This window comes from Amantichitinum ursilacus (genome assembly GCF_001294205.1).
GTDB lineage: Bacteria > Pseudomonadota > Gammaproteobacteria > Burkholderiales > Chitinibacteraceae > Amantichitinum > Amantichitinum ursilacus.
This window is the reverse complement of record NZ_LAQT01000026.1, coordinates 1-111,891: the sequence shown is the minus strand read 5'-3', so window position 1 is coordinate 111,891 and position 111,891 is coordinate 1. Positions and strand designations below refer to the sequence as shown.

The following is a 111,891-nucleotide window of genomic DNA, read 5'->3' as shown; positions in this document are numbered from 1 at the left end:
GGGCCCTGCGGTGATCAGTGGTGCAGGATCTTGCTCAGGAAGACCTGAGCGCGTTCGCTGCGCGGGCTGCCGAAGAAGTCTTCTTTGGTGGCGTCTTCCACGATCGCGCCCTTGTCCATAAAGATGACGCGGTTGGCTACTTTGCGCGCGAAGCCCATTTCGTGCGTGACGCACATCATGGTCATGCCTTCCTGCGCCAGTTCGACCATCACGTCGAGCACTTCGTTAACCATTTCCGGATCAAGCGCCGAGGTCGGTTCGTCAAACAGCATGGCAATCGGGTCCATCGCCAACGCGCGCGCAATGGCCACGCGTTGCTGCTGGCCGCCCGACAGCTGGCCGGGATGCTTGTCGGCATGCGCTTTGAGGCCCACGCGATCCAGCAGACGCAGACCATTGACAGTGGCTTCGTCGCGATTGCGGCCCAGCACCTGCATTTGTGCCAGCGTCAGGTTTTGCGTAATCGACAGATGCGGAAACAGCTCAAAGTTCTGGAACACCATGCCCACGCGGCTACGCAGCTTGGGCAGATTGGTCTTGGGGTCGCCCACCGAGGTGCCGTCGACGATGATGTCGCCCTTCTGGAACGCCTCAAGGCCGTTAACGCATTTGATCAGCGTGGATTTGCCCGAGCCCGACGGGCCGCACACCACCACCACTTCGCCTTTTTTGACTTCAGTGCTGCAGTCGGTCAGCACCTGGAAATCGCCATACCACTTGCTGATGTTTTTGATGGAAATCATACGGTGAACCTCTTCTGCAGGCGCTTGACCATGCGGCTGGCGCCAAAACTGATCACAAAATAAACGGCACCCGCCAGCATGATGTACTGGCCGATTTCGCCAGTGATATTGCCTTTGGAGTACGACGTATTGAAGAAGTCGAGCAGGCCGACTGCATACACCAGCGACGTATCCTGAAACAGGATGATCGACTGCTGCAGCAGCAGCGGCGTCATTTTACGAAACGCCTGCGGCAAGATCACCAGCCGCATCGCTTGCGGATAGGTCATGCCGAGTGCGTAAGCGGCATTGACCTGGCCGCGCGAAATCGACTGGATGCCGGCGCGGATAATCTCGGCGTAATAGGCGGCTTCAAACGCGGTAAACGCCACCAGGCACGACACAAACGCGCCGATGGGGCGATTGGTGCCGGTGACCATGCCAATCACCAGCGGCACGGCAAAGTAGAACCACGAGATCACCATCAGCAACGGAATCGAGCGGAAATACGTGACGTAAAAACCCGCCACCGCCGACATGAACTTGTTGCCGGACAAACGCATCAGCGCCAGCAAGGTGCCGACCACGATGCCGCCGACCACCGCCATCACCAGCAGCTCCAGCGTAACCTTCATGCCTTCCCACAAACCGGGCAGGGCTTGCGACAAATCGGTAAGCGTCATGTTATTTGCCTCCCAGCGCGATCAGGCCAGGTACGCGCAGGCGTTTTTCCACCCAGCGCATAAAGAACATCAGGGCGATGTTGACCACAAAGTAAATCAGCGTGCCCACGGTGTAGGCCTCGAACTGCGCGGCGCTGAAGTCGACCAGTTGTTTGGTCTGGCCCAGCAGTTCGGGCAGGGCCACCAGCGAAGCCACGGACGAGTTCTTGATGATGTTCAAAAATTCGGAGGTGAGCGGCGGAATGATGATCCGGAACGCTTGCGGCACCACGATATGGCGATAAACCTGCACGATATTCAGGCCCAGCGCGTAGCCGGCATTGGCCTGGCCGCGCGGCAGCGCCTGGATACCGGTGCGAACCTGTTCACAGACGCGCGCGGCGGTAAACAGGCCCAGACAGACCATCACAGTAATAAACGCATTGGTGGTCGGCGAGATATCCTGCTTGAGCCAGTTGCCGATGGCATCGGGCAACCAGTCGGGAATGACGTAATACCAGATGAACAACTGCACCAGCAGCGGCACATTACGGAACAGGTCGACATACGCGCCCGCAATGCGCGGCAGCACTTTGCCTGGCAGCGTGCGCATTACGCCCAGCACCGTGCCCAGCACCAGCGCGATGATCCAGCCAGCCAGCGCCAGACCCAGTGTCATGGCCAGCCCGCTGAAAAACCAGTCCAGGTAGATTTCATGACCCACGCCGGTGGATCGGAAAAATACGCCCCAGTCCCAGTGGTAATTCATGGTTGTTTTTCCTCATGCAAAGGGGCCTGCACTGCTGCTCGCGGCAAGGCCGGAACAGAGGGTGCAGGCCCCCGGGACAACCTGAAACCGCAGCTGCCAGGCCAACGCCGGCAGCCGCGGTCAGGGCTATTACATTTGCTCAGCCGACTTGTCGGTCGGGTTGGCAATCAGTTGCTTCAACTCGTCGCTCATCTGGAAGTTCAGGTTCAGATTCTTCGGCGGAATCGGTTGCTGGAACCACTTGGTGAACATCTTGTTGACGTCGCCCGACTTGAAGGTGGCCTTCAGCGCATCGTCGACCACTTTCTTGAAGGCCGGGTCATCCTTGCGCATCGAGCAGCCGTAGATTTCGTACGATTGCGATTTGCCGGTGATGGTCCAGTCGGCCGGGTTCTTGGCCTTGGCCATTTCGCCTGCCAGCAGCGCGTCATCCATCATGAAGGCGACGGCGCGGCCCGATTCCAGCATCAGGAAAGACTCGCCATGGTCTTTGGCGCTGATGATGTTCATGTTCATTTTCTTGTCGGCGTTCATGGCCTTGATCAGGCGCTCGGACGTGGTGCCGGCGGTGGTCACCACGTTTTTACCGGCCAGATCGGAGAAATCCTTGATGCCCGACTTTTTGCTGGTCAGCAGACGCGTACCGATTTCGAAGATACCCACCGAGAAGGCCACTTGCTTCTGGCGCTCCAGGTTGTTGGTGGTGGAACCACATTCGAAGTCGACGGTGCCGTTTTGCACCAGCGGAATACGGGTTTGCGAGGTGACCAGGTTATAGCGCACGTTCAGATTGGGCATGTTCAGCGTCTTTTTGACGTTGTCCACAATCTTGTTGGCCAGATCCATGGAGTAACCGATGGGCTTCTGGGCGTTATCGTAATAGGCGAAAGGAATCGAGGAATCGCGCACGCCGAGGACGATTTCACCACTGTCCTTGACCTTCTTGAGTGTGCCGGTCAGTTCTTCTGCATGGGCAACACCGCAAAACAATGTGGCGATTGCGAGTGCGGCGGGAAGAAGCTTGGTCATCTTGTTCTCCATTATTGCTGTAAGCGAGTTTTAGCGTCAGGACCAGTATAAGCAGGTTTGTGTTTCAAACGCGCTCGGTGAAATCCCTAAAGCCCTGAGTTGTGCGATTGAGCGTCGCAAGTTTCATGCCTTGCCCGGGAGCGCGTAAGTTGCGGATTTCCCTGACAAAATCGGGGCCGGACAGCAATGCCGCCGGCCCTGTGCTGGTGCGCTGCCGCCCCTTATCCGTGCATGGGGGCCAGCACCTGACGCAAGAACTGCTGCGCCCGGTCGCACTGCGGGTTATTAAAGAACTGGGCCGGTGCGGCCTGTTCCAGAATTTCGCCATGATCCAGAAAAACCACGCGGTCTGCTACCTCGCGCGCAAAACCCATTTCGTGCGTCACCACCATCATGGTCATGCCCGATTCGGCCAGGTTCTGCATCACCTTGAGTACTTCGCCGATCATCTCGGGATCAAGCGCGGACGTGGGCTCATCAAACAGCATGACTTTGGGTTGCATGGCCAAGCCGCGGGCGATGGCTACGCGTTGTTGCTGCCCGCCCGAGAGTTGGCTGGGATAGGCATCGCGTTTGTTGGACAGTCCGACACGCTCGAGCAATTCCATGCCGCGCTGGTCGGCATCGGCCTGGCTCATCTTGCGCACCTTGACCGGCGCCAGCGTAATGTTCTGCAGCACCGACAGATGCGGGTACAGATTAAAGTGCTGGAACACAAAGCCGACTTCTTCGCGCAAGCGATTGATATTGGTGCGCGGATGATTGACCTGCACGCCATCTACCCAGATTTCGCCGTCATTAACGGGCTCAAGCTGGTTGATGGTGCGGATCAACGTGGATTTGCCGGAGCCAGACGGCCCGCACACCACCACCACTTCGCCTTGCTTGACCTCAAGGCTGATGTTTTTAAGTACGTGGTGATCGCGGCCATACCACTTGTTGACCTGATTAAAACGGATCATTGCGGAGTTATCTGAGTTCATTGAGCGCCCGATTCTGTGTAGATCGCCACTTGTATGCAAGCCGGGATAACCCGTAAGCAAGTGCCTGATTGCGTTGATTCGGTTACGGTTTTACCACATGCGCTGACTACAGCGGGCGGCGCGTTTCGGCCGCCAGCGCATTGGCCAGTCGCACATATTGCTCAACGGTAATCTGCTCGGGCCGCAAGGTGGGATCCAGCCCCAGCGCGCTGAGCGTTTCATCGGTGACCGTACCTTTGAGGTTATTGCGCAACGTTTTGCGGCGCTGGCCAAACGACTGCTGCACGATCTGTTCCAGCACCGTTATGTCGGTAACCGGATACGGCGGCGTGGGCCACGGCATCATGCGCACCACCGCGCTATCCACCTTGGGCGGCGGGTAGAACGCGCCGGGGGGCACGTTCAGAATGTGTTCGGGCGCAAAACGGACCTGCAGCATGATGCTGAGACGGCCGTAATCGGTGGTGCCGGGCTCGGCCACGATGCGATCAACCACTTCTTTTTGCAGCATGAAGTGCATATCGGAAATGGCATCGCCAAACGAGGCCAGATGAAACAACAGCGGCGTGCTGATGTTGTAAGGCAGATTGCCCGCTAGCCGGATTTTGCTGCCCGGCGCAATTTCGGCCGCCAGCGCGCCGAAGTCAAAACTCAGCGCATCGGCGTTGTGGATCGTGAGCTGCTCGGGCGTAAAGCGCTGTTGCAAATGGGTGACGATATCGCGATCAATCTCGACCACGTGCAAGTGGCCAGCGCGTTGCAGCAGTGGCTCCGTCAGCGCAGCCAGGCCGGGGCCGATTTCGACCACGGGCTCGCCCGGCTTGGGATTGATTGCCGAAACGATGTCGTAAATGACGCTTTGGTCTTGCAGAAAATTCTGCCCGAAGCGCTTGCGGGGAATGTGTCCCATAGTCCTGCCAAAAAAAAGAATGTGTGCATCGGGTGGGACGCGGCGTCCCCGTCTAGACCCACCCATCAAAGCCATTGAGAAGTACGCAGGTACAGGCGATGCTTAGGGCTTTAGCGGCCCTGGTCGCCCTTTGCAGCCGTTATATGTGGTCGAGCACTGACCCGCTACTCGGCGTTGAGAGGTCGGGGACTGCGTCACGCGCACGTTCGCGACCTGCTCTTTGCCTCTGAATGGTGGGTCGAGACCCACCCTATGTGCGGTGGTTTACCGCGCGTTTTTTATGGGCCAGTTCGATCGCCAATTCGGTGGCGGCGATCAGGCTGCCAGCATCGGCTTTGCCCGTGCCAGCTAGATCCAGCGCCGTGCCGTGGTCCACCGAGGTGCGGATAATCGGCAAGCCCAGCGTGACATTGATGCCCTCGCCAAAACTGGCGAACTTGAGCACCGGCAAACCCTGGTCATGGTACATCGCCAGCACCGCATCACCGCGCGCCAGCTGGCGGGGCGTAAACAGCGTATCGGCGGGCAGAGGCCCGATCAGATCCATGCCTTGCGCGCGCAACTTGTCCAGCGTCGGCTCGATGACCTCGATTTCTTCACGGCCCAGATGGCCTGATTCACCCGCATGCGGGTTCAGCCCGGCCACCAGAATGCGCGGTTGGGCAATGCCAAAATGATGTTTGAGATCGTGCTGCAAAATGGTCAGTGTTTCGGTCAGGCTTTCAGCGGTGATGGCGGCCGGAATTTCGCGCAATGGCAAATGCGTGGTAGCCAGCGCCACGCGCAAGCTGGCGCCGGTGAGCATCATGACCACGCGCGAGGTGTTCGTGTGCTCGGCCAGGTATTCGGTGTGGCCGTAAAAGAACTTGCCACCCACGCCTTCGTTAATCACGCTTTTTTGCAGCGGCGCGGTCACCATCGCTTCAAACTCGCCGCGCATGCAGCCCGCAATCGCGGCATCCAGCACATCCAGCACAAACTGCGCATTGGCCGGGTCCAGCTGGCCGGGTACGCTGGGCGCACCCAACGGCACATGCCAGATCGATACCGGCGCGGCGGTTTCAGCCGAATAAGCGGGCCAGTGCGCCTGATTGCGCTGACACAACAAATCCCGATCACCGATCAGGACCAGTTGTGCCGACAAGTTTGCTGCCGCCAGCGCCCCCAACAGTTCCGGGCCGATGCCAGCGGGTTCTCCGCAGGTAATGGCAATGCGCGGCAGCACGATACGACGTCCTTGTGGTTTGATGCTTATTCGTCTTTCAGGCGGATATCAACGTAGGCCTGGTCACGCAACTGACGCGCCCAGCTTTCGAATTGTTCGTCCGATTTGCGTTGCTTGAGTTCGTTGCGCACGGTCACGCGCTGACGATCTTCGGTCACGTCTTGCTGGCGGCGTTCCAGCACTTCCAGCAAATGGAAACCAAACTGCGTTTGCACTACTTCGCTCAGCTGGCCCGGTTGCAGCGCGTTCATCGCTTGTTCGAATTCCGGCACGGTATCGCCCGGGTTCATCCAGCCCAGATCGCCGCCCTTGCTGGCGCTGCCGTCTTCGGAGAACGCGCGCGCCATGTCTTCAAATTTGGCGCCGCGGGTAATGCGATCACGAATCTGTTGCAGCTTGGCCTTGGCTTCGCCCTCGGATACCAGTTCGGTCGGGCGGATCAGGATGTGGCGCACGTGCGTCTGGTCGACCACTTGATGCTGGTCGGCGGCGCGCACTTCCAGCAGCTTGACCAGCTCAAAGCCCGCCGGGCTGCGGATGATATCGGTCAGTTGGCCCGGCTGCAGTTTTTGCAGCAGCGCCACCAGTTGAGGGGGCAAGCTGCCCGCAGCGTACCAACCCAGCGTGCCGCCATCGGTGGCGTCTTTGGCGGTGGAATATTGCGCGGCGGCGGTGCCAAACTCTTTACCGGCGTTGATTTCCTGGCGTGCGGTGACCACCTTGGCGCGGCGCGCGGCCACTTCGTCCGGCGAGGCGTTTTCCGGCACCGACACCTGGATGTGCGCCAGGTGATATTCCACTGACGGCTTGTCGGCGTTGAGCTTCAGGTAATCGGTGACTTCGGCGTCCGTCACATAGGTGCGGTTGTCGATTTCACGCGTGCGGACGCGTTGCAAGGTGATTTCGTTGCGGATTTCGCTGCGAAACTGGCTGTAGGTAATGCCTTGCTTGCCCAGCGCATCGCGGAACTCCGGCACCGACATCTTGTTTTGCTTGGCCAGCGAATTAACCGCTTGCTCCAGCTGCGCGTCGTCCACCTTGATACCGCTATTGGCGGCGTATTGCAGCTGCACGCGTTCATTGATCATGCGCTCCAGCACCTGACGGTTAAGCACTTCGAGCGGCGGTTCGGCAATCTTCTGTTGCTTGAGGTTGCTGCGGGCGGCATTGACGCGCGCAGCCAGTTCGTTAGCGGTGATCACCTCGCGGTTGACCACGGCCACGATACGGTCGACGGTTTCGACCTCGGCGGCATGCAGGGACGGCGCAATCAGGCCAACAGCCAGCGCGGCGATTGCGGCGAAAGAACGAAGCTTCATGACTGTTTCACTTAGTAGGGAAGATGTCGGTATAACCGGGGATTGCCTGGCGCAGTGTACTCACCGGGTTTGTACCCAGTCCACCCAGCGCGCCCAACTGGAGCAGGAAATAATACGTGTTGCTGTTGCCGCCATCGCTGGTGACATAGCGTTGCGCCGCCAGGCGCAAGCCCCAGCAGCCGCCGTTATATTCAAGACCCAGCAGTGTATCGAGTGGTTTCTTGTCTGCGGTCAGCAAAGAGTAATTGACGTGTCCCAGCGCGTACCAGTTCTGGCTGACCGGCCACTGGCCTGATACATCCAGCTGTTCGATCGCCACTGTGCGGTTAAGCACATAACGCACGTTCAGCACTTTTTGCTCGCCCGGCGCCCAGTTCAGGCCCACCGACTGATAACCCGTCGATTTTTGCTGCAGATCGTATTGCAGATCGTAGCTGGCGTTGAGGTTGCGCCACACCTGGCCACCCAGCGATACCAGCAAGTCAGACTTGTTGGTTTCCGGCAGGCTGGTGCTGTCCAGCGAGACTTGCGGGCTGGAAAAATAAAAACGCTGACCCACGGTGGCGCGCAAGCGCTCGATGCCGGTGTCGGTTTCAAACAGGCGCGACGTTAACGCCAGCGTGATTTCGTTGGCATCGTTGATGCGGTCATTACCGGTGTAGCGGTTTTCCGAGAACAACTGCGAGTACGAGAAGTCCGTCTGCGCCGAATCAAAATTGGGCAGGTTGGACTGGTTCTTGTACGGAATATAGAGATAGTAAACGCGCGGTTCGAGCGTCTGGACAAAGCCTTCGTCCTTGATGTTGAGATCGCGCTCAAACACCAGGCCCGAATCCACGCTCATGATCGGCAACACGCGGTTCTGGCTACCCATATCGTCGCCATTGGGCGAGCTTAACTGGTAGTTGGTGGCGTGCACGCCGATCTTGGGCGTGACAAAACCATAAGACGCAATAAATGGCATCGATACGCTGGGATACACCCAGGTGCGGTAGCCATTGGTCTTGGTCTCACTGGTGAAATTGGTAAATTCAGCCGAAAAGTTGGTTTGCACCCCATCAATCAGCTTGGGCGCAGTGCTGAATGTCAGTTGCGGCGACAGCGCATACGGAATGTCGTTGGTATGCGTGGCGTTTTGCAGCGTCTGGTAATGCAACCAGTTGAGCGAACTGCTCCAGCCATCGCCGGCATAAGTCAGGATGCCCTGGCGCGGCAGGTTGGTTTGCGACGCCACGGCGGCGCGGTCACCGAAATCGTTAAAGTAATTGTCGTCCGACACCTTTTCGATATCGAGCGACAGGCTTAGCCGGTCGGCCAGCTTTTGCGCATGCTTGAAATACAAGTCATAGCGCCCTGCATCGGCTTCTTTATCGTCAAGGTAATCGGCGCGGATGGTGCCCGCGTAATTGGGCTGCAGATAACGGAACTCCGCGCCCACCATCAAGCCACGTTTGCCAAAATAGCGCGGGTAAATGGTCGCGTCGTAATTGGGCGCGATATTCCAGTAGAACGGCAGCGTGACATCAATACCGTTACGGTTGTTGATGGCCAGCGCAGGCGACAGGAAACCGGTCTGACGCCCGTCATCCAGCGGAAAATTCATCCACGGCATGTACAGGATCGGCGTGCCTTTAAACTCCAGCCACGCGTTGGTCGCCTCACCTTTATTGATGTTGTAATCAATGTCCAGATGCTGGGCATGGATATACCAGTCGTCCGTCTGCACCGGGCACGTGGTAAAGCGGCCCGAATTGAAGCGGTACTTGTTCTGGCCGTTAAACAACATATCGACGGCGTCACCGCGACCCACGCCACCCGCAAATTGGTATTCCGGGTCTTGCATGGTGCCTTCGGCGCGATCGATAAAATAATCAAGATCGCGACCGGTCATCACCGCGCCGTTCTTTTCCATGCGCACCTTGTCGCCAGCCTTGATGTGCTGGGAAGGGTCGTCATAGTCGGCCCAGTCGGCGTAATACTCTTCATCGCCTTTGACGATGTGTACATCGCCAGTCGCCTTCAGCGTATTGGGCTGGGTGCCCTCCACGTGGTCGGCCGAGAGGTTGACGGGAACGTCCGTAGCCGCCGGCGGCGCCGCATGGGCAAACGCAGACAACAGGGCGAGCGTAAAGACAGAGCAGCGGTAGGGTGGTTTTGCGAACATGCGGCCGGGCGGGGCGTGCTGATAGAATTGGCGGATTCTACCCCAATGCAACGGCAATCATGCAGCAAACCACACACAGCTTCGTATCAGACAGGCCAGACCGTTCCGCCCGCCAGGCGCAAATCATGCAATGGCTGGCCACGGTAACGCCCGCCGCGCCGCAAACGCTGACCGCGGGCGGTTCTGACGCCAGCGTGCGCGTGTACTGGCGCGCGCATTTTGCCAACCACAGCCTGATCGTGATGGACGCCGATCCGCAGCTGTTTGATAGCGCGCCGTTTCTGGATATCCAGCAACGGCTGGCCCAGGCAGGCATCCGCGTGCCGCAGGTATTGGCGCACGACGCCGCGCTGGGACTGACCTTGCTGGAAGACCTGGGCGATGTGTTGCTGGCCAGCGTGCTGACCGATAAAGCCAGTGCGCGCGCCTGGTACAACCGCGCCATCGATTTACTGGTGAAAATCCAGAGCAAGTTGCAGCCCGCCGGCCTGCCCGACTTTGACGCGCATTTTTTGCGACGCGAACTGGAAATCGGCCGCGAGTGGTATCTGGGCAAGCATCTGGGCGTGGAGCTGCAAGGCGCGGCATTGGCCACGTGGGAACGCAGTTGCGCGCTGATCATTGCGCACAGCGTGTCGCAACCGCGCGTGTTTATGCTGCGCGATTACCACTCGCGCAATCTGATGCTCAAAGACGATGAGCTGGCGGTGATTGATTTCCAGGATGCCGTCAACGGCCCGGTCAGCTATGACATCGTCAGCCTGCTGCGCGATGCCTACCTGGCATGGGACGAAACCTTTGTGCTGGATCTGGCCATCCGGTATTGGGAAAAAGCGCGCAAAGCGGGCATTCCGGTGGATGAGGATTTTGGCGAGTTCTACCGCGCGTTTGAATGGCAAGGGCTGCAGCGGCATCTAAAAGTGCTGGGGCTGTTTGCCCGCTTGCATCATCGCGATGGCAAAGACCGCTATCTGGCGGATATTCCTCGGGTGCTGGAATACATTCGCAAGGTGTGCGTGCGTTATGCCGAGCTGACGCCGCTATACCGTGTGTTTATGGATGCGGCGGGCGAGAAGATCGAAACCGGCTACACCTTCTGATCTCCGGCGCAGCAATAAAAAACGCCCCACATGGCTTGAGTAACATGTGGGGCGAAACCGGCTGGACAGCGCGGCGACCTAATACCCGGTGACCGTGGCAGCGCCTGGCGCGGCCAACAGATTGGCCAGCAGGCTGGAGGTGCCAAAGCGGAAGTGGGCGGGCGTGAGCCACGCGCTACCCAAGGCTTCAGTGGCCAGTTGTAAATAGACCTCGGCTTCGGCCTGATTGCGCACGCCGCCTGCGGCTTTAAAGCCGCAATCGCGATTACGTTCAGCAATCACCTGCAACATGATGGCAGCGGCTTCGGGCGTGGCGTTGACCGGCACCTTGCCGGTGGAGGTCTTGATAAAGTTGGCGCCCGCATCGATAGCGATGCAGCTGGCCAGGCGGATCAGATCGGGCGTTTTCAGCTCGCCGCTTTCGATGATCACCTTGAGCGGCTTGTCGCCACAGGCGCGTTTGCAGGCGCTGACCAGATGCGCGCCGACGGCGGTATCGCCCAGTTGCAACGCACGCCACGGAAACACCACATCCACTTCATCCGCGCCCAGCGCGATCGCCGTGGCGGTTTCACGCTCGGCCAGCGCGACATCCGCGCCGCCATAAGGAAAGTTGGTGACGGTGGCAATCTTGACCTGCGCCAGGCCCAGCGCTTCAAGCTGGCGGCGTGCGCCTTGAATAAATTGCGGATAAATACACAGTGCGGCGGGCGCGCCCAGCGGCGTTTGCGCCTGCGCGCACAGGTTGGCGATGCTGGCGGCGGTATCTTCGTCGCGCAGCGAAGTCAGGTCCATCAGCGCAATGATGCGGGCGATGGCCAGAGAGTCGGGGTTGTACATGGTGATGTGATCCGTCATGTTGCAAGAAGAGGGCGGTGTGGCGCGCTTACAGCGGCGCAGTCCAGTTGCAGGCGCCATGCGCAAAAAAGCCGCGAATCAGCCGCATGAAGTCTTCCGCGGCCAGTGCGGCACAACGCAGCGTTTGTTCGTGCGACAACGGCGTATCGGACAGGCCTTCGGCGTAGTTGGTCATGGCGGATACGGCCAGCACTTTCAGCCCGCAATGCCGCGCGGCCAGTACTTCCGGCACGATCGACATGCCCACCACGTCGCAGCCCAGCGTTTGCATCATGCGGATTTCGGCCGGTGTTTCGAAATTGGGGCCGGTATAAGCCGCGAATACGCCTTTGGCCAGTTTGATGCCCAGTTGGTCCGCCACGGTATTCAGTTGCTGGCGCAGATCGGCGTCATAGGCATTGGCCAGGCTGAAAAAGCGTGGGCCGAAGCGATCGTCATTCGGGCCCACCAAGGGCGATTCGGGCATGAAGTTGATGTGGTCGGTTAGCGCCACCAGCCGGCCCGGCGCCACCTCTTTGCGCAGCGAACCCGCGGCGTTGGTGGCCACCAGCAATTCGCAGCCCAGCAATTTGAAGGTACGTACAGCCGACGCCATGACCTGCATGCCGCGGCCTTCGTAAAAATGGCCACGGCCTTTCATACACAACACCGGCACGCCTTCCAGATAGCCCGCCACCAGTTGCCCGGCATGGCCGACCACACCGCTGACCGGAAAGCCCGGCAGATCGGAATAATCAATGGCGATGGCGTCAGTCATGCTGTCAGCCAACGCGCCCAGGCCCGAGCCCAGGATCAGCGCGGCGCGCGGCACAAAGCCAGGCACGCGCTGGCGGATGATATCGGCGGCGGTAAAGGCGGTGTATTCAGCAACGGCGGGGTTTTTCGACATGATGTGCATCCTGCAAAACATAAAAAGATGGCCGCCATCGTGGGCCGGATAAATAGTCAGGTCCAATACAATTACCAGCCTGATTGATAACGATCGGCGTATAAATGAGGGCTGCTTTTTATTGGACATGGCCATGAAAACCAGTCGCAGCCACAGCCTTAGCCTTGATCGCATCAATTTCCGGCTATTGCATTATTTTCGTGTGGTGGCCGAAGAACTCAGCTTTAGCCGTGCCGCCTTACGTCTGAACATGTCGCAGCCGCCGCTCAGCCTGCATGTCAAAGAGCTGGAGGGCGTGCTGGATACCCAGTTGTTTGTGCGCACCACGCGCTCGGTGGAACTCACGCCCGCCGGGCGCGCCTTGCTGCGCGAAGTCAACAAACTGATGGAGATGACCAGCCATTCCTTGCAACAGGTGCGCCAGTTGGGGCGCGGCAAGGCCGGGCATATGGTGATCGGTGCGGTGGGCACGGCGATGTGGGGCGCATTGCTACCCGCCTTGCAGCAGTTTGGGGAGCAGGTGCCCGACGCCACGTGGTCGCTGAGCGAGCTGTCGCCCTCGCAGCAGATCGACGCCCTGCAACATCACCGTATTGATCTGGGCGTATGGCGCGAAGCGCATGGCAATCTGCCGCCAGGTATGGCCAGCCAGTTGCTGGGCCGCGAACGCATCGTGCTGGCTGTGTCCGCCACGCATCGGTTGGCGGGCGGCGAAGCGGTCGCGCTCGAAACGCTGTTGACCGAAGGCTTTGTATTGCTGCCACCGCAAGCGGGTAATCTGGGCGCTTATCTGGACTACGCCTGTCGCCAGGCCGGCTTTACACCGCAAATCACCCACCAGGTGAGCGAACCACAAACCGCGCTGGCGTTGGTGGCGGGCGGCTTTGGCATTACCCTGCTGCCCGAATGCTGTGCGCGCATTACCTGGCCGGGCGTCAGTTTTGTGGAGCTGCAAACCCCGTTGTCGGCCGATTTGTACGCGGTGTACCAACCGCATGTGGCCACGCCGGTGGTCGAGGCATTTCTGGCCAGCCTGACACCCTGACGCCCGCCGGCGCGCCGCTCACACCGCCATTTTGCCCGCCGCCCGCCGGGCGCAATCGGTTCCGCTCAGCGCCGCGCGCCCACATCACTTAGAATTGCGGCCTGCCCCCAAGAACAGCACCCAGATACCCACGCCATGAAAGCCATGATTCTGGCGGCGGGACGCGGCGAGCGTCTTCGCCCCTACACCGATACCTGTCCCAAACCGTTGCTGGATGTCGGCGGCAAGCCGTTGATTGTCTGGCATATCGAACGCCTGGCTGCCGCGGGCGTGCGCGATATCGTCATCAACCACGCCTGGCTGGGCGAGCAATATGCCGTGCGGCTGGGCAATGGCGCGGAGTGGGGCGTGCGTTTGCAATATTCGGCCGAGCCGCGCGCGCTGGAAACTGCGGGCGGCATCGCCCAAGCCTTGCCCTTGCTGGGCAGTAGCCCGTTTCTGCTGTTGTCGGGCGATGTGTATACCCAGTTTGATTACGCGCATCTGGTGCGCGAAGCGGTGCAATTTGTGACCACGCCGCAGCGGCTGGCGCATCTGGTGATGGTGCCCAATCCGCCGTATCACCCCAACGGCGACTTTGCGCTGGATGCAACCACCGGCTTGATTGCGCCTGATTCCGCTGCACCCAGACTCTGCTATGGCAGCATCGGCATTTGCCACCCGCGCATCGTGGCGGGCATTGCACCCGGCACCGAAGCCAGACTGGGCCCCTTATTAATAGAGGCGGCGCGCGCCGGTCGCGTCAGTGGCGAACGCTTTGACGGGCCTTGGGTCAACGTCGGTACCCCCGATGATCTGGCCCAGGCCGATGCGCTGGCGCGTGCCCCACGGCAATAACGCGCCGCGGCACCCAACCTTTGCGACAGGCAACAAAACCGGGCGTTTGAAGGCCTGGCCCGCAGTGCTAAAGCGATTCAGCGCGTGCCATCCCACGTAAAACGCACCAAAACGCGGCAAATGACGCCCCTCACGCCCGTTTATTTGAAATTAGTTAGGCAACCTGTCCCGTACGGGTTGTCCGCAAGGGGCTGACTCGGGGATAATGCCCGTCGACTGTCTGGATGCGGCAACGCCGCATCGTCTCCTTTTCCCCCTGATTCGAGAGGATTATTTATGGCAACGCGTGCCGATCTCGCCAATGCTATCCGCGCCCTGGCGATGGATTCTGTTCAGAAAGCCAACTCCGGCCACCCCGGCATGCCGATGGGTATGGCCGAAATTGCGGTGGCATTGTGGGGCGAAGGCAACCACCGCCACAATCCGCTGAACCCGAACTGGGTTAACCGCGACCGTTTCATTCTGTCGAACGGTCACGGCTCAATGCTGCAATACGCTCTGCTGCATCTCACCGGCTACAACCTGCCGATCGATCAGCTCAAGCAATTCCGCCAACTGCACAGCCAGACTCCGGGCCACCCGGAATACGGTTACACCGAAGGCATCGAAACCACCACCGGCCCGCTGGGTCAGGGTATCGCCAACGGCGTGGGTTTCGCGCTGGCTGAAAAACTGATGGCGCGTGAATTCAACCGCCCTGATTTCTCCATCGTTGACCATCACACCTACGTGTTCATGGGCGACGGTTGCATGATGGAAGGCGTCAGCCACGAAGCGTGTGCGCTGGCCGCCACCTGGGGCCTGAACAAACTGATCGCGTTCTGGGATGACAACAACATCTCCATCGACGGTCACACCGACAAGTGGTTCTCCGAAGACATCCCGGGCCGCTTTGAAGCCTACGGCTGGAAGGTCATTCGCCCGATTGATGGCCACAATGTCGACGCCGTACTGGCCGCCATTGCTGAAGCCAAGGCTGAAACCCAACGCCCGACGCTGATCTGCTGCAAGACCATCATCGGCAAGGGTTCGCCCAACAAAGCCAACAGCCACGACAGCCACGGCTCCGCACTGGGCGACGCTGAAATCGCCGCTACCCGCGCTGCCATCGGCTGGAACCACCCGCCGTTCGAAATCCCGGCCGATGTGTACGCCGGTTGGGACAAGAAAGAAGCGGGCGCCAAGTGGGAAGCCGACTGGAACAAGCTGTACGAAGGCTACGCCGCCAAGTTCCCGGAACTGGCTGCAGAATTCGAACGCCGCAACAGCCGCACCCTGCCGAGCAACTGGGAACACGTGGTGAAGGCTGCGATTGCCGAAGCCAACGAAAAAGCGGAAACCATCGCCACCCGTAAAGCTTCGCAGAATGCGCTGAACGCCTATGCGCCGGCCCTGCCGGAATTCCTGGGCGGCTCCGCCGACTTGACCAGCTCCAACCTGACCAACGTCAAGACCAGCGTTACGCTGACCCGCGAAGAAGACAACAGCCTGTCGGGCAACTACATCAGCTACGGCGTGCGCGAGTTCGGCATGGCCGCCATCATGAACGGTATTCTGCTGCACGGCGGTCTGCGTCCGTACGGCGCTACCTTCCTGATGTTCAGCGAATACGCACGCAATGCGCTGCGTATGGCTGCGCTGATGAAGATTCCGCAACTGTTCGTGTTTACGCATGATTCGATCGGCGTAGGCGAAGACGGCCCGACCCACCAACCGGTGGAACAGACCGCAACGCTGCGCTACATCCCCAACATGAACGTATGGCGTCCGGCCGACACCGTCGAAAGCATGGTGGCCTGGGCTCACGCAATCGAACAGAAAGAAACCCCGTCGACCCTGATCTTCACGCGTCAGAACCTGCAGTTCCAGTCGCGCAGCGAAGCCCAGATCGCCAACATCTACCGCGGCGGCTACATCCTGCGTGATGCCAACGATCCGAAGGTGGTGATTATCGCCACCGGTTCCGAGCTGGATCTGGCGGTTAAAGCCTACGACACGCTGACCAGCGAAGGCATTGCTGCTCGCGTGGTGTCGATGCCGTCGACCAACGTGTTCGACAAGCAAACCGACGCGTACAAGCTCAGCGTGCTGCCGGCGGGTGTGCCGCGTCTGGCCATCGAAGTGGGCATCACCGACTTCTGGCGCAAGTACGTGGGCCTGGAAGGCGACGTGCTGGGTCTGGACCGCTTCGGCGAATCCGCTCCGGCACCGCAACTGTTCAAGCTGTTTGGCTTTACCCCGGAAAACGTGGTGGCCAAGGCCAAGGCGCTGATCAAGTAATTGTTGATTGTGCGGTTGTGAAAAAGGCGCCTGCGGGCGCCTTTTTTATTGAGCGCCCCGGCGCGCGGGTCGGGACGGGTTTGAGTTAGAACAAGCGCAAGCCTGCCCGATCAAGACGCGTGCCATCGCCACCTGCTAAAATCCGCGTCTCTTGTATCAGAATATTCGTAGGCCGCTTATTCATGCTCACGCTTTCCATTAATGGCCAACCGCGCCAGTTTGTCGCGCCACTGACGGTGGCCGACCTGGTGCAACAGCTTGATTTACTGGGCAAACGCGTCGCCATCGAACGCAACGGCGATATCGTGCCGCGCAGCACCTTTGCCGCCACCGCGCTGGCCGAGGGCGACCAGCTCGAAATCGTGGTGGCCGTCGGCGGCGGTTAAACCCGCGCGCAGGCCACAGCGCACCATCCTTCTTTTTTCAGCTTCATTGGGGTTGCATCATGTCCGATGTGTTTACGATTGCCGGTCAGTCCTTTTCGTCGCGTTTGCTGGTGGGTACCGGCAAATACAAAGACTTTGCCCAAACGCGCGAGGCCATCGAGGCCAGCGGCGCGGACATCGTTACGGTGGCCATCCGCCGCGTCAACATCGGCCAGAACCCCAACGAGCCGTCCTTGCTGGATGCCGTGCCGCCGTCACGCTTTACCTATCTGCCCAACACCGCGGGCTGCTACAGCGCCGATGACGCGGTGCGCACCTTGCGCCTGGCGCGTGAGCTGCTGGATGGCCACAAGCTGGTCAAGCTTGAAGTGCTGGGCGATTCCACCACGCTATACCCCAATGTGCGCGAAACGTTGAAAGCGGCCGAAACGCTGGTCAAGGATGGCTTTGACGTGATGGTGTATACCTCGGATGACCCGATCATCGCCAAAGAACTGGAACAGATTGGTTGCGTGGCGGTGATGCCGCTGGCGTCGCTGATCGGCTCGGGCATGGGCATTCTCAATCCGTGGAATCTGCGCCTGATTATTGAAAACGCCAAAGTGCCGGTACTGGTGGATGCGGGCGTCGGCACCGCCAGCGATGCGGCCATCGCCATGGAACTGGGCTGCGACGGCATTCTGATGAATACCGCCATCGCTGCCGCTAAAGACCCGGTACGCATGGCGCGTGCCATGAAACTGGCAGTGGAAGCGGGCCGTGAATCGTTCCTGGCCGGCCGTATGCCGCGCAAGTTGTATAGTGCGGATCCGTCCAGTCCGGTCAGTGGTCTGATCGGCGCAAAATAAAAACCGCCGTTGTGCTTTGTAAACCGGCCACCGTTCGCGGTGGCTTTTGAGATTTGGCTTTCGAGATCTTTATGGATAATCCGCATTACATGCGCCGCATCCGCAGCTTTGTGCTGCGCCAGGGCCATCTTTCCACCGGCCAGGAACGCGCGCTGACTGAATTCGGCCCGCAGTTTGTGATTCCGTACGCGCCACAAACGCTGGACCTGGACGCCGCCTTTGGCCGCGCCGCCCCGCGTATTCTGGAAATCGGCTTTGGCATGGGCCAGGCCACCGCCGAAATCGCCGCCGGTGCGCCCGACACTGACTTTATCGGCTGCGAAGTGCATACGCCGGGCGTGGGCAGCTTGCTCAAGCTGGTGGGCGAGATGAATCTCGACAACATCCGCATCGTGCAGCACGACGTGGTGGACGTGCTCGAACACATGATCCAGCCCGGCGCGCTGGATGGCGCGCATGTGTTTTTCCCGGATCCGTGGCATAAAAAGCGTCATAACAAACGCCGTCTGATCCAGCCCGCGTTTGTTAAATTGCTGGTCAGTCGCATCAAGCAGGGCGGTTATCTGCATCTGGCCACCGACTGGGAGGACTATGCCATCCAGATGCTGGAAGTCCTCAGCGCCGAACCCGCACTGCAAAACACCGCCACCGACTATGCCGAGCGCCCCGACTACCGTCCGCTGACCAAATTCGAGCAGCGCGGCATACGCCTGGGCCATGGCGTTTGGGATCTGGTATTCAAGGTTCGCTGATTGCGGCCGATAAGTTGCGCAGGGGCGGCTTGTTTGTATCCTTGTTGTATCCGGTACCAACCGCCGCCCACCCCTTACTGTGCGGAGTCGCCCGATGAACCATCCCAGCATCCCCAGCCGTAGTTTGTTGCTTGCCGCGTCGCTGTTTGGCGTGCTGAGCTTGTCCGCGTGTTCGCATTTGCGCGGCAACGCCAGCAGCCCGGCGCCTTCTGCCACGGCCGCCGCCGACGAACATCCCGCCCCGCTTAATGTGGACAGCAGCAATATGCAGCCGCCCGCCGTGGTGCTGCCGTCGCGTGTCAGCGCGGTGGGTTATGGCGCGCTGCCGATGATCGACGGGCTGACCAATACGCAACGCCGTTTGCTGGCGATGCGCGCCTCCAAGCTGGATGCCTATCGCTCGCTGGCGGAGACCGTGCAGGGCATCAAGCTGACCGGTCAGAGTTCGGTGTCGGCGCTGGCGCTGACCAATGACAGCTTCCGCGCCTATGTCGAAGCCTGGCTGCGCGGCGCACGCGTGGTGTCGGTAACGCCATTGCCCGAGGGCGGCTACGAAACCGTGCTGGAGTTGCAACTGGGCAGTGATTTCTATAAAGATGCTGCACAGGCGGAGCAAGGCCAGGCATTGGCCGCGCCCGCATTGCATGTGCAGCCGGCGATGCCCGAATCCGTGCCGGCCCCGACTAATGCTTCCGCAGTGTCCAGCGTGACCGGGGATACCCGTTTTGCCGCGAACAATTTCTATCTATCGCAATAAGCCTTTAGGTCTGATCGCCGCCGCCATGGGCTTGTGCCTGCTGGTTGGGGCGCAGGCCGCCACCCCCACGCCGCGACCCAGCGCCGCCGCCGTGGCGCTGCCGCGCGTAACCGGCGTGGCCCCGATCGGCAGTGAAGGCGAGGCCGCCGCCCGGGCCGCCGCCTTGCGGGATGCCGAAGAAAATATCGCCCTGATGCGCGGCGCACGCATTACGGGCAACAGCCAAAGCAACAAGAAGGGCTGGTTTAGCGATAACCAACGCGTGCGCGCGGACAGCAATGCACCGGTGCAATACACGGTATTACGCGAGTGGAAATCCAACGGCCTGTACCACGTTGACGTACAACCGCTTGCGCCCGCAGCAGCCAGTAACGACCCCGGCGGCGCGCCAGCCGATGATGAGCGCGACGTCAATGCCAATGGCCTGCCGCTGCCGCGCGGCAATCCCGTTAAAACCGATTCCAGCTTGCCACCCGGCGCCGCGTCGGCCGTCGCCAGCAGCCTGGCCAGTCCGCAAGGCGCACCGCGCTGCCCGGCTAATCCGTATCGCCGCAAGATGCTGGTAACGCCGTTCTGGTTGCGCCAACCGGCGCAGGCTGTCGATATGAAGCAACTGAGCGGGGGCATCCAGCAGTTGTTCATGCAAAAGCTGGCTGCCGCCAACTGGCTACCCAGCGCATCGCAAGTTGACGTCCCTTTTGATCTGGACCCGCGCTACGCCACCCCGATCCAGCTGCCCGATCAGGTGCGCTTGCTGGGCCGCCGCTTTGGTACCCAGTTTGTGCTGGGTGGCATCGTGCAAGACGTGTCGACCGAGGGCGAGGTGTATCGCTTTACCTGGGGGCAGGACACGCGGCCGGGCGAGCGTAAATTGTCGGCGGAATTTCCGTTGGCGGAATTTGCCGCCGCGGGCGTCAAAGCCACGCCCAAATCGCGCCATGCCGATCTGGAAATGTATTTGTTTGATGCGGTGTCCGGCGTTTTGATTGCGCAACATCGCGCCAGCGTGGTGGTCACCGGCGATATTCTGGGCCGCAATAACAATACCGCAGTGGCCACCGCCTCGATGGGTACCGACTTTGGCAAAGCGCTGGATACGCTCACTGGTCAGCTGGTAGCGGCCGCGAATGAGGACGCGGCTTGCGTGCCGTTCTCGGCTCGGGTTACCAATGTCGAAAATGGTGTGGCCTATATCGACGCGGGTGCGATTTCGGGGCTGGAGCCAGGCGACAAGCTGCAATTGTTCAAGCTGAAGCCGGGCTCCCGCGTGATCAGCACGCCGGGTGGCAATCCGGGCATGGGCTTGGGTTTGCCTGAAGATGCCAGTGGCACCGTCACCATTACCCAGGTGCAGCCGCAATTTGCGGCGGCCGTGGTGGAAGGTGGCAAGGTTGAGGCCGGGGATTTTGTCCGCTATGCCAGCGGCAGCAGCGGGCAAGGGCGCAAACGCGGGGGGCAATAATGCGTAAACGGATCAGCAGGATGGTGGTGGCCAGCGGCATGGCCGCGGTGTGCGCCAGCGCGTTCGCAGCGCAAAAGGCGTATGTGTGGCCCGATTATTCCGTGCATCGCACCGCCTATCCCGGCGATCTGGACCGGCGCGCGATTGGCAGCAGCCGTATGCATAGCGATTCGCCGAACCGGCGCTTTGTGACCGCGAAGGCGGGTACGAAAGCGGGCAAGAAAGTGGCAGCGAGCGCGCCCGCGCTGGCCATAGCTTCGGCGCCCGCCGCAGCAGAGTCAGCCAGACCGGCAGTGGTGGCGCAAGCCGCACCGCGCTCCGCCTTGCCTGAGCTACCGCCGCCACAAGTATTGACCGCCGAGCAACGCTGGCAGTTGTACACCTACCCGTAACGCCCCCGCCTAGAGTGGAACTCGGTGCCCCCGTTTGGAGCACACCCATCAAAACGTCGATTCGGGCCGCGTGTTTCAAGATGTCATTCTGATGGCGGAAACACGTCACCAATAAAGGCGAAGATGCGGCGGCATCGAATCAAGAGGCCACATTAGAAGGGTGGGTCCAGACAGGGACGCTGAGTCCCACCCTATGCCTTCCCGATTTTCTACGGGCAGGCCATCTTTTCCAGCACCGAGCCTTTAAGCTGTCCGGCCGTCTTTTCCACGCCGCTGCGTTGGGCATCATTCATGCCGGTCAGCACAAAGCTGCTGTGGCGCAGCGTGTCATCCTTGTCGCGCAGCACCATCGAATGCACGCCCTTGGTCCGCAGTTCTTCCATGCGGCGCTCGCCGGCTTCACGCGTGGAGTAGATGCCCAGCGAAATGGCGTTCTGCCATTTGCCGCCGTTGTTAACCACAAAGTAATCATCCACATTCAGCGCCGCCAACTGGTCCGCGCGTTGTTTGGCCGTGGCCAGATCGGGCAGCGGCGGGATATACACCCACACCTTGCTGTTGGGGCCGCTGTTCTGTTCGGTATTGGTCACCTTCAGGATCAGCAAACGCGCGCGCGCGATGCCGGCCTGATCACCGGTCAGCCCCGTCCAGCGCGAACAACTGCGCGCGACTGTCACCGGGGTCGGTGCCGGGGTCGGCGTGGGCTTGGGCGCGGCGGTGGGGGCGGGCGTCGGCGCGGCGGTCGGCGTGGGGGCCGCTGTAGCGGCGGACTCAGCGGCTGCGGCGCTGGCGCTTACGCTGGCCACTGCAGCGGGTTTGGGCCGGTTGGCGAGTTCGCCCGTTACCACCTTCACCTGGCTGGCATTGACTTCGTGTACCGGCGTGCTGGCCGGGGCCGACGGCGGTTGCAGCAGATTGAAGCCAAACAAGGCCACATTGGCGACGATCAGTACGGCGATCAACCATTTCATCAAGCGTTATCCGGAACAGAGGGAGAGGGCGCAAAGGCCAGCGCGGCCAGACCGTGCAGCACCAGATTATCTACAAGCTGGTGCGGCGTGTTAAGCAATGTGGCCACGCGCGCGGCATCGCCACCACTGACCAGCACCACCGGCTCGTCGCCGCGTAACGCCAGGCGCTGGCGCATGGCGATAATCGCTCCCGCCAGCGCCGTCAGGCAGCCGGTTTCGATGGCGTCTTCGGTGCTGGTGGGAAAGTCATGCACGTGGCCATCGGCAAACGGCAAACGCGCGGTGCCCGCATGCAGCGACTGTTTCATCATGCGATAGCCGGGCAGGATCATGCCGCCCAGGTAGTCGCCTTCTTGCGTCACCGCTTCGACGGTTAACGCAGTGCCCGCGCTGGCGATGACGATGGCGCGTTCGGGCGCCAGTTTGCGCGCGCCCAACACGGCGGCCCAACGGTCGGGCCCTTGTTGTTCAAGCTTGCGATAACGATTGTTAACGCCCAGCGCTTCGCGGCTGACTTGCAGCCATTCAATCTGGATTTGCCATAAATCGGCAGCGGTGCGGCTGAGAAAATCACGAATATGCGGTTGGCCCACGCTACAAGCCACGATGCGCTCGGGCCGGGGCAGCGCAAAAAACGCCAGATGCCATTGTTGGGTGGCGGCGACCTCCACTTCGACCACGCCATCCCATTGGTCCGCCGCGTGCGCCTGTGTCCACTTGATACGCGTATTGCCCAGATCAATCAGCAGATGCATATCAGACGGCCTGCGTGGGTTGCGCGGGTGTTTGCAGCCGCAGGCTGACGTCGCCCGCGTGGATGATACGCTCGCCATCGACCGTCTCCAGCCGCAACGCGCCGCTTGGCGTTACGCCGCGCGCTACGCCAGCCAGCACGCTGCCATCCGGGCTCAGCAGATTAACCGGCAGGCCTTGCCAGACATGGCGCGCTTCCCACCGCGTTCTGAAACTATCAAAGCCGTTGCGCGAGAATTCTTCGAGGCCTTGTTCCAGCCGTTCCAGCAAGCGCGCCAGCACATCGTTGCGCGTCAGGCTAAGGCCATGGTCGCGCAGGCCTGCGGCCACCTGGGCCACATCGACGGCGGGGGCCAGGATATTGAGCCCGATGCCGATCACCGCATACGCGGGGCCGAGCGCATCGCCGGTCAGTTCGATCAGGATGCCGCCCGCTTTGGCATTACCCAGCAGCAAATCGTTGGGCCATTTCAACGCCATCTGGCTTACGCCGCATTCGGCCAGCGTTTCGGTGACGATACAGCCGACGGCCAAGGGCAATCCGGCCAGCGTGGGCGCGCCGCCCGCAAAGGCCCAGCCCAGCGAGAACATCAGGCTGCCACCCAGACGCCCCTGCCAGCGTCGCCCCATACGGCCACGGCCGCCTTCTTGCCATTCCGCCGCCAGCACACGGCCATGGCGCGGCTGGGCCAGCAATTGTTTATTGGTGGAATCGGTGCGTTCCAGTACTTCGGTATCCAGCACGCTATGGCGCGGTAGATGTTGGCGGATGGTCTGGTTATCGAGCCAGTCGATCGGCGTAATCAGGCGGTAGCCGACGCCATGTTTGCGTTCCAGCGTTACGCCAAATTCTTCGGCGGCGGCCAGCGCCGTGGAGACGCTGGCGCGCGACAGATCCAGCGCGTCGGCAATGACCGCGCCAGAGACAAACTGGTCTGCGCTCAGGTGGCGCAGACAGGCAAGGGTATGATTCATGCGCCGGATTCTAGCGCGAGTGCCGCCTTACTGCGATGACTGCGAGCTGTCCGATAGCGCGGGCGTGGCGGTAAAGGTTTCGATCACGTGATTCTGGTTGGTGTAGATACAGATATCACCGGCGATTTCGAGCGCCTTTTTAACCACCGCAGCGGGCGGCAGATCGGTGTTTTCCAGCAAGGCGCGCGCGGCGGCCTGGGCAAATGCGCCGCCCGAACCAATGGCGGCAATGCCCTGTTCGGGCTCCAGCACATCGCCATTGCCGGTGATGACCAGCGTGGCGGTGGGGTCGGCCACAATCAACATGGCTTCCAGCCGACGCAACATGCGGTCGGTGCGCCAGTCTTTGGCCAGTTCGACCGCGGCGCGGGTCAGATGGCCCTGGTGTTTTTCGAGTTTGGCTTCAAAGCGCTCAAACAAAGTAAACGCATCGGCCGTGCCGCCGGCGAAGCCGACGATGACGCGGTCGTGATACAGCTTGCGTACCTTGCGCGCGGTGCCTTTGATGACGACATTGCCGAGAGTGACTTGACCATCGCCGCCCACCGCGACGTCTGAACCGCGGCGGACCGAGACGATGGTTGTTCCGTCAAATTGCTGCATTGCTGATGTCCTGTGTGCGTTGCGTGATGCGATAGACCATCACTTGGGGGCGTGGCCCGACGCTTCAAGGCGGCAACGCATACTCAGCACATCGGGTCAGATATGGCCGATCTCGACCAGCTCGCCCACGCCCAGCATTTGCAACAGCGCCGCCACCAGTTCGTTGGCACAGGCAATGCGGACAGTTTTGCCGGTCTGCACCATTTCCATAAACAGGTTCAGGAACTGGCCTGCCGTCTCGAAATCGATGCGGCTGACGTGGCGCAAATCCAGCGCCATGCGGCTGTGTTGCTGGGCGAAGTCGCGGATCAGCGCCAACTGGCCCGCCGCACCGTGCAGCAACTCACCCGACAATTGCAGGTGTTCCGCCGGCACATTGGACTGCGCGGCTGGCGATGCGGCTTTGGCGGCCAGCGCGGGCGCGTGGCGCGGGTCCCACGATGGCGGCGACACTTCGTACGTGACCGCGTAATCAATGGCCAGGTTTTCAAAGGCTTCCTGGTCGCCACTGGCTTGCATGGTTTCGATCAGCAACAGCCAGAACGGCGCTTCAGCGGGCACATTGCGGCCGGTCTGGATTTTGCCGCGCAACAGATTGACCAGGCTATCCACACCCAGTGTCTGCACCGCGACATTGAATTTACGCACACGCAACCAGCCCCCGAGCAATTCGGCGGCGGCCAGCATGTCGATCTCGGCCACTTTGGCAAAATCCAGCCGCAACGCCTGGCCTGCTTGCGCGGCCTGAATCATGCGATCGGCTTCTTTGGCGGTGGCGTCGCCATTAAGACGCGCGGGGAAAGCAATATAAGTGCCGCTGGCCGCGGCGGTCGGGGCCGGGCGGGTAGAGACTACATCGCGCCATAACGGCGGCGAGGCTTCAAATTCCACCACGTATTGCAGCGCCAGTTCGTCAAAGGCGGTGCGATCGTTCAGTTGCTGGTACAGCTCGAACAACAAACCCCAGGTTTCGGCGCGGCGGGTGCCCATGCGTGCGGGCAAAGCGCCGCGCAACGTGGCGGCCGCCATCGCGGTCTGGCCATTGGCGTGCAGCACCACGGCCTCTTCTTCTTCGGCATCCAGATGCGCGGAGACGTCTTCGACTTCGATGGACAGTTCGTGCAGGTTATAGGCGGCTTCAACCGGCGCGGGGGCTGCAACCGGCGTCGGCGCGGCAGCAGCCGGACGTGCGCCGTGGGTAGCGGCGGGCGTGGTTGTGGCGATACCTTGCGCCTTGGCGGGAGCGGCAGGCGCGGGCGCACGCGGCTGGGTAACCGGTGCGTTATCGAGCGTATCGGGTTTACCGTCGCCCTCTTTTTTGCGGAAAAACGAAAAAACCACGTTGGGTATCCGAAGTAACGATCACCTCGTCGCGACGGTGCGTACGAGCAGGAATCTTGCTGTCCGGTCTGCATGAGCCGGGGCGGGCAAACTGGACAGTCGTTTGAATTTCAATCAGTCGCAATTGTAAGCTTGAAGCGTTCTACGCGGTAGCAAAAGCGTGTACCAGCGGTAGGCTTGCAGGGCGTCAACGGCAACCCCGCGCTTCACTGCAACACTCCTATTATTGTGTGACGATTCCTCCTATATACAAGTGACCTCGCAAAGGCATGTGACGCAATCGCGCTGATGTGCCTTTTTATCGATGGCCGGATCCGTTTTTAAATGGCGCTGACTTTGCGTAAACCATTTTCTGCTTTGGCCGCCACACGTTGGCGGCGGCTGCTCGTAATCGCCGCCAGCGTGCTGGTTTTGCTGCTGCTGTTGGGCGGCTTGGCCCTGCCGTGGCTGGCGCGACCCCGGCTGGAAGCCGCATTGACACAGGCTTTGCATCGCCCCTCCACCATCGCCGATCTGTCGTTTAATCCGTTCTTGCTGCGCGCCACGGTTACAGGTTTGGCGGTACAGCAACAGGGCCAGCCCGCATTCAGCGTCGCCCGTCTGACGGCCAATCTGCAATTGAGTTCGATCTGGCAACGCGGCCCGGTGCTGAGCGAGCTGACCATCGAGCAACCGCGTTTGCGCCTGGTGCGCACTGGGCCGCAGCAATACAACTGGTCTGACCTGTTGCAGCCTTCGCCCGAACATAAACAGACCGATGGTGGTCTGCCACGGTTTGCGGTTTACAACATTCGTATCAAAAGTGGCCAGATTGATTTCGAGGATACGGTTACGCAGCGGCGTAACAAGATCGACCAGATCGAAATTGGCGTGCCGTTTATCTCCAGCCTGCCCGTGTTTGTGCAAGCCCAGGTGGAACCGCATCTGGCGTTTGCGCTGGATGGGGCAAAGTTTGATATCAGCGGCAAAACCACGCCGTTTCAGGCCACGCGGCAAAGTACGCTGGACTTGCGCGCCAACGATATCGATATCCCGCGTTATCTGGCTTATCTGCCCGCGCAAGCAGGCTGGCGGCTGCCTGCGGCCAGGCTGGACAGCAATCTGCAACTGGTGTTTCGCGAAGAAAACCACGCGCCGCAATTGCGCCTGAGCGGCAACCTGGTATTACGCGACGCGCAATTGCAGCAAGGTAGTGGCGCGCCGCTGGCCAGTGTTAAACGCCTGCAGGTGGATCTGGCCGATGTGCGCCCGCTGGACGCGGTGTATCAGCTGGCGCGCGTGCAAAGCGAAGGCTTGCATGTGGCGGTAACGCGACCGGGGCAGGGCGGCTTGAACTGGCAGCAGGCCTTTGCCGCCCCCACCCGGCCATCGACGCAGCCGGTGGCGCAGGCTGCCTCGGATACGGCTTCGGCCGCCGCCGCCCATGCGGGTACGGCGGGCAAACCCACGCTGTTTAATATCGCGCAGCTGCAACTCAATCATTCCACGCTGGATTGGCGCGACGACAGCGTCAGCCCGGCCGTGCAGGCGCGTTTTGATCCACTGTCGCTAACGGCGCAGCAAGTTGGCAATCTGCCCGGCAAACCCGCCCAGCTGGAACTACAAACCACCGATGATCGCGGCATGACGCTGAAGCAGAGCGCCACGCTGCTGTTGCAGCCGCTGCATATTACAGGCCACACCCAGTTGAGTGGCATGGTGCTGCCCGCCATCCAGCCCTACCTGGCGCCATGGCTCAACCTCACGGTGCAGCAAGGCACGCTGGGCGTGCAGGGCGATCTGGACTATCAGGCCGGTAAGCTGCCCAGGCTATCTCATGTGCAGCTCGATATCGCGCGGCTCAAGGCGCAACTGGATGAGCACAAAACCGGCACGCTGCAGTTTGAGGCGCTGCAGATTGCCGCACCGGAGCTTGATCTGGCCGCCGCGCGTTATCAGATTGAGCACGTGCAATGGCGCAACGGCAGCCTGACCGCAGCGCGGCTGAAAGACGGCAACATTGACTGGGGCAGCCTGCTGCGCAAACCCGCGGCGGTGGATAGCGCGCGGCCCGTGGCGGAAGGCGTGCGCCAGGTGCAACAGGCGCCGCAACCGGCCGCGCAAGTCAGCGTGGGCAAGGTGGCGGTCGAGGGTATGGCGCTGCGGTACGCCGATGAATCGCTGCGGCGCTTAAAACCGCTGGAAATCAGCCAGATCAAACTGGATGCCGGACCGTTGCAATGGCCGTCAGCCACACCGATGCCGCTGCATTTATCGGCGCAAGGCAGTCGCAATGGCGCGTATGACGTCGCCGGCACGCTGAGCAATGCGCCATGGGCGGGTAAATTAAAACTGGATGTACGCAATGCCGATATTGGTTACGGCCAGGCGTATTTTACCCGCTGGCTGAATATCACGCTGGCCACTGCGCGCTTATCCGCCAAAGGCGATCTGGCTTTTAATGCGGGCAATAAACCGAGCGGCAGTTATCGCGGCAATCTCAGCGTCAATGATCTGTATGCGCTGGATAAAGTCACCGGGGATGATTTTCTCAAGTTTAAACGGCTGCAAATCAATGGCATTGCGGCGCAATCGCAGCCGCTTAAAGTTGACGTGAACGACATCCTGTTGCAGAACTTTTATTCGCGCCTGGTGTTGTATGCGGATGGCACCTTGAATCTGGCCAATGTGGTGGTGAAAGAAGGCAATGTGCCGCATGCGGGCCAGCTATCGTTAACCGCTTCCGCGCCTGCCGCTGTACCGACGCCAACCCCCGCCGTCGCACCGAAGGCACAGGCGGCCTCGGCCCCGGTCAATACCCGGCCGCGTGCGCCATTGCCGCCAGTGCGCATTAAACGCATTACGCTGGCGGGCGGCAATATCAATTACACCGACAACTTTATTCAGCCTAATTACACGGTCAATCTGACTGATATGGCCGGCACGGTAACCGGATTGTCTTCCGCGCCCGGCACGCGCGCCGCACTGGATTTGCATGGCAGCGCGGATCGCATGGCGCCGGTGGCGGTGAGTGGGCAACTCAATCCGCTGGCTGATCCGCTGTTCCTCGATATCAATGCTTCTATCAAAGGCTATAACCTGGCGGCGGCCTCCACCTATTCGGCCAAATACGCGGGCTATGGCATTACCAAAGGCAAATTGTCGATGCAGCTGCATTACCTGGTGGATCAACGCAAATTGCAGGCGCAAAACAAACTAACGCTGGACCAATTAACTTTGGGTGATCAGGTGGATAGTCCAAGCGCGACCAAATTGCCGGTTAAATTGGCGCTGTCTTTGTTAACAGACCGGCACGGCCAGATCAATCTGGATTTGCCGGTGACGGGTTCGCTGGACGATCCTCAATTCAGCGTGGGCGGTTTGATTTTTAAAGTGATCGTTAATCTGTTGGAAAAAGCGATTACCGCGCCGTTTGATTTGCTGACATCCGCTTTTGGCGGAGGCTCGCATGCATCGTTTACGACATTTGCGGCTGGCTCGGCGCATCTGGATGCGGCGGCGCTGGATGATCTGCACAAGCTGACGCAAGCGCTGAACGACCGGCCCGCCATCAAACTGGAAATCAGCGGCTGGGCCGATCCGTCGCTGGATGCGGCCGGGATCAAGCAAGCGGCGCTGGAATCGCGGTTGCGGGCGGCCAAGGCGGCGGCGATGACGGCACAGGGCGATCTGGCGGCAGACCAGGATAGCCTGGAAATTACGCCCGCAGAACGGCCCGCGTTGCTGACGCGTGTGTACAAGCAGGCAAAGTTTGCGAAGCCGACCAATCTGATCGGACTGAATAAATCGTTGCCACCCGAAGAAATGGAAAAGCTACTGTTGGCCAATCTGCCGGCGGGGGCGGATGAGATGCGTGGCCTGGCCAACGCCCGCGCCCAGGCGGTGAAAGCGGAACTGGAAAAAGAAGGCGTGGCGGCCGAGCGCATTTATCTGACGCAACCGCGCATTGACGGCGGCGGTGATGTCGCGGCCAAGGACAAGGGCCCGGCAACGCGGGCGATGTTCAAACTGGGGTAAATGCATGGGCGACGGCCGAACCGATCGGTCTGGCGCCCGCGCAGGGCTAGTGTCCGCCCGCCGATGGTGTCCATGGCACGGCCACGGGCTGGCCTTGCGCATCCAGCAACGGTTCGTCCGCGAGCGTGGCCATGCTCCATTGGCCACGATGCCACACCAGATAGCCGCCCATACCGCGACGCCAGTCCGGCAATACCCAGCGTGTCCCCGCCGCTTCGACGTGGCGCGCTGGCCGATGGGTGTGGCCGTGGATCAGGGTTTGCACGCCAGCCGCGCGCATGGCGGCGGCGACGGTATCCCGATTCACATCCATGATCGTGCGATCTTTTTGCATGTTCATGGCGCTGGAACGCTGGCGCAGCGCTACGGCCTTGCCGTAACGATAGCTATACGGTAGCGCCAGCCAGATCCATTGCGGCAGCGGGTTGCGTACGATTCTGCGAAAACGCAGATACGCGGCGTCGTCGCTGCAATAGGCATCGCCATGCGCCAGCAATACGGGCGTGCCATCGGGCAGCGTAACCGGATGGGGGTCGGGGATCAGCGTGAGGGCGGCGCTGCGGGCAAAGCGGCGGCCACACAGAAAATCACGGTTGCCCGGCATAAAGAACACCTGCACGCCACGGTGGCTCAGGTCGGCCAGCAACGAGGCAATGCGGTGGTAATACGGTTCGGTCAGTTGATCATCGCCGATCCATGCTTCAAACAAGTCGCCCAGGATATACAACTGACTGGCATGCGTGGCGCTGTGGCGCACGAAATGCTCGAACGCCTCGGTGCCCGCGATGTCATCGGGGCTGAGATGCAGATCGGAGATAAAAAACAGTTGGGGCTCGCTCATGGGCGCTTTGGATTCGGGTGCGGGCAGCCATAAAAAAGCGCGGCCGCCGGGGCCGCGCTGATCGGTTTAATGCGCTCAGGCCAGGACTTCGGCCTTGATGATGCTGACGTCATCCTTCGGCACATCCTGGTGGAAGCCCTTGTTGCCGGTCTTCACGCCCTTGATCTGGTCAACCACTTCTTTGCCTTCCACTACCTTGCCGAACACGGCATAGCCCCAGCCTTGCGGGGTGGGCGATTTGTAGTTGAGGAAGTCGTTGTTGCTGACGTTGATAAAGAACTGCGCCGAAGCGGAATGCGGTTCCGGCGTGCGGGCCATGGCGACGGTGTAGGCGTCGTTGGTCAGGCCGTTGTCGGCTTCGTTCTGAATGGTGTCGCGGGTGGGCTTTTGCTTGAGGCCGGCTTCAAAACCGCCGCCTTGCACCATAAAGCCGTCGATTACGCGGTGGAATACGGTGCCATCGTAGTGGCCGTCGTTGACGTATTGCACAAAGTTAGCGACGGTTTTCGGGGCTTTTTCGTCGTTCAGTTCCAGAACGATATCGCCCATGCTGGTTTCGAGTTTTACTTTGGTCGTCATATCCAGGGTTCCTTATATAGGGTTACTTGCCGGCTTTGCCTGCCAGCACATGTGCGTCTTTGATCACGATCGGATCAACCGGGGCATCGCCCGAATCGGTGGGCGCAGCGGCGATCTTGTCCACCACGTCCATGCCTTTCACAACCTTGCCGAAGACGGCGTAGCCATAACCATCACGGCTGGGGTAATTGAGCGCGTCGTTGTTCTTGAGATTGATATAGAACTGCGACGTGGCCGAATCGGGAACCCCGGTGCGGGCCATCGCCAGCGAGCCACGATCATTCTTCAGGCCGGCCTTGAAGGCTTTTTCAGCTTCGTTTTTGATTGGCGCTTTGGTCGGGAGTTCGGTCTTGTTGGTATCAAGCCCGCCGCCCTGAATCACAAAGCCCTGAATCACGCGGTGAAAGATGGTGCCGTTGTAGTGCTTGTCCTTGACGTAATCAAGGAAGTTGGCCACCGAGATGGGGGCGGCGTCGGGATATAACTCAACCACGATCGCGCCTTTGCTGGTGTTGATTTCGACTTGCGGATTGGCCGCAAGCGCCACACCGGCGGCCAGCAGCAAACTCAGCGACATCAGGAATTTTTTCATGCGGTTAGATCCGGGGTTTGAAAACAGCGGCCATGATAACACGGGCCAATGGCGCGCCTGGCGCGTTAGAATGGCGCTCATTGTGCCTTTGCGGAGCGATCCCTCACCATGCTGCCTACTCTCAAACTGCCGTCGCTAGACCGTGTTGTGGCTGAATTCGATACCGTGTTGCGCACGCTGGCCGCCCCGGCCATCAGCGAACGTCCGCACCCGGACGCGCATATCGATGAAGCCGAAATGACGGCCGAAGAAAAACGCCACGCGGCCGGTTTGATGCGGGTAAATCACAGCGGTGAAGTGTGTGCGCAAGCGTTGTATCAGGGGCAGGCCCTGACGGCGCGGGACCCGGCCGCACGCCAGGCGCTAAAACATGCGGCGCACGAAGAAGTCGAGCATCTGGCCTGGACCGCGCAACGCATCACCGAACTGGGCAGCCGTCCCAGCCTGCTTAATCCGCTGTGGTACGCAGGCAGCCTGGCGATGGGCGTGACGGCCGGTTTGATCGGCGACCGCTGGAATCTGGGCTTTCTGGCCGAAACCGAACGCCAGGTGGGCGCACATCTGCAATCGCACCTGACCACCCTGCCGCCGCAAGACAGCAAGAGCCGTGCGGTAGTGGCGCAGATGCATACCGATGAAATGACCCACGCCGTCCTGGCCGAAGACCTGGGTGGCGCACCGTTGCCAGCGCCGGTACGCACGTTGATGACCACTACATCGAAATTGATGACCTCGTTGTCTTATCGGCTGTAAACACGCGGGTTTGCGGCCGGATGCCTGTCAGAAATTGATCTGGATCAATCGCGGATTTATGTAGTTGTCATAACGGCACTTCTTCACACTTTTGCCACATTGCTTGCGCGTATAACTGCACGTCATTCTGATCTGACTTGCAGGTGTAATCATGTCGCAACTACGTAGTCCGGCTGAAATTGTTGAAGCGATGGCGCATACGGGCACCGAGAAAGCCACGATGCCGATCTGGAAACTGGGGCTGATGGCAGTGCTGGGAGGCATGTTCATCGGCTTGGGCACGCTGCTGGCGCTGGAGTGCGCGGCAGGCTCGCCGGGCCTGGCCGCCAGCGATCCGGGTCTGGTTAAATTACTGTTTGGCGCGGTGTTTCCGCTGGGCTTTATTGCGGTGACGCTGACGGGTGCCGATTTGTTTACGTCCAATTGCGCGGCAGGCATGGTCAGCGCTTGGCAACGCCATATCAATACCGCCGCGCTGGGCCGCTTCTGGCTGGTGTCTTATGTGGGCAATATGGTGGGCGCGATCATCACGGCGTGGCTGTTCGGCCTGCAAACGCATCTGATTACCTCGGACACTTCTTCGGCTTATCTGATCCATCTGGCGATGGGCAAAGTATCACATCCCTTCTGGATGACCTTTGTGAAGGCCATGCTGGCCAATCTGTTGGTGTGCGTGGCCGCGATGCAGGGTTATTCGGCGAAAGACACGCTTGGACGCATGCTTGGTATCTGGTTTCCGGTGATGGCGTTTGTGGCGCTGGGCATGGAGCACAGTATTGCCAATCTGTTTATCCTGCCGGCGGCCGTGATGGCGGGCGCGGACATCAGCCTGACGCAAATGGTGTGGAATAACCTGATTCCCGCCACGTTAGGCAATATTGTGGGCGGCGCGTTGCTGATCGGGTTGCCGTATGCGCTTATCTATACCAAAGCGCGCGTGCGCCCGGCTGAAGAGGTCGACGCAGTGGTCAATGGCGCGGCGTCGAGCGCCCTGCCCGATATGGCGCACTAAACTGATGCTGCAAAAAGGCCCGCGCGTGATCTCGCTGCGGGCCTTTTGTATTAGTGGGCTTCGATGACTTCAAAGTCATGCGTGATCTCGGCGGTCTTGCCCAGCATGATCGAAGCCGAACAATATTTTTCCGCAGATAACTTGATCGCGCGTTCCACCACTTCAGGCTTGAGCGCTTTGCCCGTCACCACAAAGTGAAAATGAATCCGGGTAAACACTTTAGGGTCTTCATCAGCGCGGTCGGCGTCCACGTCCACGGTGCAATCGCGTACGTCCGCGCGGCTCTTTTTAAGGATATGGATCACGTCGTAAGCGGTGCAGCCCGCTGTGCCCATCAAAACCAGTTCCATCGGGCGCGGGCCCATATTGTTGCCGCCGCCTTCCGGCGCACCGTCCATCAGAACCGAATGGCCGGAGCCCGATTGCGCCAGGAAGCTGACATTCTCGACCCATTTCAAGCGCGTTTTCATTGTGGTTATCTCCTGTAAGTGGCGCGATTCTACCGCTTGCGCTGCCGCTTTCCCAAGCGCTGCGCCGGGCTGCAGGGCACGCCAGCGCTCAAACGCGCGTTTGGTGCGGCGCACAAAAAGAACTTGCTTATGGCATGACGCTGGCTTAGGCTGAGGTTACGACGCTGAAGCTGGCTTCGGCGTTGTCTCCTCCATCCTCCTTCTTTGGTGGAATTCAGCGCAATCTTTCGACAGGTTGCGTTTTTTTTGCCGAATCCGCATCAATCCCGCTTTTATCCTGGTTTGTGTTTGACACTTCGTTGAAATACCAGATAAAATCCGCGACTTTCTCCAAATCAAAAATGTGGAACGTGCAGTTATGAAAACCTTTTCTGCCAAGCCGCACGAGGTTAAGCGCGAGTGGTTAGTCGTTGACGCCACTGACAAAGTGCTGGGTCGTCTCGCGGCTGAAATCGCCAAGCGTCTGCGTGGCAAGCACAAAGCCGAATACACCCCGCACGTCGATACGGGCGACTACATCGTAGTGGTAAACGCAGACAAACTGCGCGTGACCGGTGACAAGGCAACCAGCAAGATTTACTACCGTCACACCGGCCATCCGGGTGGTATCTACGAACGCACCTTCACTGAGATGCAGACCAAATTCCCGGGCCGCGCGCTCGAGATGGCTGTGAAGGGTATGCTGCCGAAAGGTCCGCTGGGCTACGCCATGCTGAAAAAGCTGAAGGTGTACGCCGGTAATGAGCATCCGCACTCCGCTCAACAGCCCCAAGTTCTGGATATCTAAGGATCGACCAATGGTAGGTAAATACTATTACGGTACCGGCCGTCGCAAGAGCGCAGTTGCTCGTGTGTTCCTGGCTAAGGGTACCGGTCAAATCGTGGTCAACGGCAAGCCGCTCGACCAATACTTCGCTCGCGAAACCGGCCGCATGGTTGTTCGTCAACCGCTGCAAGTGACCGAAAGCCTCGAATCGTTCGACATTCTCGTGAACGTGGTTGGCGGCGGTGAAACCGGTCAAGCCGGTGCAGTGCGCCACGGTATCACCCGTGCCCTGATCGACTTCAACGCTGACTTCAAGCCGGCACTGAAGGCACAAGGCTTCGTGACCCGTGATGCACGTGAAGTTGAACGTAAGAAGGTCGGCTTCCACAAAGCCCGCCGTCGCAAGCAATTCTCCAAGCGTTAATCGCTGGGGCTTTGCCAAAAAAACCGCCACTTGTGGCGGTTTTTTGTTTTTCGGTGCCGCTTATGCTTCAGGCGGTCATCCGGGTGGATGTTTGCATGGGACAAGCGTGTAAGACGGCCTCACGTTGTCTGCTAGAATTGCGCTCTGTCTTACGGTCCCTGGTGGAGAATTACGCATGATCAAAGTTGGCATTGTTGGCGGTACGGGTTACACCGGCGTTGAACTGCTGCGTTTGTTATCGCGCCACGAGGGCGCCAAAGTCACCGCCGTGACGTCGCGCAAAGAAGCCGGTATGCCGGTAGCGGACATGTACCCCAGCCTGCGCGGCTGGATCGACATCTCGTTCTCTACTCCGGAAGACGCCAATCTTAAAGAATGCGATGTGGTGTTCTTTGCCACGCCGCATGGTGTCGCGATGGCGCAAGCGCGCGAGCTGCTGGACGCGGGCGTCAAAGTGATCGATCTGGCGGCGGATTTCCGCCTGAAAGATCCGGTTGAGTTCCAGAAGTGGTACGCCATGGAACACAGCTGTACCGATCTGCTGACTGAAGCCGTCTACGGTTTTCCTGAAGTCAATCGCGAGGCCATCAAACAAGCGCGCCTGGTCGGCATGGCTGGCTGCTATCCGACTTCCGTGCAACTGGGCTTTTTGCCGTTGCTGGAAGGCGGTAAGCAATGGATTGATGCCAGCACGCTGATCGCCGATTGCAAATCCGGCGTATCCGGCGCGGGCCGCAAAGCCGAAGTACATACGCTGCTGGCCGAAGCGGGCGACAACTTCAAGGCGTATGGCGTTAAAGGCCATCGCCATCTGCCCGAAATTACCCAAGGCCTGGTGGCAGTGCATGGCAAGCCAGTGGGCCTGACCTTTGTGCCGCATCTGGTGCCGATGATTCGCGGTATCCATTCCACGCTGTACGCGCGCATTCTGCCGGAAGGCCGTGATGTGGATTATCAGAAAGTGTTCGAAGAACGCTTTGCCCACGAACCGTTTGTGGATGTGATGCCTGCAGGTAGCACGCCGGAAACGCGTTCGGTGCGCGGCTCCAACATCGCGCGCATTGCGGTGCATCGCCCCGGTAACGGCGATCTGCTGGTGATCCTGGTGGTTGAGGACAACCTGGTCAAAGGCGCTTCGGGACAGGCCGTGCAGGTGATGAACCTGATGTTCGGCCTGCCCGAACGCCAGGGCCTGGATATCGTGCCGTTGCTGCCGTAACCGATGCCGTTGCGACGTTTTTATCGCGCCCGCCGTGCCCGCATCACGGCGGTGCCGATGGCGCTGCGCCCGAATCCAACCTGGATGAGCCAACTCGGCCGCTATGGCGTGGTGGTGCTGCTGATGGGCGGCGCGCTGCTCGCGGGCATCGCCTATGGTTTGCGCAGTGGCCAGGCGCAGGCGCGCGCCAGTGTCAGCAGTGAAGCCGCCGCGCTGATGCGCAATGCCAGCGCCTTGGCCGAAGCCAATAACAAGCTGGCCGCGCAGGCGCAGCAATTGCAGATTACCGAATCCGCCCGCGCCGCCCTGGCCTCCGATCTGGCCGACGCCCAGCAAGATCTGGCGCGCAGCCGCGAAAGCCTGGCCTTCTTTGAGACTTTACTGACGACCAATGACCGCGCGCATCAGGTAAGTTTCGCGCTGTGCGAATTCGATGCGGCGGGCAAAGGCCTGTGGCACTACCGTTTGCTGGTGGTGCAGGGCGTTAATCAAGCCCCCGAATTTGATGGCCAACTTACGCTGACCGCACTCACCAAAAACAATGGCAAGACGGCGCGCACTGAAATGCCGTCGCAGCCTGTTCGTGTCAAACATTACCAGCGTTTTGAAGGCGATCTGACCTTGCCTGCCGGCGTGGAGCCGGATGCTTTCGAGGCCACGCTGGGAATCAAAGACACGCGCGCCAGCCTGGCGCAATGCCAGAAAAAACCGGGAGGGGTTTAAACGTGTTCAAGAATAAAAAAGGGAGTCAGCGCATTGATAGCCTGATCGGGGCAGGTTCGGTTGTGACCGGTGATCTGGCCTTTGCAGGCGGTTTGCGCGTAGACGGCACGGTGCGCGGCAATCTGAGCGCCGTGGACGAGAAGAATGCCACGCTGGTGGTGTCCGAAAAGGCCCGCATCGAAGGCGGCGTGCGCACCAGCCATCTGATCCTGAACGGCGAAGTGGTGGGCCCGATTGAGGTGACCCAGTATGTGGAGCTGCAAGCCAAAGCGCGCATCACCGGCGATCTGACCTACAAGACGCTGGAAATGCATCCGGGCGCTGTGGTGCAAGGCCGGTTGATTCCGCTGGCAGGCGCCCAGATATTGGAAACTGCGGAGCCGAAGGCCGAGGCCTGACCAGCGGTAGCCGCCTGGGGAATTGACCGCACAGACCAGCGCGCGGATAATCCCACTAGTTTAGTCAACTATTTTCAGGAGCTAGCCATGAATGCGGTAGCCGAAATGCCGAGCCCGTTTGTGTTTACTGATTCTGCCGCCGGCAAGGTGCGCGAGCTGATCGAGGAAGAGGGCAATCCGGACCTGAAGCTGCGTGTGTTCGTGACGGGCGGTGGTTGTTCCGGTTTTCAGTACGGTTTTACCTTTGACGAAATCACCAACGAAGACGACACCGCGGTACTGAAAAGCGGCGTGACGTTGCTGGTTGATCCGATGAGCTACCAGTATCTGGTCGGCGCTGAGATCGATTACGTTGAAAGCCTGGAAGGTTCGCAGTTCACCATCAAGAACCCGAACGCCACGTCTACCTGCGGTTGCGGTTCTTCGTTCTCGGTGTAATACCGATGGCCACAGCGTTGGCCCCCTGTCTGCAGCATCAAAAGGAAGCCATGTGCTTCCTTTTTTGTTGCCCGTAGCGCGGCCTGGCCCGGCTGCGCAATCGCCTTTATCATGCCAGGCAAGCCGCCGTGCTGGCGTGGCTTTCCTTTGAATAACCACCAGGAAAACAGATCGTGACTCAAGCCGTTTCGCAAGATGTTCTGGACCAATTGTTCAATCACGCCCGGACGCACAGCGCGTGGCAGCCGCGCGAGGTTAGCGACGAATTGCTGCATCAGCTGTACGACTTGCTGAAACTGGCGCCGACCTCGGCCAACGGTAGCCACGGTCGTTTTGTGTTTGTGAAATCGGCGGCCGCCAAAGAGAAACTGAAGCCCGCGTTATCGGCAGGCAATCTCGACAAAACCCTGCAAGCGCCGGTCACCGTCATCGTGGCGCATGACATGGCGTTTTATGACCAGTTGCCCAAGCTGTTTCCGCAGGCCGATGCGCGCAGCTGGTTTGCCGGCAATCAGCCGCTGATTGATGCGACGGCGTTTCGCAACGGCTCGTTGCAAGGCGCGTATCTGATTCTGGCGGCGCGGGCGCTGGGCCTGGATTGCGGTCCGATGTCGGGTTTTAACAATGCCGTGGTGGATGAGGCGTTTTTTGCCGGCACCAGCTGGAAATCCAATTTTCTGATCAACCTGGGTTATGGCGAAAACAGCAAACTGCATCCACGTAATCCGCGGCTGGACTTCGCAGAAGCGTGCCGTATCGAGTAGCATGCAGCAGCGCCCGTCTATAAGCGGGCGATGATGCCCTGGAGAACAAAAGCAAGATGGCGGATTGGAGTGTATGGAAGGCGCTGGAAGACTGGCGTGGACGCAAGCACGAGCTAGACCCGTTGTTTGCCGCGGCCGGTATTGCGCCTGAACTCGATTCCATGGTGACGCGGGTGCTGGTCGACCTGCGTCGCGCACCGCCGACCGCGCCGCTGGTGACGGGCGACAAAACACGCGACGAACAAGAGTTCGGGCGTTTTCATGAAGCCTATTTCCGCTATTACGATGACAGCCTGCAAAAGGTGGAATCGTTATTGCAGCACGCCTGGGTGCCCGAGGCCGAGCCGATTGCCAAAGAAATCCGCGCCGAGCTCGGCCGCATGCGCCAGGCCATGCAGGAAACTCCGGGCAAGGTGCCCAACTTTGAGCGACTGGAAGTGTTGTTGCGCCACTATGTGCGGCTGGATCATCCGCAGCACCCGGTGCCGGAAGGCGTACTGGCTGAACGCCGCCGCGCGTTGGTCGATGTGGCTGGTTACCCGTTGCTGGTGCAGCATGCCGCCGCGCAGACGTTTTCCGAAATGGTGCCGCCGCTGGTGACGCCGGAATTCCGCCAGCAATTACAGGAACGCATTCAAGCCTATCTGCAAACGCCCTGGTTGCAGACACGTTTGGTCTCGCAGTGGTTTGTTACAACCGTGCTGGATGCCGCGCTGGCACGTAAAAAGCGCGATGCGACGGAAGATGCGCGCATCCTGGCCAGCATGTCACGCCGCTGGCCGACCTTGTCGGTGTGGATTCCGGAATTCGAACAAGCCGATCAGGTCTGGTATCTGATCCTGGTGCTGATTACCGTCAGCGCGCTGTTTATGGAGTGGTGGTGGGTGGCGGTGCCAATGATGATCTGGCTGCACCTGTCGCTGGCCGCCTTCCGGCGCGAACGCAAAGAAGTGGAAGCGCGGCGGGCGCAGATTGTGGCGCGCGCGGTGACGATGAAAAAAGTGCGCGACCGCTTTGCCACCAATCAAACTACGCCCGAGAAGCTGGCCTTCCAGTTGCGCCAGCTCGATGAACGCGGCGAGTATTTTGACGACAATGTCTATGCGCTGCTGAGACTGCATCAGCACGAAGCCTGATCCACGCGCCGCTTGCAATGCGTCGACGCGATCAGGCGGCGTGTATGCGCACCGGTTCTGCAGGCGCAACATTGGTCAGCCGATGCACCACACCATCTTCAAAGCGCAGTAATTCACCCTGCGCAATGCGAATCCAGTTTTCGTTATCCGTCAGCGGCTGCGTGGCGATCACGGCGACGTGATCACTCGGTTGCGTGTAGCGCGCAAAGTCGACGCTGACATCCGCATCGGATAGATGCGCCATCGCAAACGGCGCCTGGCGGATGATGTAATGCAGATCGGTAGCGCAGCGTGCAAACAACGCCGTGCCATCCGACAGCAAAAAGTTGAACGTGCCATGTTTGGCCAATTCTGCCGCCAAGGCCGCCATGGTGGCGTGCAATTCGTCCAGCGGCGGCTTGCTGGGGTAGCGCAATCCCAGCTGATCCATCAACCAGCAAAACGCATATTCGCTATCGGTGGTGCCCACCGGCTGAAAGCGGCTGCTGGCCATCGGCGGCAGGTCGGTCAGATTGCCGTTATGCGCAAATAGCCAGTAACGCCCCCACAGCTCGCGTTTAAACGGGTGCGTGTTGGCCAAAGACACTTCGCCCTGAGTGGCCTTGCGGATATGCGCCACCACATTGCGGCTTTTGATCGGATATTTGTGCACCAGATCAGCCAGCGGCGACAGCGCCGACGGCTGATGATCGAGAAACATGCGGCAGCCATCGCCTTCAAAGAACGCGATGCCCCAGCCATCGGAATGATGGTCAGTCAGGCCCCCGCGCTGGCGGAAGCCTTCAAATGAAAACACGATATCGGTAGGCACATTGCAATTCATGCCCAGTAACTGGCACATAACGACGGTTCCGCAATTTTCTCGGGCGATAGTTCCATTATGGGACTGATATGGGCATCGGCAAACCCCGGGGAATTCCCTGGTCTGTATCGATATGTGCACGGTCAGGAATATAAAAAAACCCGGCATGGCGCCGGGTTGTTTTATGCAAATGAGCGTTGTTATTCGCCCAGTGCGCCTGCGCCGATGCTGAAGCCGGCATCTACATACAGGATTTCGCCGGTCATCCCCGACGACAGATCAGACATCAGGAAAGCCGCCACATTGCCGACTTCGAGTTGCGACACATTGCGCTTGAGCGGCGTGGCATCGGCCGCGCGCTTGAGCAGCGTGCCGAAATCCTTGATGCCCGAAGCGGCCAGCGTCTTGATCGGGCCCGCAGAAATACCGTTAACACGGATGCCGCGTTCGCCCAGCGCGCCAGCCATATAACGCACGTTGGCTTCCAACGAAGCCTTGGCCAGACCCATCACGTTGTAGTTGGGGATGGCGCGTTCGGCGCCGAGGTAGGACAGCGTCACCAGCGAAGCGTTATCGGCCAGCAGACCACGCGCGGCCTTGGCCATGGCGGCAAAGCTGTACGAGCTGATGTCGTGGGCGATATGGAAATTTTCGCGGGTAACGGCTTCCAGGTAGTTGCCTTTCAGCGCATCGCGCGGCGCAAAGCCGATAGCGTGCACCAGACCATCCAGTTGATCCCAGTGTTTGGCCAGCTCGACGAACAGTGCGTCGATTTGTTCGTCGCTTGCGACGTCACAGGGCAGTACCAGCGTCGAACCAAAATCAGCAGCCAGATCGACCACGCGTTGTTTCAGATCTTCCGACACATAGGTAAATGCCAGCTCAGCGCCTTCGCGCTTGGCCGCTTCGGCGATGCCGTATGCGATAGAGCGATTGGACAAAACACCGCTAATCAAAATCTTTTTGCCGGCCAGAAAGCCCATGCTGTTTCCTTGTTAATCCGTTCAGTCGCGCGATTATAGACGAAACTATAAGCACCGGGCGCGTCTGCGCCCGGTGGCGACTAACAAGGACTCGACCCGGTCGAAAGAATCAGCCGATGGCGTAAGGCAGATCAAGCACTTGCAGCGCAGGGCCATCGGGCGCGCCCAGATGCAGACCGTGCTCCAGCGAGCTCATCTGCACCACCACCAGCGCCTCGCTCTGGCCTGCGGCAGCAGGCGCGGCCAGCATGATGCGGCCGGACGGCTGGCCATTCATTTCCGGACTGAATACTTCTTGCCCGGCAACCGCAGTGGCGGGGACTTGCACGCGGTACATGCGGCGTTTGAGCTTGCCCAGATATTGCGTGCGCGCCACGATTTCCTGGCCCGGATAGCAGCCCTTGCTGAAACTGACCGCACCGATCAGTTCCATATTGGCCATCTGCGGCACAAATTCTTCCTGCGTCGCGGCGGTAATCCACGGCGTACCCGCGCGCACTTCGGTCAGGCGCCAGACATCGGCATTCACGCTCACCGCGCCGGCGCTAGCCAGCGCTTGCCACACGCCCGCGGCTTGCTCGGCGCTAACCACCAGTTGGTAACGTTCGCCCGGCAAGCCGACGATCGCGCCCATATCCCAGTCCGCTACCTTCAGCGCTTCCGGCAACGCTGCGCCTGTTACTTGCGCCACCAACGCGCCCGCGTGCGGGCCTGCCACGCCGATGAGAGCGAGTTCGGCCGTGGCGTCGGATGCTTTGGTTTTGCTGCGCAGAATAAACATGCTCAGCCGTTTCTGGATGGCAGGCTGCAAGTCGCTGGAAATCTGCACCAGAAAATCACCCTGCGCCCGGTAGATCAGAAAGCTGGCCAGCATGCGGCCCTTGGGCGTGGAATAGCTTGAGTACTGCGCGCTGGCGTCGTCCACCTTGCTCAGGTCGCTGGAAAGCTGGCCTTGCAGAAAGGTCATGGTTTCTTCGCCACTAAAGCGCATCACGCCGAATTGCGTTAACGGGCTGATGACGCAGCCGGTGTCGAGTGCGGCAAGCGCGGTGTCTGCAGGGGAGGGCGCTACGGTAACGGTATCGGTCCAGCTCATGGGGGTCGCTCGCGAGATGTATATATAGTCAGACTGCCCCATCAGATGGGGCTGACAGGGCGCAAAAACAATGTGTCCACGCGCCAGCGTATGCCGGGCCGCGTAACAATAAAAAATGCGCCGACGGTGCGGCGCATTTTGTGTCCCTGTTGATGCTCGCTGCCGAACGATAGATGGGCAGCCGCAGGTGTCAGTCGTCGGCGGGCGGAGGCGGTTCTTTGGTCTGCACCTTGTCGGCCTGCTCCAGCGCATCGTCGTGGCCCTGACGCCAGGCGCCCCCGGTTTGGAACACGGGTGCTTCGAGCTTGCCGCCGATGCGTATCTGCGAAGACGCCGCAATCACACCTGCTTGCAGCCTGGCCTGCGCCCCGCCGCTGAGCTTGTTGCCCGGCTCGACTTTCATCGCACCCGTCGCCACAAATTTGCCCGCATCCACTTTCACATTGGAAAACAGCACCACGTGATTGGCGATATTCATGCCACCGGTCAACGTATCAAAGCGGGTGATGCCGCCGCGCGCGTAGGTCACCGGTACAGTCGATTTAAGCGGTGCAATCAGATCAAAGTTATGAATGGCGCCTTGTTTGATCGTCATGGTCGATTCAATTTGCGGCGTGGCTAGCAGCGTTTGATAGCTGTCGCCGGCATAGCTGAAGTTGGCGTCGCCTTCGATGCGGCCTGAAACAAACGTGGTGGGGTTAAACAGTTTGCTTAGCGGCTCGGCCTGCACGCTGCTGCCGTGCACGGTGCCGGTCAGCTTCCAGCCATCGGTCCAATCCACGCGAGCGGTGCCCGACAACACGCCGCTATACAGCTCGCCATGGATTTCGGTGATCTGCAGGCCATTCTGATTGGCAATACCTTTCAGTTGCAGGCTATCAAAATGCACCGGGTAGCCTAGCGGGACATCCCAGCCGCTGGCGTTGAGCGTGGTGGCGAAGTCACTGCCTTGAGGCAGGATTTCCAACGTCATGCGGCCCGTGCTGTCGCTGACGGTCAAACCGGCCAGGTTGCTGCCGCTATCAAACTTGAGCACGCCATCCACCGGCCCCACTTCGCCGTTATTGCGCACGATACTGGTCCGCACGAGGTGCAGATCAGCAAAGTGGATTGTGGCCTCGCCGCTTTGCGGCCGCAGTTTTTGCGGCAATTGCAGCGCCCACTGCGGGCTGAAGTGGCCACCCTCAACCGTCACTTCACGCAGATCACGACCCCAGTGCAGCACGTTATACATGGTCAGCGGTACGCGGATATATTCGATATGGCCAATCGCCGGATCACCATCAATGGTGATGTCCTGTAATACCAATGCAGGGCGTGGCGAATATTCAAAACCCAGTTGTTGCAGCTGGATATTGCTATGGGTAATACGCTGCAGCAGGCGTGTGGCATCGCCCGAAAACAATTGCAGCGGCACGATGATCGGCAATGCGGCAATAAATGCTAAAAAAATGATCAATATAATCAAAGGTTTTTTTATTTTTTCCATACTTTACTCACGTTTCTCTTTGCATGTTGCTTGACAGAGCCTAAGTGGCCTACTAATATACGCACCTCATCGACGCAGCAGCAAGTCGATTCCCTGATAGCTCAGTCGGTAGAGCGACGGACTGTTAATCCGCAGGTCCCTGGTTCGAGTCCAGGTCGGGGAGCCAGATTCTGAAAGGCCACGCAATCGCGTGGCCTTTTTCATTTGCGCTTCAGATTGCAAAGCACAAAGCAGATGAGCAAGTACTGCCATGGTGATCCCCTTGTCTGGTGGGCCGAAACGGGCATGCGTTACGGCATTGCGTGCAGCGGACAATATCAAGCGGCCCCCGCATCACCAAGCTGTTAAAGCCTCAACGGCCGAAAGCGCGCGGTATACGGGAGACGCCGCCGCATTGCACGTTGCAGCCGCGCCATCATACGCAATTCCGTTCAGCGCTATTACCAGAATTGCAGCGGGTGCCAATCAATTCGCAGAACGAATTACGACCAAAGCCACAGTGTTCGCATATAGGCATAATTTATATAAAAAAATAGGCAATAAATTCAATGATTTGACCCCTGCGATAGGGTGAACATTCTCAGTACTCAATCTGACTTTCAGATTCGTCTCATGGTTGCACCCAGTCCCCCTGGATAACTTGCTTGCACCCGGCCCACACGATGCAATTCGTGTCTGGCAATGCCGGCAGACAGCGTTCTAAAGGGGGAATCACCACATGCGTATCGGATATCTGCTGGATGAATCAGACCACGGCCACGAGCACACGCGTCTCGAGCTGATGCGGTCCTGGTCCTGCCAGGCTGTGTTCATGGACCTTAACTCGCACTCACGCCGGCAATTGTCCATGGCGTTGGCCAGCCTGATCAGTAACGACACCCTGGTTATCCACAATCTCGATACGGCCGGCCTCGGCGCCTATCAATTATTGTGTTTGCTTGAACAGCTCGACCGTCGCGGCGCGAGCCTTGAAGTCGTGGCATTGGGTTTGTCGTCCGCCACCGCCGAAGGCCAGCGCACGTTGATGAATATCCTGATCCAGCAATTGCGCTCGGAACGCCCGGCGCGGGCCAAGCCGCTGGGCAAGCAACGCGGCCGCCGTCCCAAGCTCAACGCCAGCGCTGTGCGGTTGCTGGCCGAAAGCCTGCGTCGCGGTATGCATAGCCGCGATGTCGCCAAAGATATGGGCGTTTCGATTGCCACCTTGTACCGCTACAAACGCCTGATTGAAGATGGCGGGATTGCGTCCTGATCATGCCTGGTCCGCTCAGTCGGGCGCACCCTGTGGCTTGATCGGTAGATAGGCATCAAACCGGGTACTTTCGCCGTCATAGCCAAAATCGGGTTTGGACCCCGCCAGCCAGGGCGCTGCGCGGGGTCTTTTTACGACCACGCGTTGCCGCGCCACGGCGCGCGCTGGCGCTAACAGCGCATCAGAATCGAAATCGCCACCAATCAGGGACTGAAACGCCGCCATTTCCTTCTTGGCGCGCGCGCGTTTTTCCGGCTCGGGGAACATCGGGTCCAGAAACACCACATCAAAGGATTGCGGCGCGGCGGCTTCCAGCCAGGATTGCGCTGCGGCCTGGTGCAGGCTCATCCGCGCCACAATCGGTGCGGTTTCGGCGTCAAGTGCGGCACGGCGCAGGCCATCACGTAGTAATGCACACACCACCGGATTGCGCTCCAGTAGCGTCACCGCGCAGCCCAGGCTGGCCAACACAAAAGCGTCGCGACCCAAGCCCGCGGTGGCGTCCAGCACGCTGGGCGTATTGCCGCCTTTAAGCCCGACCGCCTTGGCCACCGGCTGGCCACGGCCGCCGCCAAATTTGCGTCGATGCGCTTGTGCGCCGGCCACCAGATCCACGCAAACGCGACCTTTTTCGCCTACTTCGGCCAGTTGCAGCTGGCCATCGAGCCACAGCAGATATTGCCCCTCGCTCGGCGGCGCAGTCAGTGGGTTCAAGCCATACGCCATCGAGAGCGCTTCAAGTTCCGGATCTGCTGTCGCCAGCACGCCGATCGTCACGCTCATGCCCAACCGCCCGGCGCGGGCGTCGGCAGGATACCGGGGTTCATCAGCGGATCAAACGCCACCGGGCCCAGGTCCAGCGGTTCAAAAGCGGGGCGATAGCGTACGCGCGGCAGGCGGGATAAGGGATCTTGTTGATAGAACTGACGCAATTGCTGATAAACCTCAGGGTAGTGCTCCGCAATGGCATGCGGCGTTTCAAAAAAATATTCGCTAAGCACGGCAAAACATTCGGCCGGATTCTCGGCGGCATATAAATCAATCGGGCTGTATTCGCCAGTGTGGGCCAGGCGGCTTAAATTGGAAAACGCGCGTGAAAACACCGCTTTCCATTGCGCCGCATTCATACCGGCATGCAATGGCGGCCGCCCATTGGGCGCACCATCACGCATATCCAGCTTGTGCGCAAATTCATGGATGACCACATTCCAGCCATCCAGCCAGGCGGATTGTGACACGTCCAGCCACGACAACAGAACCGGTCCATCCGAGCGCGCCTGGCCCGCCAGAATCTGTTCGTATTCATGCACCAGGCCGAAATGGTCGGTGTAACGGTCACGCGACAGAAACTGCCCAGGATAAACAATGACCTCGTGCCAGTCGTCGTAAGCGTCAAAACCCAGGTTCAGGATAGGCAGTACCGCTTGCGCCGCCAGCATCACCCGGTCGGCATCGCTCAGTTCCAGCCCATCGACACAGACTATGGATTTTTTATGCAGAAACCAGGCGGCCTGCTCGCGTAGACGCTGGCGCTCTTCGCCCGACAAACCCATAAACAGCGGCAGCTGAATCACCTGCCGCCAGATCGCGTCGGGGATCGGATGGCGCGCCAGATGGCGCTTGCGGTGCTGGGTCTTGATGAAATCAAACATGGCAATAAAAAGGCCAGCGAGCGCCTGTTGGTCTGGATCAAACCAAAGTGAGGCAGCCAACTGGCCTTTTCAAGCAACGCAATCAGGCGACCGCTGTGCGTGGGTTTTGCTCGATCATTCGGCGGCGGTTTGCACGGCCAGGCGCAATTCGCGTTGCGCGGATTCCGAGAACGGATGCAGATGCTGCATAAACTGGCGGCTGGCCGCAGCCCACGAGAATTGCTCGGCGTGTTGGCGCACCGCCGCACGATCGATATGCAAGGCATCCAGACATGCCTGGCGCAAATCTTCGTTGAGCGCGCCGGGGCCATCCGCACCGATCACGTCAATCGGACCCGTCACCGGATAGGCCGCGACTGGGCAGCCGCAGCCCATTGCCTCCAGCAATACCAGGCCAAACGTATCGGTGCGGGACGGAAACACAAATACGTCGGCGCTGTTATAAACCTGCGCCAGCTCGCCCTGGTTCAGCACGCCCAGCCAGTGCACGCCGTTTGATTCGTTGTACCGGGCCCGCAACGCCGCCGCCGCCGGACCATCGCCACAAACCCATTTCGAGCCCGGCAAATCCAGTTGCAAAAATGCTTCGACGTTCTTTTCCACCGCCACGCGCCCCACGTACACAAAGATGGGGCGGCGTGTTTGCAAGCGTTCGCGCGAACCGGGCCGGAAAATATCCAGATCCACGCCGCGCGACCACAGCACCACATTATTAAAACCATGCGCTTGCAGATCTTCGACCACCACGCGCGTCGGCACCATCACCGCCCGCGCGGCATTGTGAAACCGCGCCAGCCAGCGATAAGTCCATTTAACCGGAATGCCAAAGCGTAAATGCACGTATTCTGGAAAGCGCGAATGGTAGGCGGTGGTAAACGGCAAATCATTTTTGATGCAGTATTTACGCGCCGCCATCCCTAATGGGCCTTCGGTGGCGATATGGATGGCATCGGGTTTAAAACGTGCAATTTCTGCCGCGATACGTTTGCCCGGCATAAAGGCCAAGCGAATTTCAGGATAAGTGGGGCAGGGCATGGTGCGAAATTGCTGCGGCTGAATCAATTCCACCTTATGCCCCAGCTTTTGCAATTCCAGCCGGGTTTGTTTTAGCGTACGCACCACGCCATTTACTTGCGGTTCCCACGCATCGGTGACAATCAGGATATTCATGCGGCAATTCCCTGCAATCCGGCACCCGTGGGTGCAGCGGTCAAACTATTGATTTGCGCGGCCTGCTCAGCAAAAAATTTCTGCCACGTCAGGATTTTCAATTCGCCATTCGGAAGTTCAACCAATGCGGTCAGGCTTTCCACCCAATCGCCGTCATTGCAATACAACACGCCATCGATATCGCGCATTTCCGCTTTATGAATATGGCCGCAAATTACGCCATCCAGTCCACGTGTTTTGGCTTCCAATGCCACGGCCTGTTCAAAACTACTGACAAAGTTAACGGCCTTTTTAACCTTGTGTTTCAGATATTGCGATAAAGACCAATACCCGAGACCCATGCGGGCGCGAGCGCGGTTAAACCAGTAATTAAGCTTGAGCGTAATGCCGTAAAGCCGGTCGCCCACAATGGCCAGCCAGCGCGCGCATTGCACCACGCCGTCAAAGCGGTCGCCGTGCAGCACCAGCATGCGACGGCCATCCGCGGTGGTGTGCACCACTTCGTCTTCAATGCGGATATCGCCAAACATCAAACCCAGAAACTGGCGCGCGCCTTCGTCGTGATTGCCGGGGATATAGATGACGTGCGTGCCTTTGCGCGCTTTGCGCAGCACTTTCTGGATGACGTCGTTATGGCTCTGCTGCCAGTACCACGAGCGCTTGAGCGCCCAGCCATCGATAATGTCGCCCACCAGATAGAGATATTCGGCTTCAGTGTTTTTGAGGAAATCGAGGAGATATTCCGCTTGGCAACCCGAGGTGCCCAGGTGCAGGTCGGAAATCCAGATGCTACGGAATTTCAAAGGGTTATCTGCCATCTCATGCTTCCGCGCGGTGATTTCGCGCATCATGCAACCGCCAGATGACAATTGCGCTAATTGTTAATGACGCTTTCATTGCAGTCAGCCCGCCCACGCCGATCAGTGCGCGCTTGACTATCTTTGCCGCGCGTTCGATAGTCTGGGCCGATTGTTTTTCTGGATTTCGCGCATGTCCCGCCGCCCCGATTCCCCTTGCATTGCCATGTGTTCCACCGGTCTTGGGGATGACGTATGCCGCGGCTGCGGCCGCACGTTTCTGGAGGTAGCCAACTGGAGCACGCTCGACGCCGCCGAGCGTGAACAGGTATGGCAACGGCTGGAACAATACTGGGCGCAGCAGGGCGAAACCGCGCCTTGGCTACGCTGATCAGTTCGCAATAAAAAAGCCCGGCATCGCGGCCGGGCTGTGGTTTTTTTGCGCTATCGGGACTGGTTTAGATAAACATGCCACCCGAGACTTCAATGCGCTGTGCATTAATCCAGCCGGAACCGTCGCTGAGCAACGCGGCAATCGCGCCACCGATATCATCGGGCAAGCCGACACGGCCCAGCGCCGTTGCTGCTGCGACCGCGGCATTGGCCTGTTTGTTATCGCGAATCTCGCCACCACGGAAGTCGGTTTCAATTGCGCCGGGGGCAATGGTATTGACCACGATTTTGCGACCCGCCAATTCTTTAGCCAGATAACGCGCCAGTACTTCAATGCCGCCCTTCATCGCGCCATAAACGCCATAACCCGGAAAGGCAAAACGCGTCAGACCGCTCGAAATCATCACGATACGGCCACCGTCTTTAATCAGCGGCAACAGCTTTTGCGTGATAAAGAACGGGCCTTTCAGATGGATATTCATCAGGGTGTCGAAGGTTTCTTCGGTGGTCTCGGTAATCGGGCTATTGATGCCAATACCGGCGTTGTTCACCAGAAAATCAAACTGCGTGGTTTGCCAGTTGCTGCTGAGCGCTTGCTTAACCTGCGCGCCAAAGCCATCAAATTCGCCGCTATTGCCCGCATCCAGTTTCAGCGCCACAGCGCGACGGCCCAGCGCTTCGATTTCTGTAACCGTGCCTTGTGCAGCGGCTTGGTTGCTGTGGTAAGTCAGGACGATGTCAACGCCAGCGCGCGCCAGATGCAGCGCTGCGTTCTTGCCCAAACCGCGGCTGCCGCCGGTGATGATTGCAATCTTCTGAGTCATGGTCGTGCTCTCCGTTTAACCAGCGATCTAAGTTGAAGTAACGGAATGCAGTTTAGGACACGAGATTGGGTGAATAAATCAGGCAAGTTGAGCAACACTGGTTCGCAATCGATAACAATGCGATCGGCGCAGGCGTAAAAAAACCGGCTCAAAGCCGGTTTTTTTCCTTAGTGCATTGCATTTGCAACCCAGCCTGCGCTGGTTCCTTATACATGCACCATTATTCTGGTGCCCGGGGGGGGACTCGAACCCCCACACCTTGCGGCGGCGGATTTTGAATCCGCTGCGTCTACCGATTCCGCCACCCGGGCTAAGGAGGCGAGATTATCGGTTACCTTTCGTCGCTTTGGCAAGGCCAACTTGCAAAGCTGCACGCTTTTTCAATCTTCCTCGCCGTCTTCGTCGTCCGCAGCGGCGGCCGCCTTTAGCTGCAACGCGCGTTCATACAAGGCATTACGCGGCGCGCCGCTGATTTTTTGCGCCAGCGCCACGGCTTGTTTAACCGGCAATTCGGCCAGCAAGGGCAGCAGCACCCCGTCGTGTGCGTCTTCGGCATCGGCGGGGGCGGGCGGGGCTGCGTCGATCACGATCACAAATTCGCCGCGTTGCTGATTGCTGTCGGATTCGGTCCAGCTTTGCAGCGCCGACAGCGGCCCGCGTTTGAGCGTCTCAAAGGTTTTGGTGATTTCGCGCGCCAGCAAGGCGGTGCGGTCCGCGCCAAAGCAGGCCACCAGATCGGCCATGGTATCGAGAATGCGATGCGGCGCTTCGTAAAACACGGTGGCGTAGGGCAGGTTGACCAGGGGCGCGAGCGCATCCTGGCGCTGCCGGGTTTTCGGTGGCAGAAATCCGTAGAACAAGGTGTGCGCGCAGGTAAAACCCGCCACGCTTAGTGCGCTGGTTAGTGCGCTGGCGCCCGGGATTGGCACCACTTTCAAGCCCGCGTCGTGTACGGCGGCGACCAACTGCGCGCCGGGGTCGGAAATCGCGGGCGTGCCGGCATCCGACACTTGCGCCACGGCGTCGCCCGCTTGCAAACGCGCCACGATCTTGTCGGCCATGCTGCGTTCGTTGTGTTCGCGCACGCTGATCATCGGCGTGGTAATACCGAAATGCTTCAGCAACTGCCCCGTGACGCGCGTATCTTCTGCGGCGATCACATTTACATTTCTCAGAATATTCAAAGCTCTGGGAGTGAAATCCTGCAGGTTCCCGATCGGCGTGGCCACCACATATAATGTGCCACCACTGACTTCTGAAGGTTCTGTATGCACGCTCGGGCTCTCCATGCGGTTTGTTGCGGGCCGCGCAGGCCACTGGCGGCCGTACTATACGGCCTGGCCCTGTTTGCGGCCAGCATTGCGCACGCTGCGCCGCCGTTGGTGATTACCGCGTCGCCTGTAGCGTCTGCTCCAGCGCAACAGACACCTTCCTCCAGCACGCCTTCCGCCCTGTCGGCGTCCCGACCCGCTGCGCAAGCTGCATCGGCGATCGCCACCCCCGTGACCGGTCAGTTTATTGCCGTGCTGTTGCCTGCGCGCAGTAAAGCGTGGAAGCCCGCCGTCGATGCCATCAAGGCCGGGTTGTTTGCCGCGGAAGGCGCGTTGTCGGATGGCGACCAGCCGCCTTTGCGCGTATTCGATACCAGCGAAGCCGAAGACGACATCCTTACCCAGTTCAATCGTGCTCGCAATCTGGGCGCGGCCGCGGTGATCGGGCCGCTGACGCAGACCGCGGTCAACAATATCGCCGACAACGGCCACTTCGAGTTTCCGGTGCTGGCCCTCAACCGTTTCGACAGCAAAACCCTGCGCCGCCCCGGCCTGTACAGCTTTAGTCTGTCCACCGAGGTGGAAGCGGGCCAGGTGGCCAACTGGATGCATGACGACGAAGTGACCCAACCGGTAGTGCTGGTGGGCGATGGCGCGCTGGCCAAGCGCATGGCCCAAGGGTTTACCGAAGCCTGGAAAGCCGGCAACGACGGGCGCGTGCCCAATATTCTGGCCATGCCGGTCACGCGCCAGGATTACGCGGGCTTGCGCGCGCAGCTGGATCAGATCGGGGCCGATGGCGTGTTTCTGGCCATGAACGACAAACAGGCGCGCCGCGTACGGCCATTTATTGGCGCGGGGCGCCCGCTCTACGCCACCAGCCAGATCAACCCGGGCCGCTTGCCCACGCCAGCCTTGTTTGATCTGGCCGGTATTCATTATCTGGATATGCCGTGGATTGGCGACCCCAGCAATCCGGCCTGGCGGGTATACGAACATGCGCGCTCGCCCTCCAATGACGTGGAGCGGCTGTTTGCGCTGGGCGTCGATACCTGGCGCTTAATGGCCAGCATCCTGGCGGCGCAACCGGGCACGCAGATCCGCGATGATGGCCTGACCGGGCGTTTGCGCATCAGCCCCGATGGCGTGGTTGATCGCACCTTGATGCAGCTGGAAACCAGCATCAAGGTGCCTGATGCCGAAGCACCCGGTAGCGCCAACACCAACGCGCCGGCCGCCAGCGACGCCAGCCAGCCCGCGCTTAACCCATGAGCAGCACCCGCGCCGCCAGCGGCGCTTATGCCGAACAGCAGGCCGCGCTTTATCTGCAAGCACAAGGCCTGCAGATCATCGAACGCAACTGGCGTTGCCGCTTTGGGGAGATCGACCTGATTGCGCGCCAGGGCCCAACACTGGTATTTGTGGAAGTTCGGGCGCGCCGCAGCCGCAGTTATGGCGGCGCGGCATTCAGCATCACGCCGGCCAAATGCGCACGCTGGATGGCGGCGGCCGAGCATTATCTGGCCACCGTATCGCCGCAACCACCGTGCCGCTTTGACGCCATCTGCTTTGACGGCGGCCGGATCGAATGGCTGCAGCATTGCCTGGAAGCCAGTCACTGATCACCCGCAATCGATTAAGTAAGTACAAGGAAGATTCATGGATTTGATGCAGCGCGTGCGCGGGCATTTTGACGAGAACATCGCGGTAACGTCGCTGGTGCAAGACATCCTGTCGCCGCAGATTGCGCAGGCCGCCGAAAAACTGATGCAGACGCTGATTGTCGATGCGCGCATTCTGGCATGCGGCAACGGCACGTCGGCATCGCAAGTGCAGCAGTTTGCCGCCGCCATGGTGGGCCGCTTTGAGCGCGAACGCCCCGGTTTGTCGGCGATTGCGCTGACCACCGACACCAGCGCCATTACCGCCATCGCCAACGATTACGACTTTGATATGGTCTATTCGCGCCAGGTGCACGCGGTGGGCCGCGCCGGTGACGTGCTGTTGGTGGTATCCACCTCGGGGAACTCTGCCAACGTCATCTCTGCCATACACGCGGCACATGATCGCCAGATGAGCGTTGTGGCGCTAACCGGCCGCGATGGCGGCCAGATCGCCGATATCCTGGCGGGCGAAGACATTCATTTGTGCGTGCCGGTGGAACGGCAATCACGTATTCAGGAAACGCACGCATTGATCATTCATGCCATTTGCGATGCGATCGACTATTTGTTGTTAGGGGGAGAATAAATCAATGACGCGTACCGCGATTCGCAGTGGCCTGGTGGCCGCCGTACTGGCGCTGGGCCTGGGTTTGCAAGGTTGTATTCCGGTGGTGTTTGCCACCGGCGCGGCGCTGGGCGTGTTGGTGGGCACTGATCCGCGACCGGCCGAGACCATGAAATCCGATATCGATGCGGGCGGCAATATCAGCAGCAGCATCAGCGATGTGTTTAAAGATACGGCGCACGTTAACGTCAATGTGTTCAACGGCAATACGCTGTTGACTGGCGAAGTGCCGAATGCCGCCGCCAAGGCGCGCGTGGAAGAGATTGCGCGCAAGAACCCGGGCGTGCGCAAGATTTATAACGAAGTGACCATCGGCCCGGTGTCGACCACCGCCAACCGCTTGTACGACACGCAATTGTCGGCGCGCGTTAAAACCGCCGTGGTGGGCGAGATTGGCGATCTGGGTTCGGTGCACTTGATGGTGGTGACGGAACGCCAGGTGGTTTACTTGCTGGGCATCAGCAAGCCCGACGTCGTCGACCGCGCGGCCAAAGCGGCCAGCCTGGTCAGCGGTGTTAATCAAGTGGTCAAGATGGCGGAATATCAGCCGGGCGGCCCGGCCGATCGCTAAGCGGCATCAGCAAAAACGCGCGGTTCAGGCCGCGCGTTTTTTATTGCTCGCGCTCTTCGTTGCCGCCGGTTTCAGCAGCGGCTGAATGTCTTTGAAGATTTGTTCCATCACCATCGGTTCGGCGACGGCCACCGGATGCAACTGGTCGTTCTGGAACAGCTCCGGTCGCGTAATCACCGGGGCCAGCAAAAACGGCGTCAGGCTGGTGTGGTATTGAGTGGCCAGCGTGGTGTACATACCGGCAAATTGCTTCACGTAATCGGGGCCCAGGTTGGGTGGAATCTGCATGCCGATCAGATGCACGCGCGCGCCGGTGGCCTGGATCAGCTTGATCATGCTGGCCAGGTTTTGCTGGGCTTTATCCAGCGGCAAACCGCGCAGACCATCATTGGCGCCCAGTTCCAGCAGCACCAGCGTGGGTTTGTGTTCAGCCAGCGTGGCAGGCAAACGCGTCAAACCACCCGCGGTGGTTTCGCCCGATACGCTGGCATTCACCACGCGCACATTGCCGCCATTCTGGTTGATGCGCGTCTCCAGCAACGGCGGCCACGCTTGTTCCGCGCGCAAGCCGTAACCGGCCGATAAACTATCGCCGAAAACCAGAATCACAGCAGACGGAGCCGGTGCAGCCTGCGCCACTCCAAACCCGCTCAACAACATTAAAAGCACAGCGATCATGAACGATACACGCACCGATTTCTCCGAAGGCATGCTGGTGGCAAAAGGGCTCGGCAAGCGCGTCGACGCGGCCGGCCAGAGCATCGACATTCTGCACGATATATCGTTCAGCCTGGCCGCGGGCGCCAGCCTGGCGATTGTGGGCGCTTCGGGCTCGGGCAAATCCACCTTGCTGTCGTTGCTGGCGGGTCTGGATCAGCCCAGTCAGGGTGATGTACTGCTGGCGGGGCAGGCGCTGGGCGCGCTGGATGAAGATGGCCGGGCGCGGGTGCGCGGGCAGTATGCCGGATTTGTGTTTCAGTCTTTTCAACTATTGCCAGAGTTGTCGGCGCTGGAAAACGTGATGCTGCCGCTGGAGCTGTTTGGCGGCAAAACCAGCCAGGCGCAATTGCGCGAAAAAGCCCAGCACTGGCTGCAACGCGTGGGGCTGGGCTCACGCATGCAGCACACGCCGCGCACCCTGTCAGGCGGCGAGCAGCAACGCGTGGCCCTGGCGCGCGCGTTTGCCACCGGCCCGCGCATCCTGTTTGCCGACGAGCCCACTGGCAGCCTTGATAGCCACACCGGCCAACTGGTGGCCGATCTGCTGTTTGAGCTGAACCGCGAAACCGAAACCACGCTGGTATTGGTCACCCATGACGAAACCCTGGCGGCGCGCTGCGGGCAGCGGCTACGCATCGACGCCGGCCGCATGACGCAATGGACCGGAGCCACCGCATGATCCGTATTACATTGCGTCGCTTCTGGCGCGGCATGGCGGCGGGCGATTACCGCACGCTGCTGGCGGCGCTGATTGTCACCATCGCCGCGCTAACCGCCGTGGGTTTGCTCACCACGCGGATGTCGGGATTGCTAAGCACCCAGGCCAACGATTTGCTGGCGGCCGATGCGGTGCTGAGCGCGGATCACCCGATTAACCCCGCCGCTGAACAATCCGCGCTGAAGGCCGGGTTGCAGGTGGCGCGTCTGGCGCAGTTTCCCAGCATGGTCAGCGCCCATGGCAAAACGCATCTCGGCACCATCAAGGCCGTGACCACGGGCTATCCCTTGCGCGGCCAACTGTTGTTGCAAGCCGGGCAGGGCACCAGACCGGCGACGGCGATTCCGGCGCCGGGCCAGGTATGGCTGGACGTGCGGCTGGCGAATGCGCTGCAAGTGCAGCAAGGCGGACAGATCCAGCTGGGCACGCGCAGTTTTACCGTGGCCGAGCTGATCAATCGCGAACCCGATGCCGCGCTGGATTTCTCCGGCTTGCAGCCGCGCTTGCTGCTTAACCAGCAAGATCTGCCCAGTACCGGCTTGATCGGCTTTGGTAGCCGCGTGCGCTATCGCCTGCTGGTGGCGGGCACAGCCGATGCGGTGCGGCAGTGGAAACACGCCACGCGCCAGCAACTGGGCCGCGGCGAACGATTGGAGGACGTGCGGGAATCACGCCCCGAGGTCAAAGTAACGCTGGAACGCGCCGAAGATTTCTTGCGTCTGGTCAGCTTGCTGGCGGCCGCATTGGCCTGCACGGCCGTGCTGCTGGCCGCGCGCCGTCATGCCTTGCGCCAGACCGATGCGGTGGCTTTGCTGGTGGCGCTGGGGGCATCGCGTCGCACCGTCGCCAGCATGCTGTGGCTGGAATTGCTGGCGCTGTGGTTATTGGCAGCGTTGATCGGTGGTGGACTGGGATGGGCCGCGCAGGCCGGGCTGGAATGGGCCGTGCGCGCACGTCTGCCTGCGCCGCTGCCACCGGGTGATCCGCTGCAGTGGCTGGCGGCTTCCGCCTTGGGGGGCGTACTGCTATTGGGCACGGCAGGCCCCGCGCTGTTGCAACTGGCGCGCACGCCGCCGATACGTGTATTGCGGCATGACGTGAGCGCATCCCCTACGGTATGGATCAGCTGGGTGTTGGTGGCCATTTGCGCGGGGGCGTTGTTGTTCTGGCTGGGCGGCAATCTCAAACTGACGCTGATCGTGGTCGGCGCCATGTTGGGCGCGCTGGCGCTGGCGGCGGCGCTGGGCTGGGGCGGGCTCGCTTTGCTGGGCCGTTATAGCCACGGTTTTGCGGCGCGAATTGCCTTGCGCCAGTTACTGCGGCGACGCTGGCTGAGCATGGCGCAGATGTCGGCGCTGGCCATGGGCTTGCTGGGCGTCTGGCTGCTGACGGTGGTGGAGCATGATCTATTGGCGACGTGGCAAAGCCGCATTCCGGCCGACGCACCTAACCAGTTTGTGATTAACCTGCAGCCCGATCAGCAGGCGGCGTTCAAGCAAAGCATGGCCAGGGCCGGTTACGCCAATATCGCGTTGCAGCCGATGATCCGCGGGCGCTGGACCGCACATAACGGCAAGCCCGTGCTTGACCGGCAATATCAGGATGACCGCTCGCGCCAGTTGGCCGAGCGCGAATTCAATCTAAGCTGGGGCGATACGCTGCGGCGTGATAACCAGTTGCAAAGCGGCCAGGCTTTAAGCGCCGCGCAACCCGGTTGGTCGGTGGAAGCGGGTCTGGCCGAGCGCTTCAATATCAAGCTGGGCGATACGCTGGGTTTTGACGTAGCGGGTACGCCGGTGACGGGCACGGTGCGCAATCTGCGCAAAGTGGATTGGGATTCTTTCCGCGTTAATTTCTTTGTGACCGGCACGGCGCAGATGTTCGGCAATATGCCCACCAGCCTGATCACCAGTTTTTATTTGCCGCCTGATAATAAAACCCTGGTGCCGCAACTGGTGGCGCAGTTCCCCAATGTTAGTGTGTTTGATGTGGGCGCGGTACTGACCGAGGTGCATCGCATTCTTGATCTGGCCACCAGCGCATTGCAGTTGGTGTTTGCGTTCTGCCTGGTCGCGGCGCTGGTGGTGTTGATTGCGGCGCTGGAAACCACCGCGCCCGAGCGGCATCGCGAAACCGCCATCCTGCGCGCGCTCGGCGCGGAGCGCGGCCATATCGCGGCGATCCAGCGTTGGGAAGGCTCGGCGACCGGCGCGGTGGCCGGGTTGGTGGCGGGGCTGTCCGCCAGCGTGGCGGGCTGGTTACTGGGCCGTCAGGTGCTCAACTTGCCCACCACATTCAACTATTGGCTGCCGCTGGCCAGCATGCTTAGCGGCATTGTGCTGGCGGGCATGGTCACGGCTTGGGAACGCCGACGTTTGTCGCGCGTCACCGCCTTGGCGTTGCTGCGCGATCCGGCCTGAGCCCGCTCGGCGGCGCAACGCAGTAACAAAAAAGGCGTGGAGCAATTCCACGCCTTTTTGTTGACCAGTCCAGCCCGTTATTGCGCGGTCTTGAATGGAAAGCCCAAGGCATCCACAAACGGCCCGCGTAGAAAATCCGCCAGCTCATCCAGCCGCGCCTGCACGCTGAACATCTCGCCGCGCCATTGGCCCGGCTGCTGTTCAAATCCCACCGGCAGTGCTGCCAGCGCCAGGCGCACATTGATGATTTTTTCCTGTAATTGCGGCCCGGTGCTGACATCGCCGCGCGAGGCCAGCAAATCATCAAAACCCAGGCCGGATGGCGCGCCAAGCAGCGTGTTCTCGATGCTGTTAAGGCCCGCTTCCAGATTGGCCTTGCCGCTACCCGAACGCCAGCCGCGCAAATCGGCTTGCACTGGATCGGTATGGCCTTGCGCCAACTGGCGCTGGCCCAGTTCCTTGATGCCCGCCACCGCATTACCCAGGGCTTCGATCAGATACGGCGTTTGCAGGGTGGCGTTGTAGCCGAAACCGGTGCGCAGCGTGTTCCATTCCAGCGCCAGCGTTTGCGCGCGCCGCGCCATGCCGTTGGCGACCCAGCGGCCAAACTGGCATTGCTGCGGTTTGCTCAGCGCGGGTGCGGTTTTAAAGCGGCCGCTAAATAACAGATATTCCAGCGCAGGCAGGCCGTTGCCGCCTGCGGGCAGCAGGGCGGATTCATATACGGCTTGCGGGCTGTCCGGGTCTGCTGGCGTGCGCTGGATGTTTTGCGCCAACACGGCCTCATCCAGTGGCCACGGCTCGAACTGCCGCAAGGCATCTTGCTGGCGGTTGGGGCCGATGCGCAGCGTTTCCATGCCGCGCCAGATCTGATCGGCACTGCGCCAGGCACTTTGCGCCGCCGCCAGGTGTTCGGCATCGGGCGTGGCGCAGACGTCGGTCATGCGCTGCGCGAGGGTTTGCGTGGCTTCCACCAGCCGCTTTTGCGCGGGCAGCGCCACATCATCCAGCAGGCTTTGCGCCAGCGCGGTGGTTTGCATCGGCGCGGCGTGCGCCGGTTGCGCCGCAAGCAGGGCCGCGCCAGTCAGCGTAAGCGCTAGCAGACGTACTTTCATCGTGTTGTCCCCATCGGTGTGCCGCTGCGCTGGCGGCTTTTTAATATGCTTTGGCTGTATGCGCGCAGGGCATCATAGCCTGAGCGGCGCGCGCCAGGAATCCACGCCGCACGCGCCTTGCTTTTTATGCGGGTAGACGCGAAACTGCCCGCCTTGATCGATCTGTAACGGACTCTTTTGCAATGGCTTTTTATATTCGCGCGGACAGCGTACCCGAACTGCAAGGGCTTACCCGCTGGGAACAACGCGTGTTGTTGCGTGGCACTTTTGTTAAAGAACGCATGATTTCGACGTTGGTGCTGGCGGTGGTGGCGTTTTTAACCGTGCCGTTTGGTATCAATCCGCTGTTGCATCATCTGGTGCCCGGCATTACCAATGATTCCGGCGTGTACATGGCCGTGCTGGTGGTGTGGGTGTTTGTACTGCTGGGCGCGCGCGACATTGTGATGATGAATCTGTTGCGCAACAAAATTGCGGCGCATCGCGCCAAAGCGCCGGTGACCGTACCTGTGGACGCATCCAATGAATAAATCGTGGCTGGCGCTCGCGGCGCTGCTGGTGGCGGCTTTGGCGCAGGCGCAACCCCAGACCATTGCGCTGGACGTCGGGCATTACCTCGAAAAGCCGGGTGCGACCAGCGCATTTGGCGTCACCGAGTTCAGCTACAACCAGGCCCTGGCCGAAGCCGTTAGCGAAAAGCTGCTGTCGGCCGGTTATACCGTGCGCCTGATTGGCGATGATGGCCAGGCCAAAGACCTGCATCGGCGCGCCGCTGCGGCCAGCGGTGCGGATTTGCTGGTGTCGCTGCACCATGATTCGACCCAGCTGCAGTTTATGCAAAGCTGGACCGTCGAAGGCGCCAAGCAGATGTATTCCGAGCACAGCAAGGGTTTCTCGGTGTTTGTCAGCCGCGACAATCCGCAATTTGCGCGCTCGGCGCGTTGCGCCACGGCTTTGGGCCAGCAAATGCAAGCGCATGGTTTTAGCGTCAATGCCAGTCATGCCGAAAAAATCCCCGGCGAAAGCCGCGACTGGCTGGATGAGAAAGCGGGCGTGTATACGGCTGACTTTACCGTGATCAGCGAAAGCAAAGTGCCTGCGCTATTGCTGGAAGCCGGCGTCATCGTTAATCGCGACGAAGCGCCCAGGCTCAGCAGCGCCACCACACGCGCCGCCATCGGCGACGCCATCCTGGCCGCCGCCAAGGCGTGCTTGCAGTAAGCGCCCGCGATACAGGCCCGCCGCGTGCTCAAGCGTAGCGCGCGTCGGGAATATCGCGGTGCATCAGCCGGAAGGGTTCCGGCCGCGCCAGACCGTAGCCTTGCGCATAATCGACGCCCAATTGGCGCAGGGCATCGGCAATGGCCTGGTTCTCCACAAATTCCGCCACGGTTTGTTTGCCCATCAGATGGCCGATTTCATTGATGGCGCTGACCATGGCGCGGTCGATCGGGTCATTGAGCATGTCTTTGACAAAGCCACCGTCGATTTTCAGATATTGCACCGGCAAGTGCTTGAGATAGCCAAACGACGACATCCCTGCGCCAAAGTCATCCAGCGCAAAGCAGCAACCCAGCGCGCTTAATTGCTGCATAAACCAGGTGGCGCGCGTCAGGCTGGCGACGGCGGTGGTTTCGGTAATCTCAAAGCACAGCCGCGCCGGATCAATGCCGCTTTGCCGGATCTGCTCCAGCGCGTATTGCAGAAAGTGTTCATCGCCCACCGACGCGCCTGACAGATTGATGGCGCACAAGGCCAAGGGCGGCAGCCCGGCTTGCTCGCGCGCGGCCAGGGTTTTGAGCGTGTTCAGCAGCACCCAACGGTCGATATCGGGCATCAGGTTGTAGCGCTCGGCCGCAGGGATAAACGCCATCGGCGGCACGATCTGATCGTGCTCATCCAGCAGCCGCAACAATACCTCCACATGGCGCTGGCCAAAGCTGGCGCTGCTGAGGCCGACAATCTCCTGCGCATACAGGCGAAAGCGATCTTCACTTAGCGCGCGCTTGAGCCGCTGCACCCATTCCATTTCGCCATGACGCAAGGTGACCTCGTGATCTTGCGGCGAATATTGCTGCACCCGATTGCGGCCTTTTTCCTTGGCCATATAACAGGCGGCGTCGGCGGCGCGCAGTAGTTCTTGCAGGGCCATGTGGTTATCGCCGATATGCACCATGCCGATGCTGGCGCCAATCGCAAACGACTGGCTGCCAAAGGCAAAGTGAAAATCGCGCACCGATTGCCGCAGCGTTTCGGCGATGCGCAAGGCTTGCTCAGGCGCACAGTTTTCCAGCAAAACGCCAAATTCATCGCCGCCAATACGCGCCAGCGTGTCGGTCTGGCGTAGATGTTGTTGCAGCACGCCGGCCAACTGACGCAACAGCTCGTCGCCTGCAGCATGGCCGCAGGTGTCGTTGACGATCTTGAACTGGTCCAGATCCAGAAACATCAGCGCGTGTTGCGCAGCGCGCTGCAGCGTGCGGTTGTACAGCTGAGCCAGGCGGCGCTCGAACTCGCGCCGGTTCACCAATCCGGTTAGCGCATCGTGGCTGGCTTGCCAGCTCAGGTTGGCGGCGTATTGGCGCTCGCGCGTGGCGTCGTGCAATACCAGCACCATCCCGGTGACATCGCCGTGGCGGCCGCGCAAGGGCGCCAGCGCCCGGTCGACCGAGACTTCAACCCCGTCATGCCGCAGCAAGCGGAAATCACGCAGATTGGGGTCCAGCGCGTCGGGCAGATTGGCGTCATCGGCTAACAGGCTGATGGCCATCTCGGTCTGGTCCACCAGTCGGCAGATATCGTCCAGGCTGCGCGCAGCAGCGGAATCGCGCGCGATGCTGAGCAGGCGTTCGGCGGCGGGGTTCAGATACTGGATGCGGCCGAGGATATCGGTGGTAATGACCGCGTCGGCAATCGAGGCCAGCGTGATTTCGGCTTTTTCTTTTTCCAGATGCAGCGCCAGTTCAGCCGCTTTGCGATCGGTAATATCGGTAATCGAGCCCGCCATGCGCACGGGGCGGCCTTCCAGATCAAACGCCGCCCGCCCGCGCACGCGAAACCAGTGATAGCCGTTGTGGCCAGTCAGCACGCGATACTCCACATCGTGCGCCTGGCCGTTGCGAAATCGCTTGCTGCGCGCCACCGCAATCAAGGGCTGGTCGTCGGGATGCACGCGATCAAACCAGGCGTCGGGCGTTTCGGCCAGTTCGTGTTCATTAACGCCCAGCAACTGGCGAAAGCGCGGGGAATACCAGACATGGTCGGTGGTCATGTCCCAATCCCAGATGCCGTCGTTGCTGCCGTTTACCGCCAACTGAAAACGCTGTTCGCTATGGCGTAATGCGGCATCCGACAATTCGCGCTGCCGCACCAGCTTGAAAGTGCGACGCAGCGCCAGTGCAATCAACAAAATGGCGGCGAGAGTAAAGCCGCTGGCCAGGCCAACCTCCATCTTGCGGGAGGCGTGGCTGAGCCGCTGCGAGAATTCTGCCTCCAGTGGCGTGAGCGAGGCATTGAGGGTGCGGATTTGCTGGCGCAGGGTGTCGAGATCGGCCGTGGAGACATTTTCGCGTTCGCGTAATTGGCGCGCGTGCGCTGCCAGCTGCTGTAGCCGGTTGATCTGCATATCGGCGCGCTGCCACACATCGATGGCGGCCGCGATGTCCGGGGCCCATTTAAAGTGCAGATACAGCCGGATCATGCCGGGAATATCCGCGCGATCGTTGCCACCTTGTAGCAGGTTGGTGGTGATTACGGCGCGATCCGGCCTGGGCATATCGAGTTCGAGCCGGGCACGCTGGTCGGCCAGCGGGATGGCGACTGCGGCCTCGTAGGCCCGGTAATCGCGGACTTCGCCGTAATCGATATAGCGCGCCAGGTAATAGGCCGCGTCTTTCTGACCCTTGGACCACATGCTCTCGCCGCCCACATAGGCGCGGCCCGCCGCCAGCAAATCCAGACAGGCCCACTGCAGCATGACCAGCACGAGCACGATCAGCATGAAGGGCCAGACTATGGCCAGCATGCGCTGCAGAAAATACAGCCGTGACGTGTTCATCACCGAGCGGTTTCCTTGTGTTGCGATCAGCGGCAACCCTTCGGCAGCAGGGGAGTGGTGGCCAGCGTTGATGTCGAATGATTGCCGGCCCCAATAGTTAAGTAGTTACTAATGTTTTTACAACATTGCAACCCGCTTTTTGCATCGGTAAGACACACGGAGTTCCGCAACCGTTTGTAGCGCGTGACGAAGTGCACCATTGTGTGCAAGCCGTTACATCGCCTGTCCCCGCGCCACGCCGCCCCAGTCGTTAATCCTGTGTATTCATCGTGGAAGGAAACGACTATGCGTCGATTAGCGATTTTGTTGGTGCTGGTGGCGGGTGCACTCAGCGGATGTATCGTTGTTCCGCTGGACGGCCCCGGCTATTATCGCGGCCCGGGTTATGGCTACGGGCCGTATCACCATGGACATTGGTAGGGCGGGTGCTGCGCTAACTGAGAGGCAAAACAGCCGACGTGGGATGCATCGGCTGTTTTGCCTTTGGCCAAAGCGCAAGCATCAATCCGCTTGCGGTGGCGGATTGCCTTGATCGAGCGATGGAGTGGCGACGTCCAGCCCACGTACCGTGCGCTTTGCGGGTAAAAGCACTGCGGCCGTAGCGACCGGCCAAAAAAAACGCGCCACCAGGGCGCGTTTTTGGCGAAGGCGATCAACGCCTTCAGTCAAGCCATCAGAACAGCAATTGCTTGATGTCGTCCTTGGCCGCAACGGTAAATTTCTGCTCGGTCGAGATCGATGTCTTGCCGTCAAAGCGTTCGATGCGATACAGCGTGCCAAACGAGAACGTCGGCGCTGCTGCGCCTTGGCCGCCCGCGACTTCGGCGCCGCGACGCACGTTGTCGGCCATCCAGCCCGGCAGGCGCAGATGGTAGGGGTTACGTTCGACTTCGCCCACGTGGCACGCCAGCGCCACGATCAGGTCGGTGGTGTCTTCCACGCTGGTTTCGATCAGCGCATTGGGCTTGTCCATCTGACGCCAGAATTCGCTAAACGCCACATGGCAGGCGTGGCCGCTTTTGCGCAGCGCGTCCATGGCCAGAAAGTGCGTGCCGATATGCACAGCGTGATAGTCGTTGTCGTTGGGGAACACACACACGGCGGGCTTGTATTCTTCGATCAGCTTGACGATCACATCCACCTTTTCCGCCCACGCCGCTGCGTTGCCTTCGCGGGTTTTAAGGTTGACGTCCATCAGGCCGCCGGGGATGGTTTCGCGCAGTTCAAAGCCGAGGTATTTGCAGGCGTTGGCCAGTTCGGCCCAACGTTCGGGCTGGCGCTTGAGGCTGGAGCCTTGCGATACCGCAATGTTGACCACCTTGAAGCCCGCTTCGCGGCCCAGGCGCAACGGCAGCGCGCCGATGATGCACTCGTCATCCGGGTGCGGCGCAAAAATCAGTACGACGGGTGCGTTGGCGGCCGAGGTATCGGCATGCGGCTGCAGGCCATCCAGCGAGGAGAACAGCGGGGCATCTTTTTTTTGTAGCAAGGCATCATGCGCCTTGACCAGATCGAGATAGATTTCTCTCATTTTTGTTTCCATCCTTGTTTCGTTTCCGGGACCTTTGTTCTGCCCGGAAGTATAGGCACGAGGCCAGGACGGCGGCAACGAGTGCTGCGGTTTGACGGGCGGCGCGGGCATAATACGGCGCATAACACACAACAAACGAGCAACCGCATGTTCAAGTATTTTCGTGGCGCGCTGTGGGTGACCGTCATCGGCCTGACGCTGGCGGGGGTAATCGGCGGCAGCGCCGGGCTTTGGGCCGCGTTCAATCTGGCCCTGCTGGAAACCAGCCTTAGTTTTGATAACGCCGTGGTCAACGCCAGCATCCTGCGGCATTGGGACCCGGTGTGGCGTAAACGCTTTCTGATCTGGGGCATGCTGATTGCGGTGTTTGGCATGCGCGTGCTGTTTCCGCTGGTGATTGTGGCGGTGATTGCGCACGCACCGCCGCTGCCGGGGCCGATGTCGTTGTGGGACTGGTATCAAAGTGGCGAATGGCCCGCGCACGACGTGCTGTCGATGGCCATCGTTGCGCCGCAGCGCTATGCCGATACGCTGCAGTCGGCGCATATCGAAGTGATGGCGTTTGGCGGTACGTTTTTGCTGCAGGTGTTCTGGCATTTCTTTTTAAACCAGAACAAGGAAAGCCACTGGCTACGGCCCATCGAGCGCGCCATGCAAAAGCTGGGCCGCCTGGAAATGGCTGGCGCGGTGATGACGCTGCTGGGTTTGCTGGTGCTGGCCGATACGTTGCCTGATGCCGAGGGCTTCCGGCTGCTGATTGCAGGCGTTTGGGGACTGATCGCCTATATCGTGGTTAACGGCCTCAGCGCTTTGATGGGGCAGGAAGGTGACACGGTGCAGATGGGCTGGGCCGGCTTTCTGTATCTGGAAGTGCTGGATGCCTCGTTCTCGTTTGATGGTGTGCTGGGTGCGTTTGCACTGACGCGCAACATCTTCCTGATCGCCATCGGTCTGGGTATCGGCGCGATGTTTGTGCGCAGCTTTACGCTGATGCTGGTCGAAAAAGGCACGCTGTCCGAATTACGCTACCTGGAACACGGCGCATTCTGGGCGATCGGCGCATTGGCAACAATCATGTTGCTGGCGCCGGTAGTGGAGGTGCCCGATGCCGCCACCGGGGGCATCGCCGCCATCCTGATTGTGCTGGCGGCGGCGCATTCATGGCAGGCCAACCGCAGTGACCGCCGGCGTGGCATCGGCCCTACCGGCGGTGATGGCGCTTAATGTCGCGGCTTGAGCTGGCCGCGCGTGCGCCACATCGAATACAACACGCCAGCCAGCAGCAAGCCAAACGTGACACTGAGCGACAGCGCGGCGGGCACGGCAATACCGGCATGTACCAGGCCAATTTTGGTGCCGATGAAAATCAGCACCAGCGCCAGCGCGTATTTCAGATATTCAAAGCGATGCACCATGCTGGCCAGCGCAAAGTACAAGGCGCGCAAGCCCAGGATGGCGAAGATGTTGGACGTGTACACCACGAACGGATCTTGGGTAATCGCAAAAATGGCCGGGATGCTATCGACCGCAAAGATCAGATCCACGCCTTCAACCATCAGCAGCGCCAGCAACAAAGGCGTCACCCAGCGGCCCGGCGCGAGGCCATGCTGCGTGCCATCAACCATAAAATGATGGTCATACAGCCGATCAGTCAGTCGTAGGCGCGCTTTTAAAAACTGATAGAGCTTGCTGTTGTGGATGTCTTCTTCTTGCTCACGCGCCAACAGCATGCGAAAGCCGGTGACCAACAAGAACAAGCCAAAGATCAGCAAAATCCACGAGAATTCGTGTACCAGCGTCGCGCCCACGCCGATCATGATGGCGCGCATGACCAACGCGCCCAGGATGCCCCAGAACAACACGCGGTGCTGATGAAGTCGCGGAATCGCCAATTGAGTAAAGATCAGCGAGATCACAAATACGTTATCCATCGATAACGATTTTTCGACCAGGAAACCGGTGTAATAATCGAGGCCGTCCTTGGGGCCGCGGGTAAACCAGATATACGCGCCAAAGGCGAGACCGGCGCAGATATAAAACGCCGATAATTTCAGGCTTTCGGCGATGCCGATTTCGCGCTCTTTGCGATGCAGCACACCCAGATCGAACGCCAGCAAGGCGACGACCACCACGGCGAAAACGCCCCAACTTAACAGATCGGTCACCCGGTTAACCTCATATGCAGTTTGACTATTGTGTGTGATGCGGCCGCGCTCTAACGGCGCGGTATGACGATGACTACGCCAGACTGATCTTTGCCGATGACAAGAGTTCAATGCTGATCGACAGCCACTGCCATCTTGATGCGCCTGAATTTGCCGCCGACCGCGCCGAGGTCGTGGCGCGCGCCCGCGCTGCGGGCGTTACCCAGTGGGTGGTGCCGGCTGTCAGCGCCGAGACGTTTGCTACTACGCTGGCGATGCGCGAATACGCCGGCGCTGCTTTGGCGTTTGGATTACATCCTGTTTATGTGAATGTGCATCAGGACGCGCATCTGGCCGAGCTGGCGCAATGGCTGGCGCGTGAGCAGCCCGTTGCAGTGGGTGAAATCGGCCTCGATTTTTATGTGCAGGGGCTCGATGCGGCGCGACAAGTGGCATTGTTTGAGGCGCAGCTCAAGCTGGCGCGGGATTTTGATCTGCCGGTGATTGTGCATATCCGGCGGTCGCAAGATCAGGTGCTCAAGTATCTGCGCAAGTGGAAAGTCAAAGGCGGTATCGCGCATGCGTTTAATGGCAGCGAGCAGCAGGCGGCGGAATTTATCAAACTGGGTTTCAAGCTGGGGTTTGGCGGGGCGATGACTTATAGCGGCTCGCAACGCATACGGCGGTTGGCGGCGGGGCTGCCCATGGAAGCCATCGTGCTGGAAACCGATGCGCCCGATATCCCGCCCGCATGGCTGGACCGACAACGCAACGAACCCGCCCAGATGCGCCGCTTTGCCGAAGTGCTGGCCGAATTGCGCGGCAGCACGGTGGAAGCGATTGCCGCCGCCACCGTGGCCAATACGCGCGCGGTGCTGGCGGTGCCATCCTCGACTTAAGCGTTGGAACGCAGCGCCTGCGCCGTTGACTTATAACGCGGCTTTGACGTCCGCCAGCGTACGCGCTGCGATGTGCCGCGCGCGTTGCGTGCCTTCCTGCAATACCCGTTGCACGCCGGCCAGGTCTTGCGCCAGCTGTTGCCGCCGTTCGCGGACCGGCTCCAGAAAGCGCTGCACGCAGTCTTCCAGATGATGCTTGATCACCGCATCCGACAAGCCGCCACGGCGGTATTTGGATTTCAGGTCATCCAGAAAATGAATGTCGGTTTCAAACGCATCCATAAAGAAAAACACTTCGTTATGTTCGACATCGCCTGGGGCAAAGCGGCTGGTGCGGCTCGGGTCGGTGGCCAGCGCGTGGATGGCGGCGCTGATCTGGTCCGGTGTGGCGCTAAGCGGCAACTGATGAGCCGCCGAGGTCAACGCCGTGGTATTGCGCGCATTGGCGGCCATCACTGGCGCGGCCGCCACCAGAATCTGGCTGCCAGCGCGCTGGTTGATGTGCTGCACCAGATCGTTGCCACGTTGTACCAGCGCGGCCTGGGCCGGGTTGGTGGTGGGAATCAGCCGGGCCTGCAGCGCGGTAATTTCTGGAATGTGATGGGCGATCTGTTGGTCGTCGGCTGCCAGTACATCGCTGCCCAGACGGGCGTAGCAGGCAGCCAGCTCGGTGAGCTCGGGCATCTGCGCACGAACCGCGATGGTGCTGCGTTGCGGATCGATGCCAATGGCGAGGTAGTCGAGCGCGATCTCTTGCACGCTCAGCTCATTGGTATCTACGCCATCGCTGAGTAACAAGAACTGTTGATGCTTTTCTTGATAAGCCAACCGATGTCGCAGTGAACGCACGTAATGACCGAGACCCAGCGCGCCGGTGGCGCGGTCGCCGGTCAACAAGGTCTGATTCGGGGGAATTACGGTCATTTCGGTGCTCCTGGGTTTTTAAGAAGCGCCGATTCGGGGGAGGGGAGTACCAACAACAAAGCCGCCTGAATCGGCGGCTTCGTATGGATATGACAATACGCGTGGCCGCCTGGTTAGCGATACCACCAATAAAAGTTTGCAGCGAACGATGCCGGTTGGCAGGACTTTTGCGTATTCATAGCGGCAACTATCGCCTGGACAAGGCAAAGCTGTAAAGCTCTTTCTTGTGTAGGTTTATGGATGACGACTACCGCACACCGGGCAGGCAGGGTCTTTGCGGTAGCGCATTTCGCGCCACGAAAGATCGCGTGCATCCAGCAATTGCAGGCGTCCCACTAGCGTTTTGCCGATGCCAGTCAGTACTTTAAGTGCCTCGGCCGCCTGGCCGGTGCCGATCATGCCGGTAAGTGGCGCGAACACGCCAAACGTGGCGCAAGGGCTATCACTCGCGTCGCCATCTTCGCCAAACAGACAGTGATAGCACGGGTTGGCGGCATCACGCAGATCAAACGTGGTCAGCTGGCCATCAAAGCGCACGGCCGCGCCAGACACCAGCGGCACACCCGCCGCCACGCAGGCGCGATTGACCGCATGGCGCGTGGCAAAGTTATCGCAGCAATCGAGCACCACATCGGCTAGCCCTACTTGCTCGGCCAGGCGCTCGCCCAGCATGCGCTCGGGCAAAGCGATGATCTGGATTTCGGCATTGATGGCGTGCAGCGTCTGTTGGGCCGATTGCGCTTTGTTTTGGCCGATGCGGGCGCTGGTATGCACAATCTGGCGCTGCAGATTGGTCAGATCGACCTCATCGGCATCGGCAATGACCAAGGTGCCCACACCGGCTGCCGCCAGATACAGCGCCGCAGGCGCGCCCAGCCCTCCCGCGCCGATAATCAATACGCGCGCGCGGGCGAGGCGCTGTTGGCCTTCGATACCCAATTCATCCAGCAGGATGTGGCGGCTGTAGCGCAGCAATTGCTGATCGCTGAGATCAACCTGGGCGGAGGGGGAAGGTGGGGCGGAAACAGTCATGACGGCGGCGGCTTGTACAAGCGCGCCGCGGCGTTACAGGTAGCGGCGCAATTCTTCGGGAGTATCGTCGTGGTCACCATGCGGATGGTGATCCCACATCTGCACATACACATCGCGCGTTTTGGTCGGATGCTCTGGCATGTGCATGTTATCGCGCTGTACGTCTTCGGTGTAATAGACGATGGCACGTTTGATCTTTTGCAAAATGCTGCCATCCAGATGAAAGCCGTTTTGCTGCAGCTGGGCTTCGAGTTCCTGCAAGGTATGTTCCATCACGTCGTAATGCACGCTGACGCGATGTTCGGCCGAACAGGACTGCACCACTACGCCGGGCAGGCGCCCCAAAGCGCGAGCGGCCTGTACGGCCTGATCCGGGGGCAGGGCAAAGAACACGATATCGTGTGTTTTAGCGCGTTCAACGGGAGTGGTCATAACAACCGTCCTCGGCTGCGGGTGGCGGTGCTTTGAGCTTAGACTTTTTGTGGCGTGATGGCTCAGTCCGATGGCATAAACGGCAAGAAAAAGCCCCGCTTGCGGCGGGGCTTTCAGTAACGCAGTGCAGCTTACTTCGCGGCGGAAATCGACGCGGTCGACGGCTTGGGCTTGGGCAGTTGCGTTTCTTTGTTCAGCAACAGCTGTTGCACCTTCAGCACGTTGATCGCCTGTTGCAACTGGTAATCCTGCTTGGACACCAGTTCGCGCGTGGGCAGATCGTCGTCCGGTGCGCTGGCATCCTGCTTGCCTGGCTTGCCCGATTTGACCGGCGCCGCCTGATTCAGCTTGACGGCCGGCACCAGATCTTTGTCTTTGCTCTTGGCGGCCGGTTTGCTGGCGTCAGTCGGGTTGTTCAGATGGTGTTCCAGATCGGCTTCATGCATCTCGAAACCGGTGGCTTCCCGACCATTGACCGTGGCTTCCGCTACCTCGATATCCGGCGTGATGCCCTTGGCCTGGATGGAGCGGCCATTCGGCGTAAAGTAACGCGCCGTGGTGATCTTGAGGGCAGACGTGGCATCGATCGGCAGGATGGTTTGCACCGAGCCCTTGCCGAAGGTTTGCGTACCCACAACCAGTGCGCGCTTGTGGTCTTGCAGCGCGCCCGACACGATTTCGGAGGCCGATGCCGTGCCGCCGTTAACCAGCACCACGATCGGCACATTCTTCACATCGGCGGGCGTGTTCTTGAAGTAATCAGTCTTGCTGTCGTCACGCATATAGTTGCTGCGGTCGGCAGTCAGACGCACTTTCGAATCTGCGGTGCGGCCTTCGGTGTACACCACCAGATCGCCTTGCGGCAAGAACGCAGCGGATACGCCCACGGCCGAGTTGAGCAGACCGCCCGGATCGTTACGCAGATCCAGAATCAGGCCCTTCAGCGGCGCTTTGTTGTCCTTGTACAGTTTGTTGAGCGCCTCAGCCAGATCCTCGGTGGTGCGTTCCTGGAACTGGGTGATACGGATATAGCCATAGCCCGGCTCAGCCAACTGCGACTTGACGCTTTGCACCTTGATGACGGCGCGCTTCATCGGCAGCACCAGCGGTTTGGTTTCGCCCTTGCGCAGGATGGTCAGCGTGACCGTACTGCCCGCCTTGCCGCGCATCTTGGAGACCGCGTCATTCAGCGACATACCCTGAACCTGGGTGTCGTCGATCTTGACGATGTAATCGCCCGGCTTCACACCCGCTTTGAACGCGGGCGTATCTTCGATCGGGCTGACCACACGCACCAGGCCGTCCTGCATGTTTACTTCGATACCCAGACCGCCGAACTCGCCTTGCGTGTTCACTTGCAGATCTTTATAGGCATCTGCATCAAGGTAATCCGAGTGCGGGTCGAGGCCCGACACCATGCCCTTGATGGCATTGGAAATCAGCTTTTTGTCTTCGACCGGCTCAACATAGCTTTGCTTGATCAGGCCAAACACCGTGGAAAACGCGCGCAGCTCATCCACCGGCAACGGGTTGCTGGTGCTGGCTTCTTTATCGGCGACGGCGTTAAAAGACAGGCTCAGGGCCACGCCAAGGCCCGCGCCGGCCAACACCAGCGCAATCTTTTGCATCTTGCTTGCCGGTTTGTGGCCCGGCTTTTTAAGACTGGACATTCCAGTTGCTCCAAATGTTTTGGTTATTACAGCTATCCAGCCCAGACGAGCGGGTCAAGGGGGCGGCCATGTTGGCGGATTTCGAAGTATACCCCCGAATCTCCCATGCCACCGCTGTTGCCACTGGTGGCGATTGCATCCCCTGCTTGTACCTGATCACCAACGCGTTTCAGTACACTTTCGTTGGCAGCGTACAGACTCATGTAGCCGCCACCGTGATCGATAATGATCAGATTTCCAAAGCCACGCAGCCAGTCGGCAAACACCACGCGACCACTGGCCACCGCCTTCACTGGCAGGCCACTGTCGGCCTTGATGAACACCCCTTTCCAGCTGGTGCCTTCGGCCCGCTGCGCGCCAAACTTGCCCATCACGGTGCCTTTTAGCGGCAGCCGCAACTTGCCGCGCAACGCAGCAAACTGCTGCCCCGATTGACTGGAGTCCGGCTCTGCGTCGTTCTGGCGTGTGACTTGCGGCTTGAGCTGCGTGCCCTCGTCATTGTTGGCGGTTGTGGGCGGCGGTTCGGTCGGCGTTGGGGTGGTGTTCTTGTCGGTGCTTGCTGATTGTGGCTTGCCTGGCTGCTGTTTTGCCGCCAGTTGTTGTTTGCGTTTGGCCGCAGCCGCCGCGGCGGCTTCACGCGCCTGCCGTTGCACTTCGGCTTTCTTGCGCGCCGCTGCTTCGGCCGCGCGTTTTTGTTCTTGCTGTTTAATGATCGCCTCAAGCCGCGTAATCAGCGTGCTGAGGCGTTTCTCGTCGCCCTGCAATTTGCCGATCTGATTACGTTGCGATTCGATCTGCTGCGACAACGTTTTAACTACGCGCTGCTTTTCTTCTTGCTGATCCAGCAGCTCTGCCTTTTGTTGGGCTTTCTGCCGGGCAAGTTCCTGCAGCGCTTCATTTTTCTCGCGGATCTGCGCGGCCAGCGTATTCAGCTGTTCCAGTTGCGATTGCAACTGGCGCGCCAGTTGCTGCTGCGCCGCGGCCAGATAACGGTAATAAGTGAGTTCGCGGCTGGTTTGCGTGGGGTCTTGCTGCTCCAGCGCCAGGCGCCAAGCTTCCAGCTCACGCGTTTGATAGCGGCTTTTGATTAACGCAGCCAGCCGCGACTGGCTGACGCGGATATTGCTGCGTGTGGTGGCGACGTCGATTTCCAGCCGCGCCAGCTGCGCGCTGGTCAGCTCACGTTGGTCCGACAAATCATTCAGCACACGATTGGCGTCCGAGATGGCGCTTTCGGACTGGCGCAATGCGTCGGTGGCGTCTTTGCGCTGCGATTCATTGTTGGCCAGATCATGCTTTAGCACATCAATCTGGCCGCGCAGCTCGGTGAGTTCCTGCTTTTGTGCGGCGGTATCAGCCACGGCAGGCGCCGCCAGGGCGGTATGCGCGCAGGCGGTGAGAGCAAGACCAAGAATCAGGATATGTCGGCTCGGCACGAGTCGGGGATGCGTATCTATTTAATTAAAGTGGGTCATAACGTTCGGCAGCGCCAAATGGCGGCATGAACGCGGTTTCGGGCCCGCAACAGGCAGCGCCGACAAAGGTAACACGCCCATTGCGCGCTGGGTATGGGGCAAATTCGACCGATGATCTTGCAAAACGCTACCGTGCGTGCGTCATCACATGCCGTTTGATACAAATGGGGATACACTGCCGCGCAGCCTGCGGCATGTTGTCAAATCTGAACACGTACGTGTTTTACCTTGTGTGTTTTACTAATCAGCGCGTTACGAGCCGTTGCCACGCGCAAATGGTCTGGTTAGTATCCACATCTGGCGGATGACGGTCCAAGCGTTTATTCCGTTTCAGTAAACAGGGCGGCAACGCCCCGCACATTAGAAAACGAGGCAGATGGACAATCATTCCTACCTGATGACTGATGACCACATCAATCAGGCCTCCCGCGCGATGAAAGCGATGTCTCACCCGCTGCGGCTCAAGATCCTCTGTGTATTGGGTGATCGCGAAGTCAGTGTTCAGGACATCGTGGACCAGGTGGGCACCACTCAGTCAAACATCTCTCAACATCTGGCCTTGATGCGTGAGAAGGGCGTTTTGCGCACGCGTAAAGATGCCAATCGCGTGTATTACCGGGTGGGCGATATTCGCACCCTGGAGGTAATCGCCATGTTGCGCGACGTGTTCTGCGGTTTTTCGCGCTGACACGGCCCGCATCCGGCGATGCGAACAATAAGAAAGCGGCGCACTGCGCCGCTTTTTTTCGTCCATTGTTTGCGTTGTCATGCCACCAGGCGGGCGGCTGTTACCGCGCGGCGATCAGGGGCTTGAGCGCTTTCTGCACCGCATCGGCCTTCATCACGCCTAATTGTTGCGCGGCGATATGGCCTTTGCGATCCAGAATCAGCGTAAACGGCAGCCCGCCTTGCACATTGCCCAAGGCCAGCATCATATCCATGCCGTCCGCGTCGCCTAGCAAGATCGGGTAAGTAACGCCGTATTGCTTGATGAATTGCGTTACCGCAGGCGCTTCATCAATCGCCACCCCCACAAACTGCACCGCATCGCCATACTGCTTTTGCAGTTTGACGAAGGCAGGGGTTTCTTCGCGGCAGGGTTCGCACCAGGTGGCCCAGAAATTAAGCACGATTGGCTTGCCGATCCACTGCGACACTTTTTGCGGCTTGCCTTGCAGATCTTTCAGCGGTTTATCCAGTGCGGTCGCGGCAAACGCATGCGCCGTCAGCAGCAAAACCAACACCGATATCCAGCGAGTCAGACACATCGGGCGCATGGGCCACTTTCCTTATTTTTTGGTCGTGCCAAACAGCTCGTCTTTCTTGCTGCCCGACTGCACTGCATGCGAGGCATTGTCGGTAGGCAGTTTCAGCGTGACGGTTTGCGGCGGATAGCACACGCCGGCGTCGGCGCAGCCCTGCATCTTGACAGTCAGCGCTGTGCTGGCGGGCCATGCCGTTTTGCTGGCCAGGCTCAGGTTAAACGGATGCGGATAGACTTCCATCTTGCCGAAATTAGGGTCGTTCTTGATCTTGCCGGCCGGAAAAGTGCTGTCGAACGCGGTAGTGGGATTAGCCGTGACCTTGATGCGGTCGTGATACAGGTAATAACCCGGCGCAACCGTAAAGATCACGTTCAGATGATTGGCGTCCACTTGTTCGACGCTGGCTTTAAACGCCTCGGTGGGCGGCAGCAGGTCTTTCTGGTCAACGGCAAAAGCGGCGGTGGTGGCCAGCCCGCAGGCGGCAAATAGCAAAGAAGACAGCAGGCGCTGCACGGTTCAGTTCTCCAGTGCGTTGTCGGCCAGCCAGTGCAGATAAGGTGCAAAGCCGGCCACAACCGGTGTGGCGATGATTTCGGGTACATCATACGGATGTTGCGCGGCCAGCCAGTCTTGTAGGGCCGGATAGCGTGCGCGCGTGGTCTTGATCAGTAACGGAACTTCCGTGGTCGTTTCGATTCTGTCTTGCCAGCGGTAGACTGACCGGACTTCTGGCAGCAGGTTCACACAGGCGGCCAATCGGGCCGCCACAATTCCCTGCGCGAGGGTACTCGCCACTGCGCCGTCCGGGCAATTGCAAAACACCAGAAGGGCCGCATCTAACGCGGCCTGTTCATCGGAAAATTCCATGCCTTATCTCCTTCTTGGCCTGCTGGCCTGGCCCGTGCTCGAAATCGTGGTCATGATCATGGTGGCTCACGCGTTTGGCGTGGGCGTGCTGCTGGCGTGGCTGGTGGTGGCTGCTATCGTTGGCGGCCTGATGCTGCGTCACCACAAAATGGCCGTGGCCTGGTCCTTGTTCGACGACCTGCGCGCCGGTCGCGTCAAGACCAGCAGTTTGTTCTGGGTGGCGCGCTATTACATCTCGGCCGTGCTGTTGCTGTTGCCCGGCATTATCGGCGATGTGGTGGCACTGATCATGCTGTTGCCATGGCCCGGTGGTGGCCGCAGCAATGGCGGCAATGGCCCCGGGCCGCGTGTGCCCGAGGGCGTGATCGAAGGCGATTATCGTCGCATCGATCCCAAAGTTGGCCCGGATCGCCAGTTGGGCGACTAAGCGCCAGCGCGCAAAAAAGGACACCCGAGGGTGTCCTTTTTTATGCACGGCGCAGCCATCACGCCACGATGCGCACGTATTGCAGGATGGTGGGTTCCAGATCAGCCACCACCACATTCAGCAGCAACTGGATCACCAGCACCAGAATCAATGGCGAGATATCCACGCCGCCGATGGTGGGAATGATCCGGTGCAACGGTCGCAAAAACGGCCCGGTCAGACCTTGCATGATGGGCATCAGCGGATTGTATGGCGACATCCACGACATCAGCGCCTGGATAACCGTCGCCGCAAACAGCAAGTACAGCGACATCTTGGCCAGCTCCAACAACGCCACCGCCATCAGCGCGGCAATCGACACCGCGGAGCTGAGCACCGGCGGCCACGGCGCAATCACCATCAGCAAGGTATGCATCAGCAAGGCCACCAGCCACGCCAGCACGATGCTGGCCGTGTCATAGCGGCGCACCGCCGGCAGCACCTTGCGCAGCGGCAGCACCGCCCAGTTGGTGGTGGCCAGCACAAACTGGCCCAGCGGATGTTTAAAGGAAATGCGGCCCGCTTGCAGATAGAAGCGGGTTAGCAGCAGCAGAATAAAAAATTCCGCCAGCACATGGATCAGATAGCTCAGCGCGTGATCAATCATGCGTGGCCCCGTTTACAGATCAGCATCGCGGCCCAGCTCTTCGCCCAGTTCACGCGAACGGGCGGCGGCTGCAGCGGCGGCGGCAATAATGGTGGCGCGCATCTGGCTGTTTTCAAACGCGTTGATGGCGCGCTCGGTGGTGCCGCCTTTGGACGTCACCTTGACGCGCAGGGTGGCGGCATCGTCATCGCTTTCCAGCGCCAGTTTGACCGAGCCCGCTACGGTTTGATAAGCCAGCAAATGCGCCACGTCGGGGCTGAAACCCTGGGCGCGCGCGGCGGCCTGGAGTGCTTCCATAAAATAGAACACATAGGCCGGGCCGCTACCGGAAATGGCGGTCAGGCCATCAATCTGGCTTTCTTCGTCCAGCCACACCGTTTTGCCGATCGAGGTAAAGATGCGTTCGGACAGCGCACGATCTTCCGCGTTGACTTCCGGGGCGGCATACAAGCCCGACATGCCCGCACGCACCAGCGCCGGCGTATTGGGCATCACGCGCACAATGCGGCGATAACCATCCAGCCAGCGCGAAATGGTCTCGGCGCGTACGCCTGCGGCAATCGAAATCAACAGAGGCTGGTCGCCGTTTTGCAGCGCCGCCTGCACGACGGGGCGCAGTTGCTGCGGCTTGACCGCAAAGATCACCACATCGCTGGCGGGCCGCGGCGCGTCGGGCGCGCTGACGCTCACGCCGAATTCTTCGACCAACTGGTCGCGCCGGGCGGCGTCGGGTTCTACCACGTGCAGTTGATCAGCGCTGAAACCTTGCTGGGTCATGCCGCCAATCAGGGCGCCGGCCATATTGCCGCCACCGATAAAGGTGATCTTCATGTTTTCGTTTTATCCCGTCTTGACTGATGCTCGACTGATCGCGCTGGCGCGTCAGGGTTCCCGCTCGAACGCAGTGGCTGCGTGTGAATAAGCCGCAGTGCGCGAGGGTGGCCGGGTCTGGCGCCCAGTAGTGGATGAGGCCATCAGCATGCTGTTTCAATATTGCGGTCGCGGCGGCGTGACGGCCCGCGACAAGTGCTGGCGATTATGCCGTCATTTTTGGCGGTCTTGCGCCAAATAATGCGGTACCGACGCGCACCACGGTGGCGCCATGCGCGATGGCCAGTTCCAGATCGGCTGACATGCCCATCGACAAGGTATCCAGCTGCAACCCCCCAGCATTGAGCTTTTCCAGCAATACAGGCAATGCGGCAAACTGCGTAGCTAGTTTTTCGGCATCGGGCGTCGGCTCGGGGATGGCCATCAGGCCGCGTAATTGCAGGCGCGGCAGGGCGGATACCGCTTGCGCCAGCGCCAATGCGTCGGCAGGCGCCACGCCCGATTTGCTGGCCTCGCCCGACACATTGATCTGCACGCACACCTGCAGCGGCGGCAGCTCGGGCGGGCGCTGTTCGGACAAGCGTTCGGCGATCACCAGGCGATCAATGGCATGTACCCAGTGCGCGCGCTCGGCCACCAGCCGGGTCTTGTTGCGCTGCAGCGGGCCAATAAAGTGCCATTGCAGATCGGCGTGATCGCGCAAGGCCTCGTGTTTTTCCACCAGTTCCTGCACATAGTTTTCGCCAAAGCTGCGCTGGCCTAGCGCATACAGATCGGCAATGTCGGCCGCGCCAAAGGTTTTGCTGACGGCCAGCAATTGCACCGAGGCCGGGTGGCGCCCGGCAGCCTGTGCGGCCTGGGCAATGCGCGCCAGCACCTGGTCGCGGGCGGGCGCAAGAGAAGCGGAGGTCATAGCTGTCTTCAATAAAAGGGGCGGCCACGGCCGCAGGATGAGCGCGATTATAAAAGCGTTGCCCGACTAAATGCGTAGCGCCGCGCTGACTGCGCCACCTGGGCATCAAGCGGGGCATTGCCTGGCCTGATGCGATGCCGCGTGCAATAGATGCCACACTGGCGTCCGTCCGTAAGCGTAGCCTCGCGCCTTGTCGGTTGGGCAGTAGCCAGCGCGGCCAAAGTTACGCGATAGTGGCCGCCACAAGCATCGCTGGCGCGTGTGCGGGCGTGGCTTTGCCGATACAACGGCCGGTTTGTGCGCGCTGTTGCCACGGTGCTGCTTTAGAATCGCGTCAGTCTGTCACGCCGTGTCATCGTGTATCGCGCACACGGCGTTTGCTTGTTTCGGCCCGCTGGGGCCTACCCCGTTGCGGCTCAGCCCACGGCGGGGCACACCTTTACTTCTGGAGCCTGGTTTTTTCATGGAAATCTCGGAACTGCTCGCGTTTGCCGTCAAGAACAAGGCTTCTGACTTGCACCTCTCATCCGGCTTGCCGCCGATGATCCGCGTGCACGGCGATGTCCGCCGTATCAACCTGCCGCCGCTGGAACACAAAGACGTGCACGACATGGTGTACGACATCATGAACGACGGTCAGCGCAAGGTGTACGAAGACACGCTGGAGTGCGATTTCTCGTTTGAAATCCCCAACCTGGCGCGCTTTCGGGTTAACGCGTTTGTGCAGAACCGCGGCGCGGGCGCGGTGTTCCGGACCATTCCGTCCAAGGTGCTGACGCTGGAAGAACTGAACGCGCCGCGCGTATTCCAGGATATCGCGCAGAACCCGCGCGGTCTGGTGCTGGTAACCGGTCCGACCGGTTCGGGCAAATCCACCACGCTGGCCGCGATGGTCAACTACATCAACGAAAACGACTACGGCCACATCCTGACCGTAGAAGATCCGATCGAATTTGTGCATCAGTCCAAAAAGTGTCTGATCAACCAGCGCGAAGTGGGGCCGCATACGCTGAGCTTCTCCAACGCACTGCGTTCGGCGCTGCGGGAAGATCCGGACGTGGTGCTGGTGGGCGAAATGCGCGATCTGGAAACCATCCGCCTGGCGCTCACCGCCGCGGAAACCGGCCATTTGGTGTTCGGCACGCTGCACACCAGTTCCGCCGCTAAAACCATTGACCGCGTGGTTGACGTATTCCCGGCCGCCGAAAAAGAAATGGTGCGCGCGATGTTGTCCGAATCGCTGCGCGCGGTGATCTCGCAAACGCTGATCAAAACCAAAGACGGCCAGGGCCGCGCCGCCGCGCATGAAATCATGATCGGCATTCCGGCGATCCGTAACCTGATCCGCGAAAACAAGATTGCGCAGATGTATTCCGCCATCCAGACCGGCCAGCAGTTTGGTATGCAAACGCTGGACCAGTCGCTGCAAACGCTGGTGCAACGCAACATCATCAGCAATGCCGAGGCCCGCACCAAGGCGGCCATGCCGGATAACTTCAAAGGTTAAGTCTGCTGGCAAGATCGCCGGGCCGCCGCCTGGCGATTTTTGCCGTGCGGCGGTAGTGCAGCCCAAAACCGTATTCAATAATCAAAAGCAGCGCCACTTACAGCGCGACCACACCCCACTGGAACAGCGATGGAAAAAGAACAATCCGCCAAATTCATGCAGGACTTGCTGCGCCACATGCGCGCCAAGGGTGCGTCTGACTTGTTCATCACCGCTGATTTTCCGCCCGCCATGAAAATCGATGGCAAGGTCACGCCGGTGTCCAACCAGTTGCTGAGCGCGCAACACACCAAAGAACTGGCCCGGGCAATCATGAACGACCGCCAGGCCGAAGACTTTGAAGCCACCAAAGAATGTAACTTCGCCATCAGCCCGGGCACGCTGGGCCGCTTTCGCGTTAACGCGTTCCTGCAGCAAGGCCGCGTGGGCATGGTGCTGCGGACCATCAACAGCCAGATTCCGCGCCTTGAAGACCTGGGCTTGCCGCCGGTGCTGAAAGACATCGCCATGACCAAGCGCGGTCTGGTGATTTTTGTTGGGGGTACCGGTTCGGGCAAATCGACCTCGCTGGCGGCAATGATTGGTCACCGCAACGAACACGCGCACGACCACATCATCACCATCGAAGATCCGATCGAATATGTGCACGAGCACCGCAAATCGATCATCACGCAGCGCGAAGTGGGCGTGGATACCGACAGCTGGGGCGCTGCGCTGAAAAACACGCTGCGCCAGGCGCCGGACGTGATTTTGATCGGTGAAATCCGCGACCGCGACACCATGGATTACGCGATCGCCTTCGCCGAAACCGGCCACTTGTGTATGGCCACGCTGCACGCCAACTCGGCCAACCAGGCGCTGGACCGGATCATCAACTTCTTCCCGGAAGAACGTCGCGCGCAATTGCTGATGGACTTGTCGCTTAACCTGAAAGCCTTTGTGTCGCAGCGCTTGTTGCCGCATCGCTCGGGCAAAGGCCGCGTGGCGGCGGTGGAAGTGATGCTGAATTCGCCGCTGATTTCGGATTTGATCTTCAAGGGCGAAGTGCACGAGATCAAGGAACTGATGAAGAAATCGCGCGAGCTGGGCATGCAGACCTTCGATCAGTCGTTGTTTGATTTGTTTGAAGCGGGTCTCGTTAATTATGAAGACGCCCTGCGCAACGCCGATTCGGTGAACGACCTGCGCTTGCAGATCAAACTGAACGGTTCGGATGCGCGCACGCGCGACGTGCTGTCTGGCATCGATCACCTCGATATCGTGTAATAACGCCCCGCGCCGCGCCCGCTACAGTTCGATCGGCGGGCGCGGTGTCATGCCGTGTGCCGCCGCTGCGCCGGGCAGCGACTCATCCAGATAATCGAGAAAATGCCGCACGGCCGGCACCAGACCACGGCGGCTGGGAAACACCGCGTGCACATAGGCACGCGCCGGGGCCCAATCGGGCAACACCGGAATCAACTGCCCATTGTTGAGTTCGGCCTGGCATAGATATTCCGGGATAAACATCGCGCCGATGCCCGCCACCGCCGCGTATTTCAGCGTAACCATATCGTCCGCCACATAGCGCGGGTAGTGGATCAGTTGATGCTCCTCGCCTTGCGGGCCGATCAGATTCCACACCGCGCGGCCGTCGGTGGCGTTCATCGCCAGCGTGTCCAGCCAGCTTAATTCTTCCGGCCGCGTTGGCTGACCCTGGCGTGCCAGCTGGGTGGGGCTGGCCACTAGCGTGCCGCCGGTCATGCCCAGCTGTTTGACCACCAGAGACGCCGAATCCTGCAGCGTAAAGCGCACGCGCAACGCCACATCCACGCCTTCTTCCAGCAGATCAATGACGCGATTGGTCACCTGCATGTTCACGCGCACTTGCGGATAGCGCGCCAGAAAACCCGGCAGGATCTCGCCGATCACCGTTTGCGCCAGGGTAACCGGCACGGTCACTTTGACGGTGCCACGCGGTGCGGCATGCACGCGCTCGACCGCTTCGGCCGCCGCATTGGCTTCGTCGCGGATGGCCTGGCAGTGGCGGTAATACAGTTCGCCGATTTCAGTGAGCGCCAGCCGGCGTGTGGTGCGCTGGAGCAAACGCACGCCCAGCCGCGCTTCCAGCTCTTGCAACCGGCGCGACAAGCGGCTTTTGGGGATGCCCAGTGCGCGGCCCGCAGCGGCAAAGCCGCCACGCTCCACCACTTCGGCAAAGTACAGCATGTCATTCAAATCCTGCATGGTCGCGCCTGGAAGTAGATTGTCCTGTAAACAGGACAATCTATCGCATTTTTGCCGACTTATCAGGGATTGATGCGCCCGATAGAGTTCGCTCCATGCCACGCAGCACAGCATTTCGCGGACGGCGGGATGCTTCACCCCTCAGGAGAACCAACATGAAACTGTTGCACATTGATTCCAGCGTTCTGGCCGACAACTCGGTATCGCGCAAACTGACCGCCAAAATTGTGGCCGAATGGCAAGCGGCTCATCCCGGCACCGAAGTGGATTATCTGGATCTGGCCGTATCGGCCCCGGGCCACTTGTCTGGCGAAATCCTGGGCGCGCGCTTTGTACCGGCCGAAGGCCACTCCGCGCTGCAAAAACAAGAAACGGCCTACACCGAAGCGCTGCTGGAACAACTGTTCGCCGCTGATGTGATCGTGGTGGGTGCGCCGATGTACAACTTCTCGGTGCCCAGCCAACTGAAAGCCTGGATTGACCGCGTGCTGCAGGCTGGCCGCACGTTCCGTTACGGTGCCAATGGCCCCGAAGGCCTGGCCGGCGGCAAGACGGTGATCATTGCTTCCACCCGTGGCGGTCCGTACTCCACCAGCGACGTGATGCGCGCTCGTGACCATCAAGAAGCGTATCTGAAGACTGTGTTTGGCTTTATCGGCATCACCGATGTGCGTATCGTGCGCGCCGAAGGCCTGAACATGGGCGAAGAAGCCAAGAATGCCGCACTGGCGTCGGCGCATGCAGACATTGCCGCGCTGCATGCCTAAGCTGTAACTGGCCCGCATGTAAAAACGCCCGGCTGGTCCGGGCGTTTTTTATTGTCCAAAGCAAACCCGATGGAGACCGTACCGCATCATGTCTACGCCAGAGCCCGTCGTCCGCCAGCACCTGCAAGGCCAGGCGCCGCCGCGCTTGCCGCTGAGCGCCGCGGCGGAGCATGCGGTGGTTTATTTGTTTGAAGACTCGCAAAGCTGTCTAAATGTCGACGGCCTGGGTGGCGGCCGCGCGCATTTGTCGCCGGGCGAATGGCTGTGTGCGCCGCGCGCGCATGCCGAGCTGCAACTGCAAGGCATCCGCGACCTGAGCGTGCACGGCGTGGTGCTGGCGCTGGGGCCATCGCCGGTGCAGCGGCGCTTGTTCAGCAAATGCGAAATCCCGGTCGCCATCGGCCCTGGCTGGCGCGTGCGGATACTGGCTGGCGCGGCCTGCGGCAAAAGCGCGCCATGCAGCGGCGGGCATATTGCGATGTTCGACGTGTTTCTGGAGCCGGGCGCGATGCTGGCGGATGCCGCGTTTGCCGACGCAAATATTGAGGTGATCGCAGGTGAAATCAGCGTGGGCGCGCGGCAGTTGGCGGCAGGCGCCGTCTCGATCCTGGCCGACGCTGAAACCGCGCTACAAGCCACGCAGCGCGCGCATATCCTGCTAACGCGCGGACTGGCGCTCTAACCGGGCAGCCTGGCCCCTCGCACCGCCACATACACCGCATACACCGAGCTGGATGCCGTAATAAACAGCCTGTTGCGCTTGGGTCCACCGAAGCACAGGTTGCTGACGGTCTCGGGCAAGCGGATCTTGCCCAGCAACTGGCCTGCCGGCGAATAGCAATGCACGCCATCGGCGGCGCTGCTCCAGATATGGCCGAGCTCATCCACCTTGATGCCATCCGGCATACCGGGGCTGATCTCAGCCAACACGCCTTGATTGCTAAGCACACCGTGTTCATCCAGCGCAAAGCGGCGAATGTGATGCGGGCCGTTTTCCACATGGGAACCCCCACTATCGGCCACATACAGCAGGCGCTCATCCGGCGAAAATGCCAGCCCGTTGGGTTTGACCATATCGCTGATCATCGCTTGCACCCGGCCGAGCGGATCGATGCGAAACACATGGCATTGCGGCTGCTCGGGCTCAGCGCGCTCGCCCTCGTAGTCAGTCAAAATGCCGTAGTCGGGGTCAGTAAACCAGATGCTGCCGTCGCGTTGCACCACCACGTCATTAGGCGAGTTAAGCCGGCCGCCGCCAAAGTGCGACACCAGCGTTGAAATGCAGCCGTCATATTCAGTGCGCGTTACGCGGCGCATGCCGTGTTCGCAGGTGATGGTGCGGCCTTGCAGATCGCGCGCGCGGCCATTGCTGAAGCCCGCGGGTTGCCGATACACGCTGACGCCCACGCCCTCAATCCAGCGCAGGATGCGGTTTTCCGGAATATCGCTAAACAACAGATATTGCCCATCGCCATACCACTGCGGGCCTTCGGTCCAGCGCGCATCGCTGTACAGGCAGTCGATACGCGCGTGCGGCAGGATCAGTGCGTTAAAGGCTGGGCCGAATACCTCAAAGCCGGTCATGACTGCGGCCCGGTAAAGCGCGGCGCAAGGGTAAAGCGGGCTTGCAGCACTTCGCCCGGCTCCAGCCAATGTCCGCCCGCAATTTCGGGCTGACCGGGGTCCAGGTTAAGCCAGTCGGTGCAATTGCTGACTGGCTCCATGCAGAAATGATCGAGCCCGGGCGGCACATACAGCACAAAGAAATCAAACGGGGCTTCGGCCGTCATCGTCAGCGCGGCGCCGTATTGCGGCCAGCGCACTTCGCTCTGGCGTTGCCAACCGGTGAAGTTGTTGTCGAGCACCAGATCATCAATCAGACAGCCTTTGCGCAAGGCGTCCAGCAGCGGCGGCTGTGTCAGTTGCGTGGGCATCAGTTCGGCATCGGATTGCCACATGCCATTGACGTCACTGCGCAGCCAGGTATGGGCATCGCGCAAAAAATACGGGTGATGGCCCAGGCCGGCGGGCATGGCTACGCTGTCGCGGTTTTCCAGGGTCATCGTGATATGCAGCGCGTCATCCAGCTCAAAATATTGCGTGGCATAAAAGTCGAATGGCCAGTCGTCGCGCGGATGCTCCAGCGTTAGCGTGGCGCTGTTGCTGGTCTGCGCCGCCACTTGCCACGGCAAGCGCCAACCCACGCCATGCAGGGTGTGCGGTGAATCGGGCATATTGGCGCGCATCTGGATCGTGCGATCACGCGCGGGGGCGCGGCCTTCGCGGATGCGGTTGCAAAATGGCAGTAGCGGAAAGCTGGCCATGCCCAGCGGATTGCCCTGCGCCAGCGCCGCCTGACTGGCGGGGCGCAACCATTCAAACCGGCGATCATCGCGCTGGCTGAAATAGCGCACGATGCTGCCGCCCAAACCCGGCGCCAGAATCAACGCATGCGGCCCGTGGGCCAGATGCAACAGCTCGGAAGACGTAGTGGCCATGCAGGATCTCTCAAAAATAGTCGCCATGGGTGGGTCTGGCGCTGTCAGTCTGGGCGTTAATATATCAATATTATTACTAATAAATACGGATTATTTTAGTGCGTTATCAGCGATGGGGCGGAAAAAAACCGGCTGATCGCATATCATGCTGATCGACACTGCGCGCGCTCGCGTGCGCTGATAAGACCGTATTCAGGAACGACTGCATGAGCCGCACTTCGCGCAAGATGGAAAAACTGCCCCAACGCCGCCCCACCATGACCGATATCGCCAAGCAGGCGGGGGTGTCGCAATCGACGGTGTCGCTGGTGCTCAACAACAATTTGTCGGGCGCCAAGCTGTCGGGCAAAACGCGCGAAAAAGTGCTGCAGATTGCCAATGAGCTGGGCTATCGCTTAACCCAGCGCACCACCGCCGCGCCGCGCCAGGGGCGCAATCTGATTGGCTATATCGTCGATTCGATTTCCACCAGCCCCCATCCGGTGGTGAGCGTGGATGGCGCGCGCGACGCGGCGTGGGAACACGATTGCGTATTGTCGGTATTTGCCACGCGCGGCGACCCCGATGTGGAAGCCGCCACGCTGGCGCATCTGCTGGCCAACCCGGCGCTGGTGGGCGTGATTTACTCCACCATCTTTACCCGCAGCATCGAAGTGCCCGCCGCGCTAAACCGCATTCCCACTGTGTTGCTTAACTGTTACAGCGAAGAGCGCGCGTTTTCCCATGTTGAGCCCGGTGAAGTGGGCGGCGGCCACACCGCCACCGAATACCTGATCAACGCCGGCCATACCCGCATCGGGTTTATCAATGGCGAACCGTGGATGGACGCGGCCAAAGATCGCTTTAAGGGCTATCGCACCGCGCTGGCCACTGCCGACCTGCCGTTTGATCCGAAACTGGTGCGCGATGGTGACTGGATGTCCGGCACCGGCTTTGAGCAAACCTTGTCCTTGATGGCCGAACCGCGCCCGCCCACCGCAATTTTCTGCGCTAACGACTTGATGGCGCTGGGCGCACTGGAAGCGCTGAAGCAACTGGGCCTGAAAGCGCCGGATGATGTTGCGATCATGGGCTACGATGATCAGGAAATCGCCCGCCACACGCATCCGCCGTTAACCACGGTGTTGTTGCCCAACTATGAAATGGGCCGCTGGGCGGTGGATACCCTGATCGCGGAAGCGGCGTCGCCTGAAGACGCGGCCACGCAAGGGGCGCTGCGCAAGCGCCATATCAAGATGGAATGCCCGCTGGTTGTGCGTGAATCGGTGTCTCGCTCTGATAATGATCAATAATATTTGACAAATATTATTAATCATCCAAGAATCACCTCGCTGTAGTAAAAAAAGAAGAAGTACAAAGTAACGACACTCTTTATTGCGTAGTGGATGTTTACCCGAGGAGATTTGTGATGCGAGTACGATCTGCAGTACTGGCCAGCCTGATTGCAACCTGCTGCGTGGCTGCTGCCACGGCAGCCGCGGATGGCCTGCCCAAACTACCTAAAAAAGCCGCCTACAAAGTCGGCTTTGCCCAGACTGAAAGCAACAACCCCTGGCGTATCGCCGAAACGCAGAGCATGAAAGACATCGCCAGCAAATGTGGCTGGACGCTGGTGTATACCGATGCCGCCAGCTCTGCCTCCAAGCAAGTGGCCGACGTCCAAAGCATGATCGCGCAAAAGGTCGATCTGATTGTGCTGGCCCCGCGTGAAGAAAAACCGCTGGTGCCCGCAGTCATGGCTGCCAAGAAAGCCGGCATTCCGGTGATTGCGGTGGACCGTGATCTCGACCAGAGCGTAGCCAAGCCGGGCCGCGATTACGTCACCTTTATCGGTTCGGACTTTGTCGACCAGGGCCACCGCGCTGCGGAATGGCTGATCAAGGCCACCGGCGGCAAGGCCAAGATCATCGAGCTGGAAGGCACCACCGGCGCATCGCCCGCCAACAATCGCAAGAAGGGCTTTGACGAAACCGTCAAGAAACAGTCCGGCATGCAGATCATCGCCTCGCAAGACGGCGACTTTGCCCGCGATAAAGGCCGTCAGGTGCTGGAGTCGCTGCTGCAAGCGCACCCGGATGTGACCGCCGTGTACGCCCACAACGATGAAATGGCCATGGGCGCCATCGCCGCGCTTGAAGCCGCTGGCAAAAAGCCGGGCAAAGACGTAATCGTGGTGTCGATTGACGGCACCAAAGACGCGCTGCAAGCCATCATCGACGGCAAGCTGGGCGCAACAGTGCAATCGAGCCCGTTCTTTGGTCCGATTTCGTGCAAGGTGGCGCAGCGCTATGCGGCTGGCGAAAAGATCGAACCGTGGGTGAAGGTCAGCGATTTGTTCTTTGACAAGAGCAACGCGCAAGCCAACCTGGCCAACGGATTCTGATGTTCAAAACGGGTCGCGGCATGCTGCGGCCCGTTTTGTTAACCCCCTGCCACGTCAGGCCTCGCGCCTGATCTGATTGGCACAGATCTCCACAGAACCTTCGGTCGAGGCGGTCTCCGCTTCATCCTCTGTTATGGCCGCCTGGCGGCCATTTTTTTACCGGCGCCCGCGCGCGCCGGTGGTCGAGGAATACAGCCATGAATTCGCAAGCGTCCGCACCGCTGCTGGAAATGCGCGACATCACCAAAGCATTTTCGGGGGTGGCTGCGTTAAAGAATGCACGGTTGACGATCGGCCGCGCCGAAGTGCATGCCCTGATCGGGCAAAACGGCGCCGGCAAATCCACATTGATCAAAATCCTGACCGGCGCATACAAGCGCGATGGCGGCGAAATCCGCTTTGCCGGCCAGGCCATCGATTTTTCTACCCCGTTGCAAGCGCAACGCGGGGGCATCAGCACGATTTACCAGGAACTGAATCTGATTCCTTTGCGCTCGGTGGCCGAGAACATTTTTCTCGGTCGCGAGCCGCGTCGCCTGGGTTTGATCGACTGGCCCGCCATGTATCGCCAGGCCGAAGCGTTGCTGGCCAAACTGGGCATCGGCGCCGATGTGCGCTTGCCGCTGCACCTTTGCAATACCGCCACGCAGCAGATGGTGGCGATTGCACGGGCTGTATCGCAGCACGCGCAACTGGTCATCATGGACGAGCCGACCTCGTCGCTGGATGAGCAAGAGGTGGAAACGCTGTTCCGCGTTATCCGGCAACTGAAGGCCGACGGCGTGTCGGTCATCTTTGTCAGCCACCGGCTGGACGAACTGTATGCGGTATGTGACCGCGTGACCGTGATGCGCGATGGCCAGACCGTGGCCGAAAAAGCCATGAGCGACATGGACAAGTTGCAGCTGGTGACCACGATGCTGGGCCGCGAACTGGCCAGCACGGTGGCCCGTGCCGCCAGCGACAGCGCCGCGCCCGAAACCGCGCGCCAGGCCACGCTGCAGCTGGATCATCTAAAAAGCGGCCTGCGCGTTAACGAGGCCAGCTTTGCTGTGCATCCGGGCGAGATTGTCGGCCTGGCCGGTTTGTTGGGCGCGGGGCGTACCGAGACCGCGCGCTGCGTGTTTGGCGCCAACAAGGTCGACGGTGGCCAGATGAAGCTGAAAGGCCAGTCAGTCAGCTGGCAAAGCCCGGCCGATGCCATCGCGCATGGCGTGGCCTATCTGTCGGAAGACCGCAAGATTGAGGGCATCATCCCCGAGATGTCGGTGGCCGAAAATCTGACGCTGGTGCTGCTACCCAAACTGGTGAAGCTGGGTGTGGTCAATCGCCAGGCGCAGCAGGAAATCGTGCAGAAATTTATCAGCCGGCTGCAGATCAAGACCTCCGGCCCGCAACAGAAAATCCGCGAATTGTCGGGCGGCAACCAGCAAAAAGTGCTGCTGGCGCGCTGGCTGTGTTCAAAGATTGATTTGTTGATGCTGGACGAGCCCACGCGCGGTATCGATGTGGGCGCCAAGGCGGAAATCCTGAACCTGATTCGAGAGCTGGCCGATGACGGGCTGGCGGTGCTGATGATCGCGTCCGAACTGGAAGAGCTGACCGCCTATGCCCAGCGCGTGGTGGTGCTGCGCGATGGTTATAGCGTGCGCGAACTGCAAGGTGGCGAGATCAGCGAAACCAACATCATGGCGGCGATGGCCAATGCCGGCCGCGCCACCGCAGAGGAGGGCGTGCAATGACGCTGACGCTGAAAACCCCGGGCCCGCGCAGTCTGCCCAAATGGGCCAAAGTGCCCTCGGGCGCGCTGCTGGGGCTGGTGCTGCTACTGCTGTTCAATCTGTGTTTTACCGACCATTTTTTGTCGCTGCAGACGCTGAATATCAATATGACCCAGGTCTCGACCATCGTGATTGTGGCGGTGGGCATGACCATGGTGATCGCCACCGGCGGCATTGATTTGTCGGTCGGGTCGCTGATGGCAATTTCGGGCGCGCTGGCGCCGCTGATTTTTGGCGCCAGGACTGGCCTGTTGGCCATCCCCGCCATCGGCATGATCGTCGCCATCGTGCTGCCGATTCTGGCCGCCAGCGTGGGCGGTGTACTGAACGGCACGCTGGTGGCGCGCTTTCGCATCCAGCCGATTGTGGCCACGCTGATTCTGTTTATTGCTGGCCGCGGCGTGGCGCAGGTGCTCACCAACGGCAATCTGCAAACATTTAGCCATGCCGGTTTTCGCTGGTTGGGGCTGGGCAAGGTGCTGGGCATTCCGTTCCAGGTATTGCTGATGCTGGCGATTGTGTTGGTGGCGGCTTGGGTGATGCGCTCGACCCTGTTTGGCCGCTACATCCTGGCCACCGGCGGCAACGAACGCGCCGCGCGGCTGGCGGGCATTCCGGTGCAACGCGTCAAGCTGGCGGTGTATGTGATCTGCGGTGCGCTGTCGGGCCTGGCGGGATTGCTGGTGATTGCGATTAACTCGTCGGCCGACGCCAACCTGATCGGGCTGGGCATCGAGCTCGACGCCATTGCCGCCGTCGCGGTGGGCGGCACCCTGCTGACCGGTGGCCGCGCCCGTATCGTCGGCACCTTGGTCGGCGCGCTGATCATCCAGCTGGTGCGTTACACCTTGCTGGCCCACGGCGTGCCCGATGCGGCCGCGCTGGTGGTTAAAGCCGGCATTATCCTGGTCGCCGTATACCTGCAAAAGCGGGAGAACTGAGATGTCTGAATCCATACCGATGAACGCCGGCCACCTGGCGCAAGCGCTGGCCGCGCCCATTGCGCGCAAACGCAGCCGTTGGCATTTGCTGCGCACCCAGGGCGTGCTGGTGGCGCTGGTGTTGCTGATCATTTTTGGCGCAACCCGCTACGACAACTTTCTGGGCGCGTATAACGTGCTGTCACTGCTGCGCTACAACAGCATGTTCGGGCTGATTGCGGTGGGGATGGCGTTTGTCATCATGACGGGCGGCATCGATTTGTCCGTCGGTACCACGGCGGCGCTGGCCAGTGTGATTTCGGCCTTGCTAAGCCCGCGGGGCGTGGTGCTGCCGCTGGCGGCGGGCGTCGGCGCGGGGGCGCTGATCGGCATGATCAATGGGCTGATCATTACGCGGCTGAAAATCCTGCCCTTTATTGTCACGTTGTGCACGTTTCTGGCCGCGCACGGGCTGGCGCTGCTGTTTGCGGGCAACCAGTCGGTATCGGTGTCGTGGGATAGCGGCTTTACCGAAATCGGCCAGGGTGATTTTCTGGGCTTTCCGATTCCGGCATGGATGGGCGCGTTGGCGTTTATCGCAGGCGGCTTGCTGCTTAATTTCAGCGCCTTTGGCCGCACCGTGCTGGCGATCGGCGGCAACGAAGAAGCCGCGCGCCTGATGGGCTTGCCGGTGGATCGGGTCAAATTTCTGACCTACTTGATGAGCGGCGCGCTGGCTGGCCTGGCGGGCGTCATCCTGGCTTCGCAATTTGGCGCGGGCCAACCCAACGAAGGCAATGGCTGGGAATTGTTCGCCATCGCCGCCGTGGTGGTGGGCGGCACGCGCTTGACCGGTGGTGAAGGCTCAATCGGCTCAACCTTGTCGGGGGTGCTGTTGCTGGGGTTGATCTTCAACATCCTTAATTTTGAAAACGGCAAAGGCGTAATCAGCCTGTCGGCCTATTGGCAATCGGTAATCCGTGGTGTGTTTTTGCTGATCGTGGTGCTGCTGCAGGCGCGGCTGGCGCAGAAGGAACACGAGGCGGGCGGCTGACACGGCCGCCCCAGGATCAGCGCCCTCCGGCATAGACTGCGGAGGGCGTTTTTGTTTACTGCTTCAAAACTGGCCGCTCGGCCATCCCTTGTAAGCAAAGTCCCTGATAACACGTTATAATCGGCGGCTTTTCTATCGTCTTTCCAGCGATGAACCTGCTCGTACTCGGCGTCAATCACGAAACCGCACCGCTTGCTGTGCGGGAGCGGCTTGCGTTCTCGCCAGACGAACTGCAGGCCGCGCTGCCTGGCCTGATCGCTCAGCCGGGCGTGTCTGAAGCCGCCATTATCTCCACCTGTAATCGTACCGAACTGTATTGCAACGCCCGTGACATGCGCGCGTTGCTGGACTGGTTTGCGCACAGCCGCGGCCGGAAAGCCGAAGAAGTCGGCCAGTATCTGTATGTACACAGCGGGGAAGCGGCGGCGCGCCATACTTTTCGCGTGGCGGCCGGGCTGGATTCGATGGTGCTGGGCGAAACCCAGATTCTGGGCCAGATGAAAGACGCCGAACGCGTTGCGCGCGAAAGCGGCAGCATGGGCGTGCTGCTCAACGGCTTGTTCCAGCGCGCGTTTCAGGTGGCCAAAGATGTGCGCAGTCACACTAAAATCGGCTCCGCTTCGGTGTCGATGGCGGCGGCAGGCGTGCGATTGGCGGAGCGGATTTTCCCGAAAGTGGCCGATTGCAGCGTGCTGTTTGTGGGCGCGGGCGAAATGATCGAACTGTGCGCCACGCATTTCTGTGCGCAGAATCCGCGCAAGGTCGCGGTGGCCAACCGGACGCTGGAGCGCGGCCAGAAGCTGGCGGCCGAGCACGGCGGCGAAGCGATGGTGCTGACCGAGCTGTCCGAGCGCCTGCATGAATTCGACATCATCGTCACCTCGACCGCGTCGCCGCTGCCGGTGATTGGCAAGGGCATGATCGAGCGTGCCATCAAGCTGCGCAAACGTCGCCCGCTGTTTATTGTCGATCTGGCCGTGCCGCGCGATGTGGAGCCCGAAGCCGCTGCGCTGGCCGATGTGTATCTCTATACCGTCGATGATCTGCACGAAGTGGTGCGCCAGGGCGTGCAATCGCGCCAGGGTGAGGTGGTGGCTGCCGAGGGCCTGATCGCCGAGCATGTGGATGAATTTGCGCATTGGGTCACCAGCCGCGAACTGGTGCCGACGATCCGCGATCTGCGCGATCACGCGGAGCGCACCGCCCGCAACGAACTGGCGCGCGCGCGCAAGCGTCTGGCCGCTGGCGATGACCCCGAAGACGTGCTGGAAAAGCTGACGGCCCAGTTATCGGCCAAGTTTCTGCACGCGCCACTCGCTTCCTTGAATGCCGCCACCGGCAACGAACAAGCCGCGCTGGTTGCGGCCACCCGCCGTCTTTTCCGCCTGCACGACGAGGAATAGCCTTGATGTCCCATTTTCAGACCGCCCGTTGGCAACAGGGCGCGTTTGAGGTCGACACCGACCCTGCGCGTCTGGATTTTGATACCGCTTATGACTTCATTGGCCGCCAGTCCTATTGGGCCGCAGGCATGCCGGTGGAGGTCTTTCGCCGCTCGGTCGAGGGCGCTTTGTGCTTTGGCGTATATGACGGCGCGCGCATGGTTGGCTTTGCGCGCGTGATCAGCGATGGCGCCACCATTGCCTATCTGGGCGATGTGTTTATTGATACTGAATATCGCGGTCGCGGTTTGTCGAAATGGTTGCTGACCTGCATCCATGCGCATCCCGATCTGCAATCCTTGCGGCGCTGGATGTTGTTCACCGCCGATGCCCACGGGCTGTACCAGCAATTTGGCTGGACGCCCGCGGCCCGTCCCGAGCGCTATCTGGAACGGCTTAACCCGGACGTCTACAAACGATGAAACCCTCTATTGCCGCGCGCCTGGCGCAACTGGCCGACCGACTTGAAGAAGTGGGCGGCCTGCTGGCGACCGAAGACGCCACGCGCGACATGAACCAGTATCGCAAGCTGACGCGTGAGCACGCCGAGCTGGAGCCCGTGGTGGCGCTGTATATGCAGTTTCGCCAAGCCGAAGCCGACATTGCCACTGCGCAAGAACTGCTGTCTGACCCTGACATGAAAGCACTGGCTGAAGAAGAACTGGCCGACGGCAAGGCGCGTATCGAAGCGCTGGAAATTGAATTGCAGAAAGCGCTGCTGCCGAAAGACCCCAACGACGAACGCAATATCTTTCTGGAAATCCGCGCTGGTACGGGGGGCGATGAATCGGCTTTGTTTGCGGCGGATCTGTTTCGCATGTACAGCCGGTATGCCGAGCGTAATCGTTGGCAGGTGGAGATCATGTCGGCCAGCGAATCCGATCTGGGCGGTTACAAAGAAGTGATTGCGCGCGTGGTCGGCTTTGGCGCGTATTCGCGGCTCAAGTTTGAATCGGGTGGCCACCGCGTGCAGCGCGTGCCGGCCACCGAAACCCAAGGCCGTATCCATACTTCAGCATGTACCGTGGCGGTGATGCCGGAAGCGGATGAGGCCGAAGAAATCAACATTAACCCGTCCGAGCTGCGCATCGACACCTTCCGCGCTTCGGGTGCGGGCGGCCAGCACATCAACAAAACCGATTCGGCCGTGCGGGTGACGCACTTGCCCACCGGCATTGTGGTGGAGTGTCAGGACGACCGCAGCCAGCATAAAAACAAGGCGCGTGCTTTGGCGGTGCTGGCCGCGCGGATCAAGGACGCGCAAGACCGCGAACGGCATGCCAAAGAAGCCGCTACGCGGAAAAGCCTGGTGGGCAGCGGCGATCGCAGCGAGCGGATTCGTACCTACAACTTTCCGCAAGGCCGCATGACGGACCACCGCATTAACCTGACTTTGTACAAGCTTGACGCAATTATGGATGGCGATCTGGAAGAGTTGACCCAGGCGCTGGTGAACGAGCAGCAAGCGGAATTGCTGGCACAGCTGGGCGAATAAGCGTGCGGCGATGGCCGCTTATTCAAACCAATCTGGATGCTGGGCTTCAACTTGCGTCAGCGTTTCGGTTAATTGGCCCAGATGTTCTTGAATGGCGAGGCTGGCCGCATCGGCATCGTGCTTGCTAAGCGCGGTCAGGATTTGCTGGTGCTGCACCACCAGGTCTTGCATCGGCGAAATGTGGTCCAGCGTCAGATAGCGCACGCGATCCATATGCGCTTTAAGTTGCTCGATATTGTCCCAGGCCTTGGGGCAATCGATGCTGGTGGCCAGCGCGGCGTGGAATGCGTCGTCCAGCGTTAAAAACTCTGGCATGTCTTTGCGCTCGCACGCCAGCGTTTGCAATTGCAGGTTATGCGCCAGCCAGCTGAGCGTTTCGGGCGTGATGCGCTGGGCGGCCTGACGTATCACTGCGGTTTCGATTGCCTCGCGAATAAAGCGTGCATCCAGCACTTCTTTGGCCGAAATCTTGCGCACAAAGGTGCCACGCTGCGGCAACACGCGCACCAGGCCTGCCTCTCCCAGTTTGATAAACGATTCGCGCACGGGTTGGCGCGAGACTTCGAACATCGTCGAGACATCGGTTTCGGATAACGGCGTACCGGGTGGCAGCGTGCAATTGATGATTGCACTGCGCAGCGCTTTAAAAACGCGCTGATTGACGGGCAGGTAGTCGTCATCGTGCGAACTGGATTGCGCCAGTGACGGCGGCAGAGGCTGGGTTTTGCGAGGGCTGGCCATGAATGATCTAAAAGGTGAACGGCCAGATCGGATGACCTGGCCGCTTTCTATATCAGAATCATTGGCAGTGTATGCCGGGCCGTGCCTTGCCTACAAGGCGGCGGATTGCAGATCGACGGTCTTCGGGCCCTCGGGCTTGCGCGGGTCTTTAAGCGCAAACAGCACCCAGATTGCCCCCGTGGCCGCCACTGCACCCGCCAGAATGAAGGCGCTATCAAACTTGCCGGTGTTCTGCACAATCGTGCCGGTGACGATGGGGCCGACAATGCCCGACACGCTGCCAACCAGATGGACAAAGCCACTGACGCTACCCACACGTGCCGGGTGCACCACGTCCTGGATGATCGCCCAGTAGATCGAACCGGTGACATACAAAAAGAAGATCGACACCGACATCATGGCCACGGCGGGCACCACGCTGGCGATATTGCCTGCCAACGCCACGCAGAGGGCCGCCGCGCCCAGGCAGGTGGTCAGCACAATCTTGCGTGACAGCAGCGATTTGCCTGTCCAGCGCAGGATGGCATCCGAAATCACGCCGCCCAGGGCCAGGCCGACAAAGCCGACTACCCAGGGAATGACCGTGGTCAGGCTCATTTGTTTGATGTTCAGACCGTGCGCCTGCACCAGATAAGTGGGGAACCACGACAGAAAGAAAAACAGGATGTAGTTGTAGCAAAAGAAGGCAAAAGCCGTGGCCATGATGACAGGCTGCTTGAGGTAATGCAGCAGCCCATCGCTGGCTGACGTGGCTTGCGGTGTAGCGGGGTCGCTGGCTTTCAGCGTTTCGATCAGTTCGCGTTCTCGTGCGGTAACGTATTTGCTTTCAGCCGGTTTGTTGGCCGCCACGATAAACCAGATGACCGCCCAGACCAGGCCGATAGCGCAGATCACCACAAACGCTTGCCGCCAGCCCAGGGCCACCGCCAATGCGCCCACAATCGGGCCTGCCACGGCACCACCCAAGGGTGAGCCCGCGCTCAGGATGCCCATCGCGGTGGCGGCTCTGCGGCGTGGAAACCAGCCATTGATCATCTTGTTGGCCGAACTGCAGATCGGCCCCTCGGCCATACCGAACAGCACCCGCAAGATCAGCATCGAATAAAAGCCGGTTGCCACCGCGGTCAGCCCGCAGAAGATCGACCAGAACACCACCGCCAGGCCCATCACCACTTTGGGCCCGAAGCGATCGACCGCCAGGCCGCCGATAAAATTGAAAATGGCATAACCAAAGAAAAAGCTGCCAAAGATCACGCCAAACTGCTGCGCGTTCAGTTGCAGATCATGTTCGATCAACGGCACGGTGAGCGACAACGCCACCCGGTCCAGATAATTGATCATGTACACGAGGAATAGCAGTAGTACCAGGGTCCAGCGCAGATTCTTGATCATATTGCGTCCATCCAGAGGAGGGTTTGAGGTCGTACTCCAGGGCGCTGGCGGCGGGTACTTTGCCCGCCGGTATAGTTGGATAAGGCGAAGAGGGCGGATCAGAAACGCAAAACCACCTTGCAGCACGCGGCGGCATCGTGCTCAAACAGATGCAAACCTTTCTCCACCTCTTCCAGATCAAAGGCATGGGTAATCAGCGTGGCCGGTTGCACCTGGCCGCGTTCAAACCAGCCGATCACTTCGGGAAAACGGGCGCTGTTAAGGCGCGAGGTGAAGATCGACAACTCTTTGCTGGTCAGCGATTGCTGCGTAATGCTGCTGGGCTCGGCCGAGAAACCCATCAGGCCGATGCGGGCGGCGGGCGAGGCCAGCAGGGCGGCTTCTTGCAGAATGGCGGGGTGGCATGCGGCGTCGACAATCAGGGTGGGCTTGATCTGCAGGCGCGTCAGTTCTTCTGGCAACGGCGTAACGCTGCTATCGATCAGCAAATCGGCGCCGCTGGCGTCTGCCAGCTTAAGCCGGCTGGGCAAACGGTCGGCCACGATGACCTGTTTAACGCCATACACGCCTTTGAGCGCCTGGATGACCGTCAACCCCATTGGCCCGGCGCCATAGATCAACGCGATATCGTCGGGCCTGGGCTTGAGATGGCCGCAGATATTGGCGGCAATCGTAAACGGCTCGATCATCGGCGCGACGTCATCGCCGATGCAGTCGGGCAGGGGATAGGCATTGCGCGATGGCGCGACGGCGTATTCGCTAAAGCCACCGTCCAGATGCACGCCGATCACCTGCAGGGTGGTGCAGACGTTGGGCTTGCCGATGGAACACGGATAGCAGTGGCCACAGCTCACTACCGGGTCGACGGCAACCCGTGTGCCGATGCGTGCGGGGTCTACACCTTCACCCACGGCGTCGATAATCCCGCTGAACTCATGCCCGATAACGCGCGGGTAACGCGCAAACGGGTTATTGCCATGAAAAATATGCACATCCGAGCCGCAAATACCTGCGGCCACCACTTTGACGCGGACTTCGCCGGCACCGGGCTGCGGGCGTTCGCGTTCGGCGATGCGCAGTACGCCCGGCTTTTCAATTACGACTGATTTCATTGAAGGTCTCCTGATAAAAGCGATCGGCACATAGCGCGCTTACCAGCTGCACAAGGTGCCGTCTTCCAGACGTGCCACCGGCAGATAGGCAGGTTCGTAGGGATAGCGGGCGGCCAGTTTTTCGTCGATTTCCACGCCGAGGCCGGGTGCATCGCCCGGGTGCATAAAGCCGTTATCAAAGCGCCATGCGTGCGGGAAGACTTCGAGCATCTGCTCGGAATAACCCATGTATTCCTGCATGCCGAAGTTGGGCACCCACAGATCGAAATGCAGCGCGGCGCCCATGCACACCGGCGATAGATCGGAAGGGCCATGGCTGCCAGTGCGTACCTGATACAGCGCGGCCAGATCGGCGATTCGGCGCAGATGGGTAATGCCCCCGGCATGGGTGACGGTGGTGCGGATGTAATCAATCAGCTGTTCTTCGATCAGCTGTTTGCAATCCCAGATGCTGTTGAACACTTCGCCCACGGCCAGTGGCGTGGTGGTGTGCTGGCGGATCAGGCGGAAGGCGGCCTGGTCTTCGGCGGGAGTGGGGTCTTCCAGCCAGAACAGGCTGTAGGGTTCCAGCGCTTTGCCCAGGCGCGCGGCCTCGATCGGCGTCAGCCGGTGATGCACGTCGTGCAGCAGATGCTCGTCAAAGCCAAACCGTTCGCGCACGGCTTCAAACAGCTTGGGCACATAGTTCAGATATTTTTCGGACGACCAGCATTGTTCTTCGGACCAGCCCTTGGTGGCGGGCTCATAGGCGGCGTCTTTGCTTTTGGAAACGCCGTACACCGACTTCATGCCCGGAATGCCGCATTGCACGCGGATGGCCTTATAGCCGGCTTCCTTTTTGGCGGCGTACTGGTCGAGCGTTTCGTCGATATCGCGGCCATTGGCATGCGTGTACACGATCACGCCTTCGCGCGATGCCCCGCCCAGCAACTGGTACAGCGGCAGTCCGGCTTGTTTGCCTTTGATATCCCACAACGCCATATCGACTGCGGCAATGGCCGACACCGTCACCGGCCCACGCCGCCAGTACGCGCCTTTGTACAGGTACTGCCAGATGTCCTCGATACGCGATGGGTCGCGGCCGATCAGCAGCGGGCAGATGTGGTCTTTCAAATAGCTGGCGACCGCCAGTTCGCGCCCGTTGAGCGTGGCGTCGCCGATGCCATCAGGCCCCGAATCGGTACGGATCTTGAGCGTGACAAAGTTGCGCCCCGGGCAGGACACGATGACGTCAGCATGGGTGATTTTCACGGTGCTTCTCCTTCGCTTTCTAGCGATCAGTGCTATTGCTCAAAGCCAGAAACATACTACCATACAAGAATGTTTTCAAAGTTTTTCTGGTCGGTGCCGTGGTTGGCATCGATTGGTTTGATCTCACTTCTTCAGGACTCGCCTTATGAGCAAACACAGCAAACCCGCAGCCCGCCTTGATCGCGCGCAGCTTCCCCGCCTCGACGCACACACCTTGGGCACGTGGCGGCAAGCCCCCGCCATCGGCATCGTGCATTTGGGGCTCGGCAATTTTCATCGGGCGCATCAGGCGTTGCTGACCGAGATGGCCATGCACAAGGCGGGCGGCGATTGGGCGATCTGCGGCGTTAATCTGCTGGATGACACGGCCATGCAAGCGGCGCTAGCGCCGCAAGAAAATCTGTACAGCGTGCTGATCCGCGACGCGGCGGGCGAGCAAGTGGTGGTGGTGCAATCGATACGCGAAGTGCTGGTGCTGCCGCGCGAACCGGAGGCGGTTATGGCGCGACTGCGCGACCCCGCCACCCGTATCGTGTCGCTCACTGTCACCGAGAAAGGCTATTGCTACGACGCGCGCACCGGGGGCCTTGATCTGACGCACCCTGCTGTACAGCACGATCTGGCCCATCCGGACCAACCGTGCAGCGTGCCCGGTTTACTGGTGGCGGCTTTGAGGGCGCGCCGGGCCCAGCCGTTTACCGTGATGTCGTGCGATAACCTCGCACATAACGGTCGTGTGCTGCGCCAGGTGGTGATCGACTTTGCCGCGCAGATCGATCCTGAACTGGCTGCCTGGATTGCCGCCGAGGTATGTTTTCCGTGCACGATGGTCGACCGTATCGCGCCTGCCACCACAGATGCTGATCGTGCCGCAGCCGAGTTGGCATTGGGTGCAATTGACGCCTGGCCGGTACCGTGCGAGCGCTTTTATCAATGGGTGATTGAAGACCGCTTTGCGCAGGGCCGCCCGGCGTGGGAAAAGGTGGGCGCAACGCTCACCGACGACGTGATTCCCTACGAACTGGCCAAACTGCGCATGCTGAACGGTACGCACTCCACCATCGCCTATCTGTCTTTGCTGGCTGGTTTCGAAACGGTGGATCAGGCCATCGCCGACCCGACGATCTACACGCTGATCCGCAACATGATGACCGAGGAAATCGCGCCTACGTTGCGCATGCCCGCCGGCTTTGATGTGCTGGCCTACCGTGATGAACTCCTCGCGCGCTATGCCAATCCGGCGCTCAAACACCGCATTGCACAAATCTCGATGGATGGCAGTCTTAAATTGCCGCCACGCTTGTTGGGCACTTTGCAGGAACGGCTGGCGGCGGGGCTGCCAGTGCGGCGGCATCTGCTGGCGGTGGCGGCGTGGATGCGCTGTTTGTGGGGTGTTAGCGATCACGGGCAGCGCTTTGAGCTAAGCGATCCGATTGCGCCGCGATTGCTCAAAATCGCGGCCGATTGCAGCAATGCGCCCGATCAACTGGTGGTGCAATTGCTGGGCGTTAGCGAAATTTTCTCGCCGCAGTTGGCGCAGTCCGATCAGCTGCGCGTTGATCTGCTGCAAGCGTTGCTGGCGCTGGAAGACGGCGCGCTGCGCGCTGCCAAGGCGCTGGGCTGAGCGCGCGCCCGCCGCCACCGGCCCGCTGCCGCAACTGTCCGGCGGGCCGGTCAGCCAGACCCGCGCGCAGGGCGGGCCGCGCAAATTCATATATAATCGCGTGCTTTGCTGGAAGGGTGGTGCATGCACGTTTTTTATGAAGAAGAGGGTGGCTTCAAGGTCGCTACGGTCAAGGAATCGCAAACTGCGAGCCTGATGGTGGAAGACGTGCGCGGCAAGCGCAGCAAGGTGAAAGCCGCCAACGTGCTGCTGCGCTTTGAACGTCCGGGCCTCGATACCATCATGGTGGAAGCCGAACAGCTGGCTGCCGATATCGATATCGATCTGCTGTGGGAAAGCTGCGGCGAGCACGAGTTTGGTTTTGAAGAACTCGCGGCCGAGTACTTTGGCGCCAATCCCAACGCGCAATCGCAGATTGCCGTGGTGCTGCGCATCGTCGCGTTCCCGATGTATTTCTATAAGAAGGGTCGTGGCCGCTATAAAGCGGCCCCGGCCGAGAACGTGAAAGCCGCCCTGGCCGGGCTGGAGCGCAAACAGCGCGAAGCGGCCCAGATGGCCGAATGGCAGGCCGAACTGGTCGCCGGCAAAATCCCCGAGGCGTTTATGCCGCAGCTGAACAAGCTGCTGCATCGCCCCGACAAGAATTCCCTCGAATACAAAGCAATCGCCGCCGCCGCTGATGCCCAGCACATTGCGCCGCTGCGTTTGCTGCAAAACGTCGGCGCCATCCCCGACGTGGCCGAGTATTTTCTGCAAGGTTTCCTGATGGAAACCTTCCCTAAAGGCCGCGAAGCGCAAATGGCGGGCGAGATTGTCATGCCGGATGATCTGCCCCTTGCTGATGTACAGGCGTTCTCGATCGATGACGTCACCACGACTGAAATCGACGATGCGCTCAGCCTTAAAAAATTGCCCAACGGCAACTGGCAAGTCGGCATTCACATTGCCGCGCCTGCGTTGGGCATCCTGCCTGGCACGCCGCTGGATAAAGAAGTGTTTGATCGTCTGTCGACCGTGTATTTTCCTGGCGACAAGATCACCATGCTGCCCGACGAAGCCGTGGATGTTTTCACGCTGAAAGAAGGTTCGGCGCGCCCGGCGTTGTCGATGTACCTGGAGGTTTCGCCTGGCTACGACATCCTGTCGCATCGCTCAAAAGTCGAGCGCGTGCCGGTGGTGGCCAATCTGCGCCATGACCAGATCGAAGCGCACTTCAATGAAGAAACCGCCGGTCAGCAAGATGGCCCCGATTTTCCGTGGAAGACCGAGCTGACTTTCCTGTGGCGTATGGCGGGCGAAATGGAAGGCCGTCGCGGCCGTTCCGATCCGCCGCCGGGCCCGCCGCGCGTGGATTACAGCTTTTATGTAGATGTGCTGGAAAGCGGCGAAAAACGCGTGCGCATTCTGCCGCGTAAACGCGGTTCGCCCATGGACAAGCTGGTGGCCGAGATGATGATTCTGGTCAACAGCCAGTGGGGCAAGGATTTGAAAGAAGCCGAAGTCGCCGCCATCTATCGCGTACAGAACAACGGCCGCGTGCGTATGACCACGCAGCCTGGCCCGCACGTAGGCCTCGGCGTTGAGTTTTATGCCTGGTCGTCGTCGCCGTTGCGCCGCGCCGTTGACTTTATCAACCAGCAGCAGTTGATTGCGATGATCAATGGCAGCACGCCACGGTTCCAGCGCAATGACGCCGAGCTGTTCGCCGCGATTGGCGCGTTTGACGAGGCCTATGCCGCGTACGCCGATTTTCAGGACAAGATGGAACGCTACTGGTGTTTGCGTTACCTCGAACAAGAAAACAAGAACGAGTTTTCGGCCATGGTCATCAAGGAAAACCTGGTGCGCGTTGACGGTATGCCGTTGATGTTGCGTGTGTCAGGCCTGCCCGAACTGCCCGCCGGAACGTCTGTGGCGTTGCAACGTCTGAAGACCGACTGGCTGGAGTTGGGCCTCGATTGCCGTCTCGCCACGATCTGAACGCAGGATAGCCATCATGCAACCTAAACGTCCGTTGAATCGCTACCTGCCGATCCGCTTTGCCAATGGCGAGCAGATCCGGCAGTTTTCCAAGCCTTGTGTGCGTTGCGGCACCATGCTTAACGCGCGCGATATGGTCGGTGTGGCGCGCATGCTCGATGACAGCCTGGCCATCGCCGCCAAAGCGCATTGCCCCAAGTGTGGCGAGACGTTTGGCGTGGCCTGCCGGGTTGATAACCAAAAGCGTGTGTCGCGCGTCGTGTTTCCGGCGTTTTTGTTCAGCTGGTTTCTGCGCAACATGCCGCTGCAATCCAACGAGCGCGAGCCCGCGGATGACGCGCGCCTTGATGATGCCGCCGCCGCTGCTGCCCCCGCGCCTGCGCCACAACCGCAGCCTAAAAGCGTGGTGCGCGCCGAGGAAAGCGTGGGCAGCTATCGCGGCAAGGTGATTCCGGCGTGGGTGGAAGTAGATGGCCGCCAACTGCGGTTTGATCGTATTTCGTTGAATTCCAGCTTTACCCCGGAAGAGTTTTTGCTGGATGAATTTCTGGTTTATCGCGGTTGATCCTGCGCTAAGCCCTTTACCGATGCCCCGCGCTGCGGTGATCCCACACAGCCCTCGCATCAGACCTGGAACCTTGCTGGAAGACTGTTCATGAACCGTACCATGCTCAAATCCAAGATTCATCGCGTAACCGCCACGCATTCCGAGCTGCATTACGAAGGCTCGTGCGCCATCGATGAAGACTTGCTCGAAGCGGCCAATATCCGCGAGTTCGAAGAAGTGCAGATCTGGAACATCAACAACGGTGCGCGTTTTTCCACCTATGCCATCAAAGGCGCGCGCGGCTCGGGCGTGATTTCGCTCAATGGTTCGGCGGCACGCCAGGCGCAAGTGGGCGATCTGCTGATCATCGCCACGTTTGCGCAGTACAACGAAACCGAACTGGCCACGCATCACCCGGCGCTGGTGTATGCCGATGCCGAGAACAAGATTGCCCGCATCGGCCACGCGATTCCCACCCAGGAATAAGCTCGCGCCCCTTTGCATCCGCTAAAAAACGGCCCGCGTGGCCGTTTTTTAACGTCGCTGTGACTTTTGCGCATTGCATCACAGCGCTACTATCACCCCTCCCTGTCATGTCTTCAGAAGGCCTTGCCTATGCCGTCCGCCACCCAGGTCAAAGATTATTTGCTGTCGTTGCAGCAGAACATTGTTGCCACGCTCGAAAATCTGGATGGCCACAGTTTCCGGCTGGACCAATGGCAGCGCGAAGAAGGCGGCGGCGGTATTTCGCGGCTGGTGGAAGAGGGCGGTGTGATCGAGCGCGGCGGCGTTAATTTCTCGCACGTGCTGGGCAAAACCTTGCCGCCCAGCGCCACGGCGCATCGCCCTGAACTGGCAGGCCGCGCGTGGGAAGCCATGGGCGTGTCGCTGGTCATCCACCCGCGCAACCCGTACGTGCCCACGGTACATATGAATGTGCGGTTGTTTCGCGCCTATGCCGAAGGCCATGACGACGTGTTCTGGTTTGGCGGCGGTATGGATCTGACGCCGTACTACGGCTTTGAAGAAGACGCCGTGCATTTTCATCAAACCTGTTTTGAAGCGGTGCAACGCTTCGGCGCCAAGTACTACCCAGAATTCAAAGCCTGGTGCGATCGCTATTTCTTTCTTAAACATCGCAACGAACCGCGCGGCATTGGCGGGCTGTTTTTTGATGATCTCAGCGAGCTGGGTTTCGAGGGCGGCTTTGCCTTTATCAAGGCGGTGGGCGATGCGTTTCTGGATGCCTACGTGCCCATCCTTGAGCGCCGTCGCGAATATCAATACGGCGAGCGTGAACGCGATTGGCAAGCGTATCGGCGTGGTCGCTACGTCGAGTTCAACCTGGTCTGGGATCGCGGCACGCTGTTTGGCCTGCAATCGGGCGGGCGCACCGAATCGATCCTGATGTCGATGCCGCCGATCGTTAAATGGCGCTACGACTGGCACGCGCCAGCGGGTTCGCCCGAAGCCCGCTTGCATACTGATTTTTTGATCGGCAAAGACTGGCTGGGCAAGGCTGGCGTGGCCTGAGCCAACGGCGCGGCCATCGCGCTGCAAGCCGCGCCCCGCCTGTTTAAAACGTGTTTTTGCGTTTTGTAGTTGCATCCGCGCAATTACACGCCAGACGGCAACGCGCCGGAAAAGCTTGCTATTCGGGCATTTCCGGACGGTCCGGCAATTTTTGCACCGGTTTATGACGTCTTTTTGAAATTTCGCCTCTGTTTGGGGCGAAAAATCTGGCAATATGGTTGCCATTTTCCGCATTGCGTAATACCCCTACGTAACGCACCTTAGCGCCGGCTACCCCGCCGGCCACGTTGACGCCAGATACGCACGATCCGCATCGGCTGCTCGACCCCCGCAGTGAGTCGCTAACAAAACTGTTCTGGCCATCAGCCGGGCAGAAAAAACCTGGCCGCACTTCAGAACCATTCTGTTAGCGGCGCTTGCACCATGTAGATGTGAACCGACCAGGTCAACGCAACGTTGGCCTTTTTTGACCTGCGCGCCGAGAGGCGCTTAGCCAGAAGGAAGACCGTGATGGATCACGTGATGCCCCAGCCACAGGGGATGTACGATCCCGCACACGAGCACGACGCCTGCGGCGTCGGCTTTGTCGCCCACATGAAGGGCCAGAAGAGCCATTCGATCGTCGAACAAGGGTTGTTGATTCTCAAGAACCTGGATCACCGTGGTGCGGTCGGTGCCGACCCGCTGCAAGGTGACGGCGCCGGCATTCTGATCCAGATTCCAGACGCACTCTATCGCGAAGAAATGGCCGCACAAGGCGTGGCGCTGCCGCCCGCAGGCGAGTACGGCGTCGGCATGATTTTTCTGCCGCAAGAAGCCGCTTCGCGCGCAGCCTGTCAGGAAGAGATCGAGCGCGCCGTGCGTGCCGAAGGCCAGGTGGTGTTGGGCTGGCGCGATGTGCCGTCCAACCGCGATATGCCGATGTCGCCCACCGTGCGCGCCAAAGAGCCGGTCATTCGCCAGATTTTTGTTGGCCGCGGCGCCGATGTGCTGGTGACCGACGCGCTGGAACGCAAGCTGTACATCATCCGCAAATCGTCCAGCCACGCCATTCGCCGCCTCAAGCTCAAGCACGGCCACGAATTCTATGTGCCGTCGTTCTCGGCGCGCACCGTTAACTACAAGGGCCTGCTGCTGGCTGATCAGGTCGGTGTTTACTACGCCGATCTGGCCGATGCCCGCTGTGTGTCCGCGTTGGCGCTGGTGCACCAACGCTTCTCCACCAACACCTTCCCGACGTGGGATCTGGCGCATCCGTTCCGCATGATTGCCCACAACGGTGAAATCAACACCGTGCGCGGCAACGTCAACTGGATCAGCGCGCGTGAAAAAGCCATCAGCTCGCCCATCCTGGGCAAGAGCCTCGAAAAAGTCTGGCCGCTGATTTATCCGGGTCAGTCCGATTCCGCGTCGTTTGATAACGCGCTCGAACTGCTGGTGATGGGCGGCTATACGCTGGCCCAGGCCGTGATGATGATGATTCCGGAAGCGTGGGAAAAGCACACGCTGATGGACGAAAACCGTCGCGCCTTCTACGAATACCACGCCGCCATGATGGAACCGTGGGATGGCCCGGCCGCCGTCGCGTTTACCGATGGCCGCCAGATTGGCGCCACGCTGGACCGTAACGGCCTGCGCCCCGCGCGCTATCTGGTCACCAACGATGATCTGGTGGTGATGGCATCCGAATCGGGCGTGCTGCCGATCGCGGAAAGCCGCATCAACAAAAAATGGCGTCTGCAGCCCGGCAAGATGTTCCTGATCGATCTGGAACAAGGCCGCATCATCGACGACCAGGAAATCAAGAACACGCTGGCCAACGCCCGTCCGTACAAGGAATGGGTGGGCAAGATCCGTATCAAGCTGGACGAAGTCCAGACCGCCACCGAGATCCCGCAAGCGCCCTGTTCCACTATCCTGGATTGCCAGCAAGCCTTTGGTTATACGCAAGAAGACGTCAAGTTCATCCTCGAACCGATGGCGCGCCTGGGCGAAGAAGGCACCGGTTCGATGGGTAACGATGCCGCGCTGCCGGTGCTGTCGAGCAAGGCCAAGCCGCTGTATTCGTACTTCAAGCAGCTGTTTGCGCAGGTCACCAACCCGCCGATCGACCCGATCCGTGAAGACCTGGTGATGTCGCTGGTGTCGTTTATCGGCCCCAAGCCTAACCTGCTGGACCCGAGCGATATCAACCCGCCGATCCGTCTGGAAGTGTCGCAGCCGGTGCTGGCCGAACACGATATCGAGAAGATCCGTCATATCGAGAAATACACCGGCAACAAATTCCGTTCGCACGAACTGGACATCTGTTACCCGGCTGCCTGGGGTTCTGACGGCATCGAAGCGCGCCTGGCCTCGCTGGCGGCCGAAGCCGAAGACGCGGTCAAGGGCGGCGCCAACATCCTGATCATCAGCGACCGCAAGATGGACCGTAACCACGTTGCGATCCCGGCGCTGCTGGCCACGTCGCATGTGCATTTAAGCCTGGTGCAACAAGGCCTGCGCACCAGCACCGGTCTGGTGGTGGAAACCGGTTCGGCACGCGAGACGCATCACTTTGCCTTGCTGGGCGGCTTTGGCGCGGAAGCAGTGTACCCGTATCTGGCGATGGCCACGCTGGCCGATATGGCCAAGGGCGATGCCGAGCTGGCCACCAAGTACCAGAAAAACTTTATCAAGGCCGTCGGTAAAGGCTTGATGAAGGTGATGTCCAAGATGGGCATCTCCACCTATATGTCGTACACCGGCGCGCAGATTTTTGAAGCCGTGGGCCTGCAAAAGAGCCTGGTCGACAAGTACTTCTCCGGCACGCCTACCAAGGTCGAAGGCCTGGGCCTGTTTGAAGTGGCGGCTGAGACCTTCAAGCTGCACACCTCGGCGTTCTCGGCTGATCCGGTGTTGGTAAACGCGCTGGAAGCGGGTGGCGAATACGCCTTCCGTATCCGCGGCGAAGAACACATGTGGACGCCCGATTCGATCGCCAAGCTGCAACACGCCACGCGCGCCAACAAGTACGACACGTACAAGGAATACGCGCGTCTGATCAACGACCAGACCAAGCGCCAGCTTACGCTGCGCGGCCTGTTCGAGATCAAGCCTGTGGGCGAACCGGTGCCACTGGAAGAAGTGGAATCGGCCAAGGAAATCGTCAAGCGCTTTGCCACGGGCGCGATGTCGCTGGGTTCGATTTCGACCGAAGCGCACACCACGCTGGCCATCGCCATGAACCGGATCGGCGGCAAGTCGAACACCGGTGAAGGCGGCGAAGATGCGCGACGCTTTATCCCGCTGAAGCAAGGCGAAAAGCTGTCCGAAGTGATCGGCAAAGGCCGGATCGAGCGCGACTACACCTTCCAGGAAGGCGATAGCCTGCGTTCGGCGATCAAACAGGTGGCCTCGGGCCGCTTTGGCGTGACCGCCGAATACCTGGTCAACGCCGATCAGATCCAGATCAAGATGGCCCAAGGCGCCAAGCCGGGCGAAGGCGGTCAATTGCCGGGTCATAAGGTCAGCGAATATATCGGCTACCTGCGTCACTCGGTACCGGGCGTGGGCCTGATCTCGCCGCCGCCGCATCATGACATCTATTCGATCGAAGATCTGGCGCAGCTGATCCACGATCTGAAGAACGTCAACCGCAAGGCATCGATCTCGGTCAAGCTGGTTTCCGAAATCGGCATCGGCACGGTCGCGGCCGGTGTGGCCAAAGCCAAGGCCGACCACATCGTCGTGGCCGGTCATGACGGCGGTACTGGCGCTTCGCCGCTGTCGTCGATCAAGCATGCGGGCACATCGTGGGAACTCGGCCTGGCCGAAACCCAGCAAACGCTGGTGCTGAACCGCCTGCGTAGCCGTGTGCGCGTTCAGGTGGATGGCCAGATGAAGACCGGCCGCGATGTCGTCATTGGCGCGTTGCTGGGTGCGGATGAATTCGGCTTTGCCACCGCACCGCTGGTGGTGGAAGGCTGCATCATGATGCGCAAATGCCATCTGAATACCTGCCCGGTGGGCGTGGCCACGCAAGACCCGGTGCTGCGTCAGCGCTTTAGCGGCCAGCCCGAGCACGTGGTTAACTTCTTCTTCTTTATTGCGGAAGAAGTGCGCGAACTGATGGCTCAGCTGGGCGTACGCAAGTTTGACGAGCTGATCGGCCGCGCCGATCTGCTCGACAAGCGCGCAGGCGTGGAACACTGGAAGGCTGCGGGTCTCGACTTCAGCAATGTGTTCTATCAACCGGCCGTGCCGGCGGAAGTGCCGCGTCTGCATACCGACGTGCAAGATCACTCGCTGGAAAAAGCGCTGGACAACCAACTGGTTGAACGCGCCCAGGCCGCCATCGAACACGGAGAAAAAGTCCGTATCGAACTGCCGGTGAAGAACATTAACCGTACCGTCGGCGCCATGCTGTCGGGCGCGGTGGCCAGCCGTTATGGCAACAAGGGCCTGCCCGATGACACCATCCACGTGGCGCTGACCGGTACTGCTGGCCAGAGCTTCGGCGCCTTCCTGGCGCGCGGTGTCACGCTAAGCCTGACGGGCGAAGGCAACGATTACGTCGGCAAAGGCTTGTCCGGCGGCCGTATCGTGATCCGTCCTTCGGCTGACTTCAGCGGCTTTACCGCCGACAACATCATCAGTGGCAACACCGTGCTGTACGGCGCGACTGAGGGTGAAGCCTTCCTGGCGGGCGTGGGCGGCGAGCGCTTCTGCGTACGCAACTCCGGCGCGACCGCGGTGGTGGAAGGCGTGGGCGACCACGGTTGCGAATACATGACGGGTGGCACGGTGGTGGTACTGGGTCGCACCGGTCGCAACTTTGCGGCAGGGATGTCGGGCGGTATCGCTTACGTCTACGACATCGATGGCGACTTTGCCGATCGTTGCAATATGGCGCAGGTGGCCCTCGAAAGCGTGCTGCCGGCCAATGAGCAAGTCGACGCCGATGCGCTGCACCGCGGCCAGACCGATGACGCGCAACTGAAAGCGCTGATCGAACAGCACCACGCACTTACCGGCAGCCCGCGCGCCGCTGAATTGCTGGCGGACTGGACCAACGCGCGTAGCCGCTTCGTCAAAGTGTTCCCGAACGAATATCGCCGTGCGCTGAAAGACCTGGCGGCTGCGCCGGTTGCGCAGCAGAAGGAGATTGCATAAATGGGTAAGCCCACTGGTTTTATGGAATTCGACCGCGTTAGCGAAAGCTACGCACCGGTGGCCGAGCGCGTCACCAACTACCGCGAATTCGTGCTGCGTCTGACCGATCAAGCGGCCAGCACGCAGGGCGCGCGTTGTATGGATTGCGGCATTCCGTTCTGCAATAACGGCTGCCCGGTCAACAACATCATTCCGGACTGGAACGACCTGGTGTACCGCGGCAACTGGCAAGAAGCGTTGCAAGTGCTGCATTCCACCAACAACTTCCCCGAATTTACCGGCCGCATCTGCCCGGCCCCGTGTGAAGCGGCCTGTACCCTTGGCATCAATGCCGACCCGGTGGGCATCAAGTCGATCGAGCGTTACATCGTCGACAAGGGTTGGGAAAACAACTGGATCGCGCCGCAAATCGCTCGCGTTAAAACCGGTCGTACTGTTGCCATTATTGGCTCCGGCCCGGCGGGCATGGCCGCGGCGCAGCAACTGGCGCGCGCTGGCCATTCGGTCACGGTGTTCGAAAAGAATGATCGCGTGGGCGGCCTGCTGCGTTATGGCATCCCCGACTTCAAGCTGGAAAAATCCACCATCGACCGTCGGATGACGCAGATGGAAGCCGAAGGCGTGGTGTTCCGCACCCGCACGCTTGTGGCGGCCGATGGCAAGTTGCCGGCTGGCATCACCAACGACGCCATCACCGTGATCAGCCCGGACCAGCTCAAGGCTGAATTCGACGCCGTGTTGCTGACCGGTGGTTCTGAAGTACCGCGTGATCTGCCGGTGCCGGGGCGCGAATTGCAGGGCGTGCATTACGCGCTGGAATTCCTGATTCCGCAGAACAAGGAAGTGGCTGGCGACCAAGCCAACCCGATCAATGCCGGTGGCAAGCACGTGGTGGTGATTGGCGGTGGCGATACCGGTTCGGATTGCGTGGGCACCTCCAATCGGCATGGCGCGGTTGCGGTCACGCAGCTGGAAGTGATGCCGATGCCGCCCGAGCAGGAAGACAAGCCGCTGGTGTGGCCGTACTGGCCGCTGAAGCTGCGTACCTCCAGCAGCCACGAAGAAGGCGTCGAGCGCGATTTCTCGGTAATGACCAAAGAGTTCATCGGCGAAAACGGCAAGCTGACCGCGATCAAATGCGTGCGTCTGGAATGGCAAGGCGGCAAGCCGGTGGAAGTTGCGGGCTCGGAATTCGAGATCAAGGCGGATCTGGTGTTCCTGGCGATGGGCTTTACCAATCCGATCGCTAGCGTGCTGGAAGGCTTTGGCGTGGAGCGTGATGGCCGTGGCAATGCCAAAGCCAGCACGGATGGCGAAGGTTGCTATGCCACCAATGTCGGCAAAGTGTTTGCGGCGGGGGATGTGCGCCGTGGGCAGTCGCTGGTGGTTTGGGCGATCCGGGAAGGGCGTCAGGCGGCGCGGGAAGTGGATGCGTTTTTGATGGGTAGTTCCTTGCTGCCTCGTTGAGGCGCTTGCGCGTGTTGTGATGGAGAAGGCTCTGGCTTTTGGCTGGGGCCTTTTTTTATTTAGGTGGTGGCTGGTGGGTGATCTGTGGCGGGTTAGCGCAGATGGATTTTGAAGCTTTAAACCTTAACCGCTTAGCCTGCGGCGCATGTTTTGAAACCGGGGGGCGGCCCGTTGCGCC

Annotated in this window: 108 protein-coding genes and 2 tRNA genes; 56 read left to right on the top strand and 54 right to left on the bottom strand. The window is 60.2% G+C overall.

Translation table 11 applies throughout. The features are described from left to right. Positions 1-14 precede the first annotated feature (14 nt). The 9 genes from WG78_RS16145 to WG78_RS16105 form a co-directional block, all read right to left on the bottom strand. Positions 15-743 (bottom strand): amino acid ABC transporter ATP-binding protein, encoded by a 729-nt coding sequence (locus WG78_RS16145; protein WP_053938866.1) that lies wholly within the window; start codon positions 741-743, stop codon positions 15-17. Then, positions 740-1,405, bottom strand: a complete 666-nt coding sequence (locus WG78_RS16140) for an amino acid ABC transporter permease (protein WP_053938865.1) — start codon at positions 1,403-1,405, stop codon at positions 740-742. The genes WG78_RS16145 and WG78_RS16140 overlap by 4 nt, the downstream gene beginning before the upstream one ends. A gap of 1 nt (position 1,406) precedes the next feature. Further along, a complete protein-coding gene (locus WG78_RS16135; protein WP_053938864.1) occupies positions 1,407-2,153 on the bottom strand; it encodes an amino acid ABC transporter permease in 747 nt (248 codons plus the stop codon). Positions 2,154-2,282: 129 nt separating this feature from the next. Next, positions 2,283-3,182 carry a glutamate/aspartate ABC transporter substrate-binding protein gene (locus WG78_RS16130; protein ID WP_053938875.1) on the bottom strand — a complete coding sequence of 300 codons (900 nt, stop codon included), beginning with the start codon at positions 3,180-3,182 and terminating at the stop codon, positions 2,283-2,285. A 221-nt stretch (positions 3,183-3,403) separates the two neighbouring features. Then, the gene (locus WG78_RS16125) at positions 3,404-4,165 is read right to left on the bottom strand and encodes an amino acid ABC transporter ATP-binding protein (protein WP_373278989.1); all 762 of its coding nucleotides are present in this window, start codon (positions 4,163-4,165) and stop codon (positions 3,404-3,406) included. A gap of 106 nt (positions 4,166-4,271) precedes the next feature. Continuing rightward, a complete protein-coding gene (gene rsmA / locus WG78_RS16120; protein ID WP_053938862.1) occupies positions 4,272-5,075 on the bottom strand; it encodes a 16S rRNA (adenine(1518)-N(6)/adenine(1519)-N(6))-dimethyltransferase RsmA in 804 nt (267 codons plus the stop codon). 250 nt (positions 5,076-5,325) lie between these two features. Continuing rightward, positions 5,326-6,300 carry a 4-hydroxythreonine-4-phosphate dehydrogenase PdxA gene (gene pdxA / locus WG78_RS16115; RefSeq protein ID WP_201782463.1) on the bottom strand — a complete coding sequence of 325 codons (975 nt, stop codon included), beginning with the start codon at positions 6,298-6,300 and terminating at the stop codon, positions 5,326-5,328. A 26-nt stretch (positions 6,301-6,326) separates the two neighbouring features. Further along, the gene (locus WG78_RS16110) at positions 6,327-7,619 is read right to left on the bottom strand and encodes a peptidylprolyl isomerase (RefSeq protein WP_053938860.1); all 1,293 of its coding nucleotides are present in this window, start codon (positions 7,617-7,619) and stop codon (positions 6,327-6,329) included. A gap of 7 nt (positions 7,620-7,626) precedes the next feature. Next, the gene (locus tag WG78_RS16105; RefSeq protein WP_161805135.1) at positions 7,627-9,666 is read right to left on the bottom strand and encodes an LPS-assembly protein LptD; all 2,040 of its coding nucleotides are present in this window, start codon (positions 9,664-9,666) and stop codon (positions 7,627-7,629) included. A 242-nt stretch (positions 9,667-9,908) separates the two neighbouring features. On the opposite strand from WG78_RS16105, the gene WG78_RS16100 reads away from it, so the two are divergent. Then, positions 9,909-10,883, top strand: coding sequence for an aminoglycoside phosphotransferase family protein (locus WG78_RS16100; RefSeq protein ID WP_201782462.1), 975 nt, complete (start codon positions 9,909-9,911; stop codon positions 10,881-10,883). 78 nt (positions 10,884-10,961) lie between these two features. Here WG78_RS16100 and deoC read toward each other — a convergent pair whose 3' ends face one another. Beyond that, positions 10,962-11,723: a deoxyribose-phosphate aldolase gene (gene deoC, locus WG78_RS16095; RefSeq protein WP_152969247.1), complete on the bottom strand. Its 762-nt coding sequence runs from the start codon at positions 11,721-11,723 to the stop codon at positions 10,962-10,964. 46 nt (positions 11,724-11,769) lie between these two features. Continuing rightward, a complete protein-coding gene (xapA, locus tag WG78_RS16090) occupies positions 11,770-12,630 on the bottom strand; it encodes a xanthosine phosphorylase (protein ID WP_053938874.1) in 861 nt (286 codons plus the stop codon). A 133-nt stretch (positions 12,631-12,763) separates the two neighbouring features. On the opposite strand from xapA, the gene WG78_RS16085 reads away from it, so the two are divergent. From WG78_RS16085 to WG78_RS16045, 9 genes are all read left to right on the top strand, one after another. Beyond that, positions 12,764-13,675: a LysR family transcriptional regulator gene (locus WG78_RS16085; protein WP_053938873.1), complete on the top strand. Its 912-nt coding sequence runs from the start codon at positions 12,764-12,766 to the stop codon at positions 13,673-13,675. Positions 13,676-13,810: 135 nt separating this feature from the next. Continuing rightward, positions 13,811-14,512, top strand: coding sequence for an N-acetylmuramate alpha-1-phosphate uridylyltransferase MurU (murU, locus tag WG78_RS16080; RefSeq protein ID WP_053938856.1), 702 nt, complete (start codon positions 13,811-13,813; stop codon positions 14,510-14,512). Positions 14,513-14,788: 276 nt separating this feature from the next. Then, complete coding sequence (tkt, locus tag WG78_RS16075) at positions 14,789-16,792, top strand: transketolase (RefSeq protein ID WP_053938855.1); 2,004 nt, start codon at positions 14,789-14,791, stop codon at positions 16,790-16,792. Positions 16,793-16,974: 182 nt separating this feature from the next. Next, a complete protein-coding gene (gene thiS, locus WG78_RS16070) occupies positions 16,975-17,178 on the top strand; it encodes a sulfur carrier protein ThiS (RefSeq protein WP_053938854.1) in 204 nt (67 codons plus the stop codon). Between the two features lie 59 nt (positions 17,179-17,237). Next, a complete protein-coding gene (locus WG78_RS16065) occupies positions 17,238-18,026 on the top strand; it encodes a thiazole synthase (RefSeq protein WP_053938853.1) in 789 nt (262 codons plus the stop codon). A gap of 71 nt (positions 18,027-18,097) precedes the next feature. Then, positions 18,098-18,778, top strand: coding sequence for a tRNA (guanosine(46)-N7)-methyltransferase TrmB (gene trmB / locus WG78_RS16060; protein ID WP_083459230.1), 681 nt, complete (start codon positions 18,098-18,100; stop codon positions 18,776-18,778). Between the two features lie 94 nt (positions 18,779-18,872). After that, positions 18,873-19,535: an LPP20 family lipoprotein gene (locus tag WG78_RS16055; RefSeq protein ID WP_053938851.1), complete on the top strand. Its 663-nt coding sequence runs from the start codon at positions 18,873-18,875 to the stop codon at positions 19,533-19,535. Beyond that, a complete protein-coding gene (locus tag WG78_RS16050; RefSeq protein WP_152969246.1) occupies positions 19,504-20,997 on the top strand; it encodes a flagellar assembly protein T N-terminal domain-containing protein in 1,494 nt (497 codons plus the stop codon). Before WG78_RS16055 ends, WG78_RS16050 begins: the two co-directional genes overlap by 32 nt. After that, positions 20,997-21,389 (top strand): hypothetical protein, encoded by a 393-nt coding sequence (locus tag WG78_RS16045; protein WP_152969245.1) that lies wholly within the window; start codon positions 20,997-20,999, stop codon positions 21,387-21,389. The genes WG78_RS16050 and WG78_RS16045 overlap by 1 nt, the downstream gene beginning before the upstream one ends. A gap of 209 nt (positions 21,390-21,598) precedes the next feature. Here WG78_RS16045 and WG78_RS16040 read toward each other — a convergent pair whose 3' ends face one another. The 5 genes from WG78_RS16040 to WG78_RS16020 form a co-directional block, all read right to left on the bottom strand. Further along, complete coding sequence (locus tag WG78_RS16040; RefSeq protein WP_053938848.1) at positions 21,599-22,360, bottom strand: SPOR domain-containing protein; 762 nt, start codon at positions 22,358-22,360, stop codon at positions 21,599-21,601. Next, complete coding sequence (locus WG78_RS16035) at positions 22,360-23,115, bottom strand: type III pantothenate kinase (protein WP_053938847.1); 756 nt, start codon at positions 23,113-23,115, stop codon at positions 22,360-22,362. The genes WG78_RS16040 and WG78_RS16035 overlap by 1 nt, the downstream gene beginning before the upstream one ends. 1 nt (position 23,116) lies before the next feature. Further along, a complete protein-coding gene (locus tag WG78_RS16030) occupies positions 23,117-24,088 on the bottom strand; it encodes a biotin--[acetyl-CoA-carboxylase] ligase (RefSeq protein WP_053938846.1) in 972 nt (323 codons plus the stop codon). Positions 24,089-24,115: 27 nt separating this feature from the next. Next, entirely contained in the window at positions 24,116-24,691 is a 576-nt protein-coding gene (gene hslV, locus WG78_RS16025) for an ATP-dependent protease subunit HslV (protein WP_053938845.1), read from the bottom strand. 96 nt (positions 24,692-24,787) lie between these two features. Next, complete coding sequence (locus tag WG78_RS16020; protein ID WP_053938844.1) at positions 24,788-26,032, bottom strand: STAS domain-containing protein; 1,245 nt, start codon at positions 26,030-26,032, stop codon at positions 24,788-24,790. 324 nt (positions 26,033-26,356) lie between these two features. Between WG78_RS16020 and WG78_RS16015 the strand changes: the two genes are divergently transcribed. Further along, on the top strand, positions 26,357-30,049 hold the full coding sequence (locus tag WG78_RS16015) for a DUF748 domain-containing protein (RefSeq protein WP_053938843.1): 3,693 nt from the start codon (positions 26,357-26,359) through the stop codon (positions 30,047-30,049). A 46-nt stretch (positions 30,050-30,095) separates the two neighbouring features. Here WG78_RS16015 and WG78_RS16010 read toward each other — a convergent pair whose 3' ends face one another. The 3 genes from WG78_RS16010 to WG78_RS16000 all read right to left on the bottom strand — a co-directional run bounded on the left by WG78_RS16010 (position 30,096) and on the right by WG78_RS16000 (position 32,061). After that, on the bottom strand, positions 30,096-30,890 hold the full coding sequence (locus WG78_RS16010) for a UDP-2,3-diacylglucosamine diphosphatase (RefSeq protein ID WP_083459225.1): 795 nt from the start codon (positions 30,888-30,890) through the stop codon (positions 30,096-30,098). 75 nt (positions 30,891-30,965) lie between these two features. After that, entirely contained in the window at positions 30,966-31,469 is a 504-nt protein-coding gene (locus tag WG78_RS16005; RefSeq protein ID WP_053938842.1) for a peptidylprolyl isomerase, read from the bottom strand. A 22-nt stretch (positions 31,470-31,491) separates the two neighbouring features. After that, positions 31,492-32,061, bottom strand: a complete 570-nt coding sequence (locus WG78_RS16000; RefSeq protein ID WP_053938841.1) for a peptidylprolyl isomerase — start codon at positions 32,059-32,061, stop codon at positions 31,492-31,494. 108 nt (positions 32,062-32,169) lie between these two features. Between WG78_RS16000 and coq7 the strand changes: the two genes are divergently transcribed. Then, entirely contained in the window at positions 32,170-32,814 is a 645-nt protein-coding gene (gene coq7, locus WG78_RS15995) for a 2-polyprenyl-3-methyl-6-methoxy-1,4-benzoquinone monooxygenase (RefSeq protein ID WP_053938840.1), read from the top strand. A gap of 151 nt (positions 32,815-32,965) precedes the next feature. Continuing rightward, entirely contained in the window at positions 32,966-33,826 is an 861-nt protein-coding gene (locus WG78_RS15990) for a formate/nitrite transporter family protein (protein ID WP_053938839.1), read from the top strand. Between the two features lie 50 nt (positions 33,827-33,876). On the opposite strand, the gene WG78_RS15985 is transcribed toward WG78_RS15990, so the two are convergent. Next, positions 33,877-34,296 (bottom strand): OsmC family protein, encoded by a 420-nt coding sequence (locus WG78_RS15985; RefSeq protein ID WP_053938872.1) that lies wholly within the window; start codon positions 34,294-34,296, stop codon positions 33,877-33,879. A gap of 358 nt (positions 34,297-34,654) precedes the next feature. Here WG78_RS15985 and rplM point away from each other — a divergent pair, with 358 nt between their 5' ends. The 8 genes from rplM to WG78_RS15945 all read left to right on the top strand — a co-directional run bounded on the left by rplM (position 34,655) and on the right by WG78_RS15945 (position 40,164). Then, positions 34,655-35,083 (top strand): 50S ribosomal protein L13, encoded by a 429-nt coding sequence (rplM, locus tag WG78_RS15980; RefSeq protein ID WP_053938838.1) that lies wholly within the window; start codon positions 34,655-34,657, stop codon positions 35,081-35,083. A 10-nt stretch (positions 35,084-35,093) separates the two neighbouring features. Continuing rightward, positions 35,094-35,486: a 30S ribosomal protein S9 gene (rpsI, locus tag WG78_RS15975; protein ID WP_053938837.1), complete on the top strand. Its 393-nt coding sequence runs from the start codon at positions 35,094-35,096 to the stop codon at positions 35,484-35,486. Positions 35,487-35,661: 175 nt separating this feature from the next. Continuing rightward, positions 35,662-36,705, top strand: coding sequence for an N-acetyl-gamma-glutamyl-phosphate reductase (gene argC / locus WG78_RS15970; protein WP_053938836.1), 1,044 nt, complete (start codon positions 35,662-35,664; stop codon positions 36,703-36,705). An 84-nt stretch (positions 36,706-36,789) separates the two neighbouring features. Then, entirely contained in the window at positions 36,790-37,428 is a 639-nt protein-coding gene (locus WG78_RS15965) for a DUF6776 family protein (RefSeq protein WP_161805134.1), read from the top strand. A 2-nt stretch (positions 37,429-37,430) separates the two neighbouring features. Further along, the gene (locus tag WG78_RS15960; protein ID WP_053938834.1) at positions 37,431-37,826 is read left to right on the top strand and encodes a bactofilin family protein; all 396 of its coding nucleotides are present in this window, start codon (positions 37,431-37,433) and stop codon (positions 37,824-37,826) included. 87 nt (positions 37,827-37,913) lie between these two features. Then, the gene (gene erpA / locus WG78_RS15955; RefSeq protein WP_053938833.1) at positions 37,914-38,264 is read left to right on the top strand and encodes an iron-sulfur cluster insertion protein ErpA; all 351 of its coding nucleotides are present in this window, start codon (positions 37,914-37,916) and stop codon (positions 38,262-38,264) included. Positions 38,265-38,437: 173 nt separating this feature from the next. After that, positions 38,438-39,028, top strand: a complete 591-nt coding sequence (locus WG78_RS15950) for a malonic semialdehyde reductase (protein WP_053938832.1) — start codon at positions 38,438-38,440, stop codon at positions 39,026-39,028. Positions 39,029-39,084: 56 nt separating this feature from the next. Then, entirely contained in the window at positions 39,085-40,164 is a 1,080-nt protein-coding gene (locus WG78_RS15945) for a hypothetical protein (RefSeq protein ID WP_053938831.1), read from the top strand. A 31-nt stretch (positions 40,165-40,195) separates the two neighbouring features. Here WG78_RS15945 and WG78_RS15940 read toward each other — a convergent pair whose 3' ends face one another. The 4 genes from WG78_RS15940 to WG78_RS15925 form a co-directional block, all read right to left on the bottom strand. Further along, positions 40,196-41,005 carry a class II glutamine amidotransferase gene (locus WG78_RS15940; RefSeq protein ID WP_053938830.1) on the bottom strand — a complete coding sequence of 270 codons (810 nt, stop codon included), beginning with the start codon at positions 41,003-41,005 and terminating at the stop codon, positions 40,196-40,198. A gap of 161 nt (positions 41,006-41,166) precedes the next feature. Continuing rightward, positions 41,167-41,949 carry an enoyl-ACP reductase FabI gene (gene fabI / locus WG78_RS15935; protein ID WP_053938829.1) on the bottom strand — a complete coding sequence of 261 codons (783 nt, stop codon included), beginning with the start codon at positions 41,947-41,949 and terminating at the stop codon, positions 41,167-41,169. Between the two features lie 109 nt (positions 41,950-42,058). Further along, positions 42,059-43,045 carry a CAF17-like 4Fe-4S cluster assembly/insertion protein YgfZ gene (ygfZ, locus tag WG78_RS15930; RefSeq protein ID WP_053938828.1) on the bottom strand — a complete coding sequence of 329 codons (987 nt, stop codon included), beginning with the start codon at positions 43,043-43,045 and terminating at the stop codon, positions 42,059-42,061. A 190-nt stretch (positions 43,046-43,235) separates the two neighbouring features. Continuing rightward, positions 43,236-44,513 (bottom strand): AsmA family protein, encoded by a 1,278-nt coding sequence (locus WG78_RS15925; protein WP_161805133.1) that lies wholly within the window; start codon positions 44,511-44,513, stop codon positions 43,236-43,238. A gap of 111 nt (positions 44,514-44,624) precedes the next feature. On the opposite strand from WG78_RS15925, the gene WG78_RS15920 reads away from it, so the two are divergent. Both WG78_RS15920 and WG78_RS15915 read left to right on the top strand, forming a co-directional pair. Beyond that, positions 44,625-44,700, top strand: a tRNA-Asn gene (locus tag WG78_RS15920). A gap of 552 nt (positions 44,701-45,252) precedes the next feature. Beyond that, on the top strand, positions 45,253-45,786 hold the full coding sequence (locus tag WG78_RS15915; RefSeq protein WP_152969243.1) for a helix-turn-helix domain-containing protein: 534 nt from the start codon (positions 45,253-45,255) through the stop codon (positions 45,784-45,786). A gap of 15 nt (positions 45,787-45,801) precedes the next feature. Here WG78_RS15915 and WG78_RS15910 read toward each other — a convergent pair whose 3' ends face one another. From WG78_RS15910 to WG78_RS15895, 4 genes are all read right to left on the bottom strand, one after another. Then, entirely contained in the window at positions 45,802-46,569 is a 768-nt protein-coding gene (locus WG78_RS15910) for a class I SAM-dependent methyltransferase (protein ID WP_053938825.1), read from the bottom strand. Then, positions 46,566-47,438: a M90 family metallopeptidase gene (locus WG78_RS15905; protein ID WP_053938824.1), complete on the bottom strand. Its 873-nt coding sequence runs from the start codon at positions 47,436-47,438 to the stop codon at positions 46,566-46,568. The genes WG78_RS15910 and WG78_RS15905 overlap by 4 nt, the downstream gene beginning before the upstream one ends. A gap of 114 nt (positions 47,439-47,552) precedes the next feature. Continuing rightward, complete coding sequence (locus WG78_RS15900) at positions 47,553-48,608, bottom strand: glycosyltransferase family 4 protein (protein WP_053938823.1); 1,056 nt, start codon at positions 48,606-48,608, stop codon at positions 47,553-47,555. Beyond that, positions 48,605-49,426 (bottom strand): UDP-2,3-diacylglucosamine diphosphatase, encoded by an 822-nt coding sequence (locus WG78_RS15895; protein WP_152969242.1) that lies wholly within the window; start codon positions 49,424-49,426, stop codon positions 48,605-48,607. Before WG78_RS15895 ends, WG78_RS15900 begins: the two co-directional genes overlap by 4 nt. 172 nt (positions 49,427-49,598) lie before the next feature. Between WG78_RS15895 and WG78_RS15890 the strand changes: the two genes are divergently transcribed. Continuing rightward, entirely contained in the window at positions 49,599-49,796 is a 198-nt protein-coding gene (locus WG78_RS15890) for a DUF1289 domain-containing protein (RefSeq protein ID WP_053938821.1), read from the top strand. Between the two features lie 67 nt (positions 49,797-49,863). On the opposite strand, the gene WG78_RS15885 is transcribed toward WG78_RS15890, so the two are convergent. From WG78_RS15885 to rsmI, 3 genes are all read right to left on the bottom strand, one after another. Further along, positions 49,864-50,622 (bottom strand): SDR family NAD(P)-dependent oxidoreductase, encoded by a 759-nt coding sequence (locus tag WG78_RS15885; RefSeq protein ID WP_053938820.1) that lies wholly within the window; start codon positions 50,620-50,622, stop codon positions 49,864-49,866. Between the two features lie 226 nt (positions 50,623-50,848). Next, positions 50,849-50,933: transfer RNA gene (locus WG78_RS15880), tRNA-Leu, on the bottom strand. Positions 50,934-51,002: 69 nt separating this feature from the next. Next, positions 51,003-51,911 (bottom strand): 16S rRNA (cytidine(1402)-2'-O)-methyltransferase, encoded by a 909-nt coding sequence (rsmI, locus tag WG78_RS15875; protein WP_053938819.1) that lies wholly within the window; start codon positions 51,909-51,911, stop codon positions 51,003-51,005. A gap of 213 nt (positions 51,912-52,124) precedes the next feature. Here rsmI and WG78_RS15870 point away from each other — a divergent pair, with 213 nt between their 5' ends. The 4 genes from WG78_RS15870 to WG78_RS15855 are packed head-to-tail and all read left to right on the top strand — an operon-like array spanning position 52,125 to position 54,753. Further along, on the top strand, positions 52,125-53,165 hold the full coding sequence (locus WG78_RS15870; RefSeq protein WP_053938818.1) for a penicillin-binding protein activator: 1,041 nt from the start codon (positions 52,125-52,127) through the stop codon (positions 53,163-53,165). Further along, positions 53,162-53,515 (top strand): YraN family protein, encoded by a 354-nt coding sequence (locus WG78_RS15865; RefSeq protein ID WP_053938817.1) that lies wholly within the window; start codon positions 53,162-53,164, stop codon positions 53,513-53,515. Before WG78_RS15870 ends, WG78_RS15865 begins: the two co-directional genes overlap by 4 nt. Before the next feature lie 37 nt (positions 53,516-53,552). Continuing rightward, the gene (locus tag WG78_RS15860) at positions 53,553-54,143 is read left to right on the top strand and encodes a phosphoheptose isomerase (RefSeq protein ID WP_053938816.1); all 591 of its coding nucleotides are present in this window, start codon (positions 53,553-53,555) and stop codon (positions 54,141-54,143) included. Between the two features lie 4 nt (positions 54,144-54,147). Continuing rightward, positions 54,148-54,753: a BON domain-containing protein gene (locus WG78_RS15855; protein WP_053938815.1), complete on the top strand. Its 606-nt coding sequence runs from the start codon at positions 54,148-54,150 to the stop codon at positions 54,751-54,753. A gap of 24 nt (positions 54,754-54,777) precedes the next feature. Here WG78_RS15855 and WG78_RS15850 read toward each other — a convergent pair whose 3' ends face one another. Beyond that, entirely contained in the window at positions 54,778-55,362 is a 585-nt protein-coding gene (locus WG78_RS15850; RefSeq protein ID WP_236692063.1) for an arylesterase, read from the bottom strand. 67 nt (positions 55,363-55,429) lie between these two features. Between WG78_RS15850 and WG78_RS15845 the strand changes: the two genes are divergently transcribed. Next, complete coding sequence (locus WG78_RS15845; protein ID WP_236692062.1) at positions 55,430-56,152, top strand: ABC transporter ATP-binding protein; 723 nt, start codon at positions 55,430-55,432, stop codon at positions 56,150-56,152. Then, positions 56,149-58,611 (top strand): ABC transporter permease, encoded by a 2,463-nt coding sequence (locus WG78_RS15840; RefSeq protein WP_053938813.1) that lies wholly within the window; start codon positions 56,149-56,151, stop codon positions 58,609-58,611. Before WG78_RS15845 ends, WG78_RS15840 begins: the two co-directional genes overlap by 4 nt. Positions 58,612-58,688: 77 nt before the next feature. Here WG78_RS15840 and WG78_RS15835 read toward each other — a convergent pair whose 3' ends face one another. After that, a complete protein-coding gene (locus tag WG78_RS15835) occupies positions 58,689-59,726 on the bottom strand; it encodes an imelysin family protein (RefSeq protein ID WP_053938812.1) in 1,038 nt (345 codons plus the stop codon). 182 nt (positions 59,727-59,908) lie between these two features. Between WG78_RS15835 and WG78_RS15830 the strand changes: the two genes are divergently transcribed. Both WG78_RS15830 and WG78_RS15825 read left to right on the top strand, forming a co-directional pair. Then, on the top strand, positions 59,909-60,256 hold the full coding sequence (locus tag WG78_RS15830; protein ID WP_053938811.1) for a hypothetical protein: 348 nt from the start codon (positions 59,909-59,911) through the stop codon (positions 60,254-60,256). Further along, a complete protein-coding gene (locus WG78_RS15825) occupies positions 60,249-60,947 on the top strand; it encodes an N-acetylmuramoyl-L-alanine amidase family protein (RefSeq protein WP_053938810.1) in 699 nt (232 codons plus the stop codon). The genes WG78_RS15830 and WG78_RS15825 overlap by 8 nt, the downstream gene beginning before the upstream one ends. 28 nt (positions 60,948-60,975) lie before the next feature. Here WG78_RS15825 and WG78_RS15820 read toward each other — a convergent pair whose 3' ends face one another. Continuing rightward, positions 60,976-63,783: an EAL domain-containing protein gene (locus WG78_RS15820; RefSeq protein WP_053938809.1), complete on the bottom strand. Its 2,808-nt coding sequence runs from the start codon at positions 63,781-63,783 to the stop codon at positions 60,976-60,978. A gap of 285 nt (positions 63,784-64,068) precedes the next feature. Here WG78_RS15820 and WG78_RS23280 point away from each other — a divergent pair, with 285 nt between their 5' ends. After that, complete coding sequence (locus tag WG78_RS23280) at positions 64,069-64,203, top strand: hypothetical protein (protein ID WP_269082674.1); 135 nt, start codon at positions 64,069-64,071, stop codon at positions 64,201-64,203. Between the two features lie 253 nt (positions 64,204-64,456). On the opposite strand, the gene WG78_RS15815 is transcribed toward WG78_RS23280, so the two are convergent. Then, on the bottom strand, positions 64,457-65,314 hold the full coding sequence (locus WG78_RS15815) for a PIG-L deacetylase family protein (RefSeq protein ID WP_161805132.1): 858 nt from the start codon (positions 65,312-65,314) through the stop codon (positions 64,457-64,459). Between the two features lie 147 nt (positions 65,315-65,461). On the opposite strand from WG78_RS15815, the gene WG78_RS15810 reads away from it, so the two are divergent. Next, on the top strand, positions 65,462-66,538 hold the full coding sequence (locus WG78_RS15810) for a DUF475 domain-containing protein (RefSeq protein WP_053938807.1): 1,077 nt from the start codon (positions 65,462-65,464) through the stop codon (positions 66,536-66,538). Here the strand turns inward: WG78_RS15810 and WG78_RS15805 are convergent. Next, on the bottom strand, positions 66,535-67,479 hold the full coding sequence (locus WG78_RS15805; RefSeq protein ID WP_053938806.1) for a TerC family protein: 945 nt from the start codon (positions 67,477-67,479) through the stop codon (positions 66,535-66,537). The genes WG78_RS15810 and WG78_RS15805 overlap by 4 nt on opposite strands. A gap of 110 nt (positions 67,480-67,589) precedes the next feature. On the opposite strand from WG78_RS15805, the gene WG78_RS15800 reads away from it, so the two are divergent. Further along, positions 67,590-68,357, top strand: coding sequence for a TatD family hydrolase (locus WG78_RS15800; protein ID WP_053938805.1), 768 nt, complete (start codon positions 67,590-67,592; stop codon positions 68,355-68,357). A gap of 30 nt (positions 68,358-68,387) precedes the next feature. Here the strand turns inward: WG78_RS15800 and WG78_RS15795 are convergent, their stop codons facing one another. From WG78_RS15795 to WG78_RS15775, 5 genes are all read right to left on the bottom strand, one after another. Further along, positions 68,388-69,281: a hypothetical protein gene (locus WG78_RS15795; RefSeq protein WP_053938804.1), complete on the bottom strand. Its 894-nt coding sequence runs from the start codon at positions 69,279-69,281 to the stop codon at positions 68,388-68,390. A gap of 234 nt (positions 69,282-69,515) precedes the next feature. Further along, positions 69,516-70,313, bottom strand: coding sequence for a HesA/MoeB/ThiF family protein (locus WG78_RS15790; RefSeq protein WP_053938803.1), 798 nt, complete (start codon positions 70,311-70,313; stop codon positions 69,516-69,518). A gap of 33 nt (positions 70,314-70,346) precedes the next feature. Then, positions 70,347-70,745, bottom strand: a complete 399-nt coding sequence (locus WG78_RS15785) for a polysaccharide biosynthesis tyrosine autokinase family protein (RefSeq protein WP_053938802.1) — start codon at positions 70,743-70,745, stop codon at positions 70,347-70,349. A gap of 131 nt (positions 70,746-70,876) precedes the next feature. Continuing rightward, entirely contained in the window at positions 70,877-72,415 is a 1,539-nt protein-coding gene (locus WG78_RS15780) for a S41 family peptidase (protein WP_236692061.1), read from the bottom strand. A 32-nt stretch (positions 72,416-72,447) separates the two neighbouring features. Next, a complete protein-coding gene (locus tag WG78_RS15775) occupies positions 72,448-73,776 on the bottom strand; it encodes a murein hydrolase activator EnvC family protein (protein WP_152969241.1) in 1,329 nt (442 codons plus the stop codon). A gap of 490 nt (positions 73,777-74,266) precedes the next feature. On the opposite strand from WG78_RS15775, the gene WG78_RS15770 reads away from it, so the two are divergent. After that, complete coding sequence (locus WG78_RS15770; protein WP_053938800.1) at positions 74,267-74,578, top strand: ArsR/SmtB family transcription factor; 312 nt, start codon at positions 74,267-74,269, stop codon at positions 74,576-74,578. Positions 74,579-74,678: 100 nt separating this feature from the next. Here WG78_RS15770 and WG78_RS15765 read toward each other — a convergent pair whose 3' ends face one another. Genes WG78_RS15765 through cutA form a run of 3 tightly spaced genes read right to left on the bottom strand, consistent with a single transcriptional unit; the run spans position 74,679 to position 76,022 of the window. Continuing rightward, complete coding sequence (locus tag WG78_RS15765; protein WP_083459215.1) at positions 74,679-75,167, bottom strand: TlpA family protein disulfide reductase; 489 nt, start codon at positions 75,165-75,167, stop codon at positions 74,679-74,681. 12 nt (positions 75,168-75,179) lie between these two features. Next, positions 75,180-75,668, bottom strand: a complete 489-nt coding sequence (locus WG78_RS15760; protein ID WP_053938798.1) for a protein-disulfide reductase DsbD domain-containing protein — start codon at positions 75,666-75,668, stop codon at positions 75,180-75,182. Positions 75,669-75,671: 3 nt separating this feature from the next. Next, positions 75,672-76,022, bottom strand: coding sequence for a divalent-cation tolerance protein CutA (gene cutA, locus WG78_RS15755; RefSeq protein WP_053938797.1), 351 nt, complete (start codon positions 76,020-76,022; stop codon positions 75,672-75,674). Here cutA and WG78_RS15750 point away from each other — a divergent pair. Further along, positions 76,021-76,449 (top strand): FxsA family protein, encoded by a 429-nt coding sequence (locus WG78_RS15750; protein WP_053938796.1) that lies wholly within the window; start codon positions 76,021-76,023, stop codon positions 76,447-76,449. The two genes, cutA and WG78_RS15750, sit on opposite strands and share 2 nt — an antisense overlap. 58 nt (positions 76,450-76,507) lie before the next feature. Here the strand turns inward: WG78_RS15750 and WG78_RS15745 are convergent, their stop codons facing one another. The 3 genes from WG78_RS15745 to WG78_RS15735 all read right to left on the bottom strand — a co-directional run bounded on the left by WG78_RS15745 (position 76,508) and on the right by WG78_RS15735 (position 78,839). Next, positions 76,508-77,095: a YggT family protein gene (locus WG78_RS15745; protein WP_053938795.1), complete on the bottom strand. Its 588-nt coding sequence runs from the start codon at positions 77,093-77,095 to the stop codon at positions 76,508-76,510. A gap of 12 nt (positions 77,096-77,107) precedes the next feature. Continuing rightward, entirely contained in the window at positions 77,108-77,926 is an 819-nt protein-coding gene (gene proC, locus WG78_RS15740) for a pyrroline-5-carboxylate reductase (protein ID WP_053938794.1), read from the bottom strand. Positions 77,927-78,131: 205 nt separating this feature from the next. Next, positions 78,132-78,839, bottom strand: a complete 708-nt coding sequence (locus WG78_RS15735; protein WP_053938793.1) for a YggS family pyridoxal phosphate-dependent enzyme — start codon at positions 78,837-78,839, stop codon at positions 78,132-78,134. 463 nt (positions 78,840-79,302) lie between these two features. Here WG78_RS15735 and WG78_RS15730 point away from each other — a divergent pair, with 463 nt between their 5' ends. Both WG78_RS15730 and WG78_RS15725 read left to right on the top strand, forming a co-directional pair. Continuing rightward, a complete protein-coding gene (locus WG78_RS15730) occupies positions 79,303-80,346 on the top strand; it encodes a type IV pilus twitching motility protein PilT (RefSeq protein WP_053938792.1) in 1,044 nt (347 codons plus the stop codon). A gap of 129 nt (positions 80,347-80,475) precedes the next feature. Continuing rightward, positions 80,476-81,612 (top strand): PilT/PilU family type 4a pilus ATPase, encoded by a 1,137-nt coding sequence (locus WG78_RS15725; RefSeq protein WP_053938791.1) that lies wholly within the window; start codon positions 80,476-80,478, stop codon positions 81,610-81,612. 21 nt (positions 81,613-81,633) lie between these two features. Here the strand turns inward: WG78_RS15725 and WG78_RS15720 are convergent, their stop codons facing one another. Further along, entirely contained in the window at positions 81,634-82,572 is a 939-nt protein-coding gene (locus WG78_RS15720; protein ID WP_053938790.1) for a LysR substrate-binding domain-containing protein, read from the bottom strand. 155 nt (positions 82,573-82,727) lie between these two features. On the opposite strand from WG78_RS15720, the gene WG78_RS15715 reads away from it, so the two are divergent. Together WG78_RS15715 and WG78_RS15710 are read left to right on the top strand one after the other, a co-directional pair. Beyond that, on the top strand, positions 82,728-83,339 hold the full coding sequence (locus WG78_RS15715; RefSeq protein WP_053938789.1) for an FMN-dependent NADH-azoreductase: 612 nt from the start codon (positions 82,728-82,730) through the stop codon (positions 83,337-83,339). Between the two features lie 88 nt (positions 83,340-83,427). Further along, complete coding sequence (locus WG78_RS15710; protein WP_053938788.1) at positions 83,428-84,021, top strand: pirin family protein; 594 nt, start codon at positions 83,428-83,430, stop codon at positions 84,019-84,021. Here the strand turns inward: WG78_RS15710 and WG78_RS15705 are convergent. Together WG78_RS15705 and WG78_RS15700 are read right to left on the bottom strand one after the other, a co-directional pair. Next, entirely contained in the window at positions 84,018-84,923 is a 906-nt protein-coding gene (locus tag WG78_RS15705; RefSeq protein ID WP_053938787.1) for an SMP-30/gluconolactonase/LRE family protein, read from the bottom strand. The genes WG78_RS15710 and WG78_RS15705 overlap by 4 nt on opposite strands. Further along, complete coding sequence (locus WG78_RS15700) at positions 84,920-85,837, bottom strand: aldose 1-epimerase (protein ID WP_053938786.1); 918 nt, start codon at positions 85,835-85,837, stop codon at positions 84,920-84,922. The genes WG78_RS15705 and WG78_RS15700 overlap by 4 nt, the downstream gene beginning before the upstream one ends. A gap of 206 nt (positions 85,838-86,043) precedes the next feature. On the opposite strand from WG78_RS15700, the gene WG78_RS15695 reads away from it, so the two are divergent. The 8 genes from WG78_RS15695 (at position 86,044) to prfA (ending at position 94,912) form a co-directional block, all read left to right on the top strand. After that, complete coding sequence (locus WG78_RS15695) at positions 86,044-87,129, top strand: LacI family DNA-binding transcriptional regulator (protein ID WP_201782461.1); 1,086 nt, start codon at positions 86,044-86,046, stop codon at positions 87,127-87,129. Between the two features lie 116 nt (positions 87,130-87,245). Then, the gene (locus WG78_RS15690; RefSeq protein ID WP_053938785.1) at positions 87,246-88,220 is read left to right on the top strand and encodes an ABC transporter substrate-binding protein; all 975 of its coding nucleotides are present in this window, start codon (positions 87,246-87,248) and stop codon (positions 88,218-88,220) included. 197 nt (positions 88,221-88,417) lie between these two features. Further along, on the top strand, positions 88,418-89,962 hold the full coding sequence (locus tag WG78_RS15685; protein WP_053938784.1) for a sugar ABC transporter ATP-binding protein: 1,545 nt from the start codon (positions 88,418-88,420) through the stop codon (positions 89,960-89,962). Then, positions 89,959-90,942 (top strand): ABC transporter permease, encoded by a 984-nt coding sequence (locus tag WG78_RS15680; protein WP_083459213.1) that lies wholly within the window; start codon positions 89,959-89,961, stop codon positions 90,940-90,942. The genes WG78_RS15685 and WG78_RS15680 overlap by 4 nt, the downstream gene beginning before the upstream one ends. 1 nt (position 90,943) lies before the next feature. Further along, the gene (locus WG78_RS15675) at positions 90,944-91,975 is read left to right on the top strand and encodes an ABC transporter permease (protein WP_152969239.1); all 1,032 of its coding nucleotides are present in this window, start codon (positions 90,944-90,946) and stop codon (positions 91,973-91,975) included. Between the two features lie 149 nt (positions 91,976-92,124). Then, on the top strand, positions 92,125-93,378 hold the full coding sequence (gene hemA / locus WG78_RS15670) for a glutamyl-tRNA reductase (protein WP_053938783.1): 1,254 nt from the start codon (positions 92,125-92,127) through the stop codon (positions 93,376-93,378). Between the two features lie 5 nt (positions 93,379-93,383). After that, entirely contained in the window at positions 93,384-93,839 is a 456-nt protein-coding gene (locus tag WG78_RS15665) for a GNAT family N-acetyltransferase (RefSeq protein ID WP_053938782.1), read from the top strand. Then, complete coding sequence (prfA, locus tag WG78_RS15660; protein ID WP_053938781.1) at positions 93,836-94,912, top strand: peptide chain release factor 1; 1,077 nt, start codon at positions 93,836-93,838, stop codon at positions 94,910-94,912. Before WG78_RS15665 ends, prfA begins: the two co-directional genes overlap by 4 nt. Positions 94,913-94,930: 18 nt before the next feature. Here prfA and WG78_RS15655 read toward each other — a convergent pair whose 3' ends face one another. The 4 genes from WG78_RS15655 to manD all read right to left on the bottom strand — a co-directional run bounded on the left by WG78_RS15655 (position 94,931) and on the right by manD (position 99,408). Next, positions 94,931-95,653, bottom strand: a complete 723-nt coding sequence (locus WG78_RS15655) for a GntR family transcriptional regulator (protein WP_053938780.1) — start codon at positions 95,651-95,653, stop codon at positions 94,931-94,933. A 90-nt stretch (positions 95,654-95,743) separates the two neighbouring features. Further along, positions 95,744-97,045 (bottom strand): MFS transporter, encoded by a 1,302-nt coding sequence (locus WG78_RS15650; protein WP_053938779.1) that lies wholly within the window; start codon positions 97,043-97,045, stop codon positions 95,744-95,746. Between the two features lie 98 nt (positions 97,046-97,143). After that, positions 97,144-98,157 carry a Zn-dependent oxidoreductase gene (locus WG78_RS15645; RefSeq protein ID WP_053938778.1) on the bottom strand — a complete coding sequence of 338 codons (1,014 nt, stop codon included), beginning with the start codon at positions 98,155-98,157 and terminating at the stop codon, positions 97,144-97,146. A 39-nt stretch (positions 98,158-98,196) separates the two neighbouring features. Next, positions 98,197-99,408: a D-mannonate dehydratase ManD gene (manD, locus tag WG78_RS15640; protein ID WP_053938777.1), complete on the bottom strand. Its 1,212-nt coding sequence runs from the start codon at positions 99,406-99,408 to the stop codon at positions 98,197-98,199. Between the two features lie 145 nt (positions 99,409-99,553). Here manD and WG78_RS15635 point away from each other — a divergent pair, with 145 nt between their 5' ends. The 7 genes from WG78_RS15635 to WG78_RS15605 all read left to right on the top strand — a co-directional run bounded on the left by WG78_RS15635 (position 99,554) and on the right by WG78_RS15605 (position 111,713). Then, positions 99,554-101,032 carry a mannitol dehydrogenase family protein gene (locus tag WG78_RS15635; protein WP_053938776.1) on the top strand — a complete coding sequence of 493 codons (1,479 nt, stop codon included), beginning with the start codon at positions 99,554-99,556 and terminating at the stop codon, positions 101,030-101,032. 123 nt (positions 101,033-101,155) lie between these two features. After that, positions 101,156-103,012, top strand: coding sequence for a ribonuclease catalytic domain-containing protein (locus WG78_RS15630; protein WP_053938775.1), 1,857 nt, complete (start codon positions 101,156-101,158; stop codon positions 103,010-103,012). A gap of 16 nt (positions 103,013-103,028) precedes the next feature. Further along, a complete protein-coding gene (locus WG78_RS15625) occupies positions 103,029-103,577 on the top strand; it encodes a hypothetical protein (RefSeq protein WP_053938774.1) in 549 nt (182 codons plus the stop codon). Between the two features lie 90 nt (positions 103,578-103,667). Then, positions 103,668-104,045 carry an aspartate 1-decarboxylase gene (gene panD / locus WG78_RS15620; RefSeq protein ID WP_053938773.1) on the top strand — a complete coding sequence of 126 codons (378 nt, stop codon included), beginning with the start codon at positions 103,668-103,670 and terminating at the stop codon, positions 104,043-104,045. Between the two features lie 129 nt (positions 104,046-104,174). Continuing rightward, on the top strand, positions 104,175-105,092 hold the full coding sequence (hemF, locus tag WG78_RS15615; RefSeq protein ID WP_053938772.1) for an oxygen-dependent coproporphyrinogen oxidase: 918 nt from the start codon (positions 104,175-104,177) through the stop codon (positions 105,090-105,092). Positions 105,093-105,614: 522 nt separating this feature from the next. Then, entirely contained in the window at positions 105,615-110,246 is a 4,632-nt protein-coding gene (gene gltB / locus WG78_RS15610) for a glutamate synthase large subunit (RefSeq protein ID WP_236692060.1), read from the top strand. Further along, positions 110,247-111,713: a glutamate synthase subunit beta gene (locus WG78_RS15605; RefSeq protein WP_053938770.1), complete on the top strand. Its 1,467-nt coding sequence runs from the start codon at positions 110,247-110,249 to the stop codon at positions 111,711-111,713. It begins immediately after the preceding gene. Positions 111,714-111,891: the final 178 nt, after the last annotated feature.

What these genes read in the sequence shown, in the direction of transcription:
- WG78_RS15905 (WP_053938824.1), bottom strand. Translation starts at nt 47,438, where the DNA reads ATGTTTGATTTCATCAAGACCCAGCACCGCAAGCGCCATCTGGCGCGC.
- tkt (WP_053938855.1), top strand. Translation starts at nt 14,789, where the DNA reads ATGGCAACGCGTGCCGATCTCGCCAATGCTATCCGCGCCCTGGCGATG.
- WG78_RS15605 (WP_053938770.1), top strand. Translation starts at nt 110,247, where the DNA reads ATGGGTAAGCCCACTGGTTTTATGGAATTCGACCGCGTTAGCGAAAGC.
- WG78_RS15725 (WP_053938791.1), top strand. Translation starts at nt 80,476, where the DNA reads ATGGAAAAAGAACAATCCGCCAAATTCATGCAGGACTTGCTGCGCCAC.
- WG78_RS15750 (WP_053938796.1), top strand. Translation starts at nt 76,021, where the DNA reads ATGCCTTATCTCCTTCTTGGCCTGCTGGCCTGGCCCGTGCTCGAAATC.
- WG78_RS15770 (WP_053938800.1), top strand. Translation starts at nt 74,267, where the DNA reads ATGGACAATCATTCCTACCTGATGACTGATGACCACATCAATCAGGCC.
- erpA (WP_053938833.1), top strand. Translation starts at nt 37,914, where the DNA reads ATGAATGCGGTAGCCGAAATGCCGAGCCCGTTTGTGTTTACTGATTCT.
- WG78_RS15890 (WP_053938821.1), top strand. Translation starts at nt 49,599, where the DNA reads ATGTCCCGCCGCCCCGATTCCCCTTGCATTGCCATGTGTTCCACCGGT.
- WG78_RS16125 (WP_373278989.1), bottom strand. Translation starts at nt 4,165, where the DNA reads ATGAACTCAGATAACTCCGCAATGATCCGTTTTAATCAGGTCAACAAG.
- WG78_RS15785 (WP_053938802.1), bottom strand. Translation starts at nt 70,745, where the DNA reads ATGACCACTCCCGTTGAACGCGCTAAAACACACGATATCGTGTTCTTT.
- argC (WP_053938836.1), top strand. Translation starts at nt 35,662, where the DNA reads ATGATCAAAGTTGGCATTGTTGGCGGTACGGGTTACACCGGCGTTGAA.
- WG78_RS15720 (WP_053938790.1), bottom strand. Translation starts at nt 82,572, where the DNA reads ATGCAGGATTTGAATGACATGCTGTACTTTGCCGAAGTGGTGGAGCGT.
- thiS (WP_053938854.1), top strand. Translation starts at nt 16,975, where the DNA reads ATGCTCACGCTTTCCATTAATGGCCAACCGCGCCAGTTTGTCGCGCCA.
- WG78_RS23280 (WP_269082674.1), top strand. Translation starts at nt 64,069, where the DNA reads ATGCGTCGATTAGCGATTTTGTTGGTGCTGGTGGCGGGTGCACTCAGC.
- WG78_RS16000 (WP_053938841.1), bottom strand. Translation starts at nt 32,061, where the DNA reads ATGAAAAAATTCCTGATGTCGCTGAGTTTGCTGCTGGCCGCCGGTGTG.
- ygfZ (WP_053938828.1), bottom strand. Translation starts at nt 43,045, where the DNA reads ATGAGCTGGACCGATACCGTTACCGTAGCGCCCTCCCCTGCAGACACC.
- WG78_RS15830 (WP_053938811.1), top strand. Translation starts at nt 59,909, where the DNA reads ATGGCTTTTTATATTCGCGCGGACAGCGTACCCGAACTGCAAGGGCTT.
- WG78_RS15810 (WP_053938807.1), top strand. Translation starts at nt 65,462, where the DNA reads ATGTTCAAGTATTTTCGTGGCGCGCTGTGGGTGACCGTCATCGGCCTG.
- WG78_RS15765 (WP_083459215.1), bottom strand. Translation starts at nt 75,167, where the DNA reads ATGCGCCCGATGTGTCTGACTCGCTGGATATCGGTGTTGGTTTTGCTG.
- hemA (WP_053938783.1), top strand. Translation starts at nt 92,125, where the DNA reads ATGAACCTGCTCGTACTCGGCGTCAATCACGAAACCGCACCGCTTGCT.
- WG78_RS15715 (WP_053938789.1), top strand. Translation starts at nt 82,728, where the DNA reads ATGAAACTGTTGCACATTGATTCCAGCGTTCTGGCCGACAACTCGGTA.
- WG78_RS15945 (WP_053938831.1), top strand. Translation starts at nt 39,085, where the DNA reads ATGGCGGATTGGAGTGTATGGAAGGCGCTGGAAGACTGGCGTGGACGC.
- prfA (WP_053938781.1), top strand. Translation starts at nt 93,836, where the DNA reads ATGAAACCCTCTATTGCCGCGCGCCTGGCGCAACTGGCCGACCGACTT.
- WG78_RS15800 (WP_053938805.1), top strand. Translation starts at nt 67,590, where the DNA reads ATGCTGATCGACAGCCACTGCCATCTTGATGCGCCTGAATTTGCCGCC.
- WG78_RS15990 (WP_053938839.1), top strand. Translation starts at nt 32,966, where the DNA reads ATGTCGCAACTACGTAGTCCGGCTGAAATTGTTGAAGCGATGGCGCAT.
- hemF (WP_053938772.1), top strand. Translation starts at nt 104,175, where the DNA reads ATGCCGTCCGCCACCCAGGTCAAAGATTATTTGCTGTCGTTGCAGCAG.
- WG78_RS15675 (WP_152969239.1), top strand. Translation starts at nt 90,944, where the DNA reads ATGTCTGAATCCATACCGATGAACGCCGGCCACCTGGCGCAAGCGCTG.
- deoC (WP_152969247.1), bottom strand. Translation starts at nt 11,723, where the DNA reads ATGTACAACCCCGACTCTCTGGCCATCGCCCGCATCATTGCGCTGATG.
- WG78_RS16015 (WP_053938843.1), top strand. Translation starts at nt 26,357, where the DNA reads ATGGCGCTGACTTTGCGTAAACCATTTTCTGCTTTGGCCGCCACACGT.
- WG78_RS15965 (WP_161805134.1), top strand. Translation starts at nt 36,790, where the DNA reads ATGAGCCAACTCGGCCGCTATGGCGTGGTGGTGCTGCTGATGGGCGGC.
- WG78_RS16135 (WP_053938864.1), bottom strand. Translation starts at nt 2,153, where the DNA reads ATGAATTACCACTGGGACTGGGGCGTATTTTTCCGATCCACCGGCGTG.
- xapA (WP_053938874.1), bottom strand. Translation starts at nt 12,630, where the DNA reads ATGTCGAAAAACCCCGCCGTTGCTGAATACACCGCCTTTACCGCCGCC.
- WG78_RS16055 (WP_053938851.1), top strand. Translation starts at nt 18,873, where the DNA reads ATGAACCATCCCAGCATCCCCAGCCGTAGTTTGTTGCTTGCCGCGTCG.
- WG78_RS15735 (WP_053938793.1), bottom strand. Translation starts at nt 78,839, where the DNA reads ATGACCTCCGCTTCTCTTGCGCCCGCCCGCGACCAGGTGCTGGCGCGC.
- WG78_RS15700 (WP_053938786.1), bottom strand. Translation starts at nt 85,837, where the DNA reads ATGGCCACTACGTCTTCCGAGCTGTTGCATCTGGCCCACGGGCCGCAT.
- gltB (WP_236692060.1), top strand. Translation starts at nt 105,615, where the DNA reads ATGCCCCAGCCACAGGGGATGTACGATCCCGCACACGAGCACGACGCC.
- rplM (WP_053938838.1), top strand. Translation starts at nt 34,655, where the DNA reads ATGAAAACCTTTTCTGCCAAGCCGCACGAGGTTAAGCGCGAGTGGTTA.
- rsmI (WP_053938819.1), bottom strand. Translation starts at nt 51,911, where the DNA reads ATGGAGAGCCCGAGCGTGCATACAGAACCTTCAGAAGTCAGTGGTGGC.
- WG78_RS15865 (WP_053938817.1), top strand. Translation starts at nt 53,162, where the DNA reads ATGAGCAGCACCCGCGCCGCCAGCGGCGCTTATGCCGAACAGCAGGCC.
- WG78_RS16030 (WP_053938846.1), bottom strand. Translation starts at nt 24,088, where the DNA reads ATGAATCATACCCTTGCCTGTCTGCGCCACCTGAGCGCAGACCAGTTT.
- hslV (WP_053938845.1), bottom strand. Translation starts at nt 24,691, where the DNA reads ATGCAGCAATTTGACGGAACAACCATCGTCTCGGTCCGCCGCGGTTCA.
- WG78_RS15885 (WP_053938820.1), bottom strand. Translation starts at nt 50,622, where the DNA reads ATGACTCAGAAGATTGCAATCATCACCGGCGGCAGCCGCGGTTTGGGC.
- WG78_RS16035 (WP_053938847.1), bottom strand. Translation starts at nt 23,115, where the DNA reads ATGCATCTGCTGATTGATCTGGGCAATACGCGTATCAAGTGGACACAG.
- murU (WP_053938856.1), top strand. Translation starts at nt 13,811, where the DNA reads ATGAAAGCCATGATTCTGGCGGCGGGACGCGGCGAGCGTCTTCGCCCC.
- WG78_RS16040 (WP_053938848.1), bottom strand. Translation starts at nt 22,360, where the DNA reads ATGAAATGGTTGATCGCCGTACTGATCGTCGCCAATGTGGCCTTGTTT.
- WG78_RS15690 (WP_053938785.1), top strand. Translation starts at nt 87,246, where the DNA reads ATGCGAGTACGATCTGCAGTACTGGCCAGCCTGATTGCAACCTGCTGC.
- WG78_RS15635 (WP_053938776.1), top strand. Translation starts at nt 99,554, where the DNA reads ATGAGCAAACACAGCAAACCCGCAGCCCGCCTTGATCGCGCGCAGCTT.
- WG78_RS16010 (WP_083459225.1), bottom strand. Translation starts at nt 30,890, where the DNA reads ATGAGCGAGCCCCAACTGTTTTTTATCTCCGATCTGCATCTCAGCCCC.
- rpsI (WP_053938837.1), top strand. Translation starts at nt 35,094, where the DNA reads ATGGTAGGTAAATACTATTACGGTACCGGCCGTCGCAAGAGCGCAGTT.
- WG78_RS15695 (WP_201782461.1), top strand. Translation starts at nt 86,044, where the DNA reads ATGAGCCGCACTTCGCGCAAGATGGAAAAACTGCCCCAACGCCGCCCC.
- WG78_RS15625 (WP_053938774.1), top strand. Translation starts at nt 103,029, where the DNA reads ATGCAACCTAAACGTCCGTTGAATCGCTACCTGCCGATCCGCTTTGCC.
- WG78_RS15910 (WP_053938825.1), bottom strand. Translation starts at nt 46,569, where the DNA reads ATGAGCGTGACGATCGGCGTGCTGGCGACAGCAGATCCGGAACTTGAA.
- fabI (WP_053938829.1), bottom strand. Translation starts at nt 41,949, where the DNA reads ATGGGCTTTCTGGCCGGCAAAAAGATTTTGATTAGCGGTGTTTTGTCC.
- panD (WP_053938773.1), top strand. Translation starts at nt 103,668, where the DNA reads ATGAACCGTACCATGCTCAAATCCAAGATTCATCGCGTAACCGCCACG.
- WG78_RS15650 (WP_053938779.1), bottom strand. Translation starts at nt 97,045, where the DNA reads ATGATCAAGAATCTGCGCTGGACCCTGGTACTACTGCTATTCCTCGTG.
- WG78_RS15840 (WP_053938813.1), top strand. Translation starts at nt 56,149, where the DNA reads ATGATCCGTATTACATTGCGTCGCTTCTGGCGCGGCATGGCGGCGGGC.
- WG78_RS16085 (WP_053938873.1), top strand. Translation starts at nt 12,764, where the DNA reads ATGAAAACCAGTCGCAGCCACAGCCTTAGCCTTGATCGCATCAATTTC.
- WG78_RS15710 (WP_053938788.1), top strand. Translation starts at nt 83,428, where the DNA reads ATGTCTACGCCAGAGCCCGTCGTCCGCCAGCACCTGCAAGGCCAGGCG.
- WG78_RS15730 (WP_053938792.1), top strand. Translation starts at nt 79,303, where the DNA reads ATGGAAATCTCGGAACTGCTCGCGTTTGCCGTCAAGAACAAGGCTTCT.
- WG78_RS16110 (WP_053938860.1), bottom strand. Translation starts at nt 7,619, where the DNA reads ATGAAGCTTCGTTCTTTCGCCGCAATCGCCGCGCTGGCTGTTGGCCTG.
- WG78_RS15680 (WP_083459213.1), top strand. Translation starts at nt 89,959, where the DNA reads ATGACGCTGACGCTGAAAACCCCGGGCCCGCGCAGTCTGCCCAAATGG.
- WG78_RS16130 (WP_053938875.1), bottom strand. Translation starts at nt 3,182, where the DNA reads ATGACCAAGCTTCTTCCCGCCGCACTCGCAATCGCCACATTGTTTTGC.
- WG78_RS15645 (WP_053938778.1), bottom strand. Translation starts at nt 98,157, where the DNA reads ATGAAATCAGTCGTAATTGAAAAGCCGGGCGTACTGCGCATCGCCGAA.
- WG78_RS15825 (WP_053938810.1), top strand. Translation starts at nt 60,249, where the DNA reads ATGAATAAATCGTGGCTGGCGCTCGCGGCGCTGCTGGTGGCGGCTTTG.
- trmB (WP_083459230.1), top strand. Translation starts at nt 18,098, where the DNA reads ATGGATAATCCGCATTACATGCGCCGCATCCGCAGCTTTGTGCTGCGC.
- WG78_RS15985 (WP_053938872.1), bottom strand. Translation starts at nt 34,296, where the DNA reads ATGAAAACGCGCTTGAAATGGGTCGAGAATGTCAGCTTCCTGGCGCAA.
- proC (WP_053938794.1), bottom strand. Translation starts at nt 77,926, where the DNA reads ATGAAGATCACCTTTATCGGTGGCGGCAATATGGCCGGCGCCCTGATT.
- WG78_RS15860 (WP_053938816.1), top strand. Translation starts at nt 53,553, where the DNA reads ATGGATTTGATGCAGCGCGTGCGCGGGCATTTTGACGAGAACATCGCG.
- WG78_RS15845 (WP_236692062.1), top strand. Translation starts at nt 55,430, where the DNA reads ATGAACGATACACGCACCGATTTCTCCGAAGGCATGCTGGTGGCAAAA.
- WG78_RS15745 (WP_053938795.1), bottom strand. Translation starts at nt 77,095, where the DNA reads ATGATTGATCACGCGCTGAGCTATCTGATCCATGTGCTGGCGGAATTT.
- WG78_RS15780 (WP_236692061.1), bottom strand. Translation starts at nt 72,415, where the DNA reads ATGTCCAGTCTTAAAAAGCCGGGCCACAAACCGGCAAGCAAGATGCAA.
- WG78_RS16045 (WP_152969245.1), top strand. Translation starts at nt 20,997, where the DNA reads ATGCGTAAACGGATCAGCAGGATGGTGGTGGCCAGCGGCATGGCCGCG.
- WG78_RS15835 (WP_053938812.1), bottom strand. Translation starts at nt 59,726, where the DNA reads ATGAAAGTACGTCTGCTAGCGCTTACGCTGACTGGCGCGGCCCTGCTT.
- WG78_RS15795 (WP_053938804.1), bottom strand. Translation starts at nt 69,281, where the DNA reads ATGACCGTAATTCCCCCGAATCAGACCTTGTTGACCGGCGACCGCGCC.
- WG78_RS15790 (WP_053938803.1), bottom strand. Translation starts at nt 70,313, where the DNA reads ATGACTGTTTCCGCCCCACCTTCCCCCTCCGCCCAGGTTGATCTCAGC.
- WG78_RS15940 (WP_053938830.1), bottom strand. Translation starts at nt 41,005, where the DNA reads ATGTGCCAGTTACTGGGCATGAATTGCAATGTGCCTACCGATATCGTG.
- WG78_RS15655 (WP_053938780.1), bottom strand. Translation starts at nt 95,653, where the DNA reads ATGGCCAGCCCTCGCAAAACCCAGCCTCTGCCGCCGTCACTGGCGCAA.
- coq7 (WP_053938840.1), top strand. Translation starts at nt 32,170, where the DNA reads ATGCTGCCTACTCTCAAACTGCCGTCGCTAGACCGTGTTGTGGCTGAA.
- WG78_RS16145 (WP_053938866.1), bottom strand. Translation starts at nt 743, where the DNA reads ATGATTTCCATCAAAAACATCAGCAAGTGGTATGGCGATTTCCAGGTG.
- WG78_RS15895 (WP_152969242.1), bottom strand. Translation starts at nt 49,426, where the DNA reads ATGGCAGATAACCCTTTGAAATTCCGTAGCATCTGGATTTCCGACCTG.
- WG78_RS15705 (WP_053938787.1), bottom strand. Translation starts at nt 84,923, where the DNA reads ATGACCGGCTTTGAGGTATTCGGCCCAGCCTTTAACGCACTGATCCTG.
- WG78_RS15855 (WP_053938815.1), top strand. Translation starts at nt 54,148, where the DNA reads ATGACGCGTACCGCGATTCGCAGTGGCCTGGTGGCCGCCGTACTGGCG.
- WG78_RS16140 (WP_053938865.1), bottom strand. Translation starts at nt 1,405, where the DNA reads ATGACGCTTACCGATTTGTCGCAAGCCCTGCCCGGTTTGTGGGAAGGC.
- WG78_RS15665 (WP_053938782.1), top strand. Translation starts at nt 93,384, where the DNA reads ATGTCCCATTTTCAGACCGCCCGTTGGCAACAGGGCGCGTTTGAGGTC.
- WG78_RS15900 (WP_053938823.1), bottom strand. Translation starts at nt 48,608, where the DNA reads ATGAATATCCTGATTGTCACCGATGCGTGGGAACCGCAAGTAAATGGC.
- rsmA (WP_053938862.1), bottom strand. Translation starts at nt 5,075, where the DNA reads ATGGGACACATTCCCCGCAAGCGCTTCGGGCAGAATTTTCTGCAAGAC.
- WG78_RS15915 (WP_152969243.1), top strand. Translation starts at nt 45,253, where the DNA reads ATGCGTATCGGATATCTGCTGGATGAATCAGACCACGGCCACGAGCAC.
- WG78_RS15630 (WP_053938775.1), top strand. Translation starts at nt 101,156, where the DNA reads ATGCACGTTTTTTATGAAGAAGAGGGTGGCTTCAAGGTCGCTACGGTC.
- WG78_RS16065 (WP_053938853.1), top strand. Translation starts at nt 17,238, where the DNA reads ATGTCCGATGTGTTTACGATTGCCGGTCAGTCCTTTTCGTCGCGTTTG.
- WG78_RS16100 (WP_201782462.1), top strand. Translation starts at nt 9,909, where the DNA reads ATGCAATGGCTGGCCACGGTAACGCCCGCCGCGCCGCAAACGCTGACC.
- cutA (WP_053938797.1), bottom strand. Translation starts at nt 76,022, where the DNA reads ATGGAATTTTCCGATGAACAGGCCGCGTTAGATGCGGCCCTTCTGGTG.
- WG78_RS15815 (WP_161805132.1), bottom strand. Translation starts at nt 65,314, where the DNA reads ATGAGAGAAATCTATCTCGATCTGGTCAAGGCGCATGATGCCTTGCTA.
- WG78_RS15685 (WP_053938784.1), top strand. Translation starts at nt 88,418, where the DNA reads ATGAATTCGCAAGCGTCCGCACCGCTGCTGGAAATGCGCGACATCACC.
- WG78_RS15820 (WP_053938809.1), bottom strand. Translation starts at nt 63,783, where the DNA reads ATGAACACGTCACGGCTGTATTTTCTGCAGCGCATGCTGGCCATAGTC.
- WG78_RS16005 (WP_053938842.1), bottom strand. Translation starts at nt 31,469, where the DNA reads ATGACGACCAAAGTAAAACTCGAAACCAGCATGGGCGATATCGTTCTG.